Source organism: Uliginosibacterium aquaticum (assembly GCF_012972705.2).
Taxonomy (GTDB): Bacteria; Pseudomonadota; Gammaproteobacteria; order Burkholderiales; family Rhodocyclaceae; genus Uliginosibacterium; species Uliginosibacterium aquaticum.
The window spans coordinates 1,131,899-1,247,241 of sequence record NZ_JABCSC020000001.1; the positions used below are offsets into that span (position 1 = coordinate 1,131,899).

The 115,343-nt window shown below is 62.6% G+C and carries 85 protein-coding genes (2 of these 85 running past the window's edge); 45 read left to right on the forward strand and 40 right to left on the reverse strand.

Features of this window, described 5'->3' with window-relative positions; translation table 11 throughout:
• Positions 1-257, forward strand: the 3' portion of a protein-coding gene (locus HJ583_RS05205) for a cellulase family glycosylhydrolase (protein WP_170020919.1). 1,384 nt of this gene lie to the left of the window's left edge; 257 of the gene's 1,641 nt are visible here — the last part of the coding sequence; its start codon lies beyond the left edge, outside the window; its stop codon occupies positions 255-257.
• A 73-nt stretch (positions 258-330) separates the two neighbouring features.
• Here the strand turns inward: HJ583_RS05205 and HJ583_RS05210 are convergent, their stop codons facing one another.
• A complete protein-coding gene (locus tag HJ583_RS05210) occupies positions 331-1,470 on the reverse strand; it encodes a glycerophosphodiester phosphodiesterase (RefSeq protein WP_170020920.1) in 1,140 nt (379 codons plus the stop codon).
• Positions 1,471-1,540: 70 nt separating this feature from the next.
• The gene (locus tag HJ583_RS05215) at positions 1,541-2,920 is read right to left on the reverse strand and encodes an esterase-like activity of phytase family protein (protein ID WP_170020921.1); all 1,380 of its coding nucleotides are present in this window, start codon (positions 2,918-2,920) and stop codon (positions 1,541-1,543) included.
• 335 nt (positions 2,921-3,255) lie between these two features.
• Here HJ583_RS05215 and HJ583_RS05220 point away from each other — a divergent pair, with 335 nt between their 5' ends.
• Positions 3,256-3,411: a hypothetical protein gene (locus HJ583_RS05220; protein WP_158239144.1), complete on the forward strand. Its 156-nt coding sequence runs from the start codon at positions 3,256-3,258 to the stop codon at positions 3,409-3,411.
• 54 nt (positions 3,412-3,465) lie between these two features.
• Here HJ583_RS05220 and HJ583_RS05225 read toward each other — a convergent pair whose 3' ends face one another.
• The 5 genes from HJ583_RS05225 to HJ583_RS05245 all read right to left on the reverse strand — a co-directional run bounded on the left by HJ583_RS05225 (position 3,466) and on the right by HJ583_RS05245 (position 10,767).
• Positions 3,466-3,783 (reverse strand): 4a-hydroxytetrahydrobiopterin dehydratase, encoded by a 318-nt coding sequence (locus tag HJ583_RS05225; protein ID WP_170020922.1) that lies wholly within the window; start codon positions 3,781-3,783, stop codon positions 3,466-3,468.
• 130 nt (positions 3,784-3,913) lie between these two features.
• Positions 3,914-6,565, reverse strand: coding sequence for a pectinesterase family protein (locus HJ583_RS05230; RefSeq protein ID WP_170020923.1), 2,652 nt, complete (start codon positions 6,563-6,565; stop codon positions 3,914-3,916).
• A 637-nt stretch (positions 6,566-7,202) separates the two neighbouring features.
• Positions 7,203-8,852: a fatty acid--CoA ligase gene (locus HJ583_RS05235; protein ID WP_170020924.1), complete on the reverse strand. Its 1,650-nt coding sequence runs from the start codon at positions 8,850-8,852 to the stop codon at positions 7,203-7,205.
• 100 nt (positions 8,853-8,952) lie between these two features.
• Positions 8,953-9,846, reverse strand: a complete 894-nt coding sequence (locus HJ583_RS05240) for a dioxygenase family protein (RefSeq protein ID WP_217423260.1) — start codon at positions 9,844-9,846, stop codon at positions 8,953-8,955.
• Positions 9,847-9,975: 129 nt separating this feature from the next.
• Positions 9,976-10,767 carry a ferritin-like domain-containing protein gene (locus tag HJ583_RS05245; RefSeq protein WP_170020926.1) on the reverse strand — a complete coding sequence of 264 codons (792 nt, stop codon included), beginning with the start codon at positions 10,765-10,767 and terminating at the stop codon, positions 9,976-9,978.
• A 79-nt stretch (positions 10,768-10,846) separates the two neighbouring features.
• Between HJ583_RS05245 and HJ583_RS05250 the strand changes: the two genes are divergently transcribed.
• Positions 10,847-11,086, forward strand: coding sequence for a DUF2789 domain-containing protein (locus HJ583_RS05250; RefSeq protein ID WP_101941662.1), 240 nt, complete (start codon positions 10,847-10,849; stop codon positions 11,084-11,086).
• Positions 11,087-11,151: 65 nt separating this feature from the next.
• Here the strand turns inward: HJ583_RS05250 and HJ583_RS05255 are convergent, their stop codons facing one another.
• Complete coding sequence (locus HJ583_RS05255; protein ID WP_101941197.1) at positions 11,152-12,492, reverse strand: pectate lyase family protein; 1,341 nt, start codon at positions 12,490-12,492, stop codon at positions 11,152-11,154.
• A 465-nt stretch (positions 12,493-12,957) separates the two neighbouring features.
• Here HJ583_RS05255 and HJ583_RS05260 point away from each other — a divergent pair, with 465 nt between their 5' ends.
• From HJ583_RS05260 to argG, 4 genes are all read left to right on the forward strand, one after another.
• Positions 12,958-14,229, forward strand: a complete 1,272-nt coding sequence (locus HJ583_RS05260) for a right-handed parallel beta-helix repeat-containing protein (protein ID WP_101941196.1) — start codon at positions 12,958-12,960, stop codon at positions 14,227-14,229.
• A gap of 198 nt (positions 14,230-14,427) precedes the next feature.
• Positions 14,428-14,985 (forward strand): PadR family transcriptional regulator, encoded by a 558-nt coding sequence (locus tag HJ583_RS05265; protein ID WP_101941195.1) that lies wholly within the window; start codon positions 14,428-14,430, stop codon positions 14,983-14,985.
• Positions 14,986-15,011: 26 nt separating this feature from the next.
• Positions 15,012-15,299, forward strand: a complete 288-nt coding sequence (locus tag HJ583_RS05270) for a DUF3861 domain-containing protein (protein WP_101941194.1) — start codon at positions 15,012-15,014, stop codon at positions 15,297-15,299.
• Positions 15,300-15,439: 140 nt separating this feature from the next.
• Positions 15,440-16,825 carry an argininosuccinate synthase gene (gene argG, locus HJ583_RS05275; protein ID WP_217423261.1) on the forward strand — a complete coding sequence of 462 codons (1,386 nt, stop codon included), beginning with the start codon at positions 15,440-15,442 and terminating at the stop codon, positions 16,823-16,825.
• Positions 16,826-16,893: 68 nt separating this feature from the next.
• On the opposite strand, the gene HJ583_RS05280 is transcribed toward argG, so the two are convergent.
• Positions 16,894-17,295: an ACT domain-containing protein gene (locus HJ583_RS05280; protein WP_235943700.1), complete on the reverse strand. Its 402-nt coding sequence runs from the start codon at positions 17,293-17,295 to the stop codon at positions 16,894-16,896.
• A 68-nt stretch (positions 17,296-17,363) separates the two neighbouring features.
• Positions 17,364-18,002, reverse strand: coding sequence for an RpiB/LacA/LacB family sugar-phosphate isomerase (locus tag HJ583_RS05285; RefSeq protein ID WP_170020927.1), 639 nt, complete (start codon positions 18,000-18,002; stop codon positions 17,364-17,366).
• A 336-nt stretch (positions 18,003-18,338) separates the two neighbouring features.
• On the opposite strand from HJ583_RS05285, the gene HJ583_RS05290 reads away from it, so the two are divergent.
• The 12 genes from HJ583_RS05290 (at position 18,339) to HJ583_RS05345 (ending at position 29,123) form a co-directional block, all read left to right on the forward strand.
• Positions 18,339-18,677, forward strand: a complete 339-nt coding sequence (locus HJ583_RS05290; protein WP_170020928.1) for an ArsR/SmtB family transcription factor — start codon at positions 18,339-18,341, stop codon at positions 18,675-18,677.
• Between the two features lie 77 nt (positions 18,678-18,754).
• On the forward strand, positions 18,755-19,201 hold the full coding sequence (locus tag HJ583_RS05295; protein ID WP_170020929.1) for an SRPBCC family protein: 447 nt from the start codon (positions 18,755-18,757) through the stop codon (positions 19,199-19,201).
• Between the two features lie 48 nt (positions 19,202-19,249).
• Positions 19,250-19,597 carry a GFA family protein gene (locus HJ583_RS05300; RefSeq protein ID WP_170020930.1) on the forward strand — a complete coding sequence of 116 codons (348 nt, stop codon included), beginning with the start codon at positions 19,250-19,252 and terminating at the stop codon, positions 19,595-19,597.
• 33 nt (positions 19,598-19,630) lie between these two features.
• Positions 19,631-20,065 (forward strand): VOC family protein, encoded by a 435-nt coding sequence (locus HJ583_RS05305; RefSeq protein WP_170020931.1) that lies wholly within the window; start codon positions 19,631-19,633, stop codon positions 20,063-20,065.
• A gap of 2 nt (positions 20,066-20,067) precedes the next feature.
• Positions 20,068-20,568, forward strand: coding sequence for an SRPBCC family protein (locus HJ583_RS05310; RefSeq protein WP_170020932.1), 501 nt, complete (start codon positions 20,068-20,070; stop codon positions 20,566-20,568).
• A 342-nt stretch (positions 20,569-20,910) separates the two neighbouring features.
• A complete protein-coding gene (locus HJ583_RS05315; RefSeq protein WP_170020933.1) occupies positions 20,911-22,011 on the forward strand; it encodes a hypothetical protein in 1,101 nt (366 codons plus the stop codon).
• A gap of 511 nt (positions 22,012-22,522) precedes the next feature.
• Positions 22,523-24,553 (forward strand): methyl-accepting chemotaxis protein, encoded by a 2,031-nt coding sequence (locus tag HJ583_RS05320; protein ID WP_170020934.1) that lies wholly within the window; start codon positions 22,523-22,525, stop codon positions 24,551-24,553.
• Positions 24,554-25,757: 1,204 nt separating this feature from the next.
• On the forward strand, positions 25,758-26,612 hold the full coding sequence (locus HJ583_RS05325; protein ID WP_170020935.1) for a hypothetical protein: 855 nt from the start codon (positions 25,758-25,760) through the stop codon (positions 26,610-26,612).
• Positions 26,613-26,646: 34 nt separating this feature from the next.
• Positions 26,647-27,024: a PH domain-containing protein gene (locus HJ583_RS05330; protein ID WP_170020936.1), complete on the forward strand. Its 378-nt coding sequence runs from the start codon at positions 26,647-26,649 to the stop codon at positions 27,022-27,024.
• Between the two features lie 121 nt (positions 27,025-27,145).
• On the forward strand, positions 27,146-27,286 hold the full coding sequence (locus HJ583_RS05335; protein ID WP_170021332.1) for an ATP-binding domain-containing protein: 141 nt from the start codon (positions 27,146-27,148) through the stop codon (positions 27,284-27,286).
• 169 nt (positions 27,287-27,455) lie between these two features.
• A complete protein-coding gene (locus HJ583_RS05340) occupies positions 27,456-28,742 on the forward strand; it encodes an ankyrin repeat domain-containing protein (protein ID WP_170020937.1) in 1,287 nt (428 codons plus the stop codon).
• Positions 28,743-28,826: 84 nt separating this feature from the next.
• Positions 28,827-29,123 carry a putative quinol monooxygenase gene (locus tag HJ583_RS05345; protein ID WP_217423262.1) on the forward strand — a complete coding sequence of 99 codons (297 nt, stop codon included), beginning with the start codon at positions 28,827-28,829 and terminating at the stop codon, positions 29,121-29,123.
• A 141-nt stretch (positions 29,124-29,264) separates the two neighbouring features.
• On the opposite strand, the gene HJ583_RS05350 is transcribed toward HJ583_RS05345, so the two are convergent.
• Positions 29,265-30,179, reverse strand: a complete 915-nt coding sequence (locus HJ583_RS05350) for a hypothetical protein (protein ID WP_170020938.1) — start codon at positions 30,177-30,179, stop codon at positions 29,265-29,267.
• Between the two features lie 392 nt (positions 30,180-30,571).
• Between HJ583_RS05350 and HJ583_RS05355 the strand changes: the two genes are divergently transcribed.
• On the forward strand, positions 30,572-31,798 hold the full coding sequence (locus HJ583_RS05355; RefSeq protein WP_170020939.1) for a serine hydrolase domain-containing protein: 1,227 nt from the start codon (positions 30,572-30,574) through the stop codon (positions 31,796-31,798).
• A 337-nt stretch (positions 31,799-32,135) separates the two neighbouring features.
• On the opposite strand, the gene dctP is transcribed toward HJ583_RS05355, so the two are convergent.
• Complete coding sequence (gene dctP, locus HJ583_RS05360; protein ID WP_170020940.1) at positions 32,136-33,122, reverse strand: TRAP transporter substrate-binding protein DctP; 987 nt, start codon at positions 33,120-33,122, stop codon at positions 32,136-32,138.
• A 351-nt stretch (positions 33,123-33,473) separates the two neighbouring features.
• On the opposite strand from dctP, the gene HJ583_RS05365 reads away from it, so the two are divergent.
• Positions 33,474-34,517, forward strand: coding sequence for a DUF4034 domain-containing protein (locus HJ583_RS05365; protein WP_170020941.1), 1,044 nt, complete (start codon positions 33,474-33,476; stop codon positions 34,515-34,517).
• 468 nt (positions 34,518-34,985) lie between these two features.
• Positions 34,986-36,623, forward strand: coding sequence for a DUF4832 domain-containing protein (locus HJ583_RS05370; protein WP_170020942.1), 1,638 nt, complete (start codon positions 34,986-34,988; stop codon positions 36,621-36,623).
• 148 nt (positions 36,624-36,771) lie between these two features.
• Here HJ583_RS05370 and HJ583_RS05375 read toward each other — a convergent pair whose 3' ends face one another.
• The gene (locus tag HJ583_RS05375) at positions 36,772-38,025 is read right to left on the reverse strand and encodes a hypothetical protein (protein ID WP_170020943.1); all 1,254 of its coding nucleotides are present in this window, start codon (positions 38,023-38,025) and stop codon (positions 36,772-36,774) included.
• A 395-nt stretch (positions 38,026-38,420) separates the two neighbouring features.
• Here HJ583_RS05375 and HJ583_RS05380 point away from each other — a divergent pair, with 395 nt between their 5' ends.
• Together HJ583_RS05380 and HJ583_RS19310 are read left to right on the forward strand one after the other, a co-directional pair.
• Positions 38,421-40,010: a methyl-accepting chemotaxis protein gene (locus tag HJ583_RS05380; protein ID WP_170020944.1), complete on the forward strand. Its 1,590-nt coding sequence runs from the start codon at positions 38,421-38,423 to the stop codon at positions 40,008-40,010.
• A gap of 245 nt (positions 40,011-40,255) precedes the next feature.
• Complete coding sequence (locus tag HJ583_RS19310) at positions 40,256-41,434, forward strand: GGDEF domain-containing protein (protein WP_170020945.1); 1,179 nt, start codon at positions 40,256-40,258, stop codon at positions 41,432-41,434.
• Positions 41,435-41,567: 133 nt separating this feature from the next.
• Here the strand turns inward: HJ583_RS19310 and HJ583_RS05390 are convergent, their stop codons facing one another.
• Complete coding sequence (locus HJ583_RS05390; protein ID WP_170020946.1) at positions 41,568-42,689, reverse strand: HD-GYP domain-containing protein; 1,122 nt, start codon at positions 42,687-42,689, stop codon at positions 41,568-41,570.
• Between the two features lie 296 nt (positions 42,690-42,985).
• Between HJ583_RS05390 and HJ583_RS05395 the strand changes: the two genes are divergently transcribed.
• Positions 42,986-44,869, forward strand: coding sequence for an AI-2E family transporter (locus HJ583_RS05395; protein ID WP_170020947.1), 1,884 nt, complete (start codon positions 42,986-42,988; stop codon positions 44,867-44,869).
• 47 nt (positions 44,870-44,916) lie between these two features.
• On the opposite strand, the gene HJ583_RS05400 is transcribed toward HJ583_RS05395, so the two are convergent.
• Complete coding sequence (locus HJ583_RS05400; RefSeq protein ID WP_170020948.1) at positions 44,917-47,304, reverse strand: penicillin-binding protein 1A; 2,388 nt, start codon at positions 47,302-47,304, stop codon at positions 44,917-44,919.
• A gap of 194 nt (positions 47,305-47,498) precedes the next feature.
• Here HJ583_RS05400 and HJ583_RS05405 point away from each other — a divergent pair, with 194 nt between their 5' ends.
• The 3 genes from HJ583_RS05405 (at position 47,499) to HJ583_RS05415 (ending at position 51,867) form a co-directional block, all read left to right on the forward strand.
• Complete coding sequence (locus HJ583_RS05405) at positions 47,499-49,034, forward strand: cellulase family glycosylhydrolase (RefSeq protein ID WP_170020949.1); 1,536 nt, start codon at positions 47,499-47,501, stop codon at positions 49,032-49,034.
• 248 nt (positions 49,035-49,282) lie between these two features.
• Entirely contained in the window at positions 49,283-50,542 is a 1,260-nt protein-coding gene (locus tag HJ583_RS05410) for a pectate lyase (protein ID WP_170020950.1), read from the forward strand.
• 374 nt (positions 50,543-50,916) lie between these two features.
• On the forward strand, positions 50,917-51,867 hold the full coding sequence (locus HJ583_RS05415; RefSeq protein ID WP_170020951.1) for an MBL fold metallo-hydrolase: 951 nt from the start codon (positions 50,917-50,919) through the stop codon (positions 51,865-51,867).
• A 95-nt stretch (positions 51,868-51,962) separates the two neighbouring features.
• On the opposite strand, the gene HJ583_RS05420 is transcribed toward HJ583_RS05415, so the two are convergent.
• Positions 51,963-53,624, reverse strand: coding sequence for a glycoside hydrolase family 6 protein (locus HJ583_RS05420; RefSeq protein WP_170020952.1), 1,662 nt, complete (start codon positions 53,622-53,624; stop codon positions 51,963-51,965).
• A 364-nt stretch (positions 53,625-53,988) separates the two neighbouring features.
• On the opposite strand from HJ583_RS05420, the gene HJ583_RS05425 reads away from it, so the two are divergent.
• On the forward strand, positions 53,989-55,071 hold the full coding sequence (locus HJ583_RS05425; protein ID WP_170020953.1) for a putative phage abortive infection protein: 1,083 nt from the start codon (positions 53,989-53,991) through the stop codon (positions 55,069-55,071).
• A gap of 83 nt (positions 55,072-55,154) precedes the next feature.
• On the opposite strand, the gene ettA is transcribed toward HJ583_RS05425, so the two are convergent.
• On the reverse strand, positions 55,155-56,819 hold the full coding sequence (gene ettA / locus HJ583_RS05430) for an energy-dependent translational throttle protein EttA (RefSeq protein WP_170020954.1): 1,665 nt from the start codon (positions 56,817-56,819) through the stop codon (positions 55,155-55,157).
• 299 nt (positions 56,820-57,118) lie between these two features.
• Here ettA and HJ583_RS18930 point away from each other — a divergent pair, with 299 nt between their 5' ends.
• A complete protein-coding gene (locus HJ583_RS18930) occupies positions 57,119-58,807 on the forward strand; it encodes a methyl-accepting chemotaxis protein (RefSeq protein WP_217423263.1) in 1,689 nt (562 codons plus the stop codon).
• An 85-nt stretch (positions 58,808-58,892) separates the two neighbouring features.
• Here HJ583_RS18930 and HJ583_RS05440 read toward each other — a convergent pair whose 3' ends face one another.
• From HJ583_RS05440 to HJ583_RS05490, 11 genes are all read right to left on the reverse strand, one after another.
• A complete protein-coding gene (locus tag HJ583_RS05440; protein WP_170020955.1) occupies positions 58,893-60,539 on the reverse strand; it encodes a PepSY-associated TM helix domain-containing protein in 1,647 nt (548 codons plus the stop codon).
• A gap of 18 nt (positions 60,540-60,557) precedes the next feature.
• Complete coding sequence (locus HJ583_RS05445) at positions 60,558-60,854, reverse strand: hypothetical protein (protein ID WP_170020956.1); 297 nt, start codon at positions 60,852-60,854, stop codon at positions 60,558-60,560.
• Between the two features lies 1 nt (position 60,855).
• Positions 60,856-61,128, reverse strand: a complete 273-nt coding sequence (locus HJ583_RS05450; protein WP_170020957.1) for a hypothetical protein — start codon at positions 61,126-61,128, stop codon at positions 60,856-60,858.
• Positions 61,128-63,623, reverse strand: a complete 2,496-nt coding sequence (locus HJ583_RS05455) for a TonB-dependent receptor (RefSeq protein WP_170020958.1) — start codon at positions 63,621-63,623, stop codon at positions 61,128-61,130. Before HJ583_RS05455 ends, HJ583_RS05450 begins: the two co-directional genes overlap by 1 nt.
• 172 nt (positions 63,624-63,795) lie before the next feature.
• Positions 63,796-64,812 carry a FecR domain-containing protein gene (locus tag HJ583_RS05460; RefSeq protein ID WP_170020959.1) on the reverse strand — a complete coding sequence of 339 codons (1,017 nt, stop codon included), beginning with the start codon at positions 64,810-64,812 and terminating at the stop codon, positions 63,796-63,798.
• Positions 64,796-65,329 (reverse strand): sigma-70 family RNA polymerase sigma factor, encoded by a 534-nt coding sequence (locus HJ583_RS05465; RefSeq protein ID WP_328824833.1) that lies wholly within the window; start codon positions 65,327-65,329, stop codon positions 64,796-64,798. Before HJ583_RS05465 ends, HJ583_RS05460 begins: the two co-directional genes overlap by 17 nt.
• Positions 65,330-65,634: 305 nt before the next feature.
• Positions 65,635-66,246 carry a bactofilin family protein gene (locus HJ583_RS05470; protein WP_170020960.1) on the reverse strand — a complete coding sequence of 204 codons (612 nt, stop codon included), beginning with the start codon at positions 66,244-66,246 and terminating at the stop codon, positions 65,635-65,637.
• A 233-nt stretch (positions 66,247-66,479) separates the two neighbouring features.
• Positions 66,480-67,871 carry a sigma 54-interacting transcriptional regulator gene (locus HJ583_RS05475; protein ID WP_170020961.1) on the reverse strand — a complete coding sequence of 464 codons (1,392 nt, stop codon included), beginning with the start codon at positions 67,869-67,871 and terminating at the stop codon, positions 66,480-66,482.
• Positions 67,868-68,386 (reverse strand): hypothetical protein, encoded by a 519-nt coding sequence (locus tag HJ583_RS05480; protein WP_170020962.1) that lies wholly within the window; start codon positions 68,384-68,386, stop codon positions 67,868-67,870. The genes HJ583_RS05475 and HJ583_RS05480 overlap by 4 nt, the downstream gene beginning before the upstream one ends.
• A complete protein-coding gene (locus HJ583_RS05485; protein WP_170020963.1) occupies positions 68,383-69,822 on the reverse strand; it encodes a sensor histidine kinase in 1,440 nt (479 codons plus the stop codon). Before HJ583_RS05485 ends, HJ583_RS05480 begins: the two co-directional genes overlap by 4 nt.
• An 83-nt stretch (positions 69,823-69,905) precedes the next feature.
• Entirely contained in the window at positions 69,906-70,463 is a 558-nt protein-coding gene (locus HJ583_RS05490) for a hypothetical protein (protein ID WP_170020964.1), read from the reverse strand.
• Between the two features lie 300 nt (positions 70,464-70,763).
• Between HJ583_RS05490 and HJ583_RS05495 the strand changes: the two genes are divergently transcribed.
• Positions 70,764-71,837: a LacI family DNA-binding transcriptional regulator gene (locus HJ583_RS05495; protein WP_170020965.1), complete on the forward strand. Its 1,074-nt coding sequence runs from the start codon at positions 70,764-70,766 to the stop codon at positions 71,835-71,837.
• A gap of 76 nt (positions 71,838-71,913) precedes the next feature.
• On the opposite strand, the gene HJ583_RS05500 is transcribed toward HJ583_RS05495, so the two are convergent.
• From HJ583_RS05500 to HJ583_RS05515, 4 genes are all read right to left on the reverse strand, one after another.
• Complete coding sequence (locus tag HJ583_RS05500; RefSeq protein WP_170020966.1) at positions 71,914-72,588, reverse strand: N-acyl amino acid synthase FeeM domain-containing protein; 675 nt, start codon at positions 72,586-72,588, stop codon at positions 71,914-71,916.
• Between the two features lie 190 nt (positions 72,589-72,778).
• Entirely contained in the window at positions 72,779-75,388 is a 2,610-nt protein-coding gene (acnB, locus tag HJ583_RS05505; protein WP_170020967.1) for a bifunctional aconitate hydratase 2/2-methylisocitrate dehydratase, read from the reverse strand.
• Positions 75,389-75,468: 80 nt separating this feature from the next.
• Complete coding sequence (locus tag HJ583_RS05510; protein WP_170020968.1) at positions 75,469-76,476, reverse strand: HpcH/HpaI aldolase/citrate lyase family protein; 1,008 nt, start codon at positions 76,474-76,476, stop codon at positions 75,469-75,471.
• Positions 76,477-76,503: 27 nt separating this feature from the next.
• The gene (locus HJ583_RS05515) at positions 76,504-77,496 is read right to left on the reverse strand and encodes a malate dehydrogenase (protein ID WP_170020969.1); all 993 of its coding nucleotides are present in this window, start codon (positions 77,494-77,496) and stop codon (positions 76,504-76,506) included.
• Between the two features lie 209 nt (positions 77,497-77,705).
• Between HJ583_RS05515 and HJ583_RS05520 the strand changes: the two genes are divergently transcribed.
• From HJ583_RS05520 to zapE, 10 genes are all read left to right on the forward strand, one after another.
• Positions 77,706-78,434 carry a GntR family transcriptional regulator gene (locus HJ583_RS05520; RefSeq protein WP_101941659.1) on the forward strand — a complete coding sequence of 243 codons (729 nt, stop codon included), beginning with the start codon at positions 77,706-77,708 and terminating at the stop codon, positions 78,432-78,434.
• A gap of 59 nt (positions 78,435-78,493) precedes the next feature.
• Complete coding sequence (gene sdhC / locus HJ583_RS05525) at positions 78,494-78,898, forward strand: succinate dehydrogenase, cytochrome b556 subunit (protein WP_170020970.1); 405 nt, start codon at positions 78,494-78,496, stop codon at positions 78,896-78,898.
• Positions 78,892-79,239 carry a succinate dehydrogenase, hydrophobic membrane anchor protein gene (sdhD, locus tag HJ583_RS05530; RefSeq protein ID WP_170020971.1) on the forward strand — a complete coding sequence of 116 codons (348 nt, stop codon included), beginning with the start codon at positions 78,892-78,894 and terminating at the stop codon, positions 79,237-79,239. Before sdhC ends, sdhD begins: the two co-directional genes overlap by 7 nt.
• Positions 79,240-81,012, forward strand: coding sequence for a succinate dehydrogenase flavoprotein subunit (sdhA, locus tag HJ583_RS05535; RefSeq protein WP_170020972.1), 1,773 nt, complete (start codon positions 79,240-79,242; stop codon positions 81,010-81,012).
• Positions 81,013-81,032: 20 nt separating this feature from the next.
• The gene (locus HJ583_RS05540; protein WP_170020973.1) at positions 81,033-81,740 is read left to right on the forward strand and encodes a succinate dehydrogenase iron-sulfur subunit; all 708 of its coding nucleotides are present in this window, start codon (positions 81,033-81,035) and stop codon (positions 81,738-81,740) included.
• A gap of 3 nt (positions 81,741-81,743) precedes the next feature.
• The gene (gene gltA / locus HJ583_RS05550; RefSeq protein WP_235943701.1) at positions 81,744-83,354 is read left to right on the forward strand and encodes a citrate synthase; all 1,611 of its coding nucleotides are present in this window, start codon (positions 81,744-81,746) and stop codon (positions 83,352-83,354) included.
• Positions 83,355-83,419: 65 nt separating this feature from the next.
• On the forward strand, positions 83,420-86,269 hold the full coding sequence (locus tag HJ583_RS05555) for a 2-oxoglutarate dehydrogenase E1 component (protein WP_101941137.1): 2,850 nt from the start codon (positions 83,420-83,422) through the stop codon (positions 86,267-86,269).
• A 36-nt stretch (positions 86,270-86,305) separates the two neighbouring features.
• Positions 86,306-87,562 carry a 2-oxoglutarate dehydrogenase complex dihydrolipoyllysine-residue succinyltransferase gene (gene odhB, locus HJ583_RS05560; RefSeq protein ID WP_170020974.1) on the forward strand — a complete coding sequence of 419 codons (1,257 nt, stop codon included), beginning with the start codon at positions 86,306-86,308 and terminating at the stop codon, positions 87,560-87,562.
• A 60-nt stretch (positions 87,563-87,622) separates the two neighbouring features.
• Complete coding sequence (gene lpdA, locus HJ583_RS05565; RefSeq protein ID WP_170020975.1) at positions 87,623-89,047, forward strand: dihydrolipoyl dehydrogenase; 1,425 nt, start codon at positions 87,623-87,625, stop codon at positions 89,045-89,047.
• Between the two features lie 168 nt (positions 89,048-89,215).
• The gene (gene zapE, locus HJ583_RS05570; RefSeq protein ID WP_170020976.1) at positions 89,216-90,331 is read left to right on the forward strand and encodes a cell division protein ZapE; all 1,116 of its coding nucleotides are present in this window, start codon (positions 89,216-89,218) and stop codon (positions 90,329-90,331) included.
• Between the two features lie 25 nt (positions 90,332-90,356).
• Here the strand turns inward: zapE and HJ583_RS05575 are convergent, their stop codons facing one another.
• Entirely contained in the window at positions 90,357-91,787 is a 1,431-nt protein-coding gene (locus HJ583_RS05575; protein WP_170020977.1) for an alanine/glycine:cation symporter family protein, read from the reverse strand.
• A 222-nt stretch (positions 91,788-92,009) separates the two neighbouring features.
• Here HJ583_RS05575 and HJ583_RS05580 point away from each other — a divergent pair, with 222 nt between their 5' ends.
• Positions 92,010-93,686 (forward strand): ABC-F family ATP-binding cassette domain-containing protein, encoded by a 1,677-nt coding sequence (locus tag HJ583_RS05580; RefSeq protein WP_170020978.1) that lies wholly within the window; start codon positions 92,010-92,012, stop codon positions 93,684-93,686.
• Between the two features lie 62 nt (positions 93,687-93,748).
• Here the strand turns inward: HJ583_RS05580 and ycaO are convergent, their stop codons facing one another.
• A complete protein-coding gene (ycaO, locus tag HJ583_RS05585) occupies positions 93,749-95,470 on the reverse strand; it encodes a 30S ribosomal protein S12 methylthiotransferase accessory factor YcaO (RefSeq protein WP_170020979.1) in 1,722 nt (573 codons plus the stop codon).
• Positions 95,471-95,593: 123 nt separating this feature from the next.
• Between ycaO and HJ583_RS05590 the strand changes: the two genes are divergently transcribed.
• A complete protein-coding gene (locus tag HJ583_RS05590; RefSeq protein ID WP_170020980.1) occupies positions 95,594-96,388 on the forward strand; it encodes a secretin N-terminal domain-containing protein in 795 nt (264 codons plus the stop codon).
• A 98-nt stretch (positions 96,389-96,486) separates the two neighbouring features.
• Here HJ583_RS05590 and HJ583_RS05595 read toward each other — a convergent pair whose 3' ends face one another.
• A complete protein-coding gene (locus tag HJ583_RS05595) occupies positions 96,487-97,149 on the reverse strand; it encodes a pyrimidine 5'-nucleotidase (protein ID WP_170020981.1) in 663 nt (220 codons plus the stop codon).
• A gap of 119 nt (positions 97,150-97,268) precedes the next feature.
• On the opposite strand from HJ583_RS05595, the gene HJ583_RS05600 reads away from it, so the two are divergent.
• Complete coding sequence (locus tag HJ583_RS05600) at positions 97,269-100,073, forward strand: sensor domain-containing diguanylate cyclase (RefSeq protein ID WP_170020982.1); 2,805 nt, start codon at positions 97,269-97,271, stop codon at positions 100,071-100,073.
• A gap of 79 nt (positions 100,074-100,152) precedes the next feature.
• Here the strand turns inward: HJ583_RS05600 and HJ583_RS05605 are convergent, their stop codons facing one another.
• The 3 genes from HJ583_RS05605 to bioB form a co-directional block, all read right to left on the reverse strand.
• Entirely contained in the window at positions 100,153-101,025 is an 873-nt protein-coding gene (locus HJ583_RS05605) for a methyltransferase domain-containing protein (protein ID WP_170020983.1), read from the reverse strand.
• A gap of 63 nt (positions 101,026-101,088) precedes the next feature.
• Positions 101,089-102,417, reverse strand: coding sequence for a citrate transporter (locus HJ583_RS05610; protein WP_217423264.1), 1,329 nt, complete (start codon positions 102,415-102,417; stop codon positions 101,089-101,091).
• 213 nt (positions 102,418-102,630) lie between these two features.
• Positions 102,631-103,623, reverse strand: coding sequence for a biotin synthase BioB (gene bioB / locus HJ583_RS05615; RefSeq protein ID WP_170020984.1), 993 nt, complete (start codon positions 103,621-103,623; stop codon positions 102,631-102,633).
• A gap of 97 nt (positions 103,624-103,720) precedes the next feature.
• On the opposite strand from bioB, the gene HJ583_RS05620 reads away from it, so the two are divergent.
• The gene (locus tag HJ583_RS05620; RefSeq protein ID WP_235943702.1) at positions 103,721-104,398 is read left to right on the forward strand and encodes a ComF family protein; all 678 of its coding nucleotides are present in this window, start codon (positions 103,721-103,723) and stop codon (positions 104,396-104,398) included.
• Positions 104,399-104,477: 79 nt separating this feature from the next.
• Here HJ583_RS05620 and HJ583_RS05625 read toward each other — a convergent pair whose 3' ends face one another.
• Positions 104,478-106,010: a sensor domain-containing diguanylate cyclase gene (locus HJ583_RS05625; protein WP_170020986.1), complete on the reverse strand. Its 1,533-nt coding sequence runs from the start codon at positions 106,008-106,010 to the stop codon at positions 104,478-104,480.
• A protein-coding gene (locus HJ583_RS05630; protein ID WP_170020987.1) for a cadherin domain-containing protein crosses the window boundary here: on the reverse strand, positions 106,007-115,343 show its 3' portion. The gene runs 785 nt beyond the window's last position; 9,337 of the gene's 10,122 nt are visible here — the last part of the coding sequence; its start codon lies beyond the right edge, outside the window; its stop codon occupies positions 106,007-106,009. The genes HJ583_RS05625 and HJ583_RS05630 overlap by 4 nt, the downstream gene beginning before the upstream one ends.

Sequence of the window (115,343 nt, forward strand, 5' to 3'; positions counted from 1 at the left end):
CCGGCTCGGTCAGCGCCAGCTACACCGTGAACAATGACTGGGGGTCGGGCTACTGCGCCACCGTGCGTCTCACCAACACCGGCAGCAGCAGTGTTATCTGGAGCGCCGCGATGAACGTGGAAGGAAAGCTCAGCCAGATGTGGAATGCCACCTGGAGCCAGAGCGGCAGCACCGTGAGCTTCAAGGGCATGGCCTGGAACGGCAGCCTGGCTGCGGGGGCGGTGAATACTTCGATCGGCTTCTGCGCCAATCGCTGACAACGACGCCAAGCTCGGAAAAACGGCCCTTCGCGGGCCGTTTTTCATTGTGGCGACCGCACGGTGGGCGGTTTCAGCGGGTGGAGCTGAATTGCTTCACCGCGGCGCGGGCGGCCAGCGGATCGTCGCTGAAGAAGCCGTCCACGCCGGCGTTCAGGTAGGCAGCGATTTCGCTGGCCATGTCGCCGCGCGTACTGGGTGAGCTGCGCTCGCCCTGGCGAAACTCGACGGGCAGGAAGGGGTTTTCCGGGCGCAGGGTCCAGATGTGGATTGCCAGCCCGGCGGCATGGGCGTCGGCCACGAAGCTGCCGGGCTGCCCGAGGTGGTTGTCGGCGGTTCGTGGGATCACGATTTCCTTGTACGGCCCAACGCCGTCGGCGTAGCGGGCGATCTCGCGCAGGCCGGCTGCAGTGGCAAGATCGGCGTAGCTGCGCGGATCTTGGCTGGCGATGAAATCCCACGGCTTGTTGCGCGGCGTGCCATTGGCGGCCGGCGCGTTGGCCGGGTTGTCGAGCAGTTGCACCAGGGGCAGATCGGTCATGCCGCGCAGGCGCTTGAGGTTGCCCACTTCGAAGCTCTGGATGAAGACCGGTGCCTGCTTGCCGCGCCAGCCGGCCGCATGCAGGGTGGCCACCAGTGGCTCTTCGAGTGGCAGGCCGAGCTGGCGGAAGTAACTTGGGTGCTTGGTTTCAGGGTAGATCGCAATGCGCTGGCCGGTCTTCTGTTTATGGGTCTTGACCAGGGCGATCACTTCGTCGAGGGTCGGGATCTCGAACTGGCCGTCGAAGGCGGTATTGGCTGGGCGATTGGCCGGAATGCGCTCGCGGGCGCGCAGGCTCTTGAGCTCGGCGAGTGTGAAGTCCTCGGTGAACCAGCCTTCCACCGGGAGACCATCGATTTCCTTGCGCGTTTTGCGGTGGGCGAATTCCGGATGGCGGGCGACATCGGTGGTGCCACCGATCTCGTTCTCGTGGCGGGCCACCAGCACGCCGTCACGGGTGATCACCAGATCCGGCTCGATCACGTCGGCACCTTGTTCGATGGCCAGCTGATAGGCGGCGAGGGTGTGTTCGGGGCGATGGGCGCTGGCGCCGCGGTGGGCAATCACGAGTGGCTGCGCGTCAGGCGCGCGGCCAAGGCGGGGGCTGTCGGTGGCGCAGGCAGCGAGGCTCAGGCTCATGGCGATCAGGGGCAGGAGGAAGGATGGCTGCATGGTAATCCTCGTGAATTCGGATGGGGAGGCGGCCGACCCTGCCACCGGAGAGGCAGGGTCGGACAGGCGCTCAGCGGGCGTCGACCAGCGCACGGATATCGAGCAGGGTCAGCTCGTTGTCATCCGGCTTGCCGATCTGGCGGCCTGAGGAGTAGGGGAAGTTGTTGTCGTTCACGACCACAATGTGATGGCGGTCGACGATCGTGAGTCCCTCCGGCCCGAGATGCGGCAGCACGAAGTTGTCTTCATTGGGCCCCAGTTTTGCCCGGCGCTGCGGGTTGGCGATGCGGGTCAGATCGATATAGGCGATCTTGCGCACAAAGCCGTCGGCATCCGGATTGGCCAGATCGATCTTGTAGATGCGCTTGAAGCGGGCCGGGCGGGTGAAGCAATCGGTGCGCAGCGGCTCGGCCGGGCAGCCGGGGCCGGCGCCTTCGCTGGCGTCATCGCGTTCGATCACGAGGCCACTGCCGGCGTCCAGCAACTGGAAGTCTGCAGCCACATTACCGGCTTCTTCGAAGCGGTACTTCCATTCGCGGCCGGTGTAGCGCTGGCTGGCTACATCGAGTTCGAGGATATGGGTGTAGGGTTTGCCGTCCGCCTGTTCGAAGGCCTTGGTGGCGGCATCGTAGAGCGGCCACTCGAACATCGGGTAGAGCGTCTTGCCATCGGGGGATTGAGCCATCGGCTCGAAACCGCCCGAGCGGCGCACTTGCCAGCCGGGTACGCCATCGGAGGGCAGGTTGCCGACGCGGCCATTCAGATAGTGGTCTGGCGAGCGGTAGGCCTTGCCATTGACAACGGTTTCGATCACGCCCAGCACGCGGCCTTGCGGCGTAACGCGCAGCACGTAGGGGCCGAATTCGTCGCCGATCCACCATTCCTTGCCGACGACCTGGATGGACTCCACATCCAGATCGGCGCCGGTCAGGTAACGCTCCTTGCTGTTCTCGTTGAGGATGAAGAAGGGCAGCTTGCGATCCGGATCGTGCAGGAAGATGGTCTGCTCGACCCGGCTCTTGCCGCTTGCCCAGTCCACCTTGAGGCGATGCACCATCAGCAGGGCATCTTGTGAATTGATCTTGTTGCCGAAGCCATTGTCGGTGAGGGCCAGGAAATGCTCACGGTCCAGTGCCACGATGCCGGAGAAACCCTGAATGGCCTGACCCTTGATCGGCAGGGCTCCGCCCGAGGCGCGCGGCGCCTTCGGGTCGCCCACGAAGGTATTGGTCCGCTCCGTGCCGAGTTGATCCTTGCGGGTGCGCTCGTTATTGGCGAACTTGCCGGCGGTGGCGAACAGTGGGCCGGCGGCTTTCGGCGCCTGGGTCACGGTGTTGAAGGGCAGGCTGGCATGACCGGCGAGCTCTGCGGTGACGGCTTGTTGCGCGCCGGCAAGGCCGCTCCAGGCGGCGAGCAATGCGGCGATCAGTTGTTTATGGACGTGATGCATCGATGATCCTCTAGGCTTGCGGATGGAAAACCCGACACTCTGTCGCAGGGCGATGACAGGGGCGCTACGGGAGGATTGCGGGGTGGTGAATCCTGCGCACCGATCAAGCACTACGACTGCATTTCATGCACCTCGCCGGCGCCTGCAGGAAGGTGATTTCCTAGCGTGCCGGGTGTCGGATCCGCATAAGAAGATTTTCTGCTCCTTGCCGCAGGCGGCTTTCCGGCGGGATGGATGTTGCGCTGCAAAAACCGGGAACGTCTTTTGCTGGGCTTCAGATGGAAGCTGGCTGGCTTCCGGGTGATGGCACAACGTTTTCAGGCAGGGAGATGATCATGAGCACTGAAGAAAACCATGGCTATGTGGATGCTGCTGATTTCATGGCGGATGTTGAAATCGAGCGCCAGGAGTATCTGGACGAGACCCATCTGGAGAGCACCCAGTTCGGCGCCGGGCGCTGGGCTGACGAGTTCCGCAGCGTGCTCTGGTAAAGCAGACCGGAGTCGCGTTCGAGGATTGGCTGGCAGAGGCACTCTGCCAGCTTTTTATTCTGGCGCGCCCTGCGCCAGCGCGGCTTCCATAGCCTGCGCCAGACGGAAATCCAGTTCTGTGATGCCGCCCGCATCGTGGGTGGTGAGTGCGACCTGCACACGGTTGTACACGTTGCGCCATTCCGGGTGGTGATCCAGCGCCTCGGCAGCCTCCGCGACGCGGCTCATGAAGCCAAAGGCCGCGCGGAAATCGTGAAAGCGGAAGGTCTTCGCGAGCTTGCCTTCCTGCACTTGCCAAGGGTGTTCATTGTGCGTGTTCAACGCAATCAGTGAGGCCTGGACGGCATCATCATCAAGCAGGGGGGGGCGCATGGACTTCTCCTCGGGGCGGGTTGCTTCCAGCCTAGCCGACGCCGGCGCGCAAATCAGTTGCCGTGAGGTGAGCAAACGTAAAAAAAGGATGGCCGGAGCCATCCTTTTTTCATTGCCGGGGCGCGACGCCTTACGGGGTCGGCGTCCAGCCTATGGCGCTGAACACCGCGTTGCGATCGCCGAGGCCGGCGGTGCCGAGATCCGTGGCGGTGAGTTGCAGGCTGTTGCTCGAGCGGCCCGAGACAGTGAGCGGATTGCCGCTCATGTCCATGCTGCCGTACTCGCGCCAGCCGGTGCTGGCGGTGGCCGTCGCCGGGTTCGGTGCAGGATTGCCGGAAACATTGGCAGCCCAGCCCAGCGGGATGATGTGGGTATCCATCTTGCAGCTCACGAAGGCGATGTTGTCCACCCAGGTGCCTGCGGCTGCGCGGGCCAGGTAGCTGGAGGCATTGCTGCCGGTAGCCACCTTCACGCCGGCGGGGCCGTCAGCGTAGGTCAGCGAGCTGTTCAGGAACACGAAGCCCTTGCCGCCGGAGTAGGTGCGGGCCTGCAGGATGTAGCCCCCCGTGCCGTTGGCATAGCTGGCGTTGCTGGCGGGGTACTGCGAGTCGCCGATCATTTCGATCGTGCTGTTTTCGAACAGCGACGCGTAGTTGTTGCCCCAGATGAAGTCCACATTGCCGGACACCTTGGTGTTGTAGAACCAGGTGTAGCCCTGCAGTTGCAGCGTGTCCTGCTCGCTGTAGAAGTCAGCGTTCTTGGCGATCAGGCGGTGGCCGCTGGTCAGCGTGGCGGTGCTTGATTTGAAGAAGATGACTTCGGCCTGGTTCGAGTAGGTGCTGGCGCGGGTGTGGGTGCTCTTCAGGGTCAGCGTATCGAGCGTGAGCAGATCGCTGTTTTCCGCGAAGAACACGGCACGGCCGCCACCCGAGGTCGGCGCGCCGGTGGCGCTGGTGCCGCTGCCCGAGTTCAGGGTTTCGTAGTTGTTGTACTGCAGGACCACGCCGGAGCGGCTTTCGCCCTGGATGGTGACGCCCGCACGGTTGTAGAGATACAGCAGCTCGTTATAGGTGCCGTTCTTCACCGCGATGACCGGGTTGCTGACGCTGCTGTTGGTCATCACATGGTTCAGGGCGCCCTGCACGCTGCGGTAGTCAGCGCTGCTGCCGTCATCGTCCACCGTGATGGTGGTGAGCGTGGCGGCCGGTGCCGTCGATTTGGTGGTGAAGCTCCAGCCTGCGGCCTTGCCGATGCCGGCGAAGGCCTTGCCGTTGAGGGTGGCGCCGCTGAAGGCGGTGCTGGAGATGCCCACGTAGTAGCTCGTGCCGTAGGCCAGCTTGCCGCTGTGGGGCGTGATGGTCACCGTGTTGCCACTGATCTGGATCGGGGTGGTGGCCACGCCGCGCCGGTTGCTGCCGGAGACGCCGATGCTGTCGCTTTCGCCGCTCAGATTGATGCGGTCGACCAAGGTGCCATCACTCTTGAAGATGCGGATGGTGCCGGCGCTGCCCAGGGTCGGGGCGGAATCGAAAGTCAGCTTCAGATTGTCGTCGGTGTAGGCGGTGGTGGCTGCCGGGGCCGGATAGACCTGGCTGGCGCTCAGCGAGTAGGTGGCGGTGGAGTCCACGTACTGCGGGGCGATGGTGGCGGCGATCTTCTTGATCAGCGTGCTGTCCGAACCGCTGGTGAAGGTGATGTTCGCCGTGCCGGCGGTCAGCGGCGTCAGGGTGACGGTCGTGCTGGTGCCGGTGGTGGCGCCCTTGCTCACGCTGACGACGCCGGGTTTGTCGGACACCACGCTGAAGTCGTCCGCAGTCGTGCCATCGCTCTTGGCCGCATTCACGGTGATCGTGTAGGGGCTGTCACCCGCATCGGCCGCATACGTGGTTGCTGCCGGGCTGATCGAGAACAGCACCGGCTTGTCGGCCGGATTGCCCACCTTGATGTCGTCGATGAAGAAGGACTTGTTGTTGGTGAACAGGCCGATCTTGCCGCTGGTGAAGGTCGCGTCGGTCGTCGTGCCGAGGTTTTCGCCATCCATGTAGACGGTGATGGTGCTGCCTGAGATTTCCAGGCGCACCTTGTACCAGTTGCTGTCCTGGCTGATCGCGCGCTTGGTCTGCACGGCGCGGGTGATGGTGCCAGCCTTCATGTAACCGGCTTCAACCTGGGTGCTGCCGGTGCTGTTCTGCACGTTGAGGCCGCCCAGGTACCAGTTGTTGCTGGCTGTGTAGCGACCGAGCATGTAGAGCTGCTTGTTGCCGGTGGTGCCGTTGGTGAGGGGCTTGATGCGGGCCTCGACGTAGTAGTCCGCCTTGTTGCCAAGCTTGGCCGTCCACACGGCATCCTTGATCAGGGCGATCACGGTGTTGCTGGCCGTGCCGCCTGCGGTGTATTTGAGGGCCTTGGTCGTGGCGCCGGCAAAGTCGGTAGTGTCTTCCACGCTGAAGGCGCCGCCAGTGTTGGGTGTCAGATCCCAGTTATCCGTGTTGCCGGCCTGGAAATCATCGCAGAAGTACAGATTGCTGCTGGTGGCCGGGCAGGTCTGGGCGTTGGCCACCGAGCTGGCGCTGGTTGCCGTGCTGGAGGCCGCATTGGAACTGGCGCTGCTGTTGGTGGCCGCACTGGATGTGCTGGCTGACGTGCCTGCGCTCGAAGTGCTGTTTGCCGAGCCGCCTGTTTCCGATGAGCCGGAGCTGCCACCGCCGCCGCAGGCGGACAGCACCAGCGCGCAGAGCAGCGTTGTTGCGGCAAGGCTGCCGCATTGCTTGATCATGTTCATTTTGTCTCCTCTTGTTTTACATACCCCGGACCCACCTGTGAGTGAGCCCGGCCACCTGCCTGCCCGCTGCATGGCGCCAGAATCTGACGACAAGGCCTGCGGACATCGAACTTCCCCACACCGGAGACAGGCTCTGCGCAGCGTGCAGAGGTGTCGGGGTCGGTGTGGCCATTGCGTTCAGGGGAGGGCGCCAGAAGGCGCAAAGGGCTGCCGGATCTTGCTCGGGTCCCCGGATCTGCCTGCGGTAGAAGACCCGGCCGGCAGATGAAACTGGATATGGCTGCTTGAGCAGCTTCTGGGGAGATATGTTACCGAAAACAATTTAAATGTTTTCGGTAACCGTCTGGTTTTTTAAAGTCTGTTGCTTTTGTGCAAACGCAGCGCCTGTCGATGGGCAGACAAGTCTCCCGCTCTGTGGCGTGTGGGGTATGGGGGATTGAAGCCGCGCGGGGGGGGGGGCCAGACCGGCAAGGTGCCGGTCTGGTGGGGGATGGTTTGTGCAGCGCTGGCTGGGGCGGCGGAGTCTTAACCGGTGCATGGCCCGGCGACGATCAGCGCTCCGGCAGGCGGTGTGCCAGAAGCGTCTGATTGACTCCGCAGAGCGCCTGAAGCGCGGCTACGTCCGCACGCAGGGCGTTCAGCCCAGGCGTTCCTCACGCATGGCGCGCTTGTTGATCTTGCCGACACTAGTCTTGGCGAGCGCCTGTACGAATTGCACCTGAAGCAGCACGCCGTGGCGCGAGATGCCGGTGGCTTCGATCAGGTGGGCCGAGAAGTTGCGGATCGTGTGCTCCGTCACCTTGCCGTCGAAATCCGGCTTCAGCACCACCAGGGCCAGCGGGCGTTCACCCCACTTTTCGTCCGGCACACCGATCACGGCCACTTCATGCACGGCTTCGTGCTTGCCGACCACGTCCTCCAGCGCCAGTGAGGAGGTCCATTCGCCGGCCGTCTTGATCACGTCCTTGATGCGGTCGGTGATCTTGAGGAAGCCGCGGGCGTCGATGTGGCCAATGTCCTGGGTGTGGAGATAACCGCCATCCCACAGGTGTTCGGAGGCTTCCGGCGCGCGCAGGTAGCCTTGAGTGAGCCAGGGCGTACGCACGACGACTTCGCCGGTGGCGGCACCATCGTGCGCCAGCTCCGCCATGTGTGGATCCACCACGCGCAGATCAACCAGCGGCATCGGCCGGCCGGTCTTGGCGCGCAAGGTGGCCTGTGCCTCGGTGGCGAGCTCCAGATCGGCGCTGTTGAGGTTGGCCAGGGTCAGCACCGGGCAGGTTTCGGACATGCCATAACCGGTGAACAGATCGATGCCGCGCTTCATGGCCGCAATGGCCTGGGCCTGCGGCAGGGCGGAGCCACCGATCACGACTTTCCAGCCGGAGAAATCTACCTCGGCGGTGTGTGGATGGGTCAGCAGCATGTGCAGGATGGTCGGTACGCAATGCGAGTAAGTGACTTTTTCCTCGCGGATCAGGCGCAGCAGGCTGTCCGGCATGTACTTGCCCGGATACACCTGACGCAGTCCCAGCATTGTCGCCAGATACGGAAAGCCCCAGGCATGCACATGGAACATCGGCGTGATCGGCATGTACACGTCTTCACGATGCATCCGCCCCTGGCCCGGCGCGGTGCCCAGCGCGCTGGCCAGCGACAGGGTGTGCAGCACGAGCTGGCGATGGCTGAAGTAAACACCCTTGGGCTCGCCGGTGGTGCCGGTGGTGTAGAACACGGTGGCTTGCGCGTTCTCGTCGAAATCCGGGAAGTCGTAGTCGGCCGCCGCCGCGCCGAGCAGGGCTTCGTATTCGCCGGCGAGGGTGACCGGCGCTGCCTTGGGGGCCGCCTCATCGCTGATCAGCACGAAATGCCGCACCCGCTTGAGGCGGGGGGCGATCGAGGCGAGCAGCGGGAAGAACTCCTCGTTCACCAGTACCACATCCGCCTCTGCGTGGTTCAGGGTGTAGAGGATCTGCTCGGCCGAGAGGCGCACGTTCACGGTCTGCAGGATCGCCCCCATCATCGGTACGGCGAAGAAGCACTCGAGATAGCGGTGGCTGTCCCAGTCCATGACTGCCACGGTCTGGCCGGCTTCCACGCCCAGTGCGCTGAGTGTATTGGCCAGGCGTCCGAGGCGCTGACGGAACTCCCGATAGCTGTAGCGCAGACCGCCGCGATAGCTGATCTCTTGATCCGGCGCCGTGGCCAGCGGGGTGTGCAGCAACTGCTTGATCAGCAGCGGATAAGTGTAGGCAGACGGCGTCGACTGGATCAGTTTGACCGGCATGAAGATGTCTCCGTTTATAGGTATGACGGAGCGTCTCGCTCCGTACGGACGCGCATCTTAACGCTGCTCACCGCATCCTGTACCAGGCAGTACAGCCTGCTCAGGCGGTGATGCTCACGCGCAGGCTGGCCGTGTAGCCCGTGGCTAGATCGCCGCTCAGGCTCGCCATCTGCAGCGCGGCGCCATCGTCGCTGAACACGTTGTCGGTGCTCAGTGAGATGGCCGCCAGATTGGCCTGGCTGCTGGCGTAGCCACTGGCCGAGCCATATACCGTGGCGCAGCTGGAGGCGGGCAGGGCAAGCTGGGAGGTTTTCAGATCATTGTTGCCGCTCACGGCGGAGGCTAGGGAGGCATACACCTCGAAGTGGATATGTGGCCAGCGCCCGCTGTAGCAGCCGGGGAAGATGCTGGTGAAGCGGACTTCGCCGTTGGCGTCGCTGACCTGCACCCCGCGCAGATAGTTTTCAGCCGTGATGCCAGTTGAGTACAGCGAGTAGTTGCCATCGCGATTGCAGTGCCACAGATAGACGGCGTAGCCAGCCAGGGGCGTGCAGGCGGTGTTGGTGAGCGTCAGCACGAGGGTGAGCGGCACGCCGGCAGCCACGCCGCTGGCGCTGCCAAAGCTCGCGCGGATATCGCTGCGCACGATGCCGCTCTGGGTCAGGACATTCACCAGACCGCTGCTGTTGCTGTTGGTGCCATCCGCGGGATAGGGGCCTGCCGTTTCGCCCGGTATGTTCGAGCAGGCGCTGTTGCCGGAACTGGCCGAACTGCTGCGCGCGCTCGATGCCGAAGCGCTGCTTGTGGCCACGCCGCCACTGACACTTGAAGCGGTGCTGGCCGAGCTTGCGCCAGCTGAACTGCTGGCAGCGCTGGTGTTGCTGGCGCCGCCACCGCAAGCCTGCAGCAGGGTGATCAGACCGAAGCCGCTGAGGCCTTCGAGCAGCAGGCGGCGGCGCAGGTCCGGTGGCAGGTCGGCAAAAGACTTGTCCATGAGGCTCTCCTTGGGTGTGTTGGGCATGCGGTCGTTGCCGCATTGCCGGAGATCCTCGCATCACGAGCTGTTAAAGCGTTTAAAGCCAGGTCAAAGCCTGTGTCTGGCCGATGGCCGGAGGGCCTTGATTCAGGAGCGGTGAGCCTGCTGCAGGGCGATCAGCTCCGCCTCGCTGAAACCGGCAGCGCGGCGCGCCTCCAGATTGAAAGGGCCGCGCGGCAGGTTTGCGGAATAGTTGCGCGCCAGGCTTGCGAAGGCTTCGAGCGGATCGCGCCCGGCGGCTTCACACAGATGCTTGAACCAGCGGTTGCCGATGGCGACATGGCCGATCTCGTCGCGCAGGATCACATCGAGAATCTCTGCCCCGCGCACATCCCCGGCGCCAATCAGCTTGGCGCGGATGGCGGGGGAAACGTCCAGCCCGCGCGCTTCCAACATGCGGGGGACGAGGGCGAGGCGGGCAAGCAGGCTGTCACTGGTTTTGGCCGCCATTTCCCAGAGGCCGTTGTGGGCCGGAAAGTCGCCATAGGCGTGACCCAGGCTGGCCAGATGCGCACGCAGCAGCTCGAAGTGGTCGGCCTCTTCGCGCGCCACGCCGAGCCAGTCGCGATAGAAGGCCGGGGGCATGCCGGCAAAGCGCCACACGATATCCAGCGCCAGATTTACCGCGTTCAACTCGATATGCGCCAGTGCGTGGATCAGGGCTGCACGGCCGGCCAGCGTGGAGAGTGCGCGCTGTGGCACATCACGCGGCATCACCAGCTGCGGACGCGCCTCGCGGCCAGGCAGCAGCGTGGCGGGCTGGAGCAGGGCGGAGGTATCGAGCGCGCAGTCTGGCGCGATGGCCCTCAGGGCTGCGCATTTCGCGTCGGGCGAGGCGATGGCGAGGGTGGCGAGGGCCAGCTGGCGCAGTTCGGACATGGCGGCATTTTACGTTGCAGCGCGTTTGCCGGAGCGTCTGGGGCCTAGAATGAATTCTCAAGCCCGCAAGGAGGTCAGCATGGAAGCTCCCGTCCATTCGATGAACGCGCTGTTTGCGCAACTGGGCCTGGCTGCGGATGACGCGGCCATCAACGCCTTCATTGCCGCGCATGGCCCGCTGCGAGGCGACGCCCGGCTGGCCGAGGCCTCCTTCTGGTCGCCCTCGCAACGCGAGATGCTGCGTAACGAGGTGTGTGTGGATGCGGACTGGGCGGGCGTGATCGACCAGCTTGATGCGCGCCTGCGCGGGCATGCCTAGGCCGCTGCTTGCATGAAAAAGGCCGGATGCTGGGCATCCGGCCTGGTTCTGCGGCGGAGACGGAATCAGAAGGGCGCTACGCCTGCGGCCTTCCACGGATCAATCTTGTCCACGCCCGCGGCAGACATGACCTTGACCGGAATGCCAGCCGGATTTTCCACCGCGTAGCTGTAGTAGCTCGCCGGATCGAAAGCGCTGCCACGCGTCTGCAGGCTGCCCGAGTTCTCCAGCACATTGTTGCGCTGAACCAGATCGCCCGGGCCGGATTCGGCATAGCCCACGTAAGCCGGATAGAGCACATTGCGGAAGTAATTGCCTTCCACCACCACGTCTGCCTCCATGGTCGATGCGATGCCATAGAGCTTGTTGCCATCGTAGAAATTGTTATAGACGTGCACCTCGCCGAAGCGCACGCGCGGGTGGCGCTGATCGGTCTGGAACCAGTTGTGATGGATCGAGGTTTTCAGGTAGCCGGTATCCGTGCTGGCGCCATCGCTGTGGCCGATCAGCATGGTCTTGCTGTGGTTCTTGAAGTGGCTGTAGCTGATCGTGATGTGGGAGGTCTGGCGGGTGATGTCGAAGAGCCCGTCATGTTCGAGGCCGTCCGGATACACGTCGCCGTCCGAGAACGTGCAGTGATCCACCCACACGTGGTGGGTGTTCTGGTTGATCTTCAGGGTGTCGTCCGGTGCTCCCTGGAAGAACACGTTACGGATGATGATGTTCTGACGCTTGTAGATCTCGAAGCCGCCATTGATCAGCTTCGCACCGGGCAGGCCGACCACAGTCTTGTCCGAGCGCAGCGGCACCATGCCCTGCATGTCGATCACCCCGTTGATCAGGATGATCAGCTTCTCGTTGCTGTCCGTCAGCGCCTTCAGATCGGTCAGGTTGCTCACCTTTACCGCCCGCCCACCGGCACCACCGGTCGTCGTCGCGAGGCCGAAGGCCGGCGCGGCAGCGAAACCATCGACGGCATTCAGCGTCGGGTCCACTGCCACGCTTGATGCCGCAGCACTGCTGGCCACCGCGCTGGAGGCTGCACTGGATGCTACGCTGGATCGGGCTGAGCTGGAGGCGGCCGACGAAGCCTTCGATGAGGCGGCTGATGACGCCGCGGAAGACGCCGCTACGCTGCTCGACGAGGCGCTGCCGGCCGCCATCGAACATTCATTGGTGCCGCCAGCAACACGACCGCCGAAGGTGGCCTCGGCGCACAGGAAAGTGCCACTCAGCGTCTTGTAGAAAAACTGGTCGGCACGGCCAAAAGCTACCTGGGTGTTGCTGGCCACACTGCAGGTCTTGCCCTCGTTACAGATCGTGGTGAAGCCCGCCGGCCGGTTCGCTGCCAGCGCGCCGCTCGCGAGTAGTGCAAGCACCACCCCGGAAACCAATCGCTTGAACATGATTCCTGACTCCTTTGAAGTGTCTCCATGACTTGCAGCATCTGAAGGCTGCTCGGCATATGCGGAATGCGTATGCCTGATCAAGATGGTTGGCCGGGATCCTCAAAGCAAGAACAAGTGTCGTCGCCTCGACCGACAGGCGACGAGTGGAAGCCTCCCGAGGGTTTGGGTGATGATTTTGGTGTTTATGGTGTTTTGTGACGGCCGCCTGGCCGTGCATCGCAGTGCTGGCTGTGCGGCAAGCCTTGAGCGGAGCCGGGGCTGGCTGGCGCTTCCTGCGCCCGATTCGCTCCGGAACTGCGTCACGGCCTGCGGAAATCTCCGCCGGACGCGCTTGACGCTGATCCCGCCCGGAGATTAGTTTGTAACAGTTACTGCCCGGTCCGGGCGCAAGCCCGGAGCCTGCAACGATGGTGGTAATGCTGCGGTTCTGCCGCAGCCATCAAAACAAATTGGAGACAAAACATGTTCAGCAAACTTCTGCTTGGCGGCACCGCTGCCTTGCTCGCGATGACCCACGCCCATGCCCAGACCGTGACCGGCTGCGGCACAGAAACCAGCAACCTCACGGCATCCAAGGTGTATTACGTGACGCCGAGCGCCTCCAGCAGTGGCGCCGGCACCAGCTTTTCGGCGCCGATGAGCTTTGCCACAGCGCTTTCGAAGGTGAGTGCAGGGCAGATGATCCTGCTCCAGCCCGGCACCTACAGCATCGCCTATACCGCCGGGGCCAAAAACACCATCACCCTGTCGAAGTCCGGCACCTCCGCTGCGAAGATCTACATGGTGGCCGCCAATTGCGGCCGCGCGGTGATCGACTTCTCCTTCCCCGCCAATACCTATGTCGATAGCTCCTACGGCTTTTATGTGACCGGCAGCTACTGGTATTTCAAGGGCATCGCCGTGACCCGCGCCGGCTACCAGGGCGCCTACGTCACCGGCGCCTACAACACCTTCGAGAACGCCGCTTTCTACAACAACCGCAACAGCGGGCTGGAGATCAACAAGGGCGGCTCCTATACCACGGTCATCAATACCGATTCCTACGAGAACTACGATCCGAAGAAACTGGGTGGCATGGCTGACGGCTTCGCGTCCAAGCAGACCCAAGGCCCTGGCAATGCCTTCTACGGCTGCCGTGCCTGGAATAACTCCGACGATGGCTTCGATACCTTCGACAGCACCCAGAAGGTCATCATTTCCAAGAGCTGGGCCTTCAAGAATGGCGTCGATATCTGGGGTTACGGCGGTTTTGTCGGTAACGGCAACGGCTTCAAGCTTGGTGGCAACAGCGTCGCCCAGAACAATGTGATCACCCAGTCGGTGGCCTTCGGTAACGTCAAGAAAGGCTTTGACCAGAACAGCAACACCGGCAGCGTCACGCTCTACAACAACACGTCCTACAAGAACGGCATCAACTACGGCTTCGGCCAGCCGGTCGCTTCGGGCTCCAAGCACATCTTCAAGAACAACATCTCGCTCTCGGGGACCAGTGCGGACAGCATCGCCAACGCCACTTCGAGCAACAACACCTGGAACAGCCTGGCCGCCAGCAGCTCGGATTTCGCCAGCCTCGACACCAGCCTCGCCACTGCCGCGCGCAATGCGGATGGCAGTCTGCCGAGCAACAACCTGTTCCGCCTCTCGTCTTCCAGCAAGATGATCAACAAAGGCGTGAACGTAGGCCTTTCCTATCTGGGCACGGCCCCGGACCTGGGGGCTTTCGAGCGCCAGTAAGCCGGCCCGGCGGTGCGATCGCGCGCCCTGGTAGCACAGCAAGCACGCCGCAAGCCGGCGTGTTTTTTTTTGCCCGCCGCTGGCGTGTTGTTCGAATGTAAAGATATATCTTTGTTCTTGATAAGAGTAATTCTTAGATATATCTTTTGTTCATGGCGTTCATCCGGACGCCGATGTAACAAGACACAGGAGCACGACATGCGAGGCATGCATCATGGCCATGGTGGCCATCCACACGGAAAACATCATCGGGGCGGCCCGATGGGCGAGGGACGCGAATTCAGGGGCGGCGGCATGGGCAAGCGGATGTTCGAGCACGGGCATCTGAAGCTGCTGGTGCTGAGCCTGCTGCAGGAGCAGCCGCGGCATGGTTACGAACTCATCAAGGCCATCGAGGAGCTGGCCGGTGGCGATTACGCGCCGAGCCCCGGCGTGATCTATCCCACCCTGACCTTGCTCGAAGAGCTCGGGCAGGCCAGTGTCAGCGAACACGGTGGCAAGAAGAAGTACGCCATTACTGCCGAGGGCGCCGTGCTGCTCGAAGCCGAGCGTGAAACACTGGAGCGCATCCGCGCTCGTCTGGCTGCGGCGGGCTCGGTGGCGGATGCCCGTCGCTCACCCGAGCTGCAGCGTGCCATTCACAACTTCAAAATGGCGCTTCATCTGCGTCTTGCGAAGGGCGAGCTGGATGCTGAAGCCACCGCCAGGATCACCGCCGCCATTGATCATGCGGCCCAGGAAATCGAGCGCAGCTGAGTGCTGGCGCAGACAGGAGAAACAGCATGAGAAAGCATCACTACCGTGTCACCCTTGAGCAATTGCCGCAGGAAGGCAGCAGTTTGCCGGAGCGCGCTCCGCTGAGTTTCGTGGCGCGCTGCCATGACGACATCTTTGCCATCGTCGAGCGCTCGCGCCAGCGCGGCACTTTGTCCGCCGACGATGCGGCCGCCATGGCGGTAGGCCTCAAGTTGCTCGGCGAAATCGTGCTGGAGCATCGCAACGACCCGCTCTACAGCGAGCTGTCCCAGGGCATCGGCGCCTTCATCAAGAAGCTCAAGTCGGGGGGCTGACCCGTGGATGGCGCCCAGCCTGCATGGCTGGCTGGTGCCGGAGCAGGCTTGTGCACCGCCCGGTTCGGCGGGCGATCCCCGCAAGCGGCAGGCGCAGCGGGCTCAGCCTTGCCAGACGCGGACGGCAGGCACGCGTTACAATGCGCGCTTCACTTGATTTCCTGTCCGAGACGTCTGACGTGACCGCAACCATCCTCCAGAAGATTCCCGCCGGCGAACGTGTCGGCATCGCCTTTTCCGGCGGCCTCGACACCAGCGCTGCCGTCCACTGGATGCGCGGCAAGGGTGCCGTGCCCTGTGCCTACACCGCCAACCTCGGCCAGCCGGACGAGAGCGACTACGAAGAGATTCCGCGCAAGGCCAAGGCCTACGGCGCCGAGATCGCCCGCCTGATCGATTGCCGCCCGCAGCTGGTGGCCGAGGGCATTGCCGCCATCCAGTGCGGCGCCTTCCACATCAAGAGCGGCGGCGCCACCTACTTCAACACCACCCCGCTGGGCCGTGCCGTGACCGGCACCGCGCTGGTTGTGGCAATGAAGGAAGACGGCGTCAACATCTGGGGTGACGGCAGCACCTACAAGGGCAACGACATCGAGCGTTTCTATCGCTACGGCCTGCTGGCCAATCCGGCGCTGAAGATCTACAAGCCCTGGCTGGACCAGCAGTTCATCGACGAGCTGGGCGGCCGCAAGGAAATGAGCGAATACCTCATCGCCAATGGCTTCGACTACAAGATGAGCGTCGAGAAGGCGTATTCCACCGATTCCAACATGCTCGGTGCCACGCACGAAGCCAAGGATCTGGAATTCCTGAATGCCGGCATGCACATCGTCAAGCCCATCATGGGCGTCGCCTTCTGGCGCGATGATGTGGTGATCAAGCCCGAAACCGTGACGGTGCGCTTTGAAGAAGGCGTGCCGGTCGCACTGAACGGCCAGACCTTCGCCAGTGCCGTCGATCTGTTCAACGAAGCCAACATCATCGGCGGCCGTCACGGCCTCGGCATGTGCGACCAGATCGAAAACCGCATCATTGAAGCCAAGAGCCGCGGCATCTACGAAGCCCCCGGCATGGCCCTGCTGCACATTGCTTACGAGCGCCTGGTGACTGGCATCCACAACGAAGACACCATCGAGCAGTACCGCATGAACGGCATGAAGCTCGGCCGTCTGCTGTACCAAGGCCGCTGGTTCGACCCGCAATGTCTGATGCTGCGCGAAACCGCCCAGCGCTGGGTGGCGCGCGCCATCACCGGCGAAGTCACGATTGAACTGCGTCGTGGCAACGACTACTCGATCATGAACACCGAGAGCCCGAACCTTACCTACGCGCCTGAGCGCCTGTCGATGGAGAAGGTTGAAGACGCCGCCTTCACCCCGGCCGACCGCATCGGGCAGCTGACCATGCGCAATCTGGATATTTCGGATACGCGCCAGAAGCTCGGCATCTACTCGCGCTCCGGCCTGCTCGGCGCGCAATCCGAAGGCAGCATCCCGCTGCTGACGGGCGGAGAAGAGAAGAAGTAAGCGATCACGCTCGCTCCCAATGAAAAAGCCCGCTTGAAGCGGGCTTTTTCATTGGGGCTTTCCTCGTCTTAGCGCAGCACACGGTGGCCAGCCGCTTCGAGCAATTCAATACCTCGCTCGGCGACTGATTGCAGCAGCAGAAGGTGGTCCGTGTCGTAGCTGGACACCACGTACACCCCGAGGCCGGCTTCCGACAAGGGCCGCACGATCGCCAGCAGGATGCCGTACTCATCAAACGCAAAAGGCCCTTGCAGCTTGAAGCAGCGCCAGGGGCCGGAGCTTTGCACGTCTGCAGGCACACGCGCTGCGAGACAGGTGATCGACAGCTCCTCGTCCGTGCGGCTGATCGAGACGAAGCCTTCGCCATCCGCCCAGTCGGGGATGGGCAAATCTGCAGCGAGTCGTGCGACCGCATAGTCGCCGCCGAGCTGGCGCAGGGTCTGGGTCTTCATCTTTGCGGTGTGCACCATGCGGGGTTCTCCAAAAGAAAAAGCCCGCATGACGCGGGCTTTTTTCAGGCTGGAAGCCGGAGCTTCGATCAGGCCAGAATGCTCTTGATGTAAGCCACGATTTCCTGGTCTTGCGCGTTGGCGAAGAACAGTTCCTGGAACTTCTCGCCAGCAATGGCGGCCTTCAGCAGGTCTTGGTCGATGGCCTTCAGTGCGTCCACGAAGCTCTTGGTGGACGCAGCCTTCACGTCGCGCAGGATGCCGCGGTTCTTGGCCATGATGGCAGCGCGTTCCTTGGGGTAGCCCAGGCCACGTTCGCCGTCGAAGAGCTTGCGGTAGCAATCTTGCAGGTTCAGCTCGGCAGCCCAGCCGAAGCCCTTGGCGTAGGGCATGGAGATGGCGTTGCCGTCGTTGATCTGGCCGAACAGGAAAGCGTCGGTCGGGTCGATCACCAGGCCGCAGAACACGCCGGGCATCGAGTTACAGGCCAGCATGGCGCCCATGCCGGTGCCGCAGCCGGTCACCACGAAATCGGCAGCCTTGGAGTTCAGCAGGATGCCGGCCAGGATGCCGTTCATCACGTAGGTGAGCGAAGCCTTGTCTTCCGGGGTGTACATGCCGTAGTGATGCACGTTGTGGCCCAGGGGCTCAGCGACGGTCTTGAGTGCGTTGTGAACGATCTCGGACTTCGCGGCTTGGCTGTTTTCGATGATGAGAGCGATCTTCATGGAGTGTCCCTTGATGTCTAAATATCGACGCTGGGCGTCGGTTGCGAAAAGATGCTGAGCCTCTTCGGCAGGGCTGTCGGCGTGCTGCCGAAGACCCGCCCGCCAGAGGCGCGGCGAAACGCCCTAGGGTAAACGCGAGCCGCCCCAAATGCAAACCCGAGCGCGCGGAAATTCCCCTTGCGTAGGCAAAGAAGCGCCGGGGCTTGGGCTGGGTCAGTTTCGTTGAAGGCTTCGTGCGGCTCATTTTCAGGCCGGATGTGCCGTGCCCTTGGCGTGCTTGACAGGCTTCACTACGGCAACTAATTTACCAAACGGTTAAATAATATTCTGAGCACCATGCCTCGCGATGATCTGAGCACCACCTTTGCCGCCCTGGCAGACCCGACGCGGCGTGCCATCCTGGCGCGCCTGGCGCTGGGGGAGACCAGTGTGTCGGAGCTGGCTGAGCCCTTCGAAATGAGTCTGCCGGCGGTCACCAAGCATCTGAAGGTGTTGCAGCGGGCAGGGCTGGTCACCCAGGGGCGCCAGGCGCAGTGGCGACCCTGCCGGCTGGAGGCTGCTCCGTTGCAGGAAGTGGCCGGCTGGATCGAGCATTACCGGCAGTTCTGGGAGCAGCGCCTGGATCGGCTGGAAGACTATCTGCATGATCTGCAGGCGGGCCAGACCCGCACCTGAAACCTCATCCCACAAAAGTAGTCGGCATGAACCGGCGCCCGACCGATCTGGTCCATCAACAGAGAGAGAAACAAACCATGAGCACAGGAACCGTTCGCCTGCATCGCGTGTTGCGCACCACGCCCGAGAAGATCTACCGCGCCTTCCTCAGCGCCGAGGCGCTGGCCAAATGGCTGCCGCCCTATGGTTTCGTGTGCAGGGTGGAGCAGATGGATGCGCGCGTCGGCGGCCGTTTCCGGATGTCCTTCGAGAACTTCACGAACGGGCAGGCACACAGCTTCGGAGGCGAGTACCTGGAGCTGATTCCGGGCGAGCTGATCCGCTACACCGACCAGTTCGATGATCCGAACCTGCCCGGCGAGCTCCGGGTCTCGGTGGTGCTGAAGCCTGTGGTATGTGGCACCGAGCTGCAGATCGTGCAGGAAGGCATTCCGGCTGTGATTCCGGTGGAGATGTGCTACCTGGGCTGGCAGGAGTCGCTGGCGCAGCTGGCCAACCTGGTCGAGCCTGACATCAAGGAGTAAGCCCCCTCAGGCAGGCTCTCTGATCAAACCCACAACAGGAGCATCGGCATGAAATACAGCGGAAGTTGTCACTGTGGTCAGGTGAAATTCGAGGTGGAAGGCGAGCTCACGGGCGCAATGGCCTGCAATTGTTCGATCTGCCAGCGCAAAGGGGCGCTGATGTGGTTCGTGCCGCGGGTGAGCCTGCATCTGCTGACTCCGGCGGACGCGCTGGCGACCTACACCTTCAACAAGCACGTCATCCAGCACCGCTTCTGCAAAACCTGCGGCATTCACCCCTTCGGTGAAGGCGTGGGGCCGGGTGGGGCCGCCATGGCGGCGATCAATATCCGCTGCCTGGAAGGCATCGAGCTTGATGAGCTGCCCGTGCAGCATTTCGACGGGCGCTCAATGTAAGCGCCAGTCTGCTTCCAACGGAGAGAAACCACCATGACCATTCTGAACACCTACCTCAACTTTCCCGGCACTGCCGAGGAAGCCTTCAGCTTCTACAAGTCCGTTTTCGGCGGTGAATTCGCCACCCTGATGCGTTACAAGGATGGTCCGGGCTGCCCCGAAGGTGGTGAGCTGCCGCCGGAGCTGGGCGACAAGATCCTGCACATCTCCCTGCCCATCGGCGCCAACATGCTGATGGCCAGCGATGCCTTGCCGCCGCTGTGCCCGCCGGTTACGACTGGCAGCAACGTGTCCCTGTCCCTGCACCCCGAGAGCGAGGCTGAAGCGCGCCGCCTGTTCGCAGCCCTGTCCGAAGGGGGGCAGGTGCAGATGCCCTTCCAGCCGATGTTCTGGGGCGCGTTGTTCGGCATGTGTGCGGACCGGTTCGGCATCCTGTGGATGGTGAATTTCGAGCTGCCGAAGGCCTGAAGATGGAGGCTCCCCGCATGCAGCAGGCGGTGCCGGACGACAGCACCAGCGAAGTCTTGATCACACGCCTGCTCGATGCGCCGCGCGAGCTGGTCTTCCGCTGCTGGACCGAGCCGGAGCACGCCGCCCGCTGGTGGCTGCCGCCGGGCTTCAGCGCCACCGCCTGCGAGATTGATCTGCGCGTGGGCGGGCGCTTCTACATCGGCATGCGCAGCCCGCAGGGCGAGGACTATGCCTGCGAAGGCATCTATGAAGAGATCCTGCCGCCCGAGCGCCTCGTCTATCGCGGTATGGACGATGATCGCCACGCCTGTGGCAGCGGCCTGCCGCCACGCGGCCGGGTCACCGTGCTGTTTGGCGGGCAGGGCGGCCAGACCCGCCTCAGCATCCACGCCCGCTTCAGCTCGCCCCAGGCCCGTGCAGCGGCCATGGCCATGGGCTTTGACAGCAGCTGGCAAGGCGCGCTGGCAGGCTTTGCGGCCTACCTCCGGCAGCTAGGCTGAGCGTTCCGCCCGCCTTCGTGTCTCTTGCGCATGGCGGGATGTGCGCTAGCCATAGCGTCCTCATGGATTAAATGTTTGTTACATGAGTTGCGGGGAGGGGACGACACCTCTCCTCGGAGCCCGGGTCCGTTTGCGCCCATGCCGTGAGCCCTTGCGCCGGCCGGAGGGCTGGCTATACAGGCCTGACTGGCGCACCTGACGAGGCTTCGCGATCGGAGGCTATTGACTTTTTGTGCACTGCAGCTAAAGGTATACCCTATGTATGCCCTTCGGGGCAGGTGAATCAAACGGCCCGTCCTCCGGCGGGTCGGGCAGCAGGTAGCGAGCAGCAGGAGGTGCAGTATGGGTGCAGCGGAACGAGTCAATTCACGGCGCAGCGGCAGTGAGCCGGATGAATCCAACAGTTCGCGAGGCCCCGTCGCCTTCGCGCTGGGTGGTCTGGGAGGCGGCAATGCCTTCGGTGCAGGTTTTCTGGCGGCAGCCCAGGAGCGCCATGTGCGCCCTGCGGTGATCAGCTGTACCTCCGGCATGATCGTGTGGACGGCCCATTTCCTTGCCGGCCACGACCTGCGCGAAAAACTGCGCGAACAACTGGCCGAGATGCCGAAGGCCGCCGAATCGGCGCCCTTCGGCAATCAGTGGATGCTCGCCAAGGGCCTGCCCGGCGTGTTCCGCCCGGCGATGCCGGAGTACTGGGAGCGCTGGTCTTTCCTCTCACCTTTCTCCGAACCCAAGGAGTGGGCAGACCGCCTGCTGCCGGCGCAGACCTGGGTGCCCACCCGCTCGCCCGAGTATTTCCAGTTTGTCGCCGATACCCTCGCCGAAAGCGAAACGGCGGTCATGTTCAACGCCTTCTGTCCGCCTACCGGGCAGGAATTCCTGTTTCTCAATGCCGCCGCCTGTAGCCGGCTCGGCGTGAGCTGGCACGAGCAGACGCCCGGCACCGTCTACATGCCGATCACCGCCGAGGGCGTCGAAGCCGCGCTGCATCTCTACAGCTATGGCTACACGCGCACCTACTTCGGCATGCACCTGATCGATGGCGCCTACCACCGCCAGTTCATCCTCAATGAGCTGTGCGACATGGACCCGCGCCCCTCCACGATCTGGGTCGTGCGGCCGCAGAACTCGCGCTGGATCGGCGAAATGCCGGATAACTACTTCGAGCAGCGCGACATGGAAACCGAGATCGGCATGAACAGCTCCTATGCCATGCAGGTCTCGCGCATCGAGCTCATGAACAAGCTGGTGCGCGATGGCCACATGAAGGATGGCAGCCTGCGCCCGATCCAGCTTGAGCCCTTCCAGTTCGTCGGCAAACGCGGCTACTTCGATTACTTCATCGAGAGCGAACACGTTTTCGATACCGCTTTCCACCGTGCGCTGGACCAGTTCGTGGCCCGCCACGGCTGGCAGAGCGCGCGGCTCGCGCTCGCGGGCTAGGGTCTGTTGACATTCATCCGCCGGTCGCGCTCGTGGCGCTTTGGTCGGGGGGCAAGGCGCTGCGCCGAAGTCAGGGTGGCCCCCTGCCGAGAAGCTGCAACGCAGCTCCACGTCCAAAGCGTCCGAGCCCGGAGGGGTGAAGCGTATGGCTCGCGCTACTGCGTTGCACTCCTTGTGCGGGGGAGCCACCCCGCACTGCGTTGCGCGCCTTGTCCCGCAAGCCATACGCTTCACCGCGATCCGGCGAGTGAATGTCAACAGACCCTAGGCACCGCAGATCCAGGCGAGCAGGGTAGCTCCTGCTGAGGTGGCTTGTTTCCTCATGATGGATTTGGCGCGCGGATGCTCGCCCGCAAAGATGTCCGGGCTTGCCCCGACGGTTCTCTGCGATTTGCAAAACGTCACCAAAAAGAGGGGCTAGTACCCGATCAAAATGCTCAACATTAAGGACGGGCCGCCGATAAAGCGTGGACAAGAGCGATAAGCCACATCCCCGTATCGGAGCCCCCTCGTGAATCTCAAAAAACTCTCGCTGGCCCAGCAGTTCGTCACTGTCTCGGTCGCACTGTCGGTGCTGATCATCGGCGCCCTGGTCATTCAGGTTTCGCTCACCTCGCGTGCCACCTTGCTTGAGAGCATGCAGGAGGGCTTGCACGCGCAGGTCCAGGGCTCACGCCAGCTGCTCGAAAACGCCTACCAGATCTCTGCTGCGCAAACCGATCGGGTGGCCAGCATCCTCACCGAAGCCTTCCCCGAGGGCTTCAGCGTCGATCCCGCCGAACGCATGCCCACTGGCAAGGCCGAAGCGCCGGTGCTGCGCTACAAGGGCCAGCCGCTCAATGCCGATTACCGCGCTGTGGATGCCTTCTCCAAATCCACCGGTGGCGTCGCCACGCTCTTCGTGCGCGACGGACAGGATTTCGTGCGCGCCACCACCTCGCTCAAGATCGAGAGCGGCGAGCGCGCCATCGGCACCAAACTCGCCCACGATCACCCGGCCTACGCCCGCATGCTCGCAGGCGAACCCTATCTCGGGCTGGCCACGCTCTTTGGCCGCAACTACCTGACCAAATACCTGCCAGTGCGGGGTGCCGATGGCCAAGTCAATGCCATTCTGTTCGTCGGCTTCGATCTGGCAGATGTTTTCACCAGCCTGCGCAGCGCACTGAAAACCGGCCAGAAGGGGGATGAAACCTTCGTCGCCTTCAGTGCTGGCGCGCGGGCCGGCAGCCTGATGTTCCACCCCACACTGGAAGGCAAACAACTCGCCAAGGATCTGCCGGACGCCTCCGGCCAGCCGGTGTTCGAACCCCTGCTCAAGGAGCGCGAAGGCGTGCTCGAATATGCCGCCGCCGGCAGCAATGAGCGGCGTATTGCCGTGTGGGAGAAATCCGATGCCTGGGGCGGTGTGGTGGTGGCGCGCACCGGCGCTATCGAGGTCTACACCCGCGCCAGTGCCTCCCTGCGCAACGGCATCATGATCGCCGGTGCGCTGGCCGCGATCCTGCTCAGCGTGCTGCTGTGGCTCTTCATCACGCGCCAGCTGCGCCCGGTGGCTGCCGTGGTGGCCCGCCTGCACAAGATCGGCGAAGGGGATTTCAGCAGCACCGGTAACGGTCAGATCGATCCACACACCCGCAACGAGATCGATCTCATCAGCATGAGCCTCGAAACCACCGTGCGCCGCATCGGCAGCCTCGTTGGCGAGCTGCGCAGCAACGCCCAATCCCTTACCTACAATGCCCACGGCATTGCGGAAGCCGCTGCTGACGTGGCACAGGTGGCGGCCCGCCAGACCGATGCCGCCATGAACGCCGCCAATGGCGTGCAGCACATGACTGAATCCATCGCCAGCGTCACCGCCTCCTCCGAAAGCGCCCAGGAACTCGCTTCCCGCATGCTTGCCTGTGCAGACAGCGGCTTCACCGAAATCTCCGTGGTGCGCGAGCACATCACCCGCATCGAAAACGCCGTGGGTGGCGCCACCGCCCAGATCGGCAAGCTCGATGGCGATGCTCAGAGCATCAGCGCGGTCGTCTCGATCATCAAGGAGATTGCCGACCAGACCAACCTCCTCGCGCTCAACGCCGCCATCGAAGCCGCCCGTGCCGGGGAGCAGGGGCGTGGTTTTGCCGTGGTGGCCGACGAAGTGCGCAAGCTCGCCGAGCGCACCGGCTCATCCACCCAGGAAATCACCGCCATGATCCACTCCATCCAGAGTGGTGCCCGGGTGGTTTCCTCGGCCATGGAAAGCGCCGTCACCCTCGTCAATGAAGGCGTCACCGCCGTCGAGCGCGCGCGTGGCGTGATCGACGAAGTGCAGCACGGTGCCACCGCCATTGCCACCGCCACCCAGAGCATCGTTGGCGCTCTGCGCGACCAGAACGCCGCCAGCGGCCGCCTCGATACCGAAGTGCGCCACATCGCCGAACTCTCCGAAAGCACCACCGACAACGCCCGCGCCTCCTCCGGCGTGGCCGATCAGCTCCAGGAAATGGCCGACGCTATGAGTGCCTCGATCTCACGCTTCCGTATCGATTGAGAGGGCAGGGGCGAAGCTGACGGAAGCCGGGCAACAAGCCAAGCCGCTTCCCTCGTAGGTGCGGCTTCAGCCGCACAGGCCCCCGCACTCACTCCGGGCCCCGCCGGCTGAAGCCGGCCCTACACCAACACGCGCCCAGCCCGGGCCGCGCCCCCGAACCCGCCCGGCATTCCTATCGGAACCCGTAGGTGCGGCTTCAGCCGCACAGGCCCCGCGCTCAATCCGGGTCCCGCCGGCTGAAGCCGGCCCTACACAAGCGCGCGCTCAGCTCCAGCCCGGGCAGCGCCCCCGAACCCGCCCGGCATTCCTATCGGAACCCGTAGGTGCGCCTTCAGCCGCACAGGCCCCAGCATTCAATTCCGGCCCCGCCGGCTGAAGCCGGCCCTACACAAGCGCGCGCTCAGCCTCAGCCCGGGCCGCGCCCCCGAGCCCGCCCGGCATTCCTATCGGAACCCGTAGGTGCGGCTTCAGCCGCACGGGCCCCGCACTCAATCCGGGCCCCGCCGGCTGAAGCCGGCCCTACACAAACACGCGCTCAGCCCCAGCCCGGGCCTCGCCCCAGAACCCGCCCGTCATTCCTATCGGAACCCGTAGGTGCGGCTTCAGCCGCACGGGCCCCAGCATTCAATTCCGGCCCCGCCGGCTGAAGCCGGCCCTACACCAACACGCGCCCAGCCCCAGCCCGGGCAGCGCCCCCGAGCCCGCCCGGCATTTCTATCGGAACCCGTAGGTGCGGCTTCAGCCGCACAGGCCCCAGCATTCAATTCCGGCCCCGCCGGCTGAAGCCGGCCCTACAGAAACACACGCCCAGGCCCAGCCAGGCAGCGCCCCCGAGCCTGCCCGGCATTCCGATCGGAACCCGTAGGTGCGGCTTCAGCCGCACGGGCCCCAGCATTCAATTCCGGCCCCGCCGGCTGAAGCTGGCCCTACACCAACACGCGCTCAGCTTCAGCACGGGCCGGGCCCCCGAGCCCGCCCGGCATTCCTATCGGAACCCGTAGGTGCGGCTTCAGCCGCACAGGCCCTAGCATTCAATTCCGGCCCCGCCGCCTTGTGCCGAAGCCCGGCTTCGTATCAGCCGATTCGCCGTGCATTTGTTCACGCCGAACAACAAATTCCCCGCAGACTTGATCTGGATCGTGCGCCGGTCGTTCCGGAGGCGCCGTTTGTCCTCATAGAATGACAAAAACATCGGAGGGGCGACATGGCGGGCGAAGCACGGCAGTGGCGGGAAGACGATCCGGAAAGCGAAGCCCGCGCGGCGCAGCATGCTGCGCAAGACGCCAAATCCCCCTCTTCGCCGAGCACGGCGCCTGAAGAAAATCCCTTGCTGGGTCTTGGTCGCTCCTTGCTGAAATGGAGCGCAGTCCTTGTCACCCTGGGTGGATTGATCCTGCACCTGGTTGGCTATGTCCAGCACAGCGAGTACCTCAGAGATTGGGGGCTGGATTCCGACTTGTTCCCGAAGTCCATCGAGTGGATCTTGATCAGTGGCTATCAGGTCATGCTCTTAGGGATGATCAAGTTGTGGATTTTCTTTAAAACAGAGTGGTGGAAGCTTGCTATATGGGGCGTAACGGTTGCCACCCTGACGAGTGTGGTGACCTGCCTGCTCCTTTATGGAAAAGACGGTCTGCCGGTTCAGTCTCTGTGGAACTGGGCAAAGAAGTTTCCGAAATGGCTTCTTGCAACAGTACTTTGCTACGGCTATGTAGCGTGCGTATGTGTCGTGATTGCCGTTGCGCCAATAGTCACCGTGACCTTCATTTTTCTGCCGGCATGGATTGCGGTTGATTCAGCCAAAACCAGCGCCGAGCACGACAAGAAGCTTTACGCCCAGGGCTGCGATCAAGCCGACCTCACCAAACGATGCATCACGGTGCGGCGTGAAAACAAACCGAATCTGCGCGGCTTCCTGATTGATAGCTCAGACAGCCTGCTCGCGATCTATGTGCCAGAGCAGAAAGTGGTTCAAGTCATTCCGCGCGACGGGATCGAAATTGAGGTGAGCCTGAGTGCGAACCCGAAAGCGGGAAAGAGCGAGCAGGGCGCGAAATAAAGCAGTTTTTTTGGTGCGTTGAGAGGAGAGCGAGATGGGAATTCTGTCCGGGCTATTGGGGAATGCAGGCGTCGTACCGGCGGACAAGCTCGCGGCGGACTATGGCCGCCTCCTGGTTGAGGGCGAGAGTTTTGAAGTGGGATTCGTGGTGTTGCGCGATACCTTCGTATTTACCAACAAGCGCCTGATCCTGGTGAATGTCCAGGGGCTCACCGGCAGCAAGATCGATTACCTCTCGATGCCCTACAGCAAGATCACAAAATTCAGCATCGAAACTGTCGGCACCTTCGATCTGGATGCCGAACTCAAGATCTGGGTGGGCAGCGATCCGATGCCGATTGCGAAGAAATTCAACAAGAAAGTCAGCATCTACGATTTGCAGCAGGTGCTGGCGATGCATGTGTTGGGGTGAGTTTTTGATGGGGAAGAGGCAAAAGGAAAGGCCTGGTCCCGTTATTCGAACGACAAAATTGGCTCATGCCTAGATGCTTAAATTCAAGACCTGACCCCGGTGTTCCCCCAGCAGCAAGGGGCTGGAGTTTTCGCTGGTGGTGATCCCGGGGGCGGGCTCGCTTGCCGGGCAGGAAGCGGATGAGGAAGAAGCGCGCTTGCTCTATGTCGTGATGACGCGGGCGACGGAGAGGTTGGTGTTGGTGGGGAGTGGAAATGTGTGAGCAGACGCACAAGGCAATGAAAAATGCTGCAATTCAAGACCAGACTCTGCTGCTCCCTTTGACTTAACCCTGCGCTCCGCAAACGGTCCATGCCGCACGAACGAGGAAGACAAGAGCGTTCGCACACCGTAACGCAAGACCGATAGATAAATGACCCGAGAAGAACGAAATGACCGAACTTGATAAATTGCGAGTCGAGCTTGCAGAACGGCTGCTACATGCGAAACGCGCATCCCTTTACGATCAGCTTTGCATCCCGGCAAGCAGCTCGGACGAGGCCGTCAATGTGGCCATAGCCGGGATTAAGGCTGCCGATACATGTATGAACGCGGAATTCATGTATGCGGTTGAGATCCTTGCATCACCACAGCGAAGAGAGGCATATGATCGAAAGTTGGTTATCGATTTGAGCAAATCTGCAAAAAATGGAAGTATGGATACCGATGTTCGTCCAGATCATCAAAACAATCGACTTCCCTCTAAGATTGGAAAATTATTTGCAGTTCTAATGGTTCCTGTTTTGCTATGTGTCGTCTACGCTGCGAACAAAAACTATGGTGGTAGCGCCAAGCAAGAATCTGCATCTCAGAACTTGGTTGGATCATACATTTATCATAAATCGAACACACTTAGAAAGTGCAGTCGAGTTGCTGCGGTTCCCACTCAAGAGCAAAAAAAAATCGCTCATGAGCGCATTGGAGCCATCGACCTCGCCACTATGGAGGAGCGTCTTAGCGAGGCAACAAAGCAAGGCGACCTGCAGATCGTTTCTGACATTCTCACCATTGGCGTCAGCGAAGACGTTCTGAATTCCGTATTTGATGATGTATCCGTTAGTCATAAGAATGTCTTTTACGGAAATGGAAATGACTCGCTTGCTTTACTTACGTTATTTGTAAGGCATGGTGCGGACCTGAACGACCCTACAAGGGTTCCTGCGCTCGTACATGCGGCGGTAAGCGCGAACATTGCAGCGGCTGAATACCTTATCAGTCAGTGCGCCGACGTTAATTTGCGAGTTACATATCCCGTGCCGAGCGATGGGAGTGACAACGCTTTCTACAAGGACGAGAAAAACCTCATGGGGTCCACGCCGCTCGATGCGTCAATCGCCGGCCAATCGTCGGACATGATGCGGTTGCTACTTGAACACGGCGCGAACCCGAATAAGCCGGGCATGCTGGGCCTAAGTCCTCTCACGCGGGCCTCCATAGAGTCTCTTGATAAGGTGAAATTGCTTTTGGAGTTCGGCGCGGACATCAAAGTAGCAACTAGTCGCTCCCGACCAGTAGGGGCTGCAATTGCTTGGGATAAGCCGGACATTGCCCGATACCTGATTGAGCATGGCGCGGATGTAAGTACAGTCCCAAATGCTCCGACTCTTCTGGCTCAAGCAAATGCCAAGGGATTCAGCGACGTAGCGACTCTGTTGCGTGGTAGGGGTCTAACGGAATAGTAAATGCAGGGGGCTTGAATTCAAGCATTTCAATGCTAATCAGTCTCATTGTTTCCTCTCCACCCTGAATAAACTGGAAAACTCATGGAAGAAATCAATCTGCTCGTAATGATCGAAGTGCAGCCGGGCAAGCGCGCGATTCAGATCGAGGCCTTCGAAGCGCTCCGCCCGCTGGTGCTCGCCGAGCCGGGCTGCATTCAATATGAGCTCTTCAGCGATGACGAGGATGAAAACAAATTCATTCTCGTCGAGAAGTGGGCGTCACAGGAAGCACTGGCGGCGCATGGCAAAACGGCGCACATGGTCGCGGCGGTGGCGCGAAATCCTTCCTTCCGCGCGAAGCCGGCGAGCGTCATCAGGATGAGCCCGGTGGGCCGCTGATCCTGCCGTATGCGCCGCGCACTCGGCTTCGGAAGCTCAGCTTGCCCGCGTTGATTCAGGGGGCGCGGAATGAAGCGTTCAAGCGCTGCGGCCAGCACCCTGGATTCACTCCGGAAACACCGGGGATCTCTGGAAATCCGTTCAGAGTTTGGCGTCTAGCGAGGGATTGCTCAACCACTCGGTAATCATCTCTACCGTGCTTTCGCTGAGCGAGTCGACGGATCGACAGGTCGTGAGGCCGCGCCCCGATCTGGTATGCGAACGGAAACTGCCGACGAGCATGTTGCCATCACGCAATTCGCCTGACATGTTCATCCACTTGGGGCCGGAGAGGCCGCCTCCGCCGAGCGCATGAACATTGTTCACGCGAAGGATCAGGCGCCGCCCGCTGTATTTTTCGATGTCGATACTGCGCGCTTCGAGCTTGGCACGCGGAGGGGTGTCGCCTTCATTGAAGGCTTTTACCAGGCGTGTGACCAGCGCCGTCTGGAAATGGCAGTCGTTGCGCACGGTGTCGTTGATGGCATCGGCGTCACCGATCAGTACCTCTGCGCCCACGATGATTGTTTCATCCGGATGGAGGCCGGTACATGCTTCGTCACAGGCCGGGAGCCGCGTTTGCGATATCCATTCGCCAGCGCTTTCGCCAAGGGATGTGCCGATCTGGGTCAGGGCGGTGCAGGCGGTCTGGCTGTCTTTGAAGGACTCCTCTTCATCGAAGTCCTGGGTGGCGAGGAGCTTGCTGCCTTGCGTGACGTTTGCCCGCATGCGTACGGTGTATTGGCTCTCTCGGGGTGAGCGCTCGAGCTTGAATCCGATCACTTGAATGGACAGCCGGGTGTCGCCGGCTGTTGGCGTTCCGCTCAAGGGGACGAGGGTTCCTTCGGAGTGGGCAATGGCGGCTTTTGCGATGCCGGGTTCCCAGGTACAGGCGGCGTTGTCAGGCTGTGCCGTGGGCAGATAGGTGATCGTGTCTTCGATCTGAACCGCGCTCCACGCAGAGCTGGCTGTGAGGACGCAGGTGATCGAAATCAGGAAATGACGGAGCAGGGACATGGTGAAGTTGATCGATAGAGAAAGCGAGTCAGCCAGAAGAGTCCGATGACAAACGCAAGAAACCACGCTCGGATGCGCATGGAGCCCTTTAACTGGGCTATGTGGTGCGCGGTGCGCTGTAAGGGTGTGCAATGCGCGCCTGGATTTCTACGAAATCGAGGTCAGTCATGGTGCGCGATGTGCCCCTGCATTTCTGGGCGTACGGAGGCAGGCCTTGCCTTTTGCCTCTCCGCTTCCTGAGCCCCGATGATCTGAGCTCGTTCATCGGGGCGTTCAGATGTCCCGGCCCTTGCGGATCAGGTGCGGGATCTCCTTCGGGCGTGATTTCTGCGCCTTGTCCTGGTATTTCGAGTGAGCTAGGTTTCAGGGAGATTCTTTCGGGGGCATGTCTCATGACATCCATGAATTTCTCTTTCAAGCCGGTTCTCCTGACGCTCTTTGCGGCAACGCTGACGCTCCCGGTGCATGCAGAGCCCAAGGAAAATATTTACGGCAAGGACCAGAGCTCTGCTTATGAGGCCGGGTGGCCGTTCAGGGTGAATCCTCCTAATCGCCTGGGGGCTTTTGATGGCAGGGCCTTGAAAGCGCTGTATGCCGACAAGCCCGTGTGGATACAGCCCAGCGCTGTGGCGACGCCACTGGATAAAGCGCCCGTGAAATTCGGCTTCATGCACAACCCTGCTGATCTGCTGAAAAAGCATCCGATCATGGGGATGGCCCTCGGCAAGAACGGGAAGCTGGTGTTTGAGCAGTACCAGTACGGCACCTCGGCTAGTTCAATGTTCGATAGTCAGTCAATCGCAAAGATCATTACGGGTTTCAGCCTGGGCGCGCTGATTCAGCAAGGCACGGCGATTGATCTGGACGCAAGGATGGGGGCGCTGGTGCCCCGCTTGCAGGGGAGTGCGATTGCCAGTGCGACGCTGCGACAAACCCTGAACATGCAGTGCGGGCACGATTTCAAATGGGTGGATGACGGAATCGATGGCAGTGCCGCCCGCTACGCCGCCGTGCGCTTTGCTGCCAAGGATAAAGGCGGACGAGACCTGTATGCCTACTACCAGGAGCTGCCTGCGAATCCCCCCGGGAAAACCTTTGCCTACGACCCGCATTGCAGCGACAGCCTCAGCATGCTGATCACGGAAAAGACCGGCATGCCCTTGCGGCGGTTCTTTGAGCAGGCAGTCTGGCAAAAGCTCGGGACTTCGAACCGCGCAGCCTGGCTGAGCCCCAGCCAGAATCCTGAATTGACCACCGGGTCCAGCGGGTTTTACGCCACGCTGCCGGACTATGCCTTGTTGGCAAACCTGATGGTGAATGGGGGCTCGGCAAATGGCGTCGTGATCGCCAGCCCGGACTGGGTGAAGCGCATGTATTCCGATACGGTCGCCGTACCGCGATCAGAAAATGAAAATTTTGCGCGCTACGGTTATCAGGCCTGGGTCCGGAGTGACAAGGCAGATACCTGGTTTGCGGGTTTGGGTAACCATGGGCAACGGTTTTACCTCGACCCCAGGAGCAACAGCTTCATGATCATTTTCGCGCTGGACTTTGATCACATCAAAGACTCGGACAAGTTCTGGGAGTGGTTCAGAAACACCCCCATCGACAAGCTCTGAGAAGCGGGAAAGGGGCGGGCCCAGTCTTCTGTCCCGGTCGATCAGGCAGGTGCCGGCGGCGATGAGCGCAGGCCTTGCCTTTTGCCTCTCCGCCTCCTGAGCCCCGATGATCGAAGTTCGTTCATCGGTGCATTCAGAGGTCCCGGCCCTTGCGGATCGAGTTTGAGGGGCGGTTTATCGCCTCACTTTGCGTGGGGCGGGGCGAAGATATTTTGGATGGCGATGAGAGCCGGCGGATGTTGCTGGCGGTGCGGGGCGATGAATTGGCGCGCTTTGATGCGCGGGTGGCCGCGGGCCCGGGCAAGGGCGCAGGCTGCGCCCTGTGCCGAGCCCGTGCTTACTTCACCGACATGATCCGGATGATCGTTTCAAGATCCTGAGAGTTCTTGATGTATTTGTTGTAGGTCTTGATGGCCAGGGATTCGATGCCGGTCATCGAGATCTGCGAGCGGGGAACCACGGTGACGCCGGCTTTCTTGGCGGTCGTGAGTGCGGCACTTTCCTGATCCGTCCAGAGTTTGGTCATGTGGCCGCTGGCATCCTGCGCGCTCTGCCGGATCGCGTCTTGCTGCGCAGTGCTCAGCGTGCTCCAGGTTTTTTTCGAGATCAGCAGCACTTCGGGCAGCAGCAGGTGCTCGTCCTGCATCAGCCAGGGGGTGATCTTGTGGTGCTCGGCCGCAACGAAATTCACGGTTCCGCCATCCACACAGTCGAGCTCGCCGGCGCGCAGTGCTTCCGGAATCTTGTTGAAGGACATGGGCACTGGCGTGCCGCCCAGATTGCGGATCAGGTCTTCGAACACCGGGGATGGCAGAACGCGGATCTTGCGACCGGCGAAATCGGCCTGCGAGCGGATCGGCTTCATGCAATAGAAGTTGCGTGGGGCGCTTTCGAAATACGCCAGGCGGATCAGGCCTTTCTGCTCCAGCTCCTGATCCAGACGCTGACCGAAGTCTCCCTTGAGCACTTTCCCCATGTGATCGCTGGAGCGGAACAGATAGGGCAGGCTGGCGAGTGTGGCGGCGGATGATTGCTCGCTGAGCGCGCCAAGATTGAGTCGGGCAAGGGCTTGGGTGCCGTTTTGCAGGGCCAGTATCGCGTCATGCTCGCTGCCTGCCGAGCCATTGGCCTTTACCGTGACCGTGAGATCGCCTCGGGTGGCTTGCGTGAGCCGCTGGCCGAAAAACTCCAGTGTGCGAACAACCGGATGATCGGACGTTTGCTGATCAGACACGACCAGATTGACGGCTGCGCTGCCCGCTGCGGACCACGCCAGACTGAAGCTAAGGAGGGTGATGGATGCAAATCGTCGCGTGGGGGTCATCCGTGTCTTTCTGTGAAGTTTTCAGGGCAAGAGGGATATGAAATGCCTTGTGTCTGGAAACTCTAGGAGACGGTACGGAAAGCCATGAAAACAAAGGTTAATTTCGCCGGGGGAAATTGTTTCCTGCCCGCAGCGTGAAAGCCTGTTCAGCTACTGAAAATCCGGCAGGATGAGGCGCTGGGCCCGCCCTGAGGAGAGGGGCAGAGCGCGCAAACAGTTTTACGCTTGCGCACGTGCATGAGGCGCCCCTGCTCAGGATGGAGTCTTCGATGCGGGAGCGATGCCCCGGGGGTAAACCCGCCGGAAATGTCCTCCGAGCATAATGCGGGGCCTTGTTCCGGATGGTGGTGTTTGCGCGCCGTCCCAAGCTACTTTTTTGATGCCCGAGGAGGGCGCATGCGTTTTTTGTCTGTGCTTGGTTTGAAGCCCAAATCTATCGTGGTGGATGGCACGCCTCCTGCGTCACTGGGGCGTTTCCTTCAAAAGCTGACGCTGGCGGAGTTTCAGGAAGCCGAAGCTTTGATGAAGGCGCTCTCCGAGGAGAATCTGGAACGGTTGATCGCCAGTTTTGCGGATCTGGAAGAGGCTGCTGATCTGGCTTCTGCCTGGCAGAGCGCAAGGCCTTCTTCTGCGCTGGCACATACTGTTCTGGGGGCTTGCCTGATTACGGCGGGCTGGAAGAGGCGCGGTTCGAGTTATGCCGAGGATGTGGATGAGGCGCAATGGGCCCCCTTCCTGGAGTATCTGGAGCGTGCGCAAAGTGTGTTGAATGCGGCCGTGGCGCTGGATCCCTCATCCTCTGCAGCTTTGGGCTGGCTGATTCTCGCGAAGATGGGCGGCACTGGCGAGCGCGAGGAGATTGAGCGTTTGTTTGCTGAGGCTACGGGCAGGGTTCCGATGCACTGGCCTTCGCATTGGCGGTATTTCATGGCGACCACTGAAAAGTGGGGAGGGAGTCATCGGGAGATGTTCGCTTTTGCAAACGCCGTTTCTGCCAAAGCGGGGAAGGGAAGCATTTTGCATAGCCTGCTTGCCGCCGCTTATTGCGAGTTTGCGCTGGCTGAGGGGCATGCCGCATTGAAGCAGATGCGCTCTCTGGAAAATGCAGAAAGGGTGCGGGTGGCGCTTTATAAGTGGTTGGCGGCTACGCCGGCCACGCTGGATGAAAAGCTTGAACAAGTCAGCGGCGGATTTTCGGCAATGGCCATCAACCATTTCGCGGCGGCTTGTTATCTGTGTGGCGCCTTCCCTGAGGCCAGAAGTTTGGTGAATGCCTTGCACGACGAAATTGAAACCGTGCCCTGGTGCTGGATCGCAAAGGGTGTGAAAGAGCAAGCAAACCCGGGTTTCGTGTTTGATCGGGTCAAGCGCGAGCTGGCGACGGCGGCAGGCTAGGAATCCCGAGGCTTGTCTTTTGCCCAGTGACAAGCTGCAGTACTCCCAGCTCTTTTCTCTGCTCGGAGCACGCAAGCCGCCCGAATGGTTGGGAATTTCCGGCCGGATGGAGGCCGTCCGTGGCTTGACAATGTTTCCCTAAAACAACAACAGCTCAGCAAAGCGCGAGCGGGGGCTGCCCGCGCGTCTTGCGAAGGCGAGCTCGTCGATAGAATGACAAGCGGATTCCCGGCCGACCGCCGGGGCTGGACTTTCCGCGTCGTTCAGGTCTTCTCGCATATATGTGAGCGTGCCTGCCATATGGAGGATGAAATGCCCCGCTTGATCCCTAGTACCGTTCAGTTAGGCGGATGGCATTTACAGTTCGTCGTCCCCGCGAATGCGGGGGCCCCGTGTCTTTCTACGTCTCTGGATTCCCGCCTTCGCGGGAATGACGAATATCCTTCCTTAAGTAAACCGCATTACCGCTTGAGCCCCATTGAGAATGCCTTTGGCATTCTATTTTGCTTCTTCCTGAGCATTTTGCTCGCCAGCTTGTTGGCCGGATGCGGTGGCGGAGGAGGGGGCGGTGGTGCAAGCGGGTCTTCAAGCGCGAGCGTCAGCACCACGCCTGCCACCACGCCTGTAGCAGCCGTCTGTGCGGCCAGCGGCCTCGTCGCGCCCCTGGCAGACGCCAGCGCGCCGGCCGCTGTGTGGAGCATCAGCTCCGGTTCGGCGCGCACTTATGCCGAAACGCCGGCCGCCAGTGAAGACCTCATTAACCCCATGCGCGGCTACCACCGCTGGATCAACCGTGAGCAGGTGCCGCAGGCTTCGCCCTCGCAGGTCGTCTACAACCGCTTCTTTTGGAAGTCGCTGGAAACCGCTGAAGGCGTCTACGACTTCTCTGCGCTGCTCGCCGAGGCCAGTGCCGCCAAGGCGCAGGGCAAGAAATACGCCTTCCGCCTGCGCATGATGAATGGCGATGCGGATGCCAGCGTCTACCTGCCGGACTACGTCTACAAGAATCCGGCCTGTGCGCACGAGTGCGGCTTCACTGCGGCCTACAAGGCCATGGATCCCGTCACCTACGCCCTCCTGCCGGCGGTGTATAGCTTCGTTCCGGACTGGAACGATGCCTGGCTGCAGACTCGTGCCAAGGCGCTGCTTACGGCCTTGCGTGATGCCCTCAAGACGGCGGGCATCGAGCTCGCGTGGATCGACGTGGGTCTCTACGGTCAGTACGGTGAGTGGTATGTGCGCCCCACCTACTACCTCGGCTCGCCGCAGGGCAACGTGCCGGCTGGCGTCACCGCCATCACGGCGGCCTCGAAGCAGGCCTTCGCACGCATGCACTTCGAAGTGTTCCCGGACGTGCAGCACGTCATGTTCGCCAAGCTTGACCAGCTCGACGCCCTCAGCTGGGGCCTGAGCCAGACCCTCACCAGCAAGCCCGTCGGCCTGCGCACCGACTGCCTCGGCAAGACCCTCACCCTAGGCGAATGGGAGAGCAACCCGGCCAGCTTCGCGCTGATCCAGGATCAGTGGAAGAAAGCCCCCTTCATCGCCGAGTTCTGCTCGCCCGATAGCGGCAAGAACGTGGTGGACCTTGCGCTCGCCAGCAGCCAGATCACCCGATACCACATCAGCACCCTCGGCAATGGCCAGATCGCGCCCAAGGCCAGCAGCGATATCGACGCCCGCTGGTCCTTCCTCACCTCAGATGAGCAGAGCGCCCTGATCGGCCTCGGCCGCCAGGCGGGCTACCGCTACTTCATCAGCGAAAGCGGCGTGAGCCTCAATGCCGACGGCAGCCTGCGCATCCGTGCTGCTCTGCGCAATGGCGGCAGCGCACCAAGCTACGAGAGCTGGAAGCTCAATCTTGAACTCGTGGATGCTGCCGGTGCCGTTGCCGCCAGCCAGCCGCTGAGCCTCAATCTGCAGGATAACCTTGGCAACTGCTCCAGCCAGCTCATCGACACCAACTGGAATCCCGCCGTCAGCAACTCCGGCAGCTACACCCTGCGCATCGCTGCCACGCATAGCTTCTGGCCGCGCCTGAAGTGGGTCCAGCAAGGCCGCAATACCGATGGCAGCCTCACCCTCGCCACTGTGCAGCTCAAATGAGCGCCAGCTTCAGGGCGCCACGCAGGCGGGCGCTGAATTGCTGCATTGCTTGAAGGGCGCAGGTTTCCCCCGTCCGTGACGGCGCGTGCGGACCCGGGCAGCGGCGTTTCATCACCCTAAGTCCGGACATATCGCCTTGCTGCCGGTCTCAGCAGCCTTGAGATTGGGCGCGGGAGAGGCGCAGGAAGCGTTTGTCGCGCTCGCTCCACACCCAGTAGCTCACGAAGCTGTTGTTGTAGTGCGGGGCCCAGCTCATTTCGATGGCGGGTTCGCCATTGAGCATGTCCACCTGCAGGCGCAGGGCGGAGCCGTCGAGCGGGCCCGTCTGCTGCAGGATCTGGCTCTTGCCCCGGAAATGCGCCCGCACCAGCACCGGCCCCTCCCACATGAACTGGCTGGATGAAGGCCCCGAGCCATTGGCGGCCAGGCGCGGCAGGTATTCGAAGCTGAAGCGGATCTTCTCGCCGTTGAGCATCAGCTGGCGATCGAATAGTTGCCGGGGCAGGCCTTCACTTTCGGCGCTGGCGATGGCCTGGTTCCAGGCTTCTTCGGAGATGTTGAGCGCTGCAAGGCCAAACTTGCCTTCAGGCAGGCGCCGCTGCTGGGAAGCATGGGTTTCCGTGCCTTCGTACTCTTCGATGCCTTGCGCGAAGTGCTGGATCGGATAGTCCGTATCCAGCCGGGCGTAGCCCAGTGAGTCGCCGAGCTTCAGCACGTATTCCACTTCGCCGGTGAGCCAGGTGCGTTTGAGCAGCAGATCGAGTTCGGAATCGCTGCGCAGGGCGCCGACCCACAGCAGCTCTTGCCGCTCGAAGGCCATGCCATGCGCCGGCGGCACGAGGATGCGCTGTTCACCTTTCGCATCGGTGGCCACGAGTTGCAGGGAGCCAGCCAGGAGGGCGCCATCCTTGCGGCGCTGCGAGGGGGTGGAGAGCGACCAGGGTTTGCCATTGGCCTGCACTGAGGCTGCCCAGCGATCGTGCAGCAGGGCCGGCGCGCTCAGGGCTGAGGGGTAGCTGGCGGGCTTGAGCGCAGGGAGTTTCTCGTTGCCGCCAGTGCTCATCAGGCGGAAGGCCAGCAAGGCTGGTGCGGACAGGGTGAGGGCGTGGCGAACCGGCGTGGTGGTCTGGGGCGTGGGGCCGGTCTTGCGCGCCACCAGTTGCCAGTCGGGCACGCGGGTTTTGTCTGTGCGGCTGAGCACCAGGTTCTGCCCCTCCAGCGATACGGCATACCACGCATCCTTGAGCTGCATCGGTGGCTGCGGCGGGTTTTCGGGGATGTCGACCACCAGCGCTTCGCCCGGTGTGCTCATGAGCAGCAGGGGGGCTTCGGGCCGGGCGGAGATGCTGCCCGAGAGCAGCAGGGCGGCGAGGCCAAGCAGTGCGCGCAAGACGGTTTTCATCGTTCAAGGTCTCCGAGGTGTGATGGCGGTGCCAGGTGCTGCCGGTGTTGCGGCCGTATCTTCGCATGATGCGCCCGGGCTCTCCGGGCCCGCCGCAGCATCCGGCGGCGTTAAAGCTGGCTGGATTCCCGCCTGTGCGGGAATGACGAGATTTCAGGTTGGCGCGCTGATTCTGCCTTTTGCCGGCCAGCCTTTTCAATCTCGATGCGCGGAGCCCAGGACGCACTGAGTTTCTTGCCCCGTGTGGAAATTCGGTATTCAGAATCATGGTTTACCCGCCGTTAAACCTGTGTCGCTAGCAACGCGCCAGGTTTCAGCAGGACGCTGCAAGCTTCGCTCAGATAACTTGACTGAAGAGATCCAGGAGTCACGCTGTGAAAAACATGAAGATTGGCATGCGTCTCATGCTTGCGTTCGGTGTGGTGCTGGCCTTGTTTGGAAGTGCTGCAATGCTTGCGGGCTTGAAGGGGGCTGAGATCCGCAATGGCGCCAATCTCGTTCAGCAGCAAGGCCTGGAGCGCTCGCGCATGGCGGCCAGCCTGCTCTACGAAATCATGCGTTTCCGCATCGTTTCGCGCGATTTTCTGCTCAAGTCAGATCCGGCTATCGGGCCGAAGATGCTCGAAGGGCTGGATGCGATCAAGACCAAGCTGAAGCCTTTTGCCGAGGGGCCGGAAGCAGATATCAAGGAGGCTGCGGTAGCCATTCAGGCGAGCCTGGATGTACTCCAGCCGTCTACGACGGAGATCGTCAGGCAGGCCTCTGCGGGTGATCGCGAGGGAGCGCTGGCCACGATGGGCAAGGGCGGCCCTGCTGCAGGTGCGATGCAGGCGGCCGCAGACAAGCTGATTTCAACCGTGGAGACGCATGCTGCGGACGTCACCGAATCGTTGGTGGCGAACGCGCGCTCCAGCCAGTTGCTGCTGCTGATCGCTTTTACACTGGCTGCGGTGGCGGCTGTTATTTGCGCACTGCTGGTGACCCGTTCGATAACGGCGCCTATCCAGGAGATGATCGGCCAGGCTGGCCGCTTGGCGGAGGGAGACCTCAGCGTGCGTAGCTACAGTGCGTCTAAAGATGAAATCGGCCAGTTGCAATCGGCTTTCGCACGCATGACTGCCGCGATGAGCGAGGCGCTGGGGAATATCCGTGGCAGTACGACGCAGGTTGATTCGGCCGCCCATCAGCTTGAGGACACGGCCAGAACTGTTCATAACAGTATCGAAACGCAGTCTGAATCCGCTTCCGCAATGGCTGCTGCGCTGGAAGAGATGTCGACCAGCATCGATCACATCACTGACATTTCACAGCAGGCTCGCCAAGCATCCACCCAGGCACGTACCAAGGCCAACGCCGGGAGCAACGATATCAACCGGATGGTGGCCCAGATCGATACGGTTGCGGATTCGATCAACCAGAGTTCGGATACGGCGCGTGCGCTCGGCCAGGAGTCGGAGCGCATCTCCTCGATCGTGCAGGTGATCAAGGAGCTGGCTGACCAGACCAATCTATTGGCACTCAACGCGGCCATTGAGGCGGCACGGGCCGGTGAGCAGGGGCGCGGGTTTGCGGTGGTGGCGGATGAGGTGCGGAAGCTGGCCGAGCGCACCACGAATTCCACGCAGGAGATCGGTGCGATGGTTGCGGCCATCCAGTCTGGGTCCAGCCAGATGAGTCAGAAGTTGTCCGAAACGGTTTCATCCGTTCAGCAAGGCTTGGAAATGGCGCGTAACGCGGGTGTAGTCATCCACGAAATCGAGCGCGAAGCGCAGTCTGTGCAGCAATCGATCGATGAGGTTTCCTCGGCGCTCCAGGAGCAGTCGGCTGCCAGTCGCGACATTGCCGGCCGGGTCGAGATCGTGGTTCGCATGGTCGATGAAAACACCGCGGCGGCCGCTTCGATGTCGCAGACTTCGAGTGACATGAAATCGCTGGCCAATGCGCTGCACGGCAGTGTGGATCGTTTCAAGCTGGCTTCACGCTGATGGGGTGATGTAGTTGAGCGCCTGAGCAGGGTGCGGCATGTGAGCTGGTTGCTAGCGTTGGGGCCGACATGCGCTGCCGCGGGTGTGTGATTTGGCACGGCGGACGAGAAAATTAACGAGCGCTTGAGCTGCTTTAAGTATTCGTCCGGAAATTGTGATTGTTCGAGCATTTAGAATGCTCTGACGATCTCACCCAGAGGTCTTTCTTGGGCGTTCCCAGGCGCTCTGGCTCAACTGAACAACACGTGCTCTCACTTGACTCTCCTACTCTCCTGATGACGCAGGCCATCGTGCAGTGGCTGCTGGCAGCCTTGCTGATGTGTGAGCGACACAGTCATGCCAGCGCGCGGTTCTGGTCCTTAGCGCTGATCATGCATGGCACAGGCAACCTGCTTCTGTTCCTGCGCCCGTTGATGCCGCATCTTGCTGCAATCCTTCTGTACAACGGCTGTGCCGCGTGTGCGTTTTCTGTTTCCCATCTGGCTTTCGGACGCCTGGTCGATCAGGCCGTTCCCCGCTGGGTGATGCTTGCTCCGGTATTGCTGATCTGTGTTTTGATGCTGATCTTTATTGATGACATTGCCATGCGTGTCGTCGTTACCAGTGTTGTTTACGGTAGCCAGGTCGTGCTGATCAGCTTGATGCTCAAGCGTGGTACCTGGCCACCCGGCTCATTGCTGCAAAGATGGTTGGTCATCAGTTCGGCGCTTTTTGCTCTGTGCTTTTTCGTGCGTGCTTTGCTGTGCTGGCTGGATCCTGCACCGTTCACACAGTTACTCGGTAAGAGCCCGATTCAGGCCATTTTGATTCTGGGCGGGCTTGCTTACGGCATCATGTGCACGCTGGTGATCCTGTTGGCCAAGCTTGAGTGGCTCAATCAGGATCTTTTGCGGAAAGCAATGCTGGATAGCCTAACTGGTGTGCTTAATCGTGGCGCATTCACTGACATGGGTACGCAGGCACTCAAGCACGGAAAATTCCCGATCAGCGTGCTCATGATTGATGTCGATCATTTCAAGCAGATCAATGATCGACATGGTCACGCTATCGGAGATCAGGCGTTGAGGCTGTGTGCCGAAGCTTTGCAGGCCACCTTGCGCACGGGTGACATTCTGGGGCGGATTGGCGGAGAAGAGTTTTGCCTGGTTCTGATCAATACGGATAAAGCGCAGGCACAGACAATTGCGGAGCGTTTGCGGGCGGCGGTCGAGGCAATTCCTTTTGTGGACAATATGGAGACCACCTTGACGATCAGCATAGGCTTGATCACGGCATCCAAGCCCGAAAAGCTCGAGTCTTTGATGCAGCATGCCGATGCGGCGCTCTATGTCGCCAAGGAGACAGGCCGTAATCGGGTTGTCTGTGCCCACGAGAATCCTGGGGGCGAGACTTTGAGCCCGGTGCTGGTTGCGATGCAACCTTGATGTATTGCGAGTACCGTTAGTTCCGGTTCAGGGGATGGCACGCTATGGACAGCATGCCGGGTGACACCGCTGTTTTGGGGTGAGCCGAAATCTGGCTGGGCGGGTGACTCTGGCGTGTACCTGAGGCTGGCGTTCAGTGTTCGGCTGCGCCCCAGAGTTGATGAAAGTTCACGCCGATCATGATTCTGTCCAGCGAAAGGGCCATGCCTACGGCGGCACTTGGGTCGGTTGCGGTATGGCGGATGACCGGCTTGAGTGACGGCATGCCGCTGGCGTTCATGAGGGTCGCAATGACGGGGGACTTTGCGTTCGGCCCGCGCTTGAGGACAACTCCGGTTTCGCCACTAACGAGCCTGACGATGGTGCCGGGCGGGTAGATGCCGATTTCTTTCACGAGCATTGCAGGGAAGGGGTTTTTCCCGCCATGTGCGAGTTTTGTGAATACAGATTTGGTGGCTTCGCTGGCGATCATCGGCTTGCGATGAGAGCGCGGACTGACCTTGGCGCAAAAGACGTCTGCCGTGTGGACCAGCATGGCCAGATCGCTCGGTGTGCGGACCTTGCGCGGGTAACCAAGGCCTTCCGGTGTTTCGTGGTGCTCAAGCACGGCGCGTAGCCACTCGTCATCTTCCACGCCGCAAACGATCAGCTGGCGAGCGCTTTCGGCAGGGTGATTGTTGATGGCGGTACGCTGCTGTGGTGAGAGTTTTTCCTGTTGGTTGCACAGGCGCAGTTGCAGTTCAAGCATGGCGATGTTCATCGTCAGTGCGGCACAGACGAGGCTGGTCCGCTCTGCGGCACTCCAGTTAGCGGAGCGGGCGACCATGTCGGCGATCAGGGCGGTATGCAGGCTGTGGGCGACCGGATAATTGCGTTGATCCAGCAGCATGATTGCAGCCAGGGCCAGATCCGGGCTGCGCTCTGAGATCAGCATCGCCTGGCGTGCGAGGCGGGTAATTTCGGGTTGCATGCTGCCGTCTTGAGGCATGGCTTCGGCAATGAAAGCCAGGTGGGCCTGGACGCTTTCCCAGAGTGACATTGCATCGTACCGGGCCGGGGTATTTTCGGCTTCATGCTTGCGGTACTCGGCAGCATTCACATACATGCCGCGTTCGATGAGGGTTGCGATCTGGTCGTCGCTCTGGATCACAAAGCCCTTGCGTAGGAGCAGATGGCCACTGCCGTCATAGACATCCCATGGCAGAGGCTGGTCCAGTTTCAGTTGATCGGGTTCCAGCCGGTGCATTTCGGCCATGACTACGCTCCCCCAAAGCATCACACATTGCCGGTCGGCGCGCCGGAATGCTGTTTTATTACGGCCCTTCCGTCCGGAAACTAAGTCAGGGAAAACCGGGGTGCCCCTTCTTGTGTGGTTGCAAGGCCATGCCTGAGTATGACGAGCTAGCCGTTTAGAGCGGGGAGTGCAGGAATAAGGCTTGTTCTTTGCCGCTTTGCCTGACGTGCTCAAACACCTGAGCTCGTACACAATTCTGGGTATGCGCCCCAGCTGTGAGAGACGCTTTCTAATCTGTTCATGATGAAAACCACCCCATGCCAACCCTGAAAACTGCGAAGCCAACGCCTAGTGACCAGCTTGCGAAATTGCTGGGAGGTGCCGTCGTGCTGCTATTGCTGGACTATGGGCGGGATGTTCTGGTCCCCATCGTTCTGGCCATTTTTCTCGGTTTACTTGTTGCCCCGCTGATCCGCCAGCTTCGCCATTGGGGGCTGGGGCAGGTGCAGGCGGTGGCGATTTCGGTTTTTCTGCTTTTCGCTGCTGTTTCGATCACGGCGGTTGTGCTCGGATCTCAGGCCATCCGTTTGGCGAGCAGCTTGCCGCAATATGAGTCGACCATCCGCAACAAGCTCCAGACGCTGGATCGTTTGACGCTCGGCAAGCTGGATGCGTTGCTGACCCAGGCCGATCATTTGGTGAACAAGTTGTCACCAGAGCCGCCTGCCAAAACTGTTTTGCCTCCGCTGATTGCTTCGCCAGGACTGGACGGCCGTGAGCAACCGGTGAAAGTGCAGATTGCTGAGCCTCACCCCAAGCCCCTCGAGATCATTTCCAAGCTAGCCGAGCGGATTGTGCCTCCCCTTGAGACAGGGGGAATCGTCTTCATTCTGCTGGTGTTCATCCTGCTTGATTTTGATTTGATGCGCGATCGTTTGATCCGCCTTGCGGGGGGCAGCAATCTGCGCGCCACAACACAGGCGATTACGGACGCAACCGAGCGTCTGTCACGTTTCTTTGTGTCCCAGTTCGCAGTGAATGCGCTGGTGGGCAGCCTGGTCGCCGCCGGTTTGGGCTTGGCGGGGATCAGTGGTGCTTTGTTCTGGGGGGCACTCACTGCGGTGTCGCGTTTTGTGCCTTATATCGGCATCTGGTTGGCGGCAGGAGCGGCGCTGCTGATGTCAGCCGCCATGGCTGAGGGATGGGCACCCGTGGTCCATACGCTGCTCGTGTTCATGTTTGTCGAGATTGTGGTTGCACAGTTCTTCGAGCCCAAACTGTATGGCCACTCCACTGGTTTGTCGCCGCTCTCGGTGGTGATTTCAGCCATCTTCTGGAGCGCTTTGTGGGGCCCGGTCGGACTGATTCTGTCCACACCGCTGACGCTGTGTCTGGTGGTGGCGGGGCGTTACGTGCCTGCATTGAATTTTCTTGAAATTCTGCTGGGAGACCTGCCTGCACTGAGTCATGCCGAGCGTTTCTATCAGCGTGCACTCTCGGGAGATGCTCCGGAACTGGTGCGCGGGCTCAGGCAGTTTCTGAAGGACAAGCCGTTGCGCGAGTACTGCGACCAGGTTTTGCTGGGTTCGGTCAAGTTGGCCTATATCGACTTCGGTGAGCACGAAATCACCCGGGATGAGCAGGCGCACATGAACAGGGCGGTTTCTGGCTTGATTGAGGCGATGTCGCGCAAGCGTTCCTTGCGGCGGAGTTCGATCCAGGGCTCTGTACTGCGCATTACGGCACCGGATAACGGCACTCCGGACAGCTATCGCAGCCTGAATCCACGGCGGGACTGCAGCATCCTGGTGACGGATATCGGTGATCCGGTTGCCATCGTTGTTGCAAAGGCGTGCGTCAACGTGCTGCATAGCGAGGAGTTTGAGGCGCGCTATCTGAGTCATGGCGCGCTGGCCGAAATTGAGGCGGATGCCGATATTCCGCTTGTCTTCATTAGCTGTGTGGCGCCTGAAGATCATGCCCGGGCTTTGGCGCAGAGCGTTGCTGAGTTGCGTCGGCGTTTACCTGGGGCCCACCTGGTTGTCATGCGCGTACTGGAGGAGATTGAAGCACCTTTTGCGCGCCCTGCATATTCAGAATGCGGGGCGGATGCCATGGTCCGCAGCTATCAGGAAATGGTCGATACCTGCTTCCGGTGCTTGGCTCGCCAGAGCGGCGAGGCGACTGACTTGGAGGTTTGAGAGGTTTGTCAGCTGCCTGACCTGGTCGTGTCTGTACTCCGGCTCCCTTATAAAGGCTGACTCGCCGAAGGCGCTGGAGCCGATGCTGCAGACACCGGCGCGGAACCGGCTGGGAGCGGGGCGCTGCCGGGCGCAACAGGCTCGGCCGGGGCCGACTCGCTGGCCGGCGGCGCTTCTGGTGCCGAGGCCTCGGCTTGCGGGGCACTGGCCGCCGGTTCTGTAGCGGGCGCAGGGCGGGGCGGGGCGGGCGTTTCGACCGGCGTTTCGGCGCCGAAAACCGAGTCATACCATTTGTGCAACTGGCCGAGCAGGGTGTCGTCTACGGCCCTGGCGAAGCGAGCGTCGGTTTCGACGATGCGCGCACCCTGAGCGCGGGCGAAGAAATCACCGACGATGGGCAGCGCGCTGTGTGCGCCCTGGCCCCAGTAGTCGCTGCGCAGGGTGATGCGCGCGTCATTGAAGCCGACCCAGGCGCCGCCGACGAGTTGCGGGTGCATGAGGATGAACCAGCCATCGGTGTTGCCCTGGGTGGTGCCGGTCTTGCCGGCCAGATCGCCCTTTACGCCCCAGGCGCGCACGCCTGCGCCGGTGCCACGGGTAACCACGCCGCGCATGGCGTCCACCAGCGTATCCAGCGCAGCCGCGGAGATGGTGCGCTCCGGCGCGCTGGGCTGGAATTCGGCGAGCACTTTCCCGTTGCGATCTTCGATGCGTGCGACCATGTACGGCGCGCGGTAGCGGCCTTCGTCGGCAATCGTGGCGTAGGCCGAGACCATCTCGTAGAGGGTGACCGGGCTGGTTCCGAGTGCCAGCGAGGGCACTTCATCGAGCTTGCTTTCACGCACCCCCATGGCGCGCGCCAGATGCGCGACGCGGGCGGGGCCGACTTGCTGCATGACTTGCGCGGTGATGCGGTTGCGCGACAGGGCGAGGCCGGTGGCGAGCGTCATGGGTTCATTGCTGGGCGGCTCGGCGTCGTCAGGCCGCCATACTTCGTTGCCGCCAAGCGGGATTTCGACCGGTGCGTCGAGGAAACTGTCGTCCGGCTTCATGCCTTGCGCGAAGGCCGCGCCATACACGAAGGGCTTGAAGGTGGAGCCGGGCTGGCGGCGGGCCTGATGAACGTGGTCCCAGGCGTCGTCGGCAAAATCGCGGCTGCCGACCCAGGCGCGCACTGCGCCGTCGCGCGGGTCGATGGCGAGGAAGCCGGCCTGCACGCGGGTCTTGTCCTCGCGTAGCTGGCGCAGGAAGCTGGCGTCGCGGCTGAGGCGCTTCAGCACCGTTTCGGGTGCTTCACCGGCTTCGATGGCTTCCGCATACGGCTTGCATTCGCGGATCAGGGTTTCGACGATGCGGTGACCGGCGCGCCACTGACCAGCCCAGGCGTTGTCCGCAATGCCTTGCAGCTGGCGGCCGCGTTGCTCCACGGCACGTGTGGCGTATTTCTGCAGACGCGAGTCGAGTGTGGTGACGACCACGAGGCCATCGGTGTAGATGTCATAGTCATTCTTGTCGGCCCAGTCGATGAGCCAGCGCTTGAGCTGGGCGGTGAAGTGCGGGGCTTCGCCGGGCTCCACGCTCTGGCGCTCGAAATCGAGCTTGAGCGGGCGTTTGGCCAATGCTTCGTAGCGACTGGCGGAGAGCTTGTCCTGGCGCGCCATGAGCTCCAGCACGAGGTTGCGCCGCTCGCGGGCGCGCTCGGGGTTCTGTACCGGGTTGTAGTAGGCCGTACCCTTGAGCATGCCGATCAGGGTGGCGCTTTCGAGCAGATCCAGCTCACGCGCGGGTTTACCGAAGTAGGTGCGCGCGCCCATGTCGATGCCGTAGGCGTTGTAGAGGAAGGGTACTGTGTTGAGATAGGTTTCGAGGATCTGCGGTTTGGTGTACAGCGCCTCGATCTTCAGCGCAGTGATGGCTTCCTTGAGCTTGCGGTTGATGTTCTGGCGGCGGCCGATTTCCTCGGGGAAGAGGTTGCGTGCGAGCTGTTGGGTGATCGTGGAGCCGCCCTGGGTGTCGCCCTGCAAGGTGGCGAGAAAGGCACCTCCCAGCCGATAGAAGTCGATGCCGAAGTGGTCGTAGAAGCGCTTGTCTTCGGTGGCGATCAGGGCGTCGATGACGCGCGGCGAGATGGCGTCCAGCGCAACCCAGTCCCGGTTGCCGCGCTTGAAGCTGGCGAGTTCCTTGCCGTCCAGGGTGAGCACACGGGTGGGCGATTCATCGCGTGCCTTGCGGATATCCGAGATGCCTGGGGTGAAGGGGATCAGCAGCAGCGTCCACAGCAAGAGGAGCGCCGGGGGCAGGGCCAGCAGACCGAGGATCTCGCGCCACCCGGGGTGGCGCAGGCGCTGCAGCAGGCTTTGCAGCCAGGGCGGCAGCCTTGCGTGCAGCTGGGTGATCAGCGAGGTCCAGTTCAGTTCGGGCAGGCGGAGGGGCACGGCGGTTCGGGCGTTGGATCGGCCTGCGCATTATGCGCGCAAGGCGCCGCGGCAACAGTCCGCCGCTGCTGCCGGCCGGTCGTCGAGATTGGCTTGGTGCCGCGCAGCCGGCTCAGTGAGCATCACTCCCGAAGCCGCCAGCGGGCTCTTTCAGGTGCTGGCCCGAATTCGTCATATCTCCGGGGAGAGTCATCTTGCACAAGCCATTGAAGCCCTTGAAAAACTTCCTGCTCCTGGCCGCACTGCTGTTGAGCGCCGGCGCACAGGCAGCCAATACGCCTTTCGAGATCACCGACAATATGATGCCCGGCTGGAACCTGGGCAATGCGCTGGATTCCATTGGTGGTGAAACCAACTGGGGTAACCCGAAGACGACCCAGGCCATGATCGATGCGGTGGCCAAGGCGGGCTTCAAGACCGTGCGCGTGCCGGTGTCCTGGGACGATTACGCCACTGGTAGCGGCTACACGATCAGCAGCACCTGGATGAGCCGGGTGGAAGAGGTGGTGAATTACGCGCTGAAGAACAATCTGTACGTGATCATCAATGTGCATCACACGCAGAATGGCTGGCTCAACACCACCTACGCCAATGAAGCTGCAGCTAAGGATCGCCTCAGCAAGTACTGGCAGCAGATCGGCACGCGCTTCAAGGGGTATGGCGACAAGCTGATCTTCGAAACCATGAACGAGCCGCGCAATGGTGACGACTGGTGGGGCACGGCCGAGACCTTTGCAGTGATCAACAGCCTCAACAAGGCCGCACTGACGACGATCCGCGCCACCGGCGGCAACAACGCCAAGCGCCTGGTGATGCTGCCGACTTATGCGGCCTCGGCCTATGACCATCAGCTTGACGGCTACACGCTGCCCTCGGACGCGATGATTGCGGTTTCGGTGCACGGTTATCTGCCCTTTGCCTTCGCGATGGAGGTGCCGGGTACTTCGACCTTTACCGATACGGCTGCCATCGACGGGCTGTTTTCGCGGATCAATACCCGTTACGTAGCCAAGGGCATCCCGGTGGTGATGGGCGAGTGGGCCAGTACGCACAAAAGCAATCTGGCCGAGCGCATCAAGCATGCCGAGTACTACGTAAAGGCGGCCGCCAAGGCGCGCGTGCCGGCGCTGGTGTGGGACAACAATGTTTTCTACACCAACAGCGGCACGACGGATGTGATGGGCCTCCTGAACCGCTCTACGCTCAGCTGGGCTTATCCGGAGTTGATTACCTCGATCATGCGCGGTGCTTCGACCTGGACCTGGAGCAGCAGCGCCTCGTCCGCCGCCTCATCGCAGGCGGCTTCGTCGGCAGCATCCTCCAGCAAGGCCAGTTCAGCCGCCAGCGCCAGCTCGGTGGCCGCCAGCTCAGCCGCTTCCTCTAGCGCCCGGAGCGCATCCTCGGCGGCAGCAGTGTCTTCCGCCGCCTCTTCCGCTGCCGCCTCGTCGAGTGCCGCGGCGAGCAGTGCTGCCGCAGGGGGCGTGGTCGCCAGCTACACCATCAACAATGACTGGGGTAGCGGTTACTGCGCCAGTGTGACTGTGCGCAACAGCTCCGCTGCTGCAGTGGTGTGGCGCGCCAGCCTCACCGTGAGTGGTAAGGTCAGCCAGATGTGGAATGCGAGCTGGCAGCAAAGTGGCAGCACCCTGAGCTTCGCGGGCTCGGGCTGGAACAGTACGCTGGCCGCCGGGGCCAGCCTGGGCTCCATCGGTTTCTGCGCCACCCGCTGAGGCTTCATCGCCCGATCCGGAAGGCTGCCTGCGGGCGGCCTTTTTCGTGATCCGGGCTCTGACCAGACGCTGCCGTCTGGCGCTTACCCTGTTCGAATGGACAGGCGGATTTGCGCTTGGCATGTGGCGGTCATAGTCTTTCTGGCGGGAGGCGTTCCGGGGAGCTGCGTTTGTTCGCCTGGTTCAGGTCTCCCGAGCGCAGGGCTGTTTCGGCAGTCCTGTAAGAAAACCAAAGCAAGGAGACAAGCATGCAATTCAAACACCTGGCGCTGCTGGCGCTGATGGCGGGCGTTGCGCTGGATGCCAGTGCGGCCAACCGGCCCGCGGGCTACACCACGATCTGTACTGAGGGTAAAACCTGTACGGTGGCAGCCAATACGATGGTGGCCTATGGCCGCTCCGATCAATTCACCTACAAGGTGCTCTCGGGCAGCTTCGTGTGCGGCGAGGTCACTTTTGGTGCTGGCACCAAGGTGGCGGGCGGGACCAACGAGTGCTCGATCAGCAGCACAGCTTCATCCTCAAGCGTGGCCAGCAGCGCCAAGTCCAGCGCAGCCGCGAGCAGTGCTGCTGCTTCCAGCGCTGCGGTAGCCAGCAGCTCCAAGGCTTCGAGTTCGGCCGTGAGCAGCTCAAAGGCCTCCAGCGCCAGTTCGGCTGCGGCCACCAGCGCCACGGTGACGCTTTCGGCCTGGCCGGGCTGCCCAGCTTACGTGAACGTGGGGGCCGCAGATACGGTGCCGCTCACCGCGAGCATCACGGTGCCGGCAGGGACTACTTACGACGGTGGCGGCAGGCGTTTCCAGCTTTCCAACGGTGGGCAGGCCGAGGGCCAGCCGCCGGTGTTCCTGCTGGAGGAGGGGGCCTCGCTGCGCAATGCGGTGATCGGCAATCTGGCGGCGGACGGCGTGCATTGCGTGGGTAACTGCTCGGTCTACAACGTGTGGTGGGAAGACCTCGGCGAAGATGCGGCTACCGCCAAGGGGGCATCCGGCACCACCATGCGCGTGGATTGCGGCGGCGCTTTCCTCGGCACCGACAAGACCTTCCAGCACAATGGCCAGGGCACGCTCCACATCACCCGCTTCGTGGCGGACAACTGGAAGAGCAAGGGCGGCAAGTTCTACCGCTCCTGCGGCGACTGCACCGGCAACAAGGGCCCGCGTACGGTGATCATCGAGAACTCGCGCATCCACAACCACCAGACCATCGTGGGCGTGAACAGCGCTTACTCGAATGGCTCGCCGGCCGACAAGGCCACCCTGCGTAACGTGCTGCTGCTGCGCTGGAACGGCGAGATCGAGGTGTGCTCCACTTTCACGGGGGTGGAGAAGGGATCGGGCTCTTCCAGCGAGAAGGGTGCGGAGTGGAACACCAGCACCTGCAACCTCACTGCCGCCGACGTGACCGCCATCGACAAGACCGGTGGCAGCAAGAAGACTGGTATCGCCCCCGGCAATGGTCCGGATCCGGCACCGGTCAATCGTATCCAGGAAAACTGGAACTATTGATCCCCAGTCTGTAGCCCTCATCCTCAAAGCCCGCCTTTCGGCGGGCTTTTTGCTTCAAGGGCTGGGCAGGCACTGCGGCGAGATGCCGGACACGAAATATTCGACAGCCCGACTGCAAGGCGATCAGGCGCTGTCGCCTGCCGTGTCATTGCGGCGCCCGGAGCGGGCCGCAGTCGATTGCTTGTCTGCATGGACTCGATAGAAGAGCGTCGGCACGCTCTGGCCTACACTGGCGGGCCACCTTGCTGTGGAGATCCTGCCAGGCAGGGAACTTTGCCCCGTGGTGTGGGCCTGATCCCAGGCCGGAGTGCTCCGGCAAGTGATACCGCCGATTTTTTCATTGCTTGAATCTTTCCCCAGAGGAGTGCGTGACCATGAAGAACCGACCGTTTTCTGCAGGCTGGACCGTGCTGGGTGCGGCCCTGATAAGTGTGTTCCTGTCGGCCTGCGCCAGCAGCGTGCCGCGCGCGACGCCGGTGGCCGAGGGGGTGACGCGGGTGGAGCTTGGCAAGGTTGGCGTCACGATGCTGAGCGATGGCCAGGGCGCGCGCGTGCTGGACGCGAACTTCGTGCGCAATGCTTCGCTGGCCGAGGTGCAGGCCGATCTGCAGGCGGCCGGCCTGCCGACGGACAAGCTGGACGTGCCTTACAACTCGCTGGTGGTCGATGTGGGTGCGCAGCGCGTGCTCTTTGATACCGGCAACGGCGAGTTTGGCGGCGCTGGCAGTGGCAAGCTGCTGGAGAATATGAGCAAGGCGGGCATCGATCCGAAGTCGATCACGGCCGTGGTGATTTCCCACTTCCACGGCGATCACATCAATGGCCTGCGCAACAAGGCCGGCCAGGTGGTGTTCCCGAATGCGAAGATCTATGTGCCGACACCGGAATGGAACTGGTGGATGGACGAGGCACGCTACACCGCCACGCCTGAGGCCTCGCGCGGCGGTCTGAATACCGCACGGCGCGTGTTCGGGCCGCTGGCTGGCAGCGTGATCCGCTTCGAGCCGGGCAAGGAAGTGCTGCCGGGCGTGCGCTCGATTGCAGCCTTTGGCCACACGCCGGGGCATACCGTGTTCATGATCGAAGGCGGTTCGCGCAAGCTGCTGTACTGGGCCGATACCACCAATGTCTCGATGTTCGTGCGCAACCCCGAGTGGGCCGTGATGTTCGATATGGATGCCGAGGCGGCCAAGGCCACGCGGCGTCGCATTGCCGATCTGGCGATTGCCGAGAATGCACTGGTGGCGGGTTTCCACCTGACCAGCCCCGGTGTGGGAACGCTGAGCGTGCGTGGCAAGGGTTACGACTTCACGCCGCTGAAGTGATCCTGGGTTTGCGAGGACGCATGAAAAAGCCCGCCGGCTGGCGGGCTTTTTTATGGGCGAAGCTGTTTGCCCATCGTCTTGCCTGCGTGTGGTTTTTACAGTGCCGGCCAGGCGTTGCGAACCAGCATCATGAACTGATCGTGGAACCAGTGGCCGGCGTGTGGTGCATTCTGCAGCGCATCAACATTGCCGCTGCCGCACATCACGTCAAAGCGCTTGCCTTCGGAGTTGGCGCTGGTGGCGGAGCTGTCGCTGGTGCCGTCGGACTCACCCGGGCCCTTGACCCAGTAGTAGGCGTCCAGATAGCTGCGCGAAGCGTCCGGTGCAGCCTTCGGGCGCGCACCAACACCGGTGTTGCGCACATTGCACCAGTTGCCGCGATGGTTGCGCAGATCGATACGCATGTTGTCGACGTCAGCCGCGGCGGCGGTCGGGCGCAGTGCGCTGCCCCAGCCGTTGCGACCGGTGTCGATCATGAAGCCAAGGCCCGAGGGGAAGCCGGCAGCCACGAATTCGGCGCGCAGCTTGTCGACATAGCTCAGCTCGTCGACCATGTAGTTCCACTCGTAGAAGGCCGTGGTGCCACCGGTGTTGACGACATCGGCGGTGCCATTGAAGAAGGGCTCGTCCAGCGGGGTGTAGTTCGCAACGTTGGTCACGAAGCCACGGATCACCGAGAGATCACCATTCCTGATGCCGCCGACCCAGGTTTTGAAGTAGCTCACGGCACGGGCGCGGTTGTTGTCCCAGCCGAGCCAGCCGGAGTGGGCGATGTCCAGATACTGATAAACGTTGGACAGCGTTGCGAACTTGCCGACTGCATATTGCACGCCTTCGACATAGGTGTTGTTGTTCTTCACCGTGACACAGGCCGGGATCGATGCGCCTTCACCGGCATTGGTGACCAGGTTCGGCAGCGAATCCGGCTCGATCACCAGGGTGATGCGCAGGCTCTTGTACTCGCTCTTGGCGAAGATGCTGTAGAGCTTGTCGATGTACTGGGTCTTGTACTTGCTCATGCCTCCGGTCGCAGCATTCAGCTCGCCGTTGGAGGCGGCCGATGCGCAATCGCGATCCGGCAGGTCATAGACGACGAAGGTGATGGTCATCGCGCCGCCCTTGAGCTTCTGCTGCGCCAGGGCTTCCTTCAGATGGCCTTCCACGCCGAGACGGCCGCTGTTGAGGGCGCCGCCTTCAATGGCGTCGATACGGTCGATCCAGACCCCGGTGGGGAGGGACTTCATGGCCGTGGCGATGCGGGCATCGTTGGAGCCGGCGGTGAGCGTGTTCACCGATTGCTGCACGGCGGCAGCGTAGTCCGGATTGACATACATGCCGGCACCGGCGAACGGATTGCCGGTGGTGACGCCCAGGGCTGCGCTGATGCTGCTGGCCGAGGAACTGGCTGCCGCAGAAGACGTTGCACCGGCCGAAGAGCTGGCGGCTGCAGACGAGGTATTGCCGGCAGAGGAACTGGCGCCGGTGGAGGACTTGGCTGCGGACGAGGTGTTGCTGCCGGCAGAGGTATTGGCGGAGGACGTCGCCACGCTGCTCACACTGGAAGAGGGATTGCCCGCTGCGGAAGATGCGCCGGCACTGCCCGTGCTGCTGGTGTTGCCCGCCGACGAAGCGTTGCCGCTGCTGCTTCCACCGGCACTTCCACCACCGTTGCCACCGCCACCACCGCCGCACGCACTCAGAAGACCTGCGCACAGCAACATGCTCCAGGTCAGGCTGTTAAGAGACACTTTTTTCACTTGGGTTTCCTTGAAAGATATTGCTTGAATCGAGCTCGAAAAGTGTGACGTGCTTCATCCGAGAATGCTTTTGGCATCGGCTGGAAAGGCTGCTTACGGGGGGCGAACGGCTTTAAGGGTTTTTACCTGATTTGTGGTTTTTGTACGTTGTTTTGTCTGGATTTGCGGGTGTGGGAAAAGGTTCTGACAAGCCTGTCGTTTCCGGTATTTCTGGTCGCGGTCCGGGCGACTGGGCCGCGCGTGAGCAACAGGGATGACTTTCGGCCTGGGCGATCCGGTCAATTTTTGCGCGCCAAGGTCGTAAATCCTCCTTGAGGCGGTCGTGCCGGGCTTGGGGGGCGAGATGAAAGAGGTGAGGCAAGTGATGTTCGGGCTGGTCCGGTCGAACTGGTTCGTGCTGGCCGCTGCCTTGCTCGCAGCCACGCTGCTGATGCTGGCGCTCGGCTATACAGTGTTGGATTACTACCTGAGTCACGCCGAGGGGCTGGGGGGTTTCGATGGCCCCCAGGATCCGGCCAAGCTGGGCACCCTGGGCGATTTCTTCGGCGGCCTCCTCAACCCGGTGTTTGGCTTTCTCTCGGTGGTGGGCCTGCTGGTGGCGGTAGTGTTGCAGCGCGAGCAATTGCAGCAGGTCAAGCGCGAGGCGCAGGCGAGCGCACGGGCGGCAGAAAATCAGGCATTCGAAAACACCTTCTTCCAGCTCCTGCGCCTGCATCAGGAAATCCTCAATTCAGTGGAGCTGAGCGATCACGAAGGCCTGTTCAGGGGGCGGGCGGCGATCCATCGCCTGTACGGCGAGAGTTTTTCCGATTACGACTTGCTCGAGCGCTGCCAGAACTGGGACGAGCGCGAGGAGTTTCTGGCCTGGCTGAACGATTACTACGAAGACAACTACATCCGCTTCGGCCACCTCGTGGAGCACTACTATCAGAGCATCGAGAACATCGCGAGCTTCGTGCACCGCCGTGCCATCCGAAACAAGGCTTTTTACGCCCGGCTGCTGCGTGGCCAGTTCTCGCAGTACGAGTTGCTGATGATGTTCTTCCATGCGCTGCGCGACGAGGCTTTCGGCCTCAAGGAGAGCATCGAGGAGTTGTCACTGTTCGAAGGCTTGCGCCCGCAAAACCTGCCCGACTACAGCCTGCTTGCGCTGTACGAGGTACGGGCTTACGGGATCGGGCTGGTCAAATGGAGTGCCTTGCGCAGCGATGCCGCAAGCCTGCTCTCCGCGGCGAATATCCAGCGCGCCTTGAAGGCGGCAAGCGAAATGATGGAGTCCTGCCAGGAACGGTTGCTGTCGGTGCGGGCCCGGAAATTCGATCTGGCCGGTGCTGGTCAGGATCATGAAAACGAGTCGGACGAGATTGCCCGGCTGGAAGTCGAGGTCGGCCGCCTGAGCCGCCTGCACAAGGCTTTGAGCAAGCGCCGGGCAGAGCCTGAGGTTTGAGTTGTGCCCCCGGCTTGCGTGCAGGCCGGACAAAAAAAGCCCGCCGGAGTGGCGGGCTTTCTGTTGCTGGCGCTTCGAACGGCTTAGCGGCTGATCGGCTTGTAGCGGATGCGCTTGGGTTTGGCCCCTTCTTCACCCAGACGCTTCTTCTTGTCTTCTTCGTACTCGGTGTAGTTGCCGGCGAAGAAGGTCCATTGCGATTCGCCTTCACAGGCGAGGATGTGGGTGGCGATGCGGTCGAGGAACCAACGGTCGTGCGAGGTCACCAGGGCGCAGCCGGAGAACTCGAGCAGCGCGTCTTCCAGGGCGCGCAGGGTTTCCACGTCCAGATCGTTTGAGGGCTCATCGAGCAGTAGCACGTTGCCGCCTTCGACCAGGGTTTTCGCCAGATGCAGACGACCGCGCTCACCACCGGAGAGATTGCCGACGATCTTGGCCTGATCGCCGCCCTTGAAGTTGAAGCGGCCGATGTACGCGCGGCTGGGCATTTCGAACTTGCCGACGGTGAGGATGTCAGCGCCGTCTGCAATCGCTTCGAACACGGTCTTGCTGCCGTCGAGACCTTCGCGGGTCTGATTGACCGCAGCGATCTTCACGGTGGAGCCGATTTCGATTTCGCCGGAATCCGGTTTTTCCATGCCCTGGATCATGCGGAACAGGGTCGACTTACCGGCGCCGTTGGGGCCGATCACGCCGACGATGGCGCCGGGCGGAACGTTGAAGCTGAGGTTGTCGATCAGCAGACGATCACCAAAGCCCTTGGACACGCCCTTGAATTCAATCACCTGATTACCCAGGCGCTCGCCCGGCGGGATGAAGATTTCGTGGGTTTCGTTGCGCTTCTGGTATTCGACCGCGCTCATTTCCTCGTAGCGGGCGAGACGCGCCTTGCTCTTGGACTGGCGAGCCTTGGCGCCCTGGCGCACCCATTCCAGCTCTTCCTTCATGGCCTTGCGGTGAGCGTCTTCCTGCTTCTGTTCGTTAGCAAGGCGCGCGCCTTTCTGCTCCAGCCAGCTGGAGTAGTTGCCCTTCCAGGGGATGCCTTCGCCGCGGTCGAGTTCGAGAATCCATTCGGCGGCGTTGTCGAGGAAGTAGCGATCGTGGGTCACAGCGACCACGGTGCCGGGGAAGCGCACCAGGAACTGCTCCAGCCATTCGACGGATTCGGCGTCGAGGTGGTTGGTCGGCTCATCGAGCAGCAGCATGTCCGGCTTGGAAAGCAGCAGCTTGCACAGCGCCACGCGGCGCTTTTCACCGCCGGACAGCGGCCCAATTTTCGCGTCCCAGGGCGGAATGCGCAGCGCGTCGGCGGCGATTTCGAGCTGGGTTTCGACGTCCGCACCGCTGGTGGAGATGATGTTCTCGTACTTGGCCTGCAATTCGGCGAGCTTGTCGAAGTCGGCATCCGGCTCGGCGTAGGCGGCGTACACCTCTTCGAGCTTCTGCTTGGCTTCCATGACTTCGCCCAGCGCGGATTCAACTTCCTCGCGCACGGTCTTGTTCGGGTCCAGCTCCGGCTCCTGCGGCAGGTAGCCGATGCTCATGTTCGGCTGCCACTGCACTTCGCCGTCATATTCCTTGTCAGCGCCGGCCATGATGCGCAGCACGGTGGATTTGCCCGAGCCGTTGAGGCCCAGCAGGCCGATCTTGGCGCCGGGGAAGAAGGAGAGGGAAATATCCTTGATGATCTGACGCTTGGGCGGAACAACCTTGTTCACGCGCAGCATTGACATGACGTATTGAGCCATTTTTTGCCTTTAAGGGACTTCCCAGAACCGCTTCCAGCCTTGTCGCGCCTCCTTGCCGTACTACTTGTACTGTCGCTGTGGGCGACGCCTGGCTGGAAGCGGTTCTGGAAAGTCCTTGTTCATGGGGATTGGAAAAACGTAAGGATACCTTGAGGCTGTGCGTCGGGGCATGACGAAACAGGGGTGCCGCGCGAAAGGCGGGGCTGGGTGGGTCTTCCCTTATTCTGGTGTGGGCCGTCAAGTTTTCCCTGCCATCGTCCGATATCTCTGCTTGGGCTTGAAAGCCGGAGGAGTACAGCATGCAGGGCAAGGGCGTGTGGGTGACATTCGGCATTTTTCTGGCCCTGCTGGCTAGCTTGGCGGGCTCTTTGGCGAACGGCGCGCCGGCTTGGCGTTTTGCGCTTGCCGGACTGGTGGTGGGGGTGGTGGGCGCCTGGGGCGCGCAGCGCTTTTCGCGCCGCCTGGGGCGCAGCGATGCGATTGCCTCCGCGCTAGCCGGGATGAGCGCCGATGGTGATCTGACGCGGCGCGTGGACGAGGGTGAGGGGGATTCCGGGCGGGCCGCTGCGGCGGTGAATCGCTTCGTTGCAGGCATGCAGGGGATGCTGGGCAAGATCGTGCAGGATGCGCAGCGGGTCAGCGAGTCCTGCCTGGTGCTCCAGCAGGAAACAGACGGTGTGCTGGCGGCAGGGGCTACGCAGTCCGCCGCGGCGCAATCGGCCGGCGCGGCTATCGTGCGCATGCGCGAGCAGACGCTGGCCGCCAGTGCAGAAGTGGGCGAGGCGGGAGAGCTGGCGATGAAGGCCTGTGCGCTGGCCGAGGAGGGCGACCGCACGGTGCGTGAAGCACAGCTACAGATCCAGTCGCTGGCCCAGTCGGCGGTGCATTCTGCGCAGCGTGTGACGCACCTGGGCGATCTGAGCCAGGAGATCGCCCGCATGATCGCCGAGATTCACGAGATCGCGGATCAGACCAATCTGCTGGCCCTCAATGCGGCCATCGAGGCGGCACGCGCCGGTGAGCAGGGGCGTGGCTTTGCGGTGGTGGCCGATGAGGTGCGCAAACTGGCCGAACGCACGACGCGGGTGACGGCCGACATTACCGGCATCACCGATGGCATGCGTGCCGACACGGCCGAGGCCATTGCGGTCATCACCCAGAGCAGTGATCAGGCGCGGGACGGGGCGCAGTGTGCCCAGCGCGCAGCGGAGGCACTGTCGGCCATCTTCGTGGGGGCGCAACGGACCCGCGATCAGGTGCAGCGCATCGTGCATGACATGGGCTCGCAGGTGTCGGCTTGCCAGGCTCTGGAGGCAGAGGCGCAGCAGATCGTTCGCCTGGCGCAGGAGAACGAACGGCGGGTTGGCGTGGCGGCGACGCATCGGCGCATGCTTGAGCAACTGGCGGCGAGCATGCGCGAGGTGGAAGAGGTCTACAAGATCGGTGCGGAAGGCGAAGTTGCAATGCGTGAGCATCGCGAAACGCCGGAAGTGGCGCGCGAGGCAGCGCGGCAGATCGGGGCGGCACTGGAGCGTGCCCTTGCGGACAAGCGCATCAGCCTCGATCAGCTCTTCGACGAGCAATACCTGCCCATTCAAGGCACCGATCCGCAGAAGTTCCACACCGCCTTCGACACGCTGACGGACGAGATCTTCCCGGCGATCCAGGAACCCTTGCTGGAGCGCTATCCACACATCGTGTATGCCGGTGCGGTGGATAGGCGCGGCTACTTCCCGACGCACAACAAGCGCTTTAGCCAGGCCCTGACCGGCGACCGCGTGCGCGACATGGTCAATAACCGCACCAAGCGCATTTTCAGTGATCGTGTTGGCAGCCGTTGCGGTGCGCACGAACTGGATTTCCTGACACAGACTTACCGGCGCGATACGGGCGAGGTGATGTACGACATTTCTGCGCCCATCTACGTGGCGGGCCGCCACTGGGGCGGCTTCCGTATTGGCTTCCGCGCCCACGGGATGAGCAAGTGATGATGGCCTGATTGGCGGTTTGCCCAGGTCTTTGCGGCAGGCTTAGCAAGCTTGCACTCGCTCAGCCTGCCTTGCCAAGTTTCGTTCAGGCTTCGTTCGGTGCTGGGGCCGAGGCGGGCGTGGGCTCGGCCGGGCGGGCCGACCACACGCTATCTTCCGCGCCGAGGCGCACCCGCCGGGCGGTGGCGCGTGCCATCCATACGAGGCCCAGGCCACCGGCCAGCGCGGTGAGGTCCACGCCCAGGGCGGCGAGGCTGCTGCTGGCCCACAGGCCGAGGCCGGGAATCAGCCAGGCCAGCAGGGTGGTGAGCGGGATGCAGAAGGTGGCCAGCGCGGCCAACCACAGCAGGGGCACCACGGCGCGGCCGGCGCCACGCCAGAAGGCCCAGGCGAGGCTGGCGAAGAACACGCCGTAATACACATACCAGTGCCAGGCATTCAGGTCGGCGACATGGCCGTGCAGCCATTTGGCGCAGGCAATCGTCAGCGAGACGCCGGCGATGCAGCCGATGCACACGCCCACCGTGGCCGAAGCCAGGAGGCGCGTATCCAGGCGCTGGCCGGGCAGGGCTTCGCTCTGGCGCTGTTTCTTGCGGCGCGACTCGATCCACAGCAGGTTGCCGCTGTAGAACAGCCAGGCGCCGGCCAGGGCGAGCAGGAAGTACATCCAGCGCACCGGCGTGCCGCCGAAGGTGGCGAAGTGCAGGGCGAAGAAGCTGGAGAGGGTGGTGTTGGCTGCGTCCTGCGTGCCGGGCAGGAAGTCTCGGCTCAAAACCTTGCCGTTCCAAGGGTCCAGCGCCACGAAGCCGCCCATGGCGCGCGGGGCCAGTGCAGCGGGATCACTGCCCCACACTCGCACCATGGCGCGCGGGCCGGCGAGATTCACGTATTGCAGCGAATTGGGCTCGAAGCCGGGCGAGAGCGCCTGGGCGCGCTCGAGCAGCGAGACGGGCGGGAGCATGTCAGCCGGGTCGCGCGGGGCTGGTTTGGCGGCCGGACGCTGCTGGTTGAAGGCGCTGGCGAGGCGGCCGCTGTGGAGGTACTTGTCCTGCAGGGCGTAGAGGCCGTCGTGGTAGGCGAAGACCACGGCGGTGATGGCCATCACGATGTGAAAGGGCAGGCTGATGATGCCGACCACATTGTGCGCGTCCAGCCACATGCGCTTGAGGTTCTTGCCCAGGCGCAGGGCGAAGAAGTCCTTCACCAGGGTCGGTAGTAGCACGATCACGCCGGACACCAGGGCCAGCGCGTAGAGCGCGGCGACGACGCCCATCAGCCAGCGGTTGGGGTCGGTATCGAAGGGCAGGCCGACCACCCGGTGCAGGATGTCGATGAACTCGGCGAGCTGCGAGGGCTGGCTTTCGCTGACGAGGGCATTGCCTTCGGCATCCAGCGTGGCGCTGTAGTGGCGACCATTGAGGGGGTCGTGATCGTCCTGGCCTTCTTCGCGCTCCACCCAGCTCAGGCGGGCAGGCTCATGCTCGGTGGGTTTGAGATTCAGCTGGAAGCCCTTGGCCGCGCCCGGATGGGTGGCGAGGGTGCGGGCGATTAGGGCGGGCGTATCCGCGAGCGGGACTTCGATAGCGGCAACAGGCGCAGCGGCCCAGCGGGCCAGCGGCTCCTTGAAGACGGTCAGCGCCCCGGCATAGAACGCGATGAACAGCGCCATGCCGGTGAGGATGCCGGTCCAGGTATGAACGGTTTTGTAGATGCGGATGTAGTCGCTGCGCATGATGTACAGGAGAGAAGGTCAGGCCGGGCGGGCCAGAAGCAGCGTGGCGAAGACCAGCAGGTTGGCCCCGCCCAGCCACAGCCAGGCACGCAGGCCGCTGCTGAAGAAAAAGCAGCCACTGAGTACGCCCAGCCAGATCGGGGTGACCAGCCACATCGCGAACTGGGCCCGCGTGCCGGGCGCGAGGCCGGCAGTGGCGAGTATCAGCAGGCCACTGCAGCCCATGGCGAGGGTGAAGCCGAGGAGTGCGCCAGCGAGCGATTTTGCAATCCAGTCGCGGCGGATTGGAGCGGGCTTGGAGCTTGTCGTCGTCATGTCAGCGGCTTTCCTTGCGAGCAATGAGTGCCCCCAGATAGGGCAGCAGCACGAAGGCCAGCATCAGCCAGGTGAGCAGCACAAAAACAGCCACCACGCTGTGCAGGGCCTGGCCAAGTGCGATCAGGGCCGCCACCAGCAGGGCCGCCCCGGCCAGGCGGGCGGGGCGGGCAGCCAGCGCGCTGGCGCGCCAGCGCTGGTGGGGCGAGGCGAGATGAATGGCGAAGCTGCCCGCCAGGGCGAGCAGCAGGCCTGAGAGCAGCCACCCCAGCATCAGAAGTCCACCGTGGCTGAGAGCTTGTAGGTACGCGGTGCGCCGAGGGTGGCGAAGCCTTCACCGAAGCGGCCGGACCAGTAGTTCTCATCGGTCAGGTTCTCGACGGCAAAACGCAGCACCACTGGCTTGCTGAAGGCCGAGAGCGCGTAGTTGGCGCCGGCATCCCAGCGGGTCCACGACGGCAACTCAAGCTTGTTGGCGGCATCGAGATACTGGGCGCTGGTGTAGGTGACACGCCCGTTCAGCGTCAGCCCGCTGATCCAGGGCAGATCCCATTCGCTGCCGAGGTTGGCGGTCCAGGCCGGCACGCCCGGCGCCTTCTTGCCATCGTTGGCGGCGGTCGCGGCACGCACTTGCTCACCCACGGTGTAGGCGGCACCACCGAGCATGCGGACCTGACGGCTCAGCTGACCGGCGATGGTCCACTCGAAGCCCTGGTTCTTCTGCTCGCCATCCAGTGCCAGGGTGGGGCGCGAGGCGCTGGTGGCAACGGAAATCGTGGACGGCTTGAGGATGCTGAACAGGCTGAAGGTGTTGATGAAGCTGCCGTGCTCCCACTTCACGCCCACTTCCTTCTGGCGCGTCTTGTACGGTGCGAGTGTTTCGCCCTCGTTGGCATACACCGAGGACACGACGACGCCCGGGCTCAGGCCTTCAATGTAGTTTGCATACAGCGAGACTTCAGGCCCCCAGGGCTTCACGACCAGACCCAGCATCGGCGTGATGGCGCTCTCTTCGTAGGCGGTGGGCGTGGCCATCTTCTGCTTGACGCTCTGCGAGCGGGCGCCGAGGGTCAGCAGGGTGCTGTCTTCGAACAGGCTCAGGGTGTCGGCGAGTGCCAGGCTGGAGTAGATGTTGTCGGCCGAGCGGGCGACGGCGCCGTGGGCGCCGGCAATGGTCGGATTGGTCTTCGGGTCGTAGATGTTGGTGACGTAGCTGGCGCTGGTGTTCACCGGGGCGAGGCCGGTGGTGGTGTGTTGCTGGGCAAAGCTGGCGACCATCTGGTGGGCGATGCTGCCGGTGCTGAAGCTGCTGCGCAGGCCGGTTTCCCCCGAGCTCGAGCGGGTATAGCCAGCCTGGTTGTAGGTCTGGCCGGTGGCATTGCCATTGGCATTGGTCAGTACGACACGGGTGCCGTTGATGAAACCATCGTAGTTGTAGTTGGCGGTGCCCAGGGCCGCGTAGGCGGAGAGGCCGCGGGTAAGTTCCACCTCGCCGCGCAGCATGGCGCCATCGGTACGCTGGTGGGCGTAGGTGCCGCGCAGGGCGTTCTTGCTGGTATCCGGCGCATCGATGACGCGCCCCAGGGTGCTGAAGCCGACCATCAGCGGGCTGCCGTCGGACTGGTTCTGGTGAGCCGAGTAGGCGTCCAGTTCCATCTTCCAGCGCTCACCCCGGTAGTCGAGGCCCAGGGAAGAGAAGTTGTCGCGCTTCTTCTGGTCTTCGAGCGTGGTTTCGCCATAGCCCAGTGAGCCGTTAAAGCGCACGCCGAGGCGCTTCTCCGCGCCGAAACGACGTCCGATGTCGGCGGCTTGTGTCAGATGCGAGCTAGATGCGTAGCTGGTGGTGAGGCGGGTCAGATCCTGGTCGGTGGCGCGCTTGGTCACCAGATTGACCACCCCGCCCACGGCGCCGCTCGGGGCAATGCCCGAGAGCATGGCGGCCGGACCTTTGAAGACTTCGACGCGCTCGACGAATTCGGTCGGCACATGGGCGCCGGGCAGCATGCCGTACATGCCGTTGAAGGCGAGTTCCGAGGAGTTGATCTCGAAACCGCGGATGGTGATGTTCTCGGCATTGTGGCCGTCGCTGGTGGTGAAGCGCACCGAGGGATCATTGCGCAGCACTTCGCCGACGGTGGCGGCCTGCTGGTCGGCAATTGCCTGGGCGGTGTAAGCCGTGACGTTGAAGGGGGCGTCCATCACGTCGACGTTGCCCAGCACGCCGAGCTTGGCGCCACGCGCCACCTGGCCGCCCGCATAGGACGCCGGCAGGTCGGTGGGGGATACGGTGGTGCCGGTGACCTTGACCGCAGCCAGGGTGACTTCGCCGGACGGGCGCGAACCCTGTTCGGCGGGCTTGACCAGGATGTAGCTGCCATTGCCCTGACGGCTGGCGTTCAGACCCTGGCCACGCAAGAGTTCGGCAAAGCCCTGCTCGACGCTGAAGATGCCGGACAGGCCGCGGCTGCTGCGGCCTTGCAGCAGACTGGCATCCGCGCTGAACTCGACGCCGGCGATGGCGGCAAAGCTGTTCAGCACCCGATCCAGCGGGCCGGCCTGGATGTTGTAGTTGCGCGCCGCGCTGGCGGCGGGCACTGTGCTCTGGGCGTAGGCCAGGGGTGTGGTGACGCCGACGGCACCGAGCACCAGACCTGTCATCAGGGCGCTGCGCACGGCGCTGGCGGTGCCGCTCGGGGCAAAGCTGGCGAGGCCCTGCTTACGCGGCAGAGCGCGTTGCGCAGAAGAGGGAAGGGAGGCGTGTTTGGCCATGCTGCGGTCCTTTCGGTTCGGAAATATTGAGTGGCTTCATCAGGTATTCCGAACGAGATCGCGAAACCCTCAATGCCAGGCTGAAATTTTTTTCGCCGCGGAGAATGGCGGGTGCGCAACCCAGGGCTGGGGACGCGTTCCTGCCCTTGCCCCGGGGCTGCCAATCCGCGCCTCAGCTCGCCTGCAGGGTGACCCAGTAGCGGGTGCGATAGACCGGCACGAGGGGCAGGGCCAGTGCAAGGTTCTGCAGGGCGCGATCGGTGTCGCGCAGGGAGAACACGCCGCTCACGCGCAGCTCCGCTACGGCCGGATCGCAGCGCAGCAGGCCCGGCCGGTAGCGGGCGAGTTCGGCGACGAAGTCCGCCACACGCATGTTCTCGGCCAGCAGTACGCCATTGCGCCAGGCCGCCGCGCTTTCCTGTACCGGTGTGAGGGGCGCGATCCGGGTGGCGGAATAGTGGCTGCCTTCGCCGGCGCTGATACGGATAGCCAGGTCCGGTATGCGGCGGCTGCGCAGCTCCACCGCGCCTTCGAACACGGCGACCTGCGAGGCGCTTTCGTCCTGCCGTACGCTGAAACGGGTGCCCAGCGCTTCGATGCGACCATGCCGGCCGTGCACCCGGAAAGGGCGGTGCACGCTGGCCGGGTCCGGCGCCGTGGTGATCAGGATTTCGCCCGCGTGCAGCACGATGCGGCGCTCCTGCGCATCGAAGCGCACATCGATCCGGGTGGCGGTGGCCAGCACGATCGAGGTGCCATCCGCCAGCCAGATCTCGCGGATCTCGCCCGTGGCGGTGGCGTAGTCCGCCGTGCCGAGTTGCCAGGTGTCGGTGCTGTGCAGCAGGCTGGCAGCGCCGCCCGCTACGATGGCCAGGCCGAACAGGCGGCGCAGGGTCGTGCGCTTCTGCCAGGCCTGATCTGCGGGCTCGCGCAGCACATGATGGGCGAGCTCGGGCGGCAGGCCGTCGAGCTTGTCCTCGAAGATCTGCAGTTCCTGCCAGGCACGTTCATGATCGGGGTGGGCGGCCCGCCACTGTGCGCAGGCAGCCTTATCCTCCGCACGGGCGTCTTCCGACCACAAACGGGCCATCCATTCGGCCGCTTTGGCGACGATGGCCGGGTTCAGGGCGGTGGCGTCGGGGGCGGCCGGGGCGTTCATCGGTGTGCGCGGGTCAGGCGTTTTGGGCATGCAGCGCGCGGTGGCAGGCGATCAGCCCGGTGGCGATGTATTTCTCGACTGAAGAGACTGAAACCTCCAGTCGCTCGGCAATCTCGCGATAGCTCAGGCCATCTAGCCGGCACATGAGGAGCGCCATGCGCGCCTTGGGGGCGAGGCCATGCAGGATCGCATCGATCTCGACCAGGGCTTCAATGACCAGCGCGCGGGCTTCTTCGGAAGGCGCCTGCTGTTCCGGCAGGAGGGCGAGAGCCTCCAGATAGGCCGCTTCAATCTGGCGGCGGCGATACAGATCGATGATCAGACCGTTGGCAATCTGGCTCAAGTGGCGACGGGATTCATCCTGCTGCGGCATGTGCCCGCTGCTGAGGAGGCGCAGATAGGTGTCGTGGGCCAGATCGGCGGCATCGAAGGCATTGCCGAGTTTCTTGCGCAGCCAGCCTCGCAGCCAGCCATGGTGCTCGGTGTAGAGCGCCTCGATTTGCCGGTGGAATGCAAAATCAGCGATGGATGCAGCGGTGGCGGACACGGCGGACTCCCTGTGCCCGAGGATTGGTATCGGGCATGATGAATCAAATGAGAATGATTATCATTTTATACATATCCAGTGAGGGCGGTAAAGCGTTTTGCCCGGCACAAAAAAAGGCCCGGTCTGAGCCGGGCCTGAAGTAGTGAGCAGTGTGGTGGCTTGAGGCAGCCAGCTGACCTGAGGAGGAAGGACAGGCCGCCGGACGGCTTCAAGCACGGTTCAGCAAACTGGCGGGCGCACCGCAGCGCCTTGCAGCGAACGCTGCGGCGGACGTCGCCCACCCGTTTGTCGAACATCCGGCGGCATCAGGCCGCCGAAGTGATCAATGCGCTGATTTTCGGGCGATCAGCCTCCTTTCCTGAGTTGCGGGTTTCGGTTGAGCGGGCGTGTTCCAGTGCCTGCACGTCACCGCTGATCTGGCCGCCGGCTTCGATGAGCAGACTGCCGTAGCGGATCGTGCCGCGCACGCGGCCGGTGGCGTGGATGACGAGCTTGTCGCGGGCAGTCAGGTCGCCCTCGAAGTGGCCGTGGATTTCGGCGACATCGATGCCGACCTTGCCGGAGAAGGCGCCTTTCTCGGCAATGCGTAGCACGCGGCTATCCATGGTGGCTTCGACGCGGCCCTCGACGATCAGGGTGTCGCAATCCAGAATTTCGGCGCCCTTGAGCTTGACCTCGGGACCAACGACCAGGCGGCTGGGCGATTCGGTGTCTGCTGCCGGGGCGGGTGTATGGCGGGTGTCCGGGCTGCTGCTGGTCTGCGCGGCGAGCTGAGCGGCCTGGGTGGCGTTCAGTTCGGCCGCGTCGCGCAGGCGGTTCTGCGGCTGGAGCGCCGGATAGGCCCCGGGCGTGTGGGTGACGCGGGGCTGGCGCTCCGCTGCGGCTTCGGAACTGCGGGGCAGGGCTTTATGGAACATCTGGTCTCCTTCGTGAGCGGGGCGGCCTTCAAGGAGCGAAGCGCCGACAAGGAGATACAGTGCAGAGGCCGTGCCAGATTCAACTAATCATTATTAATCAACGGTTTGTTTGTTATTTGTGAGATCTCGTCCGGGCCTCGGGTGTCGCCTTGCAGCGACAGCTTTTCGGGCCGCTGCGGGCAAAGCCCCTTGCCGCCGGGCGAGGCACTGTCGCGAATCGGCGACAGCCTGGATCAGGCCTGCCCGGCCGGATCTGTGGCGTCCTTGAAGGCGCTTGCTTCAAGGTGGTGGCGGGCGAGCAGGCGGTAGAACTCGGTGCGGTTACGCCGGGCGAGCCGGGCAGCCTGGGCAACCTTGCCGTCGGTGAGGCGCAGCAGGCGAACGAGGTAGTCACGCTCGAAGCGCTGGCGGGCTTCCTCGAAGGATTCGATGGCGCCGCCCTCATCCTGCAGCGCACGCTGGACCAGCGCGGCGGGGATCACCGGGGTAGTGGAAAGGGCTACGGTCTGCTCGACGACGTTCAGCAACTGGCGCACGTTGCCGGGCCAGGGCGCCGCCAGCAGCAGCGCCATGGCTTCCGGCGAATAGGTGGTGACGGCACGTTTGTAGCGCGCGGCGAGGCGCAACAGGAAGTGCTGGGCGAGCAGCGGAATGTCTTCACGGCGCTCGGCCAGCGAGGGGAGGGCAAGGCTGACGACATTCAGGCGGTAGTACAGATCGTCGCGGAAACGCCCTTCGCTACGTGCGACATGTAGATCGCGATGGGTGGCGGAGAGGATGCGTACATCGATCGGCAGGCTGCGCGTGGCGCCAACCGGGCGTACTTCGCGCTCCTCCAGCACACGCAGCAGTTTGACCTGGAGGGGCGTGGGCATGTCGCCGATCTCGTCGAGGAAGAGCGTGCCGCCGCGCGCGGACTGGAACAGCCCGTCGTGGTCGCGATGGGCGCCGGTGAAGGCGCCTTTGACATGGCCGAAGAGCTCGGATTCGAGCAGGTGCTCGGGGATCGCCCCGCAGTTGATGGCCACGAAGGGTTTGCCGGCGCGCGGGCTGGCCTGGTGGATGGCGCGTGCGAGCAGCTCCTTGCCGGCACCGCTGGGGCCGCTGATGAAGATGCTGACTTCGCTGGCGGCGACCAGCTCGGCCTGGCGCAGAAAGTCTTCCATCAGCGTGCTGCGGGTGAGGATCTCGCTGCGCCAGGCCGCCGGTTTGCGCGATTCACCCGCATCGCCCGAGCGGCCGATGGCGCGGCGGATCTGCGCGATCAACTCGCCCGCGTCGTAAGGCTTGGTGAGATAACCGGACACACCGCGCTGGGTGGCTTCGATGGCCTCCGGGATATTGCCATGGGCGGTCAGCACGATCACCGGTAGCGAGAGATGCTGCTGGCGCACCGCGTCGAAGAGGGCTAGCCCGTCCATGCCGGCCATGCGCAGATCGGTGACGATGATGTCCGGCCGCTGCGCGGCGATTGCCGCCAAGGCTGCCGGGCCGCTGTCGGCACAGCGGATGGCAAAGCCGCTGGCCTTGAGGCGGATGGAGAGCAGGCGCAGCAGGTCGGGGTCGTCGTCAACCAGCAACACGCGGGTGTTGGCAGTTTCGGGGGCGGTGGGGGTCTGAGTCATTTGGCTTTCGGGCGTTCCTGCATTTTCAGCTCGATCTCGCGCAAGGCGTCGAGCTTCTGGCGCATCTGTTCATTGCCTGCCTGCGCCTCGCGCAGCTTCTGCTGGCTGCTGGCCTGGGCGTCGTCGAGGCGGCGGATGTCCTGCAGCATGGGCAGCAAGAGTTGCGCCAGCGGGTGATTGCGGCCGCGGCCATTGGCGTCTGAGGGGGGAAGATCCAGCAGTGCGAGGGCACGCGCGCGGTCGCCCGGCGGGCTGGGGGCAATGGCGTGAAACAGGGCGAGCTGCAGGCGCCGTTCTTCGCTGCGCTTGCTGGCGTAGTGTTTTTGCAGGCTTTCGGCTTCGGCCGCGAGCTCGGCCGGGTTCATGGCGCGGATCCGGCTGCTCTGCTGGAGGAGGTCGAGATCCGCTTCGCTGCTGGCCTGAAGCAGGCCAACATGCCTGAGTTCGGTGGTGCTGCAGGCGCTGGTGAGCAAGGCGAGCGCGCCGGCGAGCAGCAGGCTGGAGAGGGCTTTCATGCTGGAGACCCGGTGAGCGGCAGGCGGACGCAGGCGCGCGTGCCCTGGGGGGAGTTGGGGTGTAGCGAAACTTCGCCGCCATGCAGGGCGACGAGCTCATGCACGATGGACAGGCCTAGGCCGCTGCCCTTGACCGGGCTACCTTGCGGTGCCGGCCCCTGAACAAATGCTTCGAACATGCCGGGGGCCAGCTCGAGCGGAATGCCGGGGCCTTCGTCGCAGACTTCGATGCAGATCTGGCCGGCCCCCGCGCTGCTGCGGATGAGCACGCTGCTGCCTGGCGGGGCGTATTTGAGGGCGTTGGAGAGCAGGTTGTCGAGGATCACGCGGAGCTTCTCGCGGTCCGCCTGTAAGTTCAGCGCATCGCCTTCGCTGGCGATGCGGATGCTGCGGGCCGCGGCGGCGAGTTTGTGGTCGGCAATGAGCAGGGCAATGAGTTCTGTCAGCGCGATCTGCTCGCGGCGCAGATCGCCCGGCGCAAAGCGCAGGCCGCTGTAATCGAGCAGGTTTTCGATCAGCTTGCGCAGGCGCTGGCAGTTGCTGGCGAGGATCTGCACGACTTCGAGCTGCTCGGTGTTGAGCGGGCCGGTCACCTTGTCGAGCAGCAGCGCGGTGCCTTCATGCAGGGCGGTGAGCGGCGTCTTGAGTTCGTGCGAGACATGGTGGAGAAGGCGGGTCTTCTGCGCGTCGAGTGCCTGCAGGCGCGTGCGCAACCAGTCCAGACGCTGGCCGAGGAGGGCCATGTCGCGCGGGCCGGTGACACGGATCGGGGTGTCGAAACGCCCTTCGCCGAGCCCGCGCATGGCTTCCTCGATCTGGCGGAAGGGGCGCCGGATCAGGGCGGTGATGCCCAGCGCCAGGAGCAGGCTGATCGGGATCAGGATCCACAAGCGCTGCAGTAACTGGCGGCGGGCTGCTGCCGCTTCGATCCGCAGTGATTGGATGTCAGCCTCGATGCGGGCGTCGGCCTGGTTGATGATGAGGCTGGCGCTGTCATTCATGGCCGCGAAGGCTTTGAGCAAAGCCGGGCCGCGGTCCTGGCTCAGTTCTGCTGGCTGCAGGCTTTGCCAGATGCTCTCTTCTGCCGTGCGCAGGGCATCAAGGCTGCTGCCGAGATCGAGCGCGTCGGCATGCTGCTGGAGGCGTTCGGCGGTTTCGCTGAAGGCTGTGCGCTGGCGGGCATAGGTGCCGAGCCCGGCTTCGTCGCCGAGTACCAATTGCTGGCGGGCGAGGCGCTCCAGGGCGGTGAGATGTTCGCCGAGGGCACGGCTTTCGCGGGTGATGGTCGTGGCGCGGGTGATCGCGCTTTCGCTGCGCTGGCTGAGCTGGGCGAGCGAGAAATAGGCGCCGAACAAGGCCAGCACTGCAGGCAGGGCGACCAGTACGAAACCGAGTAGCAGCAGCTTGGGAAGGGAGAGCGGATAGGGCAGGCGCATCGGGCACGGGTACAAAGCAGCCCCTGTTTGTACCTGCGTTGCTGGCGCAGGTTCCCCTCGGGGCGACGGAAGGCCGCTGCGCGTCAGGCGAGTGTTAGCCCGGCCGCCTGCAGGCGACGAGTGTGAAAGCTGGCCCGGTAGCGGGCGCCGAGCCCGCTGAAGTTCAGTGCGGGCAGGGCACCATGCAGGGTGCTCAGTGGCAGGGGGCGGATCTGGATCAGGGCGTCATTGCGCAACAGGCATTGCAGCTGGCGCTTGAAGGCATGCTGGGCCGCCAGTGGCAGGCTGGCAGACGCCATGCGCCGCACGAAATGGCTCCAGCGGGTCTGCATTGCGCGGCGCAAGGAATCGAGGGCAGCATCGTTGAGATCGAGCTGCCAGTTCTGCTCCAGCATGGCTACCAGCAGCACGCTGGTAGGGCGTACATCGTGATGAACCCAGCTATTAACCAGATGTAGGCGCCCGCTGCGGGTGCGGTTGTGCCAGTGCCGGCTGGTGATGCGGACCACATCGGCCTGCGGTTGTGGGCCAGGCTGGCCGGCGAAGAGCAGCAGGTAGGGGCTGTCGGCATCGAACGGATTGTCGTGCTGGCGCAGGCACAGCAGGGTGTCGAGGTAGAGAAGGCTGGTGGGGGCTGACATGGCCGTGATTATGCCCGCGAGGAGCCGTCCGGCGCTTGGTCGGGAGGCAAGGGCACTCGGCCAGTTTGCTCCGCTCGCTGAGCATTCGGGCTTGTTTTCGGTAGCAGGACGCAGTTTGCTCGAAGATGTCGAAAAAAGCGTTTCAACACAGATGATCTGGCCGGGTTTGGAACGGCTTCGGTGCGTGCAGGAACGATGCGTCAGGCGGCTTTTCGCGCCATAATCGCCGAAATAATGCCCTCGTACGGCGCATGGCATTGCTTCAATGCGCGCGCGGTTGGGCAAGAGAAAGGGAAGAGGATGAATTCAGCGGCAGACAAGCGGGTGACTTTGGCTGACGTGGCCAAGCTGGCAGGTGTTTCGAAGCAGACCGTGTCGCGCGTGGTGAATGGCAGCGAACACGTGACCGAGGACACGCGCACCCGCGTGCTCCAGTGCATCGACACCCTCGGCTTCCGCCCCAGTGCGCTGGCACGCCAGTTGAGCACCGGCCGCAGCCAGACCATCGGTGTCGTGAGCAATGGCGGCCAGGGCTATCTGGTTTCTGGCGTGGCGTACCTCGGTATGGTGCGCCAGGCCGACAAGATGGGCTATGCGCTGCTGATCAAGGAAATGACCGATTTCAGCAGCGGCAGCATCCGTACCATGCTGGATTATCTGATCGAGCGTCAGGTGGACGGCGTGATCTGGGCGGGCCCCGAAATCGGCGACAGCCATGCCTGGCTGGATACTTTCGATGCTGCCAGCCTGCCGATGCCGCTGGTGGCCATCAATGCCAAGCCGCGTCCCGGCGTGGATACCGTGAGTTTTGACAATTTCGAAGCGGGGCGCGTGGCGACCCGCCACCTGCTGAGCCTGGGGCGCAAGAACATTGGCCATATTGCTGGCCCGACCAATCGCTGGGTGTCGCAGCAGCGCGTTGAAGGCTGGAAGGCGGCACTGGCTGAAGCCGGCACGAGCGAGATGGCCCGCAACGTGGTGGAGGGCGACTGGGATGTGCATACCGGCGGCCCCGGTCTGCGCCGCCTGCTGGAAATCTGTCCGAAGCTGGATGCGGTTTTCGTGGGCAGCGACCGGATGGCAATCGGTGTACTTGCCGAAGCCCACAAGCTGGGTTTGCGTGTGCCGGAAGACCTTGCCGTGATGGGCGTGGATAACTTGCCCGAGAGCGCCTACCTGATCCCGCCACTGACCTCCATGACGCAGGACACGCCGCGCATGGCCGAGGTGGCGCTACGCCTTCTGGTGCGGCGCATCTGCGAGCGCCGCGGCGAGCCTTACCCGGAAGCCTGTGCGATTCCCGAGAACCCGCTTCTTACGCACGATCTGGTGGTGCGCCAGAGCACCCTGTGTGGCAAGCTGGCGAGCAAATAGTCCGTTTACCTGGACAAGCAAAAGCCCGGTTGAACCGGGCTTTTGCGTTTCTGGCGGGGTGGTCAAAGGCCGGGACTCAGCTTTCGCTTCTAGTGGCCTGCAAACGTGTGAGCTGCTTGCGACTGAGGCAGAGCAGGAGCCGTTTGGCGTCCGTTTGTTTGCCCAGGCGCTTGAAGCCGAGCTGGCTGCAATAGAAGCCGGCATGGCTGCGCGGGCATTCGGCGAGGATATCGGTGCTGTCCCAGTCCGCAACGGTACTGGCAAGCGCCTGGATCATCGGGCGAGCGAGCTGCTCGGGCGCAATGTGCTGGTCAAAGGCGAGTCGCTCGACTTCGACCAGGCGTGCGCCCCGTGCGCGCAGCGCGTCGAGTGCCGGGCGGTGCAGCAGGTCCAACTGCAGGCCGGCGGGGTTGTCGCGGCGCAGGCAGATCACGCCCTGAGCGCGCTGCCGGCGTGGGCTGATATGAAGCGCCAGCGCCACAACGCGTTCGAGTTCGGGGGCTGGCAATCGATCAAGGGGAGGATGCTGCGGCTGCAACTGCTCCAGCAGGCGGCGGGCTTGTTCCAGCTGCCAATGGCTGGCGGCGAGGCCTATGCGCAGGGTGCTGCCAGCTACTTCCAGACAGGTTTCAAAGGCCAACTCGCGCAGGGCTTCGAAAAGGTAGATCTGCTCCGGGGCGTGCCGGTCCGGGTTGGAGAGGCGCGAGCGGAGCGGTTTCGCAGCAGTCGAATCGGGTCGAACCGTGGCCACGATGGTCTGGGTCTAAGTAATTGGTTATATGCCGAAAGTACTATAGTTGCCGAATTTGACCATTATATGTATGTGGCCTATCTTGACTAGCGCCTTTTGAGCTTTTTCCAGCCTGAAACCGGTAAAAAGCTGAAAAGCCCGCCCGGATTCCTCCGGACGGGCTCTTTTCAGGGATGAACGCGACAGGCGATCAGACCTTCACTTCGTCGGCCACTTCCTTGTATTCGCTGATCTGATCGAAGTTCATGTAGCGATAGATCTTGCCGGCGTCGGCATTGATCACGCCCATGTCAGCGTGGTACTCGGCAACGGTGGGCAGGCGGCCCAGCTTGGAGGCAATCGCCGCGACTTCGGCCGAGGACAGGAACACGTTGGTGTTCTTGCCCAAGCGGTTGGGGAAGTTGCGCGTCGAGGTCGACACCACGGTTGCGCCTTCGCGAACCTGCGCCTGGTTGCCCATGCACAGCGAGCAGCCCGGCATTTCGGTGCGCGCACCGGCCGAGCCGAAGACGCCGTAGTGGCCTTCCTTGGTCAGCTCGGAAGCGTCCATCTTGGTCGGCGGGGCGACCCACAGCTTGACCGGGATGTCGCGCTTGCCTTCGAGTAGCTTGGAGGCGGCGCGGAAGTGGCCGATATTGGTCATGCACGAACCGATGAAGACTTCATCGATCTTGGTGCCGGCCAACTCGGACAGCGGCTTGGCATCGTCCGGATCGTTCGGGCAGCACAGGATGGGTTCCTTGATGTCGGCCAGATCGATTTCGATGACATGAGCGTATTCGGCATTCGCATCCGGTGCCAGCAATTCGCCATTGGCGATCCAGTCTTCCATCTTCTGGATGCGGCGCTCCAGGGTGCGCTTGTCGGCGTAGTTGTCGGCGATCATGTTCTTCAACAGCACGATGTTGGAGCGCATGTACTCGACGATAGGGGCCTTGTTCAGACGCACCGTGCAACCGGCAGCAGAACGTTCGGCGGAGGCATCCGACAATTCAAAAGCCTGTTCCACCTTCAGATCCGGCAGACCTTCGATTTCCAGGATGCGACCCGAGAATTCGTTGATCTTGCCGGCCTTGGCGACCGTCAGCAGGCCTTGCTTGATGCCGTACATGGGGATGGCATGCACCAGGTCACGCAGGGTGACGCCGCGCTTCTGCGCTTCGTCCAGCGATCCCTTGAAGCGCACCAGCACCGATTCCGGCATGTCCAGCGGCATGACGCCAGTGGCCGCGGCAAACGCCACCAGACCGGAGCCGGCTGGGAAGCTGATCCCGACCGGGAAGCGGGTGTGGCTGTCGCCGCCGGTGCCGACGGTGTCGGGCAGCAGCATGCGGTTCAGCCAGCTGTGGATCACGCCATCACCCGGGCGCAGGGCGATGCCGCCACGGTTGGAGATGAATTTGGGCAACTCACGATGGGTCTTCACATCGACCGGCTTCGGATAGGCGGCAGTGTGGCAGAAGGACTGCATCACCAGATCGGCCGAGAAGCCCAGACATGCCAGATCCTTGAGCTCGTCGCGGGTCATCGGGCCGGTGGTGTCTTGCGAGCCGACCGAGGTCATCTTGGGTTCGCAGTAGGTGCCGGGGCGCATGCCGGTGCCCTCAGGCAGGCCACAGGCGCGGCCGACCATCTTCTGCGCCAGGGTGTAGCCCTTGCCGGTGTCGGCGGGCACTTGCGGCAGGCGGAACAGGGTGGATACGGGCAGGCCGAGGAACTCACGCGCCTTGCCGGTCAGGCTGCGGCCGATGATGAGGTTGATACGGCCGCCGGCGCGCACTTCGTCGAGCAGCACGAGGGTCTTGAGTTGCGATTCGGCGATGGTGGCGCCGCCCTTGGTAGCGGTGACCTTACCGGTCGCGTGGTCGACCTTTAGTTCGATCTCGTCGCCCATGTCCATCTTGGCCACGTCGATTTCGATGGGCAGGGCGCCTGCATCTTCCTGGGTGTTGAAGAAGATCGGAGCGATCTTGCCACCGAGGCAGACGCCACCGAACTTCTTGTTCGGCACGAAGGGGATGTCTTCTCCGGTCCACCACAGTACGGAATTCGTGGCGGACTTACGCGAGGAGCCGGTGCCGACCACGTCACCCACGTAGGCGACGAGATTACCCTTGGCGGCGAGGTCCTGGATCATCTTGATCGGGCCGCGCTTGCCGTCTTCTTCCGGGGTGATGCCGGCACGGGTGTTCTTGAGCATGGCCAGCGCATGCAGGGGGATGTCCGGGCGGCTCCAGGCGTCAGGTGCCGGGGACAGATCGTCGGTATTGGTTTCGCCAGTCACCTTCAGCACGGTCAGCTTGATGCTGGCGGGGAACTCGGGGCGGGTGGTAAACCACTCGGCTTCGGCCCAGCTCTTGATCACGTCCTGCGCTACGGCATTGCCGGCCTTGGCCTTCTCGGCGACGTCGTGGAAGAAATCGAACATCAGCAGGGTGGTCTTCAGTGCCGCGCCGGCAATAGGGGCCAGTGCTGCGTCGTCGAGCAGGTCGATCAGCGGCTTGACGTTATAGCCGCCGACCATGGTGCCGAGCAGTTCGGTGGCCTTGGCCTTGGAGATCAGCGGGCAGGCCACATCGCCATGGGCGACGGCAGCCAGGAAGGAGGCCTTGACCTGTGCGGCATCATCCACGCCAGGCGGTACGCGGTGAGTGATCAGGTCGACGAGGAAAGCTTCTTCGCCGGCCGGCGGGTTCTTCAGCAGCTCAATCAAATCGGCCGTTTGCTTGGCGTCCAGCGCAAGGGGCGGGATACCGAGGGCGGCGCGTTCGGCGGCGTGTTGGCGGTAGGCTACTAGCACGGTCTTTCCTCCTGATTTTGTAGAAGCGGCCTCTGGCCGCGAATCCGCTCGCGGCCAGAGGCCGCTTCTACAGGTTTGGGTTACGCGAATAAACGTTTCAATACTTCATCTTGCAAGGTGATGCCGGTGGTGCGTGCCCGTTTGAGCACACTCCAGTAATAGCGATAGGACGCCCTGTCGTGCAGGCGATCCTGATGGCGGATCGGTCCCCAACTGGCGTCCTGGGCGGCGAGGATGATTTCGCCGGCCGTCCCGACTTCTGCTTCGCTGGGTTGCATGCCGCGTAGGATGGGCTCGATCTGGTTGGGATGAATGCTCCACATGCGCAGGAAACCAGCCTCCATGCGTGCGCGGCGGGCATCGTTTTCGATCACGGCCATGTCCACCAGTTCGGTGCACACGTTGTGGCTAGGAAGCACGCCATGTGCCAGGGCTGCGCTGACGATGCGGCTCTTGGCGCTGATGATCAGCGGGTGTTCGAACTGGCCGGGGCTCCGCATAGCGCTGGCTGGAATCGCCCCGTGATGAGCGCTGACGAAATCCATCAGGCCGAAGTCCAGAGTTTCGACACCGGGCAGGGCGGCAATCTCCCACACCTGGTGCAGCGCACCGTGGGTTTCGATCAGTACGTGCAAGGGGATTTCGCGTTCAAGCCCGCCTTGCTGCGCGACTTCGCGCAGGGCAGCCAGCACGCGCTCCACGTCAGAGACGCCGCGCACCTTGGGCAGGACGAGATAAGCCAGGCGGGGGCCTGCGAGGCCGACGATCTGTTCCAGGTCGGTGCGCCAGGCACTGTGGGTGATGTCGTGAATGCGTGCGCCGATGCGTTGGAAATGGTTATCGCTGCTCATGATGAGTGCGGCAATCATCTCGGCGTGTTCGCGCTCGGCACCGGCGGGAGCGCCATCTTCGCAATCACAGGTGATGTCGAAGACGGCGCCTCGCTCGGCTTGCAAGGCCATGGCCTTGCGCATGGTTTTCTCGCTGCCGGCGAAATGCTCGACAACGGGAATCCGGGGCAGTGGACTGCCCTCTGGATAGAGCACGGCATCCGGGGGCAGGGGGCTGCGGCTGGATGCGATGCTCATTGGGCTCTCTGTTGCTGCTGGAGGTGATCAGCCAAGCAGGTCGGCAACGCCGGCACGCTCTTCTTCGAGTTCCTTCAGGGTGAAGTTCATCTTTTCACGCGAGAAGTCGTCAATTTCCAGGCCTTCGACACGCTTATATTCACCGTTGGCAGTGATGACCGGCACGCCGTAGATGATGCCAGCCGGGATGCCGTAGGAGCCATCAGACTCGACGCCCATGGTGACCCATTCGCCATTGGAGCCGAGGAACCAGTCGTGCATGTGGTCAATTGCGGCGTTTGCTGCCGAGGCTGCGGAGGACAGGCCGCGGGCTTCGATGATGGCGGCGCCGCGCTTGCCGACGGTGGGCAGGAAGGTGTCGCGATTCCAGGCTTCGTCGTTGATCAGGGCCTTCACGCTGTCACCGTTGCTGGTGACGAAGCGGTAGTCGGCATACATGGTCGGGCTGTGGTTGCCCCACACGATCAGGTTCTTCAGGCTGGAAACCGGGCGACCGGTCTTGCCGGAGAGTTGCGACAGGGCACGGTTGTGGTCCAGGCGCAGCATAGCGGTGAAGTTCTTGGCCGGCACGCGACCGAACTTCTTGGCGCTTTCCTTGGCGATGTAGGCGTTGGTGTTGCAGGGGTTGCCTACCACCAGGACGCGGCAATCCGGATCTGCGTACTGGCCGATGGCGGCGCCTTGCACGGTGAAGATCTTGGCGTTTTCGGCGAGCAGGTCCTTGCGCTCCATGCCGGGGCCGCGCGGGCGAGCGCCGACGAGCAGAGCGGCCTGGGTGTCCTTGAAGGCCACGGCCGGATCGTCAGTGGCGATCACGCCAGCCAATAGCGGGAAAGCACAGTCTTCCAGTTCCATGATTACGCCGGCCAGCGCCTTCTGGGCTTGCGGCAGATCGAGCAGTTGCAGGATGACCGGCTGGTCTTTGCCGAGCATTTCGCCCGAAGCAATACGGAACAGCAGGCTGTAACCGATCTGACCGGCAGCGCCGGTAACGGTGACACGGATGGGCGACTTGGACATGCGGGGCTCCTTGTAGCTGTAGGGCTGTTTGTAAGCGCTGATCGCGCTGCGTCTCGTTGGGGTTGCGGGTGTGCTGCCTGTTATGTGCTGCGGTATTTGCGCTGGAGTTTATACTCCGAGTGCCGGTGTGTCAAAAGCTAACTTATGTCTTATATAAGATATAGAATAGGATATGGACGAAGTGGGTCATTTGTGCTTGAATGATCGTTATGGCACACGAATCGCCAACTTTCAGCCCCTTGTACCGACAGATCAAGAATCTAATCGTTCAGGCGCTTGACTCGGGGGAATGGCTTCCCGGGCAAACGATCCCGAGCGAGCAGGAGCTTGCGCTGCGCTTTGGTGTGAGTCAGGGCACCGTACGCAAGGCCGTTGATGAGTTGGCGGCCGAGAACATCCTTGTGCGCCGCCAGGGTAAGGGCACGTTCGTGTCCACTCATCAGGATCCGCGCGCTGTATTCCGCTTTCTGCGTCTGAAGGCCGTCAATGGCGGTCCGGTGCTGCCCAAGAGTCAGCCGCTCGAATGTCTGCGCGGCAAGGCTGGGCAGGAGGCTGCCCGCAACCTTGGTATCGAACCTGGTAGCCAGATCTTCATCGTGCGTCGGGTGCTGAAATTTGACGGCAAGCCGGTGGTGATCGATGAAATGTACTTGCCGGGCGATGTTTTTCAGGGCTTAAGCCTGGAAATGCTCAAGGAATGGCAAGGCTCGCTCTACAGTCTGTTTGAATCCCGTTTCGGTGTGCGCATGGTGCGCGCGACCGAGAAGATTCGTGCTGTTTCGGCTGACCGTGCGGTGGCTGACGTTCTGAATGTACAGGAGAGCACGCCCCTGCTTTCCGTAGAGCGACTGGCGTATACCTACGGTGACAAGCCGGTGGAGTGGAGACGCGGCCTGTACTCGACCGCTGAACACTTCTATATAAATGAACTGAGTTGATTGACAGGGCGGTGCCGCGCGCAACGGTGCCGGATTCATATAAAAGAGAGGTGCGCACGATGGCAGAAGCTACAGTCAGGAAGGCAAGGCCCAAGCATCTGAATCTCATGCAGATCAGATTGCCCTTGCCCGGGTTTGTGTCGATTCTTCACCGGATCAGCGGGATTGGTTTGTTCCTCTGTCTGCCTGTGTTGATCGCATTGTTCGGTGCCAGTCTTGGTACGCCGGAGCAGCTTGAGTGCTATCGCCAGGCGATGGCCTTCACGCTGCTGGGCCTGCCAGTAGTCAAGCTTTTGCTGCTGGGCCTGCTGTGGGCCTATCTGCATCACTTCTGTGCCGGCATTCGCTTCCTGCTACTGGATATGCATATTGGCATCGAACTCGCCCCGGCCCGCGCCAGCGCAATGGCTGTGCTGGTGATCAGCCTTTCTCTGACCGCTTTTCTGGGGGTGCTGACATGGTGAAGCGTCTGGTAGTGGGTGCCCACTACGGTTTTCGCGACTGGCTGGTCCAGCGCGTGACCGGAACCGTGATGGCCTTCTTTACGGTCTACATGCTGGTCCGGATTGCCGCGCTACCGGCCTGGGATAACGCTGCCTGGCGTGCCCTGATGAGCGGCGGATTTACCAAGTTCGTGACCTTCCTGTTCGCTTTGTCGCTGTTCTTCCATGCCTGGATTGGTGTGCGCGACATCTGGATGGATTACGTCAAGCCGATCAGCGTGCGTCTGACCCTGCACGCCATCACCCTTTTGGCCCTTACCGGATATGCCGGCTGGGTCGCTCAGATCCTGTGGAGGCTGTAAGTGAAAGTCGCCAAGCGTACGTTTGATGCAGTAATCGTCGGTGCTGGTGGCGCCGGCATGCGTGCTGCGGTGACTCTGGCTGAATCTGGCCTGAAGACCGCAGTGATCTCCAAGGTGTTCCCGACCCGCTCGCATACCGTTGCAGCGCAGGGTGGGGTTTCCGCTTCGCTGGGTAACTCCGAGCCGGATCACTGGACCTGGCACATGTATGACACCGTCAAGGGTTCCGACTGGCTCGGTGACCAGGACGCGATCGAGTTCATGTGCAAGCAGGCGCCGCAAGTGGTGGTCGAGCTTGAGCACTATGGCATGCCGTTTGACCGCACCGATGAGGGCAAGATCTATCAGCGCCCCTTCGGTGGCCACATGTCGAATTTCGGCGAAAAGCCGGTGCGTCGCGCCTGTGCGGCGGCTGACCGCACAGGTCATGCCATGCTGCATGCGCTGTATCAGCGCAATGTGCGCGCCAACACCCAGTTCTTCGTCGAATGGCTGGCGCTGGATATGCTGCGCGCACCCGATGGTCGCGTGCTGGGCGTGATCGCGATGGAGATGGAAACGGGTGAAATCACCGTGTTCCAGGCCAAGGCGACCTTATTTGCCACGGGTGGTGCTGGTCGTATCTATTACTCATCGACCAACGCCTTCATCAATACCGGTGACGGCGTGGGCATGGCGGCGCGTGCCGGTATCCCGCTGGAAGATATGGAATTCTGGCAGTTCCATCCGACCGGGGTGGCCGGTGCGGGCGTGCTGATCACCGAAGGCGTGCGCGGCGAAGGCGGCATTCTGCGCAATGCTTCGGGCGAGCGCTTCATGGAACGCTACGCACCGAATGCCAAGGATCTGGCTTCGCGTGACGTGGTCTCGCGCGCCATGGTTACCGAGATCAATGAAGGTCGCGGCTGTGGTACCAACAAGGACCATGTGCTGCTCGACATCACCCACCTTGATGCCGACGTGATCAACAAGCGTCTGCCGGGGATCCGCGAGATCTCGATCCAGTTCGCCGGAACCGACCCGATTAAGGCGCCGATCCCTGTGGTGCCGACCTGTCACTACCAGATGGGTGGCATCCCGACCAACTACCGTGGTGAAGTCGTTGCCAACGGCGAGCCTGTTGCCGGCTTCTATGCCGCAGGTGAATGCGCTTGTGCGTCGGTGCATGGTGCAAATCGTCTGGGTACTAACTCGCTGCTTGATTTGCTGGTCTTCGGCAAGAGCTCCGGCGAGTCGATGATCGATTTCATCAAGAACGAACCTGCTGCCATGCCGGAAATTCCGCAAGGCGAGATCGACAAGGCGCTGGCACGCGTCAATCGTCTGAACACGCAGACCCATGGCGCCGACGTGCACGAGACGCGTCTGGCCATGCAGCGCACCATGCAGGCGCACGCCGGCGTGTTCCGCTTCAAAGACATGCTCGCTCAGGGCGTGGACAAGATCCTGGAGATCGAGAAGCAGGTGCTGCAGACCGAGATCAAGGACAAGTCGCAGGTCTGGAACACAGCCCGTATCGAGGCGCTGGAGCTGGAGAACCTGATCGAAGTGGCCAAGGCCACCATGATCTCGGCTAATGCCCGTACCGAGTCGCGTGGCGCCCATGTGCGCGACGATGCGCCGGACACTCCGGAACATCCGAATGGTCGTGACGACGCGAACTGGCTCAAGCACACGCTGTGGCACCGCGAAGGCAATCGCCTGGAGTACAAGCCGGTGAACCTGAAACCGCTGACTGTCGAGAGCGTTGCGCTCAAGACGCGCTCTTACTGATTGCCGGGAGCTGAAGAAAAATGACCCGTACCGTCAAATTCAAGATCTATCGCTACGATCCGGACAAGGACGCAGCACCCTACATGCAGGACCTCTCTGTCGAACTCGATCCGTCTGACCGCAAGCTGCTCGACGCGCTTGTGAAGATCAAGGCGCTGGATGACTCGATGTCCTATCGCCGTTCCTGCCGCGAAGGCGTGTGTGGTTCGGACGCCATGAACATCAACGGCAAGAATGGTCTGGCCTGCCTGACCGATATCGACAGTCTCGCGCAGCCGATCACGCTGCGTCCGCTGCCCGGTCTGCCGGTGATCCGCGACTTGATTGTGGATATGACCCAGTTCTTCAAGCAGTACCACTCGATCAAGCCGTACGTGGTGAACAACTCGCCGGCGCCCGAGAAAGAGCGTCTGCAGACGCCGGATGAGCGCGAAGAGCTCAACGGCCTCTACGAGTGCATCCTGTGCGCTTGCTGCTCGACGAGCTGCCCGAGCTTCTGGTGGAACCCCGACAAATTCGTGGGTCCAGCCGGTCTGCTGGCTGCTTACCGTTTCATCGCCGATACGCGCGACGAAGCCACCAACGAGCGCCTGGACAACCTTGAAGATCCGTATCGCCTGTTCCGTTGCCACACCATCATGAACTGCGTGGATGTGTGTCCGAAGCATCTGAACCCGACCAAGGCCATCGGCAAGATCAAGGAATTGATGTTGTCGCGGGCAGTCTGATCGATGGCACAACACAAGGCACTGCGCGAGAAGATCAAATGGCGGGCCCGGCGTGGCTTGCTGGAGATTGACCTGTTCTTCACGCGCTTTGCCGCGACGGAACTCGACAAGCTCGACGAGGCCCAACTGCTCGACCTGCAGGATCTCTTGACCTGCGATGACCACGAATTGTGGGCCATGCTCAACGGCAAGCAGGAATGTACGGTCGAGAAGTGGAAAAACATGGTGGCGCTGCTCAGGCAGAGCGCACCGGACCTACCCTTAGCAGCACCAACAGAAGCACCTACACGTTCTACAGAAGGGAAAGCAGGCATGACTACACAGAAAACCGCGACGCTGGGCTTCAATGGCCAGTCTTACGAGTTTCCGGTGCTCTCCGGCAGCATCGGTCCGGATGTCATTGACATCCGCACGCTCTATGGCAAGACCGGTGCCTTTACCTTCGACCCAGGCTTCATGTCGACGGCTGCGTGCAAGTCCTCGATCACTTACATCGATGGCGATAAGGGCGAGCTGCTGTATCGCGGCTATCCGATCGAACAACTCGCAGTGAACTGCGACTATCTCGAAACCTGCTACTTGCTCAAGCATGGCGAGCTGCCGAGCAAGACACAGTACGACGAGTTCGTGAAGACCGTGCGTGATCACACCATGGTGCACGAACAACTGACCCGCCTGTATCAAGGTTTTCGCCGCGATGCACACCCGATGGCGATTCTGGTTGGCATGGTCGGCTCGCTGTCGGCCTACTACCAAGATTCTCTGGATATCACCAACCCGGAGCACCGTACCGTTGCTGCAATGCGTTTGATCGCCAAGCTGCCGACGATCACCGCGATGGCCTACAAGTACACGATCGGCGAACCCTTCATGTACCCGCGTAATGATCTGGACTACTCCAGCAACTTCCTGCATATGATGTTCGCCACGCCGTGCGAGAAGTACGAGCCGAACCCGGTGCTGGCCCGTGCGCTGGATCGCATCCTGATCCTGCACGCCGATCACGAGCAGAACGCCTCCACCTCCACCGTGCGCCTGTCCGGCTCCTCGGGTGCCAACCCCTTCGCCTGTATCGCCGCCGGTATCGCCTGTCTGTGGGGTCCGGCACACGGCGGCGCCAACGAAGCCTGTCTGGTGATGCTGGAAGACATCATGAAGCAGGGTGGTGTCGAGAAGATCGGTGAGTTCATCGCCCAGGTGAAGGACAAGAACTCCAACGTCAAGCTGATGGGCTTCGGTCACCGCGTCTACAAGAACTACGACCCGCGCGCCAAGCTGATGCGTGAAACCTGCCATGAAGTGCTGAATGAACTGGGCCTGCAGGACGATCCGATGTTCAAGCTGGCGATGGCTCTGGAAAAGATCGCGCTGGAAGACGAGTATTTCGTGTCCCGCAAGCTCTACCCGAACGTCGACTTCTACTCCGGCATCGTGCAGAAGGCCATGGGCATCCCCGTGTCGCTCTTTACCGGCATCTTCGCGATGGCCCGCACCATCGGCTGGATTGCCCAGTGGAACGAAATGATCGGCGATCCGGAGCAGAAGATTGGTCGTCCGCGTCAGCTTTACACCGGCGCACCGCAGCGCGATGTGAAGCCGATGGCATTCCGTTAAGCCAAGAACACCGCCCGAGAACCGGGGGTCACCAGCAGCCCCCGCAGAGATAAAGGCCATCCAAGATGAGACAGTACCAGCTCAATTCCTACCTGTTCGGCAGCAATGCGCCGTTCATTGAAGAGCTCTACGAGACTTACCTCGAGAACCCCTCGAACGTGCCGGATCAATGGCGCGACTATTTCGATTCGCTGCAGAACCTGCCGGGTGCAAGTCGTGATGTGGCTCATGCACCCGTCATCGCTTCGTTTGCGCAGATTGCCAAGCAGGGTAAGCCGCTGTCGGCGGCTGTCACTACGCCGGGTGTGGCCGACAAGCGTCAGATCAGCGTGCTGCAGATGATCAACGCCTACCGCTTCCTTGGTAACCGCTGGGCACAGATCGATCCGCTTAAGCGCCAGGAGCGCCCCTCGATTGCCGAGCTGGAGCCGTCCTATTACGGCTTCACCGAAGCGGATCTCTCCACCAGCTTCAACATCGGCTCCTTCCAGTTTCAGGAAAAGAGCCAGGCATCCCTGCGCGAGATTCTCGACGCTGCCCGCCAGACCTACTGTGGCACGTTGGCAGTCGAGTACATGTACATGGCCGACGTACAGCAGAAGCGCTGGATCCAGAGCCGTCTGGAGCCGATCCGCTCGACGCCGTCCTTCGATGTGCCGACCAAGAAGCGCATCCTCGAGCGCCTGACCGCAGCGGAAACCCTGGAAAAGTATCTCCATACCCGTTACGTCGGCCAGAAGCGTTTCTCGCTGGAAGGCGGCGATACGGCGATCGTGGCGATGGATACCTTCATCAACACCGCTGGCTCGCTGGGCGTGCAGGAAATCGTGATTGGCATGGCCCACCGCGGCCGCCTCAATGTGCTGGTCAATGTGCTGGGCAAGGCGCCCAAGATGCTGTTCGAAGAGTTTGAAGGCAAGCATGCTTCCGACCTGTCGGCTGGTGACGTGAAGTACCACATGGGCTTCTCCAGCGACGTGAACACTGCTGGTGGCCCGGTGCACCTGACTCTGGCCTTCAATCCTTCTCACCTTGAGATCGTGAATCCGGTGGTGCAGGGCTCCGTCTATGCGCGCCAGACCCGCCGCAATGACGTCAGCAAGAGCCAGGTGGTGCCGCTGCTGATCCACGGTGATGCTGCAGTGGCTGGCCAGGGCATCAACCAGGAACTGCTCAACTTCAGCCAGACTCGTGGTTACGGCACGGGTGGCGCAGTGCATCTGGTGATCAACAACCAGATCGGCTTCACGACTTCGGATCCGCGCGATTCGCGTTCCTCGATCTACTGCACCGACATCTTCAAGATGGGCGAGTGCCCGATCTTCCACGTCAATGCAGACGATCCGGAAGCGGTGGCGCTGGCTTGCCAGTTGGCCGTCGAATTCCGCCAGACCTTCAAGAAGGATGTTGTCATCGATCTGTTGTGCTATCGCAAGCTCGGTCACAACGAAGCGGATGAGCCGATGGTCACCCAGCCGCTGATGTACAAGAAGATCGCTCAGCATCCGGGTACGCGCAAGCTGTACGCCGACAAGCTGGTCGGGCAGGGGGTAATCAGTGCAGACGAGCCGGACAAGATGATCGCTGAATACCGCGAGCATCTGGATCGTGGCGAGCTGCTTTACAACCCGGTGCTTTCCGGCCATAGCCGGAAGTTCGCTCAGGACTGGACGCCCTTCATCAAGAAGGAATACACGGATGATGCCAAGACTGGCGTGCCGATGACCGAGCTGAAGCGTCTGGCCAAGCGTCTGGTCGATGTGCCGGCTGATTTCACCCTGCATTCCCGCGTCTCCAACATCATTGAGGCCCGCAAGGCTATGGGTGATGGCAGTCAGCCGCTGGACTGGGGGATGGCCGAAAACCTCGCCTACGCGTCGCTGGTGGCGCAAGGCTACGGCGTGCGCATCTCTGGTCAGGATTGCGGGCGTGGCACTTTCTTCCACCGCCATGCCGTACTGCACGATCAGAACCGCGAAAAGTGGGACGACGGCAATCTTGTGCCGCTGGCCAATATCCAACCCGAACAGGCGCCCTTCGTGGTGATCGACTCGGTGCTGTCCGAATCCGGCATCCTGGGTTTCGAATATGGCTACGCCACGGCCGAGCCGAACCAGCTCGTCGTGTGGGAAGCCCAGTTTGGTGACTTCGGCAATTGCGCCCAAGTCGTGATCGACCAGTTCATCGCGTCCGGCGAAGCCAAGTGGGGGCGTCAGGCTGGCATCACCATGCTGCTGCCGCATGGTTACGAAGGTCAGGGCCCGGAGCACTCATCTGGTCGTCTGGAGCGTTACATGCAGCTGTGTGCCGAGAACAACTGGCAGGTTTGCGTGCCTTCCACTCCGGCCCAGATCTTCCACCTCTTGCGTCGCCAGATGGTGCGTCCGCTGCGCAAACCCTTGGTGGTCATGACACCAAAATCGCTGTTGCGCCACAAGGATGCCATCTCCTCACTGGACGACCTGGCCAATGGCAGCTTCCAGACCGTGATTGGCGAAGTCGACAAGTTCGATGCCAAGAAGGTCAAGCGCGTAGTGGTGTGCTCCGGCAAGCTCTATTACGAGCTGCTGGCCGAGCGCCGCGCCAAGGATCTGAAGGACACTGTCATCGTGCGTCTGGAGCAGCTGTATCCTTTCCCCAACGATGCATTTGCACTTGAGCTGGCGAAGTACCCGAATGCCAAGGAAGTGGTGTGGTGTCAGGAAGAGCCGCGCAACCAGGGCGCCTGGTATTGGATCGCCTCGCGTCAGCACCTGACCCGCTCGATGGGCAGCAAGCACACCCTGTATCTGGTGAGCCGTCCGGCTTCGGCTTCGCCGGCCGTGGGCTACTACGCGGTGCACAATGCCCAGCAGCGCGAAGTGGTGGAAGGTGCCTTCGGCAAACTCGGACAAGACCTGGCTCCGCGCTCCTGAGCGCAGCAGCACGGATAAAAACTGGAGAATCAGAACATGATCATCGAAGTCAAAGTGCCGCAACTGTCGGAATCCGTTTCCGAAGCGACCCTGGTGAGCTGGCACGCAGTTGAAGGCCAGGCTGTGAAGCGCGACCAGAACCTGATCGATATTGAAACCGACAAGGTGGTGCTGGAAACACCGGCCCCGGCCGATGGCGTGATCGTCAAGATCGTCAAGGGCAATGGCTCCACCGTTGTGAGTGGCGAATTGATTGCTCACATCGACACTGAAGCCAAGGCTGGTGCCGTGGCTCCGGCCGCCGCAGCAGCGCCTGCCGCTCCGGCAGCTACCGCGCCGGCTGCTGCTGCAGCGGCCGCCTCCGGTAGCGGCCCGGCCGCCCGCAAGATCCTCGCTGAGAAGGGCGTGGATCCCTCCGCGGTACAAGGGTCCGGCCCTGGCGGCCGTGTGACCAAGGCGGATGCCCTGGGCGTGAGCAAGCCTGCTACGGGCAGCTCGGTTTCCGCCCCGGCGGTGGTCGCTCCGGCCGCAGCTTCAACTGCCGCTCTGCCGCAACCGCCTGTGCCGCCGGCCGTTGAAGCCGTACTCTCCGATCGCCCGGAGGAGCGCGTGCCGATGAGCCGCCTGCGTGCCCGCGTGGCGGAGCGCCTGCTGCAATCGCAAGCTACCAACGCCATCCTGACGACCTTCAACGAAGTGAACATGGCTCCGGTCATGGAGCTGCGCAAGAAGTACGTCGAGAAGTTCGAAAAGGAACACGGCATCAAGCTCGGCTTCATGTCCTTCTTCGTCAAGGCCGCAGTCGCCGCGCTGAAGAAGTACCCGGTGCTGAACGCCTCTGTCGATGGCAATGACATCGTCTATCACGGCTATTTCGACATCGGTATTGCGGTCGGTTCGCCGCGTGGTCTGGTGGTGCCGATTCTGCGCAATGCCGACCAGCTGTCGATTGCACAGATCGAGAAGAAGATTGCCGAATTCGGTGCCAAGGCCAAGGAGGGCAAGCTCTCCATGGAAGATCTCTCCGGCGGCACCTTCTCCATCTCCAACGGTGGCGTGTTCGGCTCGATGCTTTCGACCCCGATCATCAACCCGCCACAGTCCGCGATTCTCGGCATCCATGCCACCAAGGATCGCCCGGTGGTTGAAAACGGTCAGATCGTGATCCGCCCGATCAACTACCTCGCCATGTCCTATGACCATCGCATCATCGATGGCCGCGAGGCGGTACTGGGTCTGGTGGCGATGAAGGAAGCGCTGGAAGATCCGGCCCGTCTGCTGCTGGATATCTGATAACGGCGAATGCTTCGGGGCTGGTGCTCCGGAGCTTTACCCAAGGAATAAGGAATTCACATGAGCCAAGAATTCGACGTCGTAGTCATCGGTGGTGGTCCCGCCGGTTACGTGGCCGCCATCCGTGCTTCTCAGCTGGGCCTGAAGACCGCCTGCTGTGAATCCGAGGCCTATGCCGACCCCAAGGGTGAGCCGCGTCTGGGCGGCACCTGCCTGAACGTGGGTTGTATTCCGTCCAAGGCCCTGCTGCACTCGTCCGAACTGTACGATCAGGCGACTCACTCGTTTGTCATGCACGGCATCAAGGCCGATAACGTGACCATCGATGTGCCCTCGATGATCAAGCGCAAGGACAATATCGTCACCCAGCTGGTTACCGGCATCAAAGGCCTGTTCAAGAAGTACAAGGTTACCTTCATTCCTGGGCATGGCAGTTTCGTGGCCAATGCGGATGGCAAGTGGCAGGTGAAGATCGGTGAAGAAATCGTGACCGCCACCCACGTCATCGTGGCGACCGGTTCGCACGCGCGCCATCTGCCAGGTATCCCGGTGGACCAGCAATTGGTGGTCGACAACATCGGTGCGCTGAATATCTCCGGCGTACCCAAGCGCCTCGGCGTGATCGGTGCTGGTGTGATCGGCCTCGAAATGAGCTCGGTGTGGAAGCGCCTCGGCTCCGAAGTCACCATCCTCGAAGCTATGCCGGATTTCCTTGCGGCGGCTGATGCCAACGTGGCCAAGGAAGCCTGGAAGATCTTCACCAGCAAGCAAGGCCTGAACATCCAGATGGGTGTGCAGATCAAGGAAGTGACCCCCAAGAAGAAGAGCGTTGTCATCAAGTACGAAAACGATGACGGTGATCAGACCTTGGAAGTCGACAAGCTCATCGTGGCTGTGGGCCGTGTGCCCAACACCGCAGGCCTGAACGCCGAAGCCGTGGGCCTCGCGCTCGACGAGCGCGGCCGGATTGCCGTGGATCACCACTGCGCCACTAATCTGCCGAACGTCTGGGCGGTGGGCGACGTGGTGCCCGGCCCGATGCTGGCGCACAAGGGCATGGAAGAAGGCGTGATGGTGGCTGAGCGTATCGCGGGTCAGGGCACCACCCTGAACCACGACACGATTCCCTGGGTCATCTACACCCATCCGGAAATCGCCTGGGTCGGCAAGACCGAGCAGGAGCTCAAGGCTGGCAACGTGCCCTACAAGCAAGGGCAGATTCCTTTCCTGGCTAACGGGCGCGCGCTCGGTCAGGGTGACACCACCGGCTTCGTCAAGGTGCTGGCGCATGCTGAAACCGACCAGATCCTGGGCGTGCACATCATCGGCACCAATGCCTCCGAATTGATTGCCGAAGCTGTGGTGACCATGGAGTTTGCCGGCGCCGCCGAAGATCTGGCGCGTACCTGCCATGCGCACCCGACCCTGTCGGAAGCCATGCATGAGGCAGCTCTCGCAGTCGACAAGCGTTCTTTGCACTTCTAAAAGATTGCACTGAGCTTAAGCGAAGGGCAAAGGCCAAAACCTTTGCCCTTCTTCGTTTTGCAGTGAAGTTCGCATACATGTCGCCGAACGAGATTTGCAGGAGCCTTCTGTAGCGCTTCCCCTGCACAGAGCAAACCTTCCAGAGGCTGGAATTACCGAGGCAAGAGCATGGACTCACATCAGATCCTCAACGTCCCAGAATTCGGCGTGCGCGATGCCTACGACGCCTTGCTCGGTATGCGCGGCTATAAGGCTGACGCAGCCCAATTGCGCGCGATTTCCCGCTTGCAGCAGCTTTACTCAGAGCTGTTGAGCTTCAAGGCGCAGCGCCGCACGACTTTGCGCAAGCTCTTCATTCATCCGGATCTGCCGCGCAGCGTTTTCATGTGGGGCGGGGTGGGGCGGGGCAAGAGCTTCATCATGGATTGCTTCTTCGACGCCGTCCCCTACAAGCGCAAGCGCCGGGTGCACTTTCATGCCTTCATGCACGAGATGCACGCCCAGTTGCGTGCGCATCAGAACGAGGATGACCCACTCGCCCGGGTGGCCGAAGACATCGCGAAGCAGACGCGCCTGTTGTGCTTCGACGAGTTCCACGTTTCCGACATCGCCGATGCGATGATTCTCGGCCGTCTCTTGCAGGCGCTGTTCGAGCGCGGCGTGGTGTTCGTGATGACCTCCAACTACCCGCCGGATGGACTCTATCCGAACGGTCTGCAGCGCCAGAATTTCCTGCCGACCATTGCTTTGATCAAGCAGCAGTTCGACGTGGTTGAGGTCGATGACGGTACCGACTACCGCCTGCGCAGTCTTGAATCCATGAATATCTTCATTACGCCGGCAGACGAAGCAGCCCAGCGCGAGCTGGCTGGGCACTTTGGCAAGATGGCGGGTACGCCCGGCAGCCCCGGCGAAATCACGGTACTGGAGCGCAAGCTGCCGGTGCGAAGGGTTGCGCCCGGCGTGGTGTGGTTCGATTTCGCTACTTTGTGCGGTGGCCCGCGCTCGCAGAACGATTACCTGGATATCGCCCGCGAATATCACACAGTACTACTGTCGAATGTGCCGGTGATGACCCGGGAACAAGGCAACGAAGCCCGACGTTTCACCTGGCTGATCGATGTGCTCTACGAAGCGCGGGTGAAGCTGATCGTCAGCGCAGCGACTGAGGCCGCCGAGCTCTATCGCGAAGGTCCCAATGCTCAGGAATTTCCGCGTACCGTGTCACGCCTGATCGAGATGCGCTCGCGCGAATATCTGGCCGAGCCGCACCGGGCAGGCTGAACGCCTGTCACGGTACTCGGGGTCTTCAGTCCTCACCGACCCACAGATCAGCGTTCGGCAGCTCTGCTGCAGTGGTCTGGAAGGTCGGTTCCAGGCCTTTCGCCTGCTGTGCTTCGTAATCCTTGAGCGAATCCAGTGCGGGCTTTTGCAGGAACAGGATGGCTACGATATTGAGCCAGGCCATGATGCCTACGCCGATATCGCCCAGCGTCCAGGCCAGATCAGCCGAGCGCACAGCACCATACAGACAGGCGGCCAGCGATGCCGCTTTCAGCACGAACAGCAGCCAGGGACGCCCCACCTTGCGGTTGATGTAGGCCACATTGGTCTCTGCAATGTAGTAGTAAGCGACGATGGTCGTGAAGGCGAAGAAGAACAGCGCTCCGGCCACGAAGATGCTGCCGAAGCCGGGTAGCACGGACTCCACTGCGGCCTGGGTGAAGGCCGGGCCGACTTCGGTGCCGGGTAGGGCGTTTCTCAGCATCGTGCCGTCCAGGCCTTTCACGTTGTAGAGACCGGTAATCAGCAGCATGAAGGCGGTGGCCGAGCAGACGAAGAGCGTATCGACGTAGATCGAGAAGGCCTGCACGATGCCCTGTTTGGCTGGGTGGCTCACTTCCGCCGCCGCCGCCGGGTGCGGGCCGCTGCCCTGGCCGGCTTCGTTGGAGAACACGCCGCGCTTCACGCCCCACTGGATGGCTGAGCCGAGCATGGCCCCGAAGGCGGCGTCGGCCCCGAAGGCGCTGCTGAAGATGAGGGTCAGCACGCCCGGCAGCTTTTCGATGTTGAGGCCGATGACCACGCAGGCGATCAGGATGTAACCGAGCGCCATGAACGGCACCACGATCTCGGCGAAGCGTGCGATGCGTTTTACGCCGCCAAAGATGATCAGGCCCAGCAGCACCACGATGATGGCAGCCGACACTTCCGGCGCAATGCCCAGCGAGTTCTTGAGGCCGGAGGCGATGCTGTTGGCTTGCACGCCCGGCAGCAGGAAGCCCATCGAGATGATGGTGGCGAGTGCGAAGACCCAAGCGTACTTCTTCCAGCCGAGCCCTTTTTCGATGTAATAGGCCGGGCCACCGCGATAAAGGCCGTCGTTCTGTTCCTTGTAGATCTGGCCGAGGGTGGACTCAATGTAAGCCGTGGAGGCGCCGAGGAAAGCCGTCATCCACATCCAGAACACCGCCCCAGGGCCACCGTAGGCGATGGCTGCCGCCACGCCGGCGATGTTGCCGGTGCCTACTCGACCTGAGAGTGACATGGCCAGTGCCTGGAAGGAAGATACGCCGGCGTCCGAGCCTTTACCGTCGAACATCAGGCGGAACATTTCACCGATGTGGCGAACCTGCATGAAACGGGTGCGGACTGAAAAATAGAGGCCCACGCCCAGGCACAGGAAGACCAGGGCTGGGCTCCAGATGATGCTGTTGATCTGATTGACGATGGCTTCCATGTGCGGAACTCCATGACGAGAAGTGTTGAGTGAGCAGACCGGCGCAGGCGTTTGAACAGGCATGCGGAACGGTATGGAAAGCGGTGCATGGTGCCGCAATTTTTGTGCGCAGATCAAGGAATTACGGCGATTTCGTGCGCGCTCATCTCGGGTCTGTGGCTTTTGATGCCTTGGGTGTCTGTGGCGGGGTATCATGCCAGCCCCCCTCGAAGTGCCTTTTCCATGATTTTCGTAAAAAACGTGACGCTGCGCCGTGGCGTCAAGGTCGTGCTCGACCGCGCCTCAGTCAATTTCGCGCCCGGTGAAAAGATCGGTCTGGTTGGCCGCAATGGCGCCGGCAAGTCCTCCTTCTTCGGTCTGCTCAATGGCACGCTGCATGAAGACAGCGGCGAGTTCTCGATTCCCACCCAGTGGCAGATGGCCCAGGTGGCGCAGGACATGCCGGAGACCGAGCAGAGCGCGACCGACTTCGTGATCGAGGGCGACAGCGTGCTGCTTGCTGCACGCGCGGAAGTCGCTGCTGCCGAGGCGAGTGATGACGGCATGGCCATGGCTCATGCCTACATGGCGCTCAACGATGCCGGCGAGCATGATGCGGCTTCGCGCGCCCAGGCCCTGATTCTTGGCCTCGGTTTCTCTACCGCCCAGCTCGATCAGCCGGTGAACAGCTTCTCTGGCGGCTGGCGCATGCGTCTGCAACTGGCGCGCGCCCTGATGTGTCCCTCGGATCTACTGCTGCTGGATGAACCGACCAATCACCTGGATCTGGACGCGCTGGTGTGGCTCGAAGCTTGGCTCAAGCGCTATGCCGGCACCATGGTGGTGATCAGCCACGACCGCGAGTTCCTCGATGCGGTGACCCAGGTGACGGTGCACGTCGACAACGCGAAGCTCGTGCGCTACGGCGGCAACTACAGCCGCTTCGAGGAAATGCGTGCAGAACAGATGCTGCTGCAGCAAGCGGCGCTGGCCAAGCAGGCGGACAAGATTGCCCACCTGCAAAAGTTCATCGACCGCTTCAAGGCCAAAGCCAGCAAGGCCAAGCAGGCACAGAGCCGGGTCAAGGCGCTGGAGCGCATGGAAAAAGTCGCTCCGGTGCTTGCGGACGCGGAATTCACCTTTGAATTCAAGGAACCGAACAATGTGCCGAACCCGATGCTGTCGATGCTGGACGCCAGCTTCGGCTACCCGCCGGCGGAAGACGCGCCCGCTGGCACGCCGCCCACCACCATCGTGCGCAACATCAACCGCTCGGTGCTGGCCGGCCAGCGCATCGGCATCCTGGGTGCCAACGGCCAGGGCAAATCCACCCTGGTGAAGACTGTGGCCCATGCACTCATCCCCACGCATGGCGAGATCAGCGAGGGCAAGGGTCTGAACATCGGCTACTTCGCCCAGCAGGAGCTGGACGTGCTGGATCCCGAAGCGTCGCCCTTGTTGCACATGGTGCGCCTGGCTCAGAGCCTGCCTGCCAATCTAAGGGGCGGGCAGGGGACCGGCGAACAGGCCTTGCGCACCTATCTCGGCACCTTCAATTTCGGCGGCGAGATGGTGCACCAGCCGGTCGGCACCATGAGCGGTGGCGAGAAAGCGCGCCTGGTGCTGTGCATGATCGTGTGGCAGCGCCCCAACCTGTTGCTGCTCGATGAGCCGACCAATCACCTGGATCTCACCACGCGCGATGCACTCGGTGTGGCACTCAATGAGTTTGAGGGCACGGTGATGCTGGTGAGCCACGACCGGGCGTTATTGAGATCCGTGTGCGACGAGTTCTGGCTGGTCTCCAAGGGCCGTGTCGAACCCTTCGACGGCGATCTGGAGGACTACCAGCAGTTCCTGCTCGATGAAGCGCGCCGGGTGCGCGAAGAGGCGGCGGCTGCGCTCAAGAAGGGTAAGTGACAGCGCTGTTGTCGCCCATAAAAAAAGCGCCTTTGGCGCTTTTTTTATGTCTTGAACGCTGCTTACTTCAGCTTCTGCACCTTGGCGTAAGCCTCCAGCAGCTTGCCGTGCATCACGCAGCCCTCCAGATTCATCCCCGCCGAGGGCGTGCCGAAGAAGCGCAGCTCGCCGCTGAGCGTCACCATGGCCAGCTCCAGGGTTTCCTTGCCGTAGAGGCCCAGCAGGGCTTCCATGTAGCGCTCGTCGTCGTCCAGGCGCAGCAGGTTCTCGATGCAGCTATAGACGCGGCGACGCGCCGGGTTGATCTGGGAGAAGTTGCTCACCCACAGCAGGCCCGCGTCCACGGCTTCTTCATCGCCGATGGCGAGTGCCAGCAGGCACTTGAGTTCGCCCACACGCAGGTCGGCCCACAGGCTGTCCGGATCGGCGGCCAGACCGATGAGGGCGGCGACCGGCTTCTGTTCGTCCAGATCGATGTCGTTCAGCGCTTCGAGCAGCTCGGCACATTGCGGCTCGGTGAGGTCCTGCCAGTGCAGGATGCTCGGGCGCAGTTCGTTGCCGATGCTGTTGTTGTCGAAATCAAGCTCGTCCAGCGGGTAGATCTCGGACATGCCCGGCACGATGATGCGGCAGGTATACACGCCTAGATGCGTGAAGTCCGCGATCAGGATGTCGTGACCGGCAGCGTGGATGATGGCGGCGAGGCGCTCGAAATCTTCTGCCGTGCTGCCGGCGAAGTTCCAGTCACAGAAGGCGAAGTCCGGCGTGTTGGCGAGGAAGTTCCAGTGCACCGTGCCGGAGGAGTCCACAAAGTGGATCTCGATGTTGGGCACCGAGGCCACGTCCTCGAGGTCGTGGCTGGCGGCCGGGAAGCCGTCGAGCGCGGCGAGCGCGCGGCCCTGCAGCAGTTCGGTCAGCGCCCGCTCCAGCGCCACTTCGAAGCGCGGATGGGCGCCGAAGCTCACGAATACGCCCTGATCGTGCGGGTTCAGCAGGGTCACGTTGATGACCGGGTATTCGCCGCCGAGCGAGGCGTCACGCACCAGAATGCCGAAACCGGCCTCGCGCAGGCCCTGGATGCCGGCGGCAATGGCCGGGTAGCGGGCAATCACTTCTGCCGGCACTTCCGGCAGGCACAGGCCCTCGCGGATGACCTTGAATTTCACATGGCGCTCAAGGATTTCGGACAGGGCCTGGGCGCGGGCTTCGGTCGGCGTATTGCCGGCCGACATGCCGTTGCTCACGTACAGGTTGGAGATGATGTTGACCGGCATGAACACGGTTTCACCATCGCGCTGGCGCAGGTAGGGAATCGTGCAGATGCCGCGCTCCAGATTGCCGGTGTTCATATCCACCAGGGCTTCGGAGTCGATTTCGCCATCCGGGTTGTATAACGCCTGCAGTTCCGGCGTCAGGATTCCTTCGGGCCATTCCCACTCGTCGTGGGTGGCGAACCATTTTTCCTGCGGATAGTGGGCGAACTGGCCGCTGGCGTTGGCTTCACCGAGGTAGTAGTGCGACCAGAAATAGTTGCAGGAGAGGCGCTCGAAGAACTCGCCGAGGGCGCTGGCGCGGGCGGCGAGCTGGGTCGCACCCTTGCCGTTGGTGTAGAGCAGGGGGCAATCCGCTTCGCGCAGGTGCACCGACCATACGCCTTCCACCGGGTTGAGCCAGCTGTGTTCCTCGGCACGGAAGCCCACTGCGGCAAGCTTGGCCTGCAGGGTGGCGATGGTGGTTTCGAGGGAGGCATCCTTGCCAGGGATGAAGTGTTCGGGAGAATTCATGGCGAGGTGCCGGGTGGAGAGGGGGAGCGCATCATACAGGGCCACACCCCGGGCGTCCGGAAAAGCTCTGTGTCCTAGGGCCTGGCCACCTACAATCGGAATTCCTTTATCCGGAGCTTTGCCATGCTGCGTCTGATTCTTGCACTGCTGTGTTGTGCGTTCGCCCTGCCGCTGGCGGCCCAGCAGCAGATGGAGATCATTGCGCTGCGCCATCGCCTGCCCGAGCAGGTGCTGCCAACCCTGCAGCCCTTGCTGGAGCCTGGTGGCAGCCTGTCGGCCATGAGCGGCAAACTCATTGTGCGCACCACGCCTGCCAATCTGGCCCAATTGCGGCGAGCGCTGGAAGCCATCGATACGCCGGTGCGGCGCTTGCTGATTTCAGTGCGCCAGGGCGGCAGCCAGAGCCGTGAGGAGACTTATGTGGGGGCCGATGGCCGGGTGGTGATCCGCAACGGTGAAGTAGGTGGCGCCGTGCGCGCCGGCGCAGAGGTGGGCAGCCGGGATCGGCGCGAGAACATTGTCTCCCAGGTGCAGACCGTGGAAGACGGCGAGGCCTTCATTCAGCTCGGCCAGTCCGTGCCGCAGCCGGTCACGCAGGTGGTGCAGGGGCCGGGTGGCACGACGGTGACGCGCACCACCCAGTACGTGAGTGCTGGCAGCGGCTTCGCTGCGCGGCCGCGCCTGGCAGGTGACAATGTGACGGTGTCGATCGCACCGCAGAGCCAGCGCATCTCGGGGGGCGGGAGAGTGTCCGGCAGCGGGCTGACGACCACGGTCAGCGGCAAACTCGGGCAGTGGATCCCGCTCGGCGGCATCAACCAGCAGAGCGAAACATCCGGTCATGGGCTGACGAGTTATGAGCGTGGGCGCAGTGAAACGAGCAGTGAGTACTGGATCCGGGTCGAGTCGCTGGACTGAGCGCGGGGGCAAGTCTACTGCGCGACGCAAGCTCGACACTCCGGTGCTCAACGTATCCACATACGTTTCCGCTCCTCATGTCGATCTTGCATCGCTCGCTACGATTTTCCACCCGCGCTGGTTTGGATGCGCCGCAAGCCGCGGCGCAGCTGGCGGGCGTTGCGTAGCTGCAGGTCCACCCATAGCGGGCGCGGCGCGGCATGTGGCGTGATCCACACCGTGCGCATGCCCAGGCAATGTGCCGGGCGCAGGTTCATGGCCGTGTCTTCCACCATGATGCAGCGCGAGGCCGGCACCTTGAGCCGGCGCAGTACGGCGCGATAGGCGCGGATCTGCGGTTTGGGCTGGTAGCCCAGGTCTTCCACGGCGAAGCTGCCATCCATCACATGATCCAGGCCAGTCAGGCGCAGCACCTCGTCGACATAGCTGCGTGGCGCGTTCGAGAAAATGTACTTGCGCCCGGGCAAGCGGCGCAGGCTGGCCAGCAGGGCGCGGTCGAAGACCAGCATGGCGCCCAGATCCGGAAACTGATGGGTGGCGGCGAGGAAATCGGCCGGGCGCTCGGCGTGGTTGCGCACCATGCCGCGCAGGGTGGCGCCGAAGCGGCTCCAGTAATGCATGCGCAGGGCACTGGCCTCTTCGTGGCTGAGGTCGAGGCGACGGGCAAGGTAGGTCGTCATGGCCCGGTTGATGTGCGGAAAGATGTGCACGCCGGCGTTGTGCAGGGTGTTGTCGAGATCGAACAGCCAGACGGGAGTCATGCGCGAGCCTTGCGAAAGTGAGTCCTGATTGTATTGCCCTGTCGGGTTTGTGTGCGGTTGTATGCATAGCGTCTGCCTAGGCTGGAAGCTGGATTCATCCGTCTTCCATGCTGGCTGTCATGAGAACCTTGCTGCATCTGCCCGTACCCGCCATGCCCGCGCTGCTGCGCTGGCGGGCCCTGGTGCCGGCGGTCATTTTTGGCTGCGGGGTGCTGGCCAGTGTCGGGCTGTGGCAGGCCCAGCAGCAGCAGCAGGCGGCCCAGCGCCAGGCTGCGTTTGATTTCCTGCTGAGCAAGTTCGTGCGCCAGCTGGATGCGCACTTTGCTGCTTCAACTCAGGTGCTGCGGGGCGTGGCAGGCTATTTTGCAGCCAGCCGCGAGGTGGATCGCACCGGCTTCCGGCACTACGTGGCAGTACTGCGTCTGGGGGATCGCTATCCCGGCATCCAGGGGGTTGGTTTTGCGCAATTGCTTGCACCGGAGCAACTGGCCCGACACGAGGCCCGGGTGCGTGCCGAGGGGTTTCCGAATTACGGCGTACGCCCGGCAGCTGCGCGCAGCTTCTACACCAGCATCCTGTTTCTGGAGCCTTTTGACTGGCGCAATCAGCGTGCTTTTGGTTTTGACATGTTTACCAATCCGGTGCGTCGGGAGGCCATGGCACGTGCCCGTGATAGCGGACAGGTCGCGCTCTCCGGGCGCGTCCATCTGGAGCAGGAAACCGATGAGGATGTGCAGGCCGGCGTGCTGCTCTATGTGCCGGTTTACCGTGAAGGCGAAGGTGGGCTGGATGTGGCGCAGCGGCGTGAGAGCCTGCAGGGCTGGGCCTTTGCGCCGCTGCGTATGAAAGATCTAGTGGGGCGCCTCTTGGCGCGCGAGTTGCCGGAGCTGCAGACACAACTGGCCCTCGAACTCTACGACAGCGCTACGGCGGATCCGGAGCAGCTCTTGTACCGCTCTGAGCGCTGGGCTGGGGCGAGCAGCGAGCACTATGTCAGCACGCTCACGCTGCAGGTGGCGGGGCGAAGCTGGAGTTTGCGGGCGCACTCACTGCCTGGCTTCGAAGAGGGCGGCAAGGGCTTGCACGGGCGCGGCATGCTGCTCCTCGGCACGCTGGCCAGTGCACTGCTGGCCAGCCTGGTGGGGCTGATCCTCACCAGCCATGTGCGTACCGTCGAAGCCTTGCAGGAAAGTGCCGAGGTTCAGCAACAGCTGAGCCAGAGTCAGGCCGAACTGCAGAGCGTGTTCGACACCTCGGGCGTGGGCATGCTGCAGGTGGATACCTTCGGCGTGGTGCGGCGGGTGAACCAGCGCATGGCCGAGATGTTTGGCCGGGTACGCGAAGGCATGCCGGGCATGCCGTACGAGAATCTGGTGCCGCCAGAAGACCGTGAGCGGGTGCGCCAGCGGATTGCGGAGCTGGTGAGCAGTGAGATGCGCGAGCTCAATATCGAACGGCGCTACTGCCGTGCCGACGGCACAAGTTTCTGGGGCATGCTTTCGGCGCGACGCCTGCTCGATCGGCAGGGCGGCACTATCGGCCTGGTCGGGGTGATCGTGGACATCACCGCGCGGCGCAACGCCGAACTGCGCCTGACGCAATCCGAGCAGCGCTACCGCACGCTCACCGAGAGCATGCAGGATGTGGTGTGGTGCGTGGATCCGGTCGATATGCGAATCACTTATTGCAGCCCCTCGCTGCGGGCGCTGTGCGGCTTCAGCGCTGAGGATGCGCTGTTTGGCGGGTTAGCCATGCTGTTCGGGGCGCGGCGTGCGGAATGGCTGCAGGCGCGCTGGCGCGAGCGCGTGGAGTGCTATCGCCGCGGCGAGGTGGAGGCTGGGCATGCCTGGCTGGATGAACTGGAGCACCTGTGCGCGCTGGGTGAGGCGGTGCCGGTGGAACTGAGCAGTTGTTGCATGGTGGACCCGGAGGGGGGAGCCCTGCTGCTGCGCTGCGTGACGCGCAACATCAGTGAGCGCAAGCGCCATGAGCAGGCTCAGCGCGTGGCAGCGGTAGCTTTCGAGTCGCACGAGAGCATGCTGGTGACCAATGCGGCTGGCGTCATCATCAAGGTGAATCAGGCTTTCTGCGACCTCACCGGCTTCAGTTCCGAGGAGGTGCTCGGCAAGACCCCGCGCTTGCTCCACTCTGGTCGTCACGATGCCGAGTTCTATGCCGAGATGTGGCGCTGCATCAACAACTCCGGCTTCTGGCAGGGCGAGATCTGGAATCGCCACAAGGATGGTCGCGTCTATCCGGTGTGGCTCACCATCACTGCCGTGCGCGACGAGGAAGGGCGTACCACGCATTACGTCGGCAGTTCCTTCGACATTACGCGCCAGGTGCAGCACCAGAGCGAGATCCGTAACCTGGCCTTCTACGACCCGCTCACCGGGCTGGCCAATCGCCGCCTGTTCACCGACCGCCTCGGCCATGCCTTTGCCAAGAGCGGACGCAGCAAGCTCTTCGGTGCCGTGCTCTACATCGATCTGGATCGCTTCAAGGAAGTGAATGACTCTCTGGGCCATGCCGAAGGGGATCGCCTGCTGGAACTGGTGGCTGATCGCATTTCTACCAATGTGCGTGAGGGCGACACGGTGGCCCGCTTTGGCGGGGACGAGTTCGTAGTGTTGCTCGAAGACGTGGGCGAGACCCGCGAAGAGGCGCTGAGCGTGGTGATCGCCGTAGCCGAGAAGCTGCGTCAGGCGCTGGCAACTCCTTACCACCTGCACGGTGCCCAGCCGGGTGAGCATGTGTGCTCGTCGAGCATTGGCGTGGCGGTGTTCCGCGGCTCACAGGAGGAAATGGAGTCGGTGCTGCTGCGCGCGGACCGGGCGCTCTACGCGGCCAAGGACGGAGGGCGCAATGCGGTATGTGTAGGGGAGGGTTGCGAGGAGGAGGAAGGAACCCGTCATCAGGACTGACTCATCGGTTTCTGCCGCCTGTGCCGGAGCGGCACTTGGGCGCTTTCCTGCGCAGCCATTCCCCTGAAGTGTGTAGTTCTCAGCGATGGAACTGGATCACTGCGCGGCCATCTTCGATCTGCTTGGGGGCTGCTTTCCAGGCATGGCCGAAAACCAGCTCCAGGGTGAGGGGAAGGCGACCATCCTGCCGAGTTTGCTCCAGCGCGGCACGGGCGGCTTGCCAGCCTGCCTTGCCGGCGAGGCCACGCGGGCGGTTGGTGGCGGCATTGGTGGCGCCCGCCGCGCGCAGGTCACGGAAGATCGCGTCGGCATCCGGGTAGGTGAGCGTGAGGCGCTGCATGTCCATCACCGGGTCGGCAAAGCCCGCCTGCACCAGGCAATCGCCCAGGTCGTGCATGTCGATGAAGCGATGGACGCGCTCCCCTTTGTCGCTATCGAGCGCGCCGCGCAATTCGCGCAGCGTGTCCGGCCCCAGTGTGGCAAACATCAGCAGGCCGCCCACTTCCAGCACGCGGTGACATTCCTTGATGGCTGGCAGCGGATCGCTCAACCAGCTCAGCAGCAGATTGCTCCACACCAGTTGGGTGCTGGCACGCGCCAGCGGGAGGTGCTGGGCATCGGCGCAGATGAGTTGCGGGCCGGTGCTTTTGCCGAAGAGGCGCTGCAACAGGCCGCGTTGCGGGCGGGCCAGATCGAGCCGGGGCAGGGCGAAGTCCAGTCCGATGCAGGAGGCCTCGGGATAGCGCTGGGCCAGCATGGGCAGATCCGCACCATGGCCGCAGCCCAGATCGAGGATGCGGCTTGGCGTGAGGCGGATGTAATCGAGGCGCTCAGCCATGCGGCTGCTGACTTCGCGGGCGAGAAAATCGCCTTGTGCAGCCTGCGGCGCCGAGGCTGCAAAGCGGCGGCGCAACAGGGCTTGATCGAGGGCGAAATCAGTGGATGTGGGCATGGCGAAAAATGAAAAAGGCGGGCAGCCTGCGCTGCCCGCCTTGAGTTTAATACGCGAGCCGACTCAGTGCTCAGCGGCTGCGGTGCTAGCCGGTGCAACTTCCTTGTGCGGCGCATGCGGATGCCAGCCGACCACGGCCATCATCACGGCGAAACCAACCACATAGGCCAGCACTACATGCCAGCCGTGGCGCAGCCACTTGCCGGCCGAGCGCGCTTCCGGGTACATGTTGGAGAGCGCTACGCCCGCGGAGGAGCCGAACCACAGCATGGAGCCGCCGAAGCCCACGCAGTAGGCCAGTACGCCCCAGTCGAAGCCACCCTGGCGGATCGCCAGTGCGGTGAGCGGGATGTTGTCGAACACCGAGGAGACGAAACCCAGGCCCAGGGCGCTCATCCAGGAGGCCGGCGGCAGGGCTTCGACCGGCATCATTGACGCAATCACGACCAGTGAGAGCAGGAAGACCGAGCCCTTGAAGGTTTCCGGCATCAACTCCCAGTCGTGGCGGCGCACCGGGATGGTAATCAGGATGGCCACCCACACGGCGACGCCGATGAAGGGGAAGCTGTCCGAGATGTCGGCATAGTGAAGGTTCACGATGATGTTGGTGCCCATTGCCAGCAACAGGATGGTGGCAACGATGCCAACGCGAGCCCAATCGATCTTGGTATGGGCGTGAGCATTCTTGAGGATCGGCGAGTAGGCGTGCTGCTGCTTGGCACCGAAGTAGCCAATGATCAGCAGGGCGACACCGGCGGCCACGTAAGCATGCAGCACGTCGGCCGGCGAGATGCCGTCGATCCACATCATGGTGGTGGTGGTATCGCCGACCACGCTGCCCGAGCCACCGGCATTCGAGGCGGCTACGATGGCGGCTAGGTAGCCGATGTGCACTTTGCCCTTGAACAGCTGGTGAGCCATCGCACCGCCGATCAATGCAGCCGCGATGTTGTCGAGGAAGCTGGAGAGTACGAAGACCATTACCAGCATCACGAAGCCGCCCTTCCAGTCGTCCGGCAGGTATTTGGGTAGCACCACCGGCACATGGCTCTTCTCGAAGTGGCGGGCGAGCAGGGCGAAGCCCATCAAGAGGCACAGCAGATTGGCCAGGGTGACCCATTCATGCGCCAGATGTAGGCCCAGCCCTGCGAAGCCGGCGCCGAACTTGAAGCCGGTGAACACCAGCTTGTAGACGGTAACGGTCGCCAGCCCGCTGAGCGCGACTTGCAATGTGTAGTGGTGGAAGAGGGCCACGCCGAGCAGGGTGGCGGCGAAAATGAAGAACTCCAGTGGGATGCCGGCAATGGCCGGGCCGCCAGCCGCGAAAGCAGCAGGCGAGGCCAGCAACAGGGCCAGTGGCGAGAGAAGGCGTGACAGCTTTGACTTGAGCATGATGGACACGGGTGACTGGAAGGTAGGCGGAGTACAGCAAAAACGGGGCCTGCTGCAGTTTTCTCGCTGATGGCGTGCAATGGCGGGCTTCCAGCGCGCGGCCGGAAGCGTTTCATTGTCGTTATTGTCGTGATCGCGACATTCTAGGGGCTGCGTGAAGCATTCCCCAAGCTGAGGTTATCCGCAGTGTACGTCAGGCTTTGCTTGTGCTTGTCAGACAGCCTGAATGCCTAGTCTGGCAAACAAACCTGCGTCGCGATCCGCGTCCGGGTTGTCCGTCGTGAGCAGGCGGTCACCCGAGAAGATCGAATTGGCGCCGGCGAGGTAACACAGGGCCTGGGTTTCGTCGCTCATCTGCTGGCGGCCGGCCGAGAGGCGCACATAGCTTGTCGGCATGGTGATGCGGGCGACCGCGATGGTGCGCACGAATTCGATCGGGTCCAGCGCCGGCACTTCGGCCAGCGGCGTGCCAGCAATTGGCACTAGGCCATTGATTGGCACCGATTCTGGCGCCGGATTCAGGTTGGCGAGCTGGGCGATCAGCACGGCGCGGGCGCGGCGGTTTTCACCGAGGCCGACGATGCCACCGGCACAGACCTTGATGCCCTGGCTGCGCACCTTGTCGATGGTGTCCAGGCGGTCATCGATGGTGTGGGTGGTGACGATCTCGGAGTAGAACTCGCGGGCCGTGTCCAGATTATGGTTGTAGTAATCCAGCCCAGCCGCTTTCAGGCGTTCGGCCTGGCCATCCTTGAGCATGCCGAGGGTCACACAGGTTTCGAGGCCCAGCTTCTTCACCTCGCTGACCATCTCCAGCACCGGCTCCAGATCCTTTTCCTTCGGGCTGCGCCAGGCGGCGCCCATGCAGAAGCGGCTGGCGCCCTTGTCCTTGGCGGCCTGGGCCATTTTCAGTACTTCCTCGAGACTCATCAGCGGCTCGGCTTCGAGACCGGTCTTGTAGCGCTTCGATTGCGAGCAGTAGCTGCAGTCTTCCGAGCAGCCGCCGGTCTTGATGGACAGAAGGGTCGAGCGCTGCACGGCGTTGGCATCGAAGTGCTTACGATGCACTTCCTGAGCGCGGAAGATCAGGTCGGCAAAGGGCAGCTCGAACAGTTCGGCCACCGCATCCGTGCTCCATTCTCCTTCGCGGACTTCGGCGGAACGATGAAAGGAGATCTTGTGCTCGGCGGGGGAACAGGAATTCATGGGGCTGACCTTCGTGAAAACAGCCGGCGATGATCCGGGAGAAGTCGCAGGCTTGTCAAACCGCATCATCCATGCGGCAAGGTACGGATCAAGTGTCTTGCGCGGCTTGTGGCCGCAGACCTGCTTCGTGTGCGGGGAGCGGGCGGGGCGGCAGCCGCTGTGCCCGGCCTGTGCGGCGCAGGTGCGCGCTTTGCCGGCTCCGGGCTGCCCCTGCTGCGCCTTGCCGATGCCTGTCGCGGGCGTGCTGTGCGGGCGCTGCCAGCGCCGTCCGCCGCATTTTGATGCCACCCATGCGCCCTTCATCTACAGCCATCCGCTGCGTGAAATGGTGCTGGCGCTCAAGCATGGCCAAGGCTTTGGCCTCACGGGCTGGATGGTGCAGGCGCTGGCCGGCGCAGGCCGGGGCGTAGCGGCGGATTGCCTGCTGCCGATGCCCTTGCATCGCCGGCGCCTGGCCGAGCGTGGCTTCAATCAGGCCATGGAACTGGCGCGCGGGCTTGGCCGCGAACTGGGGCTGCCAGTGCGGGCACAGGTCCTGTTGCGGGATGTGGATACGCGCCAGCTGGCCGGCTTGCGGCAGCGCGAGCGGCGCCGCTGCGTGCGCGGTGCCTTCCGCTGCGTGGCGGATCTGAGCGGGCTGCATGTGCTGGTGGTGGATGACGTAATGACCAGCGGCGCTACGCTGGACGAAGTGGCTCGCAGCCTCAAGCAGGCCGGCGCGGCCCGGGTGACGAATCTGGTGCTGGCCAGAACGCTCAGGGAGCGGCCGGACTGAGCAAGGCCCACTCAGCCGCTTTTGCCTGCGGACTTGTAGCGGGAGCGTCCAAGCCGTGCAGCGTGGACGTGATGTCTCCTCAGCCCTTCTTGTCCTGCGCCATGCCTACCGTATAGGTCGTGCAGCGGTTACGGCCGTTGTGCTTGGAGTGGTAGAGCGCCTGGTCGGCGAAGTCGGCGAGCTGTTCGGCGCTTTCGGCACCCGAAATGATGGACGCCACGCCGAAGCTGGAGGTGATCACCGGTTGCGGATCCAGTGGCAATGATGAGCCGACCTCGGCCTTGACCCGCTCGCGGATGCGCTCGGCAACCTGCCAGGCTTGCTCGGCGTCGGCCCCGGGCAGGGCGACACAGAACTCCTCACCGCCGTAGCGGCAGACGATATCCGTGTCGCGCGCCGAGGCGAGCAGGATGCTGGCGAATTTCTGGATCACCTTGTCGCCGATGGCGTGGCCGTAGTTGTCATTGACCGACTTGAACTTGTCGATGTCCGCCATGATGAAGGCCAGCGGCAGATCGCGTTCGCGGGCTTCGGCGAACAGGCGCTCGAACTCGGGGAAGAAGGAGCGGCGGTTGCGTGCGCCGGTCATCGGGTCGACGTTGGCGAGGCGGTACAGCTCGCGGTTCTGTACTTCGAGCTGCTCCTTGGATTCGGAGAGGTCGGCCATCAGTGCCACGAGCTGGCGGTTGGCTTCGTCAAGCTCGGTCACATCGTTGAAGGAGACCATGCAGCCGCGCACCGCGTTCTTGGCGTCGAGCACCGGCGAGGCATTCACGACCAGGCGATGCACCTTGCCATCACCGTCGGTGGCCTCAAAGATGGCGGTTTCGGAGCGTGTCTTGCTGCGGAAACAGTCTTCCCAGGGCGGGATGGCATCAATGTGCTCAAGGCCCATGCGCAGCCAGGGAAAACTCTCCAGGCAGCGGCCGGTAACGAGTGTGGTGTCGTCTGGCAGGAGTTTTTCGAAGCTGCTGTTAGCCATCACGATGCGTTGTTTGGCGTCCAGCACCACCACGGCTTCGCTCATGGCATCGAAGGCCATCTGCACGCGTTCGGGCACGGCGGCAGAGGGGTCGAGGTGAATCAGGGTGCGGCGCAGGTAGAAGTAATAGATCACGCTGCCGGCGAGCGAGAACAGGAGGATCAGCTTGATGGCTGGGGTAAAGAAGGCGAAGAGGCCTTTGTCGAGGGGAGTGAAAGCCACCTCGACCTGACCCCAGTGAGCGTCTTCACCCCGGCTGGCGGAGCCGATCGATACGGCAAAGCGGCTGCGTCCGGTTTCCTGCGCATCGCCCTGCACCCATAGCAGTTCGTGCTGGGGCGTGGCGACGAGCAGACGGCTGTCTGCCGTACGTACGCCGATGCTCTGCAGGGCCGGATCGCGGCGCAGGAGTTCGGGCAGGATCTGGCTGATCCGCTCGCGCTCATCGTGCATCAGCAGCGAGGCAACCTGGATCGCGATGTTCTCAGCGAACTGGCGTCGGGCCTGGGCCGCCTGGCGGGCCGGGTCGGGAAATACGCCGAGCAGCAGATCGAGCGCCAGCAGCAGGGTGACGGCCAGCGAGAGCAGGCCGAGGCTGATCCGCGCGGTAGGGCCAAGGGTGAGTTTCAATCTGTGATGTCCATCATCAGGAGGGGCTCTCCGCGCCTTGGCTGCAGCGGCTCGGGTTCGAGTCCCAGGGTGGTGGTTTCAGCCTCTTCCTCTTCAACTGCACGCTTTCTGTTGCGCCCGAGGATGGGTAAGGGGTCGACCGTGCGCCAGGCCGGCACCGAGGCCATCAGGGCCGTGATCAGGCCCGCGGCCCGACCGGCCCACCACACCACGCCGGCGGTCAGCGCTGCGGCTGCAGCCTGGCCGGCCTGGCTGGGTGACAGGCGCAGCAATTGATCAAGGTGGTCAGCGTCCGGCGGCGTGACCGCCACCACCAGCGTCTCGCTGACCAATGGGTTATGTCCGCCGGTTTCACCCTGGCTGATACGGCGCAGCAGAGCCAGCGCTTCTTCTTCGCCAAGCAGGGCGAAGTTGGCGGGCTCTTCAATGTTGTTGGCGGCAAGCGGGTTCAGGAGTTGATAGGCCTGCTCATCGTCTGGCGTGATTTCAATGACGGCACTGCCGCCATCGCTCAGTGCAGCGCCGCCGCTCGATACCGGGATCGGTTCCGGAGGGGGCGCCGCTTCATCTGGTACAACCGGCTCGGGCGCGATGACCTGGGGCGGGTCCGGATCTGTGACCGGTGCTTGCGGTGCCGGGTCGGTGACGATGCTCACCAGTTGCAATTGCAGGCTGGTGTTGCTGCTGAGGCCGCCCGCGTCGGTGGTACTGAGGCTCAGGCTGGCCTGCCCGGTGAAGCTGCTGCTGGCCTGATAGCGCAGGCTGGCCAGGGTGGTGTTGAGATCGCTCTGGCTGCCGCTGAGCGTGAGTTGGGCGCTGCCGTTGGCGCCTGCCGCGATGCGGGCGCTGCCGCTGAGGCTGACACTGAGGCTGCCCTGGTCAACGCTCAGTGAGACTTCGCTGATGTTGCCTTCCGGATCGCTGAGGCTGACCCCCGCCAGCGGCAGGCTGCTGCCGGCGAGTCCGCTGGCGGATGCCGGCGCCGTGATGCCGGGGGCTTCATTGATATTCACCAGGCTGATGGTGAAGGCCTGACTGCTGGCCGAGCCATCGCTGCTCCGGGCGAGCACCGTGATGCTGTGGCTGCTGACGGCTTCGAAGTCGAGCAGGGCGGCGTTGGCGACGCTGACGACGCCGCTCGTGGCATCGATGGCAAAGCGTCCGCCGGCGTCGTCGCTGAGGCTGTAGCGGATGCTGTCGCTGGCGTCGGCGTCCACCGCGTTGGCGGTGATCCCCACGAAGGTGCCGGCGCCGGCATTTTCACTCACGCTGTTGGTGGTGGCATTGCTGTCGCTGAGCGGGCCGATGTCGAATTCATCCACGTCTGCAAGCTGGATCGTGAAACTCTGGCTGCTGCTCGAGCCATCGGCTGAAGTTGCGAGTACGGTGATGGTGTGACGGCTGGCGGCCTCGAAGTCGAGCAGGGCGGCGTTGGCGACGCTGATGACGCCGCTTGTGGCATCGATGGCAAAGCGCCCGCCGGCGTCATCGCTGAGGCTGTAGCTGACGCTGTTGTGGCTGGCATCAGCGTCCGTGGCGGAGGCACTGAGCCCGACCGTGCTGCCGCTGGCCGCGTTTTCGCTCACCAGATTGGCGGCGGCGTTGCTGTCCGTGACGGCGCCGAGGTCGAACTCGTCACTGTCCGCGAGGTTGATCGTGTAACTCTGGCTGCTGCTTGAACCATCGGCCGAGGTGGCGAGCACGGTGATGCTGTGGCTGCTGGCGGACTCGAAGTCGATCAGGCTGCTGTTGGCCACCGTCACGACGCCGCTCGCGGCATCGATGGCAAAGCGCCCGCCGGCATCATTGCTCAAGGTGTAGGTGATGGCGTTGTTGCTGCCGTCGGCATCCGAAGCCGAGGCGGTGATGCCGACGGCTGTGCCATTGGCCGCATTCTCGGTGAGGCTGTTGGCGCTGGCGTCCGTGTCCGTGAGCGGGCTGACATCGAACTCGTCGGCATCGGCCACCGTGATCACGAAGGCGCGGGTGCTGCTGGAGCCATCCGCGCTGCTGGCGAGCACGCTGACGAAGTGGCTGCTGGCGCTCTCGTAATCGAGCAGGCTGGCGTTGGCGAGGGTCACTACGCCGGTGCTCGCATCGATGGTGAAGAGCCCGCCGGCGTCGCTGGTCAGCGAATAGGTGATGGCATTGTTGCTGCCATCGGCATCGCTGGCATGCGCGGTGACGCCAACCACGCTGCCATTGCTGGCTGCTTCGCTGATGCTGTTGGCACTGGTGTCGCTGTCATTGGGCTGAGTGACATCGAACTCGTCGACATCCAGGAGGGTGATCACAAAGTTCTGGGTGCTGGTGGAGCCATCTGCGCTTGTGGCGCGTACGGTAACGGTATGGCTGCTGGCCGTTTCAAAGTCGATCAGGGCCGGGTTGGCAACCCGGATTACTCCGCCGTCACTGGTGATCGAGAAGCGCCCTCCGGCGTTGTCGAGCAGCGTATAGCTGACGCCGTTGTTGCTCGCATCCGCATCGCTGGCAAAGGTGCTGATACCGACCGTACTGTTGGCTGCGGCATTTTCGCTGATGCTGTTGGAGGCCGGATCGGTATCCGTGATGCTGCCAACATTAAATTCATCGATGTCAGCGACGCTGACTGACAGGCTCTGGCTGTCGGTGTTGAGTCCGTCCGAGGCCTGCACGATCACTTCATAGACATTGTTGTGGTCTGCATCGGCCGGGGCTTCGGCATCTGGTGCAGCGACAAAGCGCAGCACGCCGGTGCTGGCGTCGATCGAGAACCGGGCAGCATCCGCGCCACCGATGATGCTGTAGCTGATGCTGCTGCTTGCATCGGAGTCAGTGGCGACGATCGTGGTGACAGCTGTGTTGTTCTCCGCTGTGGCGAGTGCCGCCGTGGTGCCGCCGCCATCGCTGGTGATGGTGGGCGCGTTGTCGTTGCTGTCGGTGAGCGTGATGATGAAGCTCTGGCTGCTGGTGGAGCCGTCGCTGCTGGTGGCGAGTACGGTGATGCTGTGGCTGCTGGCGAGCTCGAAGTCCAGCCCGGCCGAGTTGGCCACGCTCACCACGCCGGTGCTGGCGTCGATGCTGAAGAGGCCACCGGCGTCGCTGGTGAGCGCGTAGCTGATGCTGTTGTTGCTGCCGTCTGCGTCGCTGGCATGGGCCGTGATGCCGATGGCGCTGCCGTTGGCGGCATGCTCGGTGATGCTGTTGGCCGCGGCATTGCTGTCGGAGATGGCTCCGACATTGAATTCATCGATGTCCGTGAGCGCAATCGTGAAACTCTGACTGCTGGTGGAGCCATCGGCCGAAGTGGCGAGCACGGTGATGGTGTGGCTGGTGGCCGATTCGTAATCGAGCAGAGCGCTGTCGGCCACGCTGACAAGCCCCGTCGTGGCATCAATGGCGAAGCGTCCGCCGGCATCATCGCTGAGGCTGTAGTTGATGGTGTTGCTGCTGGCATCCGCGTCCGAGGCGTTGGCCGTGATGCCGACGACTGTGCCGTTGGCGGCGTCTTCCGTGATCTGGTTCTGCGCTCCGTTGCTGTCCGTTACCGCGCTGATGCTGAACTCGTTGGCATCGGCCAGGTGGATGGTGAAGCTGGCGCTGCTGCTTGAGCCATCCGCAGAACTGGCCTGGACCGTGATGTTGTGGCTGCTGGTGGTTTCGAAATCCAGTCCCGCTCCGTTGGCGACGGTCACGACACCCGTGCTGGCATCAATCGTGAAGAGGCCCCCGGCATCATCGCTGAGCGAGTAGCTGATGCTGTTGTTGCTGGCGTCCTGATCGAGGGCGCGGGCGGTGATGCCGACCAGGCTGCCGTTGGCCGCATTTTCCGTTACCAGATTGCTGGCCAGGTTGAAGTCGACCGGTGCGCTGACATCGAACTCGTCGGCGTCCGTCAGCGTGATCGTGAAACTCGTGCTGCTGCTCGAGCCATCGCTGGAATTCGCGCGTACGGTGATGGCATAACTGGTGGCGCTTTCGTAATCGAGGCGGCTGCCGTCCAGCACACTGATCACGCCAGTGCTGGCGTCAATCGCAAAGCGCCCGTCAGCGTTGTCCGTGAGGGCGTAGCTGATGCTGTTGTTGCTGCCGTCGGCATCGCTGGCCTGGGCGGTGATGCCCACCAGGCTGCCATTGGCAGCGTTCTCGGCCACCACGTTGGCGGCGCCATTGCCGTCTGTGAGCGCGCTGATATCGAACTCGTTGATATCGCTGATGTTGATCGTGAAGCCCTGCTCGGAGAAGGATCCGTCTGCCGAAGTGGCACGCACGATGATGGCGTGCGAAGTGTTGCTCTCGTAATTGATCTGGTTGTGATCTGCGACTCTTACCACGCCACCACTATCGATGCTGAAAATGCCACCGGCGGAGTTGCTCAGGCTGTAGGTGATGGTGTTGCTGGTGGCATCTGCGTCGCTGGCCAGGGCCGTGATGCCAACGCTTGAGCCATTGGCGACGCCTTCTGAAATCGTGTTGCTGCCGGCGTTGCTGTCCGTGATGGCGCCGACATCGTATTCATCTACGTCGGTGATGATGATCGCCAGGTTCTGGCTGTCGGTGCGGGCGCCATCGCTGACCTGGATATCGACCAGATAGACATGATCGCCATTGGCATCGCCAGCCAGCTCGCGGTCGGGGGCGGCGAGGAAAGTCAGGGCGCCGCTGCTGCTGTCGATACTGAATAGTGCCGCATCCGCGCCTCCGGTGATGCTGTAGCTGAGCGTGCTGCCGGCATCCCCATCACTGGCGGTGACGGTGGTCACGGCGCTGCTGTTCTCGGCCAGGTTGATGGCGGCCAGTGCGCCAGCGCCATTGCTGGTGATGACCGGGGTGTTGTCGTTGAGATTCACTACGGCGATGGTGAACACCTGGCTGCGGGTGGAGCCGTCGGCTGAGGTGGCCAGCACCGTGATGGCGTGGCTGGTGGCTGTCTCGTAATCGAGCTGGCTGCCATCCGCCACGCTGATGACGCCTGTGTCCGCATCGATGCTGAAGATGTTGCCGGGGTTGCTTGAGAGCGAGTAGCTGATGCTGTTTGTGGTGGCATCGGCATCGGAGGCCAGGGCCGTGATGCCGACCCGGCTGCCGTTGGCGGCATTCTCGGTGATGCTGTCGGCACTGGCATTGCTGTCGCTGATGGCACCAACATCGGATTCATCCACGTCGCCCAGCGTAATCGTGAAATTGCGCTCGGTGAAGGAGCCGTCGCTGCTGCTGGCCTTGACGATGATCGTGTAGCTGGCTGCCTGCTCGCGATCGAGCTCGCCCGGCGTGCCTCCGAAGGCAGAAACACTGACCACGCCGCTTGAGGTGTCGATGCTGAAGCGCCCCGCTGCATCACTGGACAGGCTGTAGGTAATCGGATCGCCGTCTGGGTCGCTGGCCTGGGCCGTGATGCCCACCAACGTGCCACTGCCGGCGTTTTCGATGACATTCTCGACACTCGCGTCGCCGTCGCTGATGGCCCCCACGCCGCCTTCCTGGGCGTTCAGCAGGGTGATGACGAAGCTCTGGTCGGTGTGGGATCCATCGGCTGAGCTGGCACGCACGATGATGGTGTGACTGCTGTCGGTTTCGAAGTCCAGTCGGGAGGCATCGGCAACCGTGACGACGCCGGTAGTGGCATCGATGGTGAAGCGACTGCCGGCTGAGTCGATCAGGCTGTAGCTGATGCTGTTGGCAGTGGCGTCGGCATCACTGGCCTGGGCTGTGATGCCGACCGTGGTGCCGTTGCTGGTGAATTCGCTGATTTCGTTGCTGGCCGGATTGCTGTCAGTCAGGGCTCCGACATCGAATTCATCCGCATCGCTGAGGCTGATCGTGAAACCTTGCTCGGAGTAAGAGCCATCGGCCGAGGTGGCCCGCACGATGATGCTGTGACTGGTGGTGGCCTCATAGTTGAGCTGGCTGCCATCGGCGACGCTGACTACACCGCTGCTGCTGTTGATCGCGAAGCGTCCGCCGGCCGAGTCACTGAGGCTGTAGCTGATGCTGCTGTTGCTGCCGTCCGCATCCGTGGCGCTGGCCGTGATGCCGACGGCGGTGCCGTTGGCGGCATTTTCAGTGACCGTGTTGGCGCCGCCATTGTCGTCGCTGACGCTGCCGACATCGAATTCATCGACGTCACTGACGCTGATGGTGAAGCTCTGACTGCTGCTGGAGCCATCGGCCGAAGTAGCCCGTACGGTGATGCTGTGGCTGGTGGCAGCCTCGTAATTGAGGTTCGCACCCGCGGCAACGGTCACTACGCCGCTGCTGGCGTCGATGGCGAACAGATTGCCTGGATTGCTTGAGAGAGAGTAGGTGACCGTGTTGCCGCTGCCATCGGCGTCTGTAGCGTATGCGGTGATGCCCACAGTGGCGCCATTGGCCCCTTCGGGCACGCTGTTGGCCGACGCGTTGCTGTCGCTGATCGCGCCGACATCAAATTCATCGACATCGGTAATGCTGACCGACAAGCTCTGCGAATCGGTGTTTGTGCCATCTGACACCTGCACGACGACCAGATACACATTATTGCCGTTGGCATCCGCTGCGGATTCGTAGTTGCGGGCTGTGCTGAAGCTGAGTGCGCCGGTGCTGCTGTTGATCGTGAAGAAGGCCGCATCCGCGCCGCCGGTGATGCTGTAGGTGAGCGTCTGGGCCGGCAGGTCGGAATCAGTGGCGGTGAGCGTGGTGACGGCGCTGGTATTTTCGGCGACGCTGATCGAGGCGCTGGTGCCACCGCCATTACTGGTGAGGGTGGGGGTGCCGTCATTCACGGCAGTGATCGTGACGGCGATGGCCTGGGTGTCGGTCAGGCTACCGTCAGAGACCTGTACGATCACGTCATAGACGTTGTTGGCGCCGCTATCGCTAGGGTTTTCGTAGTCGGGAGCGACGATGAAAGTCAGTAGCCCGGTGCTGCTGTTGATCGTGAATTTTGCGGCATCGGCACCGCCGGAAATCGAGTAGCTGAGCGTGCTGGCGGCATCGCTGTCGGTCGCGCTGACGGTGGTGACGGCGCTGCTGTTCTCCGCCACGCTGGTGCTGGCCGTTGCGCCGCCACCATTGCTGCTGATGACGGGCGCTTCATTGCTGTTGGTGACGGTGACGGCAATGGCCTGGGTGTCGGTGAGACTGCCGTCAGAAACCTGCACGACCACGTCATAGACGTTGTTGGCGCCGCTGTCGGTGGGGGTTTCGTAGTCGGGGGCAGCGATGAAAGTCAGTACCCCGGTGCTGCTGTTGATCGTGAATTTTGCGGCGTCGGCACCCCCTGCGATCGACCAGGTCTGGGTGGCGCCGGCATCCGCATCGCTGGCCGTGGCGGTGGTGACGGCGGTGGTGTTTTCGCTGACGCTGACGGCCGCCGTGGCACCGCCGCCATTGCTGCCGATGACTGGCGCTTCATTGGCGTTGGTGACGGTGACGGTGATGCTCTGGCTGTCGGTCAGGGAGCCGTCCGATACCTGCACGCTGACGATGTAACTGTTGTTGGCATCGGCATCTGTGGGCGCTTCGTAGTTTGGCGCCACAGAGAAAGTCAGTACCCCGGTACTGCTGTTGATCGTGAATTTGCCGGCATCGGCCCCGCCGGTGATGGACCAGGTCCGGGTCGCGCCGGCATCCTGGTCGCTAGCGGTGGCAGTGGTGACGGCCGTGGCGTTTTCAGTGACGTTGATCGTCGCCGTGGCGCCACCGCCATTGCTGGTGATGACCGGTGCTTCGTTGGTATTGGTGACGGTGACAGTGAGGGTCTGGGTGTCGGTGCCACCGCTGCCATCCGAGACCTGCACGATCACGACATAGCTGTTGTTGGCGTCCGAATCGTTCGGGGCTTCGTAATTGGGAGCACTGGCGAACACCAGCGCGCCGGTGCTGCTGTTGATCGTGAAGCGCGCCGCATCGGCGCCGCCCGTGATGGCATAGCTGAGGCTGGCCGAATCCACATCGGTGGCGCTGAGGGTGGTGACGGCCGAGGTGTTCTCCGCCACGCTGAGGCTGGCGGTGCTGCCACCCGAGTTGCTGGTGATGACCGGCGCGTCATTCACCGCGCTGACGGTGAGGGTGATGTTGGCAGAGGCCGTCTGGGTGCCGCCGCTGCCCGAGTAGCCCTGGTCGCTGACGCTGACCCCCAGTGTGATCGAACTGGTGCTATTGGTGGCGGTGGTGTAGCTGAGGCTGCCTGCTGCGATGAAGCTGTTCAGGCTGCTGATCGTGCCGGTAAGTGTCAGGGCTGTAGAGCTGCCCCCCACCGTGACGCCGCTGCCCGAGGTGGCGGAGAGGCTGCCGCTGCCTACCGTGAACGTGAGGATCAGCGGATTACTGGCGGCATCGTTGTCCGCCACCGTGATACCGGTCAGGGCCGTGGCCAGGTCTTCGGTCACGCTGATCGATGTTGGTGTAACCAGTACTGGCGCGTCGTTGACCGCGGTGATCGTGATCGTCGAGCTGGTATTGCTGCTGGCCACACCATCGCTGACGCTGAGCGTCATGGTGAGCGAAGCGGTGGGGGTGTCGCCGGCCTGACGGAAGCTCAGGGTGGCCGAGCCGTTGCCGGCAAAGAAGTTGTTGAGCTGGCTGGCGGTGCCGGAGACGACCAGGCTCTTGCTGCCGTTGCCGGAGACGACGCTGACGCCGGTGCTGCCAACGGCTGCAGTGAACTGCGAGTTATTGCTCGGGGTGGAGATCGTTACCGTGAGCACATCACCATCCACATCGGCCACGGTAATTCCGGTGCCCTGAAGGTCGAGGCTGATCTGCTCGGTGGCGACATAGCTGGCGGGTGCGTTGAGCGTAGGCGTGGTGTTCGGAGCCGCATTCAGTGACACTCCCAGGCTGGCCCACTCCCAGGAATCGGTGAGGGTCCAGCTCATGCTCACCGAGGCCGCTCCGGCCTCGGTACTGCCGGCGCCACGCGGCTCCGCGCTGCCGATACCGGGCGAGTTGGTCCACAGCTGGCTCTGACCAGCGCCCAGGGTGGGGCTGCCGGTCTGCTGGCGGGTGGCCAGACTGTCGATCACAAGGTCACCACTGGCCGAGCTGACGTTCACGCTCGCAGTGCTACCGATGCCGGTGGCCTTGGCTACCGTGCCAAATGTGCTGCTCTGGTCGACGTTGAGGAAGGTGGTGGCGCCGACTGAGAACTCCTTGGCCGGGCCGGGCATGGTGACCACGATATTGGCGGTGCCGGCGCCCGGATTCTTGAGATACCAGATCTCGGTGGTGACTACATCGCCATTGGATACTGTGTCGAGGCGGGTGAGGGCCATTCCGTTCCAGGTGATGGAAGCCGGCGAGGTCGTGCCGCGAGTGCTGTATTCGACGATCAGCAGGCTGTTCGAGCCCGCATCCACGGTGTGCGAGAAAGTC

Bases quoted from the DNA above. Each gene is read 5' to 3' on its own strand.
- gltA (WP_235943701.1), top strand. From the start codon at position 81,744: ATGGCACAACACAAGGCACTGCGCGAGAAGATCAAATGGCGGGCCCGG.
- HJ583_RS05300 (WP_170020930.1), top strand. From the start codon at position 19,250: ATGAAATACAGCGGAAGTTGTCACTGTGGTCAGGTGAAATTCGAGGTG.
- HJ583_RS05290 (WP_170020928.1), top strand. From the start codon at position 18,339: ATGCCTCGCGATGATCTGAGCACCACCTTTGCCGCCCTGGCAGACCCG.
- HJ583_RS05515 (WP_170020969.1), bottom strand. From the start codon at position 77,496: ATGTCCAAGTCGCCCATCCGTGTCACCGTTACCGGCGCTGCCGGTCAG.
- HJ583_RS05325 (WP_170020935.1), top strand. From the start codon at position 25,758: ATGGCGGGCGAAGCACGGCAGTGGCGGGAAGACGATCCGGAAAGCGAA.
- HJ583_RS05415 (WP_170020951.1), top strand. From the start codon at position 50,917: ATGAAGAACCGACCGTTTTCTGCAGGCTGGACCGTGCTGGGTGCGGCC.
- HJ583_RS05455 (WP_170020958.1), bottom strand. From the start codon at position 63,623: ATGGCCAAACACGCCTCCCTTCCCTCTTCTGCGCAACGCGCTCTGCCG.
- HJ583_RS05595 (WP_170020981.1), bottom strand. From the start codon at position 97,149: ATGACTCCCGTCTGGCTGTTCGATCTCGACAACACCCTGCACAACGCC.
- HJ583_RS05315 (WP_170020933.1), top strand. From the start codon at position 20,911: ATGGGTGCAGCGGAACGAGTCAATTCACGGCGCAGCGGCAGTGAGCCG.
- HJ583_RS05580 (WP_170020978.1), top strand. From the start codon at position 92,010: ATGATTTTCGTAAAAAACGTGACGCTGCGCCGTGGCGTCAAGGTCGTG.
- HJ583_RS05510 (WP_170020968.1), bottom strand. From the start codon at position 76,476: ATGAGCATCGCATCCAGCCGCAGCCCCCTGCCCCCGGATGCCGTGCTC.
- dctP (WP_170020940.1), bottom strand. From the start codon at position 33,122: ATGACCCCCACGCGACGATTTGCATCCATCACCCTCCTTAGCTTCAGT.
- HJ583_RS05350 (WP_170020938.1), bottom strand. From the start codon at position 30,179: ATGTCCCTGCTCCGTCATTTCCTGATTTCGATCACCTGCGTCCTCACA.
- HJ583_RS05445 (WP_170020956.1), bottom strand. From the start codon at position 60,854: ATGACGACGACAAGCTCCAAGCCCGCTCCAATCCGCCGCGACTGGATT.
- HJ583_RS05260 (WP_101941196.1), top strand. From the start codon at position 12,958: ATGTTCAGCAAACTTCTGCTTGGCGGCACCGCTGCCTTGCTCGCGATG.
- sdhC (WP_170020970.1), top strand. From the start codon at position 78,494: ATGGCAGAAGCTACAGTCAGGAAGGCAAGGCCCAAGCATCTGAATCTC.
- bioB (WP_170020984.1), bottom strand. From the start codon at position 103,623: ATGAATTCCTGTTCCCCCGCCGAGCACAAGATCTCCTTTCATCGTTCC.
- HJ583_RS05395 (WP_170020947.1), top strand. From the start codon at position 42,986: ATGCCAACCCTGAAAACTGCGAAGCCAACGCCTAGTGACCAGCTTGCG.
- HJ583_RS05270 (WP_101941194.1), top strand. From the start codon at position 15,012: ATGAGAAAGCATCACTACCGTGTCACCCTTGAGCAATTGCCGCAGGAA.
- HJ583_RS05410 (WP_170020950.1), top strand. From the start codon at position 49,283: ATGCAATTCAAACACCTGGCGCTGCTGGCGCTGATGGCGGGCGTTGCG.
- HJ583_RS05245 (WP_170020926.1), bottom strand. From the start codon at position 10,767: ATGTCCGAACTGCGCCAGCTGGCCCTCGCCACCCTCGCCATCGCCTCG.
- HJ583_RS05230 (WP_170020923.1), bottom strand. From the start codon at position 6,565: ATGAACATGATCAAGCAATGCGGCAGCCTTGCCGCAACAACGCTGCTC.
- HJ583_RS05220 (WP_158239144.1), top strand. From the start codon at position 3,256: ATGAGCACTGAAGAAAACCATGGCTATGTGGATGCTGCTGATTTCATG.
- HJ583_RS05470 (WP_170020960.1), bottom strand. From the start codon at position 66,246: ATGTTCCATAAAGCCCTGCCCCGCAGTTCCGAAGCCGCAGCGGAGCGC.
- HJ583_RS05215 (WP_170020921.1), bottom strand. From the start codon at position 2,920: ATGCATCACGTCCATAAACAACTGATCGCCGCATTGCTCGCCGCCTGG.
- HJ583_RS05210 (WP_170020920.1), bottom strand. From the start codon at position 1,470: ATGCAGCCATCCTTCCTCCTGCCCCTGATCGCCATGAGCCTGAGCCTC.
- HJ583_RS05460 (WP_170020959.1), bottom strand. From the start codon at position 64,812: ATGCCCAAAACGCCTGACCCGCGCACACCGATGAACGCCCCGGCCGCC.
- ycaO (WP_170020979.1), bottom strand. From the start codon at position 95,470: ATGAATTCTCCCGAACACTTCATCCCTGGCAAGGATGCCTCCCTCGAA.
- HJ583_RS05265 (WP_101941195.1), top strand. From the start codon at position 14,428: ATGCGAGGCATGCATCATGGCCATGGTGGCCATCCACACGGAAAACAT.
- HJ583_RS05355 (WP_170020939.1), top strand. From the start codon at position 30,572: ATGACATCCATGAATTTCTCTTTCAAGCCGGTTCTCCTGACGCTCTTT.
- HJ583_RS05520 (WP_101941659.1), top strand. From the start codon at position 77,706: ATGGCACACGAATCGCCAACTTTCAGCCCCTTGTACCGACAGATCAAG.
- odhB (WP_170020974.1), top strand. From the start codon at position 86,306: ATGATCATCGAAGTCAAAGTGCCGCAACTGTCGGAATCCGTTTCCGAA.
- HJ583_RS05330 (WP_170020936.1), top strand. From the start codon at position 26,647: ATGGGAATTCTGTCCGGGCTATTGGGGAATGCAGGCGTCGTACCGGCG.
- HJ583_RS05255 (WP_101941197.1), bottom strand. From the start codon at position 12,492: ATGTTCAAGCGATTGGTTTCCGGGGTGGTGCTTGCACTACTCGCGAGC.
- HJ583_RS05440 (WP_170020955.1), bottom strand. From the start codon at position 60,539: ATGCGCAGCGACTACATCCGCATCTACAAAACCGTTCATACCTGGACC.
- HJ583_RS05285 (WP_170020927.1), bottom strand. From the start codon at position 18,002: ATGAAGATCGCTCTCATCATCGAAAACAGCCAAGCCGCGAAGTCCGAG.
- HJ583_RS05390 (WP_170020946.1), bottom strand. From the start codon at position 42,689: ATGGCCGAAATGCACCGGCTGGAACCCGATCAACTGAAACTGGACCAG.
- HJ583_RS05225 (WP_170020922.1), bottom strand. From the start codon at position 3,783: ATGCGCCCCCCCCTGCTTGATGATGATGCCGTCCAGGCCTCACTGATT.
- HJ583_RS05610 (WP_217423264.1), bottom strand. From the start codon at position 102,417: ATGCTCAAGTCAAAGCTGTCACGCCTTCTCTCGCCACTGGCCCTGTTG.
- HJ583_RS05295 (WP_170020929.1), top strand. From the start codon at position 18,755: ATGAGCACAGGAACCGTTCGCCTGCATCGCGTGTTGCGCACCACGCCC.
- HJ583_RS05590 (WP_170020980.1), top strand. From the start codon at position 95,594: ATGCTGCGTCTGATTCTTGCACTGCTGTGTTGTGCGTTCGCCCTGCCG.
- HJ583_RS05280 (WP_235943700.1), bottom strand. From the start codon at position 17,295: ATGGTGCACACCGCAAAGATGAAGACCCAGACCCTGCGCCAGCTCGGC.
- HJ583_RS05485 (WP_170020963.1), bottom strand. From the start codon at position 69,822: ATGCGCCTGCCCTATCCGCTCTCCCTTCCCAAGCTGCTGCTACTCGGT.
- HJ583_RS05540 (WP_170020973.1), top strand. From the start codon at position 81,033: ATGACCCGTACCGTCAAATTCAAGATCTATCGCTACGATCCGGACAAG.
- HJ583_RS05480 (WP_170020962.1), bottom strand. From the start codon at position 68,386: ATGAAAGCCCTCTCCAGCCTGCTGCTCGCCGGCGCGCTCGCCTTGCTC.
- HJ583_RS05475 (WP_170020961.1), bottom strand. From the start codon at position 67,871: ATGACTCAGACCCCCACCGCCCCCGAAACTGCCAACACCCGCGTGTTG.
- HJ583_RS05450 (WP_170020957.1), bottom strand. From the start codon at position 61,128: ATGCTGGGGTGGCTGCTCTCAGGCCTGCTGCTCGCCCTGGCGGGCAGC.
- lpdA (WP_170020975.1), top strand. From the start codon at position 87,623: ATGAGCCAAGAATTCGACGTCGTAGTCATCGGTGGTGGTCCCGCCGGT.
- HJ583_RS05425 (WP_170020953.1), top strand. From the start codon at position 53,989: ATGTTCGGGCTGGTCCGGTCGAACTGGTTCGTGCTGGCCGCTGCCTTG.
- HJ583_RS05305 (WP_170020931.1), top strand. From the start codon at position 19,631: ATGACCATTCTGAACACCTACCTCAACTTTCCCGGCACTGCCGAGGAA.
- HJ583_RS05495 (WP_170020965.1), top strand. From the start codon at position 70,764: ATGAATTCAGCGGCAGACAAGCGGGTGACTTTGGCTGACGTGGCCAAG.
- HJ583_RS05240 (WP_217423260.1), bottom strand. From the start codon at position 9,846: ATGGACAAGTCTTTTGCCGACCTGCCACCGGACCTGCGCCGCCGCCTG.
- HJ583_RS18930 (WP_217423263.1), top strand. From the start codon at position 57,119: ATGCAGGGCAAGGGCGTGTGGGTGACATTCGGCATTTTTCTGGCCCTG.
- zapE (WP_170020976.1), top strand. From the start codon at position 89,216: ATGGACTCACATCAGATCCTCAACGTCCCAGAATTCGGCGTGCGCGAT.
- HJ583_RS05575 (WP_170020977.1), bottom strand. From the start codon at position 91,787: ATGGAAGCCATCGTCAATCAGATCAACAGCATCATCTGGAGCCCAGCC.
- sdhD (WP_170020971.1), top strand. From the start codon at position 78,892: ATGGTGAAGCGTCTGGTAGTGGGTGCCCACTACGGTTTTCGCGACTGG.
- HJ583_RS05340 (WP_170020937.1), top strand. From the start codon at position 27,456: ATGACCGAACTTGATAAATTGCGAGTCGAGCTTGCAGAACGGCTGCTA.
- argG (WP_217423261.1), top strand. From the start codon at position 15,440: ATGCGCGCTTCACTTGATTTCCTGTCCGAGACGTCTGACGTGACCGCA.
- HJ583_RS05380 (WP_170020944.1), top strand. From the start codon at position 38,421: ATGCGTCTCATGCTTGCGTTCGGTGTGGTGCTGGCCTTGTTTGGAAGT.
- HJ583_RS05250 (WP_101941662.1), top strand. From the start codon at position 10,847: ATGGAAGCTCCCGTCCATTCGATGAACGCGCTGTTTGCGCAACTGGGC.
- HJ583_RS05345 (WP_217423262.1), top strand. From the start codon at position 28,827: ATGGAAGAAATCAATCTGCTCGTAATGATCGAAGTGCAGCCGGGCAAG.
- HJ583_RS05310 (WP_170020932.1), top strand. From the start codon at position 20,068: ATGGAGGCTCCCCGCATGCAGCAGGCGGTGCCGGACGACAGCACCAGC.
- HJ583_RS05375 (WP_170020943.1), bottom strand. From the start codon at position 38,025: ATGAAAACCGTCTTGCGCGCACTGCTTGGCCTCGCCGCCCTGCTGCTC.
- ettA (WP_170020954.1), bottom strand. From the start codon at position 56,819: ATGGCTCAATACGTCATGTCAATGCTGCGCGTGAACAAGGTTGTTCCG.
- HJ583_RS05490 (WP_170020964.1), bottom strand. From the start codon at position 70,463: ATGTCAGCCCCCACCAGCCTTCTCTACCTCGACACCCTGCTGTGCCTG.
- HJ583_RS05600 (WP_170020982.1), top strand. From the start codon at position 97,269: ATGAGAACCTTGCTGCATCTGCCCGTACCCGCCATGCCCGCGCTGCTG.
- HJ583_RS05235 (WP_170020924.1), bottom strand. From the start codon at position 8,852: ATGCCGGTCAAACTGATCCAGTCGACGCCGTCTGCCTACACTTATCCG.
- HJ583_RS05605 (WP_170020983.1), bottom strand. From the start codon at position 101,025: ATGCCCACATCCACTGATTTCGCCCTCGATCAAGCCCTGTTGCGCCGC.
- HJ583_RS05555 (WP_101941137.1), top strand. From the start codon at position 83,420: ATGAGACAGTACCAGCTCAATTCCTACCTGTTCGGCAGCAATGCGCCG.